The sequence below is a fragment of the Gelidibacter gilvus genome, from assembly GCF_004115975.1.
Classification (GTDB): domain Bacteria; phylum Bacteroidota; class Bacteroidia; order Flavobacteriales; family Flavobacteriaceae; genus Gelidibacter; species Gelidibacter gilvus.
The window spans coordinates 288358-403700 of the sequence record NZ_SDDZ01000001.1 but is presented as its reverse complement, the minus strand read 5'-3'; the positions used below and the strand labels follow the sequence as shown (position 1 = coordinate 403700).

Sequence of the window (115343 nt, the reverse complement as noted above, 5' to 3'; positions counted from 1 at the left end):
TTCTGAAAACACTTGATAATACCTTATCAAAATAAACATAGGGTTTATAAGCATAAATGGGCTTTGAAAGTATGTTCTGGGTTAATCTTGAGAATAAGGTTGAAAGTGTAAAGCAGTATTTCCTACTTATGACGTCAAATTCAAACCGCTTCAACTGCTCGTTAAGAAATGATTCAGGAAGGCCTCTTTCGTTCTTGGTGAGCGCATATCTTGGCTGTCTCCAGTCTCCCATTGACACTATGGGTTCTCTTAGTAGCAATATGCCATCTTTCCTCATCGTTCTGTGGATTTCTTTCAATACATGAGAAACATTTGGAATATGATGTAACACCCCAAAACATGTGACTAAATCAAAAAAACCATCTTCAAAAACTATATCACCGTTAATTTGTGGCTTGATGTAGGTAATGGTTTTATCTTTTATTTTTTGTCCTTTAAGTTTATCTGATGGTTCAAGAATATATAGATTTTCAATCTTATCTAAAATAGGTAAAAACTCATGCCCAGTGGCAGATCCTATACCTAAAACATTTTTATACGTTCGGTTTTTCTCCAAATATTGATACCCATGAACCCTATTAATATGCTCATAAAGATATATATCCTGATCTAAAAGGATCAATTCCCTTGAGTCAAGTTTAGAGTAACCTTCCTCTTCCTCCTTATACCATTGCGTTATTTGATCGCTATTGAAGTCGTCTCCATATAATTTTTGTCCGTTAAAATATTCTTCCATATTAACAATTTGACGTAAAACTATTACCTGTTGTTTATAACTCCACAAAAGTTAAACATAACTTTATCAGAAGACAAACTTAATGTTTTCAGTTCTTTATGAACTATCAGCGGGAAAATAATATCCATTTTTTCATAGCTGTCTTCTAGTGAGTAAACTTTAAAACCTATGTAATTCACTATTGAACACAGCCACAAATAGTTTTTAGCATTGGTGCCGTGCCTAATTTAGAAATTTGTATCCTCATTGTTTTACAGTTTCTCTAAGCATGGAAACGTCTATAAAATAACGAAAATTTTATCTCAGTAATTGTACTTTTTCTAATTGCAAGGTGAATTACATGTATTGATTGTGGTGACTGTGAGCTATTTTACCTTAGAAAGCGCATTAGCTAAACTGTCTTTCCAAAATGGAATTTTTAAAGCAAATTCATCAGTAATTTTAGAGGTATCCAACACACTGTATTTTGGTCTCTCAGCTAAAGTCGCATAATCTTTCGAAAGAATTGGGTTTAAGCTAAGGTCGTTGTTAGTTAGCTCAAAAATAGTTTTCGCGAAATCAAACCAACTGATCTGACCGTGATTGGAATAATGGTAAATACCATAATTATCTGTATCAAGTTGAATTATTTGTATCAACGCTTCGGCTAAATCTATTGCATATGTTGGGGAACCTATTTGATCATTGACAACGCTTAACTGAGTTTTTTCCGAACCCAATCTCAGCATTGTTTTCATGAAGTTATTTCCAAATTCAGAATACAACCAAGAGGTTCTTACAATAAAATAAGAGGGACAATTCTTTTTAACCTCAACTTCTCCATTTAGTTTGGTCAGTCCATAAACACCCAGAGGATTAACACGATCTGTTTCTTTGTAGGGGTTGGAACTCTTCCCATCAAAAACAAAATCGGTAGATATTTGAATTAACTTACTACCGTTCCGTTGACACGCATTGGCTATATTTCTTGCGCCAACTACGTTAACCTGAAGTGCCAATTCCTGATTTTCTTCAGCATGATCCACCGCTGTATATGCTGCACAATTAATACACCAATGGATATGATGTGCTTCAAAGAAGTCTAGAACATCCTTTTCATTTGTAATATCGAGTATGTCTTTGTCTACAAACAAAAAATGAAGTGATGGAAACTGATTGGCAATGCTTTGGATGCATTGTCCCAATTGACCGTTACCACCTGTGACAAGGACTGTTTTTTTCATTTGAAAAGAGTTTCAAACGTTGGAAGTTCTTTGTCTTTTTCTGAAATAATAAGTTCTGATTCTGAAAATCCCCAATCGATCTGGAGTGTTTGATCATTAAAAATGATTCCACTTTCAGATGCTTTGTTGTAGTAATTATCGCATTTATAAGAAAAAATAGTATGGTCTTCCAAAACTAAAAATCCATGTGCAAAACCTCGTGGAATATATAGTTGCTTGTTGTTTTGGGCACTCAAAACCATTGAGAAGTGCTGTCCAAAAGTTTTAGATTCCGGTCGAACATCTACAGCAACGTCCAAAACACTGCCGGTAATAACTCGAACCAATTTTGCCTGTCCAAAATCTCCGGTCTGAAAATGTAGCCCTCTTAACACCCCCTTTTGGGATAATGATTGGTTATCCTGAACAAAATCAATTGAGAGCCCTGTTAATTTTAAAAATTGCTTTTTATTGAAACTTTCAAAAAAAGTGCCGCGGTCATCTGCAAAAACTTTTGGCGTAATTAAATAACAATCTTTTAAGTTCGTCTCTTCTATTCCCAAAATAACTTATTTTAAATCTATCAAATTTTGTCCATAGCCACTTTTTAAAAGTGGTTCGGCCAACGCATGTAATTGTTTTTTATTGATGAACCCCATTTTGTAGGCTGCCTCTTCAATTGAGCCTATTTTAAGACCTTGACGTTCTTCAATTACTTGGACAAACTGTGCCGCCTGCATAAGCGATTTAAAGGTGCCTGTGTCTAGCCAAGCGGTTCCTCTATCCAAAATACTTACACTCAGTTTTCCTTGCTTTAAATACGCCTTATTGACGTCAGTAATTTCCAACTCACCTCTTTTACTAGGTTTAATGCTCTTAGCTATTTCAATAACTGAATTATCATAAAAGTAGATTCCAGGAACAGCATAATTGGATTTTGGGGTTATCGGTTTTTCTTCTATGGAAATAGCATGCCCATTCTCATCAAACTCAACCACCCCATAACGTTCAGGATCATTGACATGATAAGCATAAATAATACCTCCATCTGGGTTGCTGTTGGCTTGAAGTAGCTCAGACAATCCCGATCCGTAAAAGATATTATCACCCAAGATTAAGGCAACTTTATCTTTCCCAATAAATTCTTCCCCAATTAGGAAAGCTTGGGCCAAACCCTTAGGCTCTTCCTGTACTGCGTAATGGAATTCGCAGCCAAATTGAGTGCCATCACCCAACAGTAGTTTAAAAAGAGGTAAATCTTGCGGTGTCGAAATAATCAGAATTTCTCGAATACCTGAGGATATCAAGGTGGATATAGGATAATATATCATGGGTTTGTCATAGACGGGCATCAATTGCTTGCTTATGGCTAAGGTTAATGGATGCAATCGCGTTCCAGATCCTCCGGCTAAAATAATTCCTTTCATCTTAACTGTATTGCTTTTTATAATAGGATTGATACGCGCCAGTAGTCACGTTTTTGAGCCATGTAGCATTCTCTAAATACCAATCAATAGTTTTAGCAAGACCCTGTTCAAAGGTTAATGAAGGTTCCCAACCCAGTTCTTTTTTAAGTTTATTGGCATCAATGGCATACCTTAAATCATGTCCTGGCCTATCCTTGACATAGGTAATAAGTTTGTGGGAAGTTCCTTTGTCATTCTCCAATCTAAGATCCATCTTATCACACAAAAGGTTGATCAAATCAATGTTTTTCCATTCGTTAAATCCGCCAATATTATAAGTTTCATTAATTTTACCTTTATGAAAGATCAAATCTATCGCCTCTGCATGATCTTCCACATAAAGCCAATCTCTAGTATAATTGCCGTCGCCATAGACTGGCAGTGATTTTCCACTTAAAATATTATTGATAAATAAGGGAATTAGTTTTTCAGGAAATTGATAAGGCCCATAATTGTTTGAACAATTGGAAATGATATATGGCAATCCATAAGTTTCTCCGTAAGCCCTGACAAAATGATCTGAACTTGCTTTGGACGCCGAGTAAGGTGAATTAGGATCATAAGGCGTCTCTTCTGTAAAAAATCCTTCTTGACCTAAACTGCCGTAAACCTCATCGGTACTAATATGGTAAAAAAGCTTGCCATTAAAATCGTCTTTCCAGAGCATTTTAAAAGCATTCAGCAAATTCATCGTGCCTATAACATTTGTTTTTACAAATGCCAAAGGATCCTCAATAGATCGGTCTACATGAGACTCCGCCGCTAAATGTATGACCTTATCAAACTTATAGGTTTCAAAAATCTCGTTTATAAAATTTTGGTCAACGATATCACCTTTTATGAAAGTATAGTTTGGTAGATTCTCAACATCCTTTAAATTCTCTAAATTTCCAGCATAGGTAAGGTTATCGAGATTATACATTTGATGGTCAGGATATTTAGTTAGAAATAATCTAACAACATGAGATCCAATAAAACCGGCTCCTCCTGTTATTAAAATCGACGTTTTACCTTTCATAACCTCGAACATATTTAATGGTTCGTTTAATCATAAAAATAATGGTCAGCACTAAAAACCCAATTAGTGGAAAAAGGATAGTGTATCTATCCTTAAACTTGGAAGTTATATTACCTACCTCTTGAAAACTAGACACAACATCAAAAAAACTATCCTCTTCTACTTTCATTTCATCTAGTTTCGCTAATTTGTTTCTTAGAACAATTTCTCTTTCGAGCAACTCAAATTCTTTAGTTTTAGACTTACTTTCGGGTTCGAATGAAAGACCTTCTCCAAAGCTAATTTTAGTAGCGCCCTTTCGGGATTCTTCTCGAAGAACCGCAATGTAAACTTTGCTAAGGGAGTCAACTGAGGTAAGGGAAGCTAAAATGTTTGATTTCTGTATTGCAATTAAGGTATCCCTTCTTTGTTTCATACGCTCAGAATAGGTGTTCCTGAATGTTCTATTTAATCCCTCTTCTAGATTTTTAAATATATCTTTTTTTGTTGATTCTACGTTGATCTCGAAAATTACTGAAGAGTAAATATCTCTATTTCGGATAAATTCTTTATAGGTAATAGTTCTTGCGCTAGATGTATCAATAGATTCAAGAAAATTGCCATAGGCCTTCGCTTTGTCATTATCACTTTCTGGTCCAGGCTTCACCTCAAAAGATTTTAGTTCTAAGGCAGATTCTAGAGGAATTTTAAAAACATTTGATAACTCTTCATAACCCTGTGTTTTAATCAATGTATTAAAATAATTGACGTTATTTATCAATTGATATTTAGAATCAAAATAAGGTTTTACTAGCAGTTGTGAAGAATAGACAACAGGCTGACTTCTTTCAATAAAATAACCTAAAATAAAGGCCCCAATCAAGACTGCAAAAATGAGCTTAAAGTTGTCAATTATGACTTTGAGGATGAATATAATAACACTGAATATAGCAGTAAATATTGAACCTATAAACCGAAAAAACCGTTCAAAAAGCCTTCCAATCGCATTAAACAATTGACCCAAATCAACCTCATCACTTGGTGGTTGATTTTTACTTAAATCTTCATTCATAGCTTTTAATTAGTTGAATATTTGATGTAATATTTTTCTAGTTATTAAATAGGTTGGTTTTACACCTGTAGTTCCCAAGCCTCCTGAGGCTAGAGTGCTCCCAGTTTCTAACGGATTATCACTAGCATAATATGCATATCTCACCTTAACATTAGGGTTAATACTGCCCCTAACTTTTGAAGCTGCCTGTATGGCTTTTTGGTAATGAGCGCCTTCCATTTCCAAACCAATGACATTCCACGTGGAATTGAAAAAGAATTTTAAGATCTCTTTATTTTGAAGAGAGGTTCCTAAAACAGTAATCATAGTTCCTTCATAGACATCAATCCCATGTCCTTCAAGATCCGATTTGGAAAGCTGATTCTCCAATGGGTAATTATCGGCGGTGCCTTCAAAGATATGTGCAGACGGAATCATAATGTCTCCTTTGCCACCTTCTAGAATTCCGGCTTTGCCCATAATGGAGATGGAATCAATATTCAGATGGATTTGCTGATCCTTTAATTTAATTGGTTTTAGCAACTCATCAATGGTTTCATAAGCTTGTTCTCCAAAGGCGTAATCCATCACAAATAGGACTGGTTTTTCTGAATCCTCAAACAATTTCGAAGTTTCTAAATCTGTTTTTGTGAAATCTATTTTGGCCGTATCAAAAATTTGAACGTCAATATTGGTACCTGAAGTGTCTGGAATGTAGATCATCCCTTTTGATAAGGCTTCCTTGGTGACTTTATTTCGTAATTCTTGATTTTCCTTTTGGCTTAATGCTTCGTAGACTTCAAACATGCTCTTTTTTGTCGCCAAGGTCTTTAATGCTTGAGGTGCAAAAATGGAATTCATAACACTATGCATGTTTGCACTGATCACATGGATAGGACGATCAATCAATCCGTTTTTTATTAAGGCTTCCTTAATGGTGTCCGACCAAATTTCACCATGGATATGATGGCCCAGTCGTTCTCTTAACACTGGACTAAAGGTTACCGTTCTTCCTTTGTTATTGACCACTTCCTCTATGGCTAGTTTTCCTAACCAGTAAATTAAATGTAGAAAGCGTTCTGGTTGGTCTGGCAAGGCAAAAGAACTGTACATCTGGGTCAGTTCATCAAACGTCCTGCCTAAAATATTCGCGGTATGCGCGATAGCAATCTCTCTTTCTGGTTGCGTCAATTCTTGGTTGGAAAGTACTGCTTTTTCCAATTTTAGCCAATCTCTAGTAGTCGTTCCCTCCTCATCAATAAGCACACGCTTGCTGATTTTGTGAGACTCTACAAACATAAAGGTCAAGTGTGTTAAAATATCATAGATTTCTGAGCGACCTCGTGTGATTTCAATATTCATTTGCTCATTGTCTATACGGAAACAATTTCGTCTTCTTTTTGGAGGAATAATCGCTTTAAAATGTGAATTGCTATAGCCTTCATCGCTAGTTAGGTTGATAAAGGTGCATTCTTCAATCCCATATGGTAATCTATCCACAACATAAAGCAGACCTTCTAACTCTGCTTTTTCTTCTCCAATGGATCCATAGATCTCAGGTCTTAGGAGTAATAACGACTCCCGAAGGGTTTCACCAGAAATACCCATTGGCTTGTAAAATCCGCGATTAAACAAATGGCGCATGGTAATATACATTCTTTCAATGGCATTTGAACTTTCCTGGGCTCTCGTTCGGGCATGATGCTTTTTATTCATATTTAGTATTTATCTTGTAAAGATAGAATTATTTAGTTAAATTTTGTTTGGTAAGCGTGTCTGCTATATTTCGGTCATTGGAAAGTCTAGGAAGTTTATTTTGACCGCCAAGTTTTCCTATGGATTTCATATAATCTTGAAAACCATTCTTTTTGACCCTTGAAATTTTTAAAGGCTGCAACACCTTACCCTGAATCAAATCTAAATAGTAGCTGTTTTGCTTTTGAAGTGACATCTCAATCCTCTCTGCCAATTGCGATAAATTATCAGGCTCATTTTCAAATTCGATAAACCATTCATGGTACGGTAATCCGCTGGACGGATTGATTTGTGGTGCCACCGTAAATTCTGAAACCTGAACGTTGGATCCCTCAATTGCTTCATGGAGCGCTTGCTCTACTTCCTTACCAATCACGTGTTCGCCAAAAGCAGAAATAAAGTGCTTAATCCGACCTGAGACGATCACCCGATAGGGTTTTAGCGAGGTAAACTCAACCGTATCTCCAATATTATATGCCCATAGCCCTGCGGTTGATGAAATGATCATCACATAATTGGTTCTCAATTCCACATCGGAAATGGTCATCCTTTTTGGATGCTCATCAAAAAACTCATCTGCTTTGATAAACTCATAAAAAATTCCTGAATTTAATTGCAGCAGCATTCCTTTTTGATTTTGCTGATCTTGATACGCAAAAAACCCTTCACTAGCAGGATAGAGTTCTATACTATCCACTTTTCTTCCTATTAGGCTCTCAAATTTTGCGCGATAGGGTTCATAATTAACACCTCCAAAAATAAATAAGTTGAAATTTTTAAAAACTTCTCCAACTTTTTTACCTGTTTTTTCATGGATTCTTTCAAAATACATTTGTACCCAAGATGGAATTCCTGAAATTACAGTCATATTTTCTGGTAGGGTCTCAGCAACAATCGCTTCCACTTTCGTTTCCCAATCTTCAATACAATTGGTTTCCCATGAAGGCATTCTGTTTTTTTGAAGATATTTTGGAACGAAATGGGCAACGATCCCTGATAAACGCCCGAGTTGGATCCCGTTCTGTTCCTTTAAAATGGGGCTGCCTTGCAGAAAGATCATTTTTCCATTGACAAACTCTGAATTCCCGGTTTCTGCAATGTACATGAGAATGGCATTTCTGGCAGCTTCAACATGTGTTGGCATGCTTTCTTTGGTGAGCGGAATGTATTTTGAACCCGAAGTAGTTCCGGATGTTTTGGCGAAATACAGGGGCTTGCCTTTCCATAAAATATCTGGTTCTCCCGCAACCACGCGTTCCACATATGGCTTTAATTCTTCATAATCCCGAACGGGAACACGTGAAACAAAATCGGAATGCGATTTGATATTCCTGAAATCATGGTCCTTCCCAAATTGTGTGTTTTGGGCCTCTTCCATGAGGTGCTTGAATACAGCGTTTTGGGTTTCGATGGGGTTATTGGCCCATTTTAAAACCGACTTTCTAACGGAGCGCGCAAAGACTTTGGCAAGAGCCGATTTTATTGTAAACATTTATTTGAAATCTATAAAATTGGTTGGATTGATCGGATAGCCTTTACTCCATAATTCAAAGTGTAAATGCGGTCCTGTAGTGAATTCGCCTGTGTTTCCTGAAATGGCAATGACTTCTCCTGCTTTAACTATATCACCTTGTTCCTTGGTCAGCGACGCATTATGCTTATATACCGAAATAAGCTCATAACTGTGTTCTATTATGACCACGTAACCTGTTTCGGAGGTCCATTCTGCAAATATAACCGTCCCATCTGCTGTGGCCTTAACCGGCGTGTTTTTAGCAACAATAATATCGACGGCATAATGTTTTTCCTTTACATTATAACCTTCTGAAATAGTTCCATTTACCGGTGGAAACAAAACGAAGTTTGAAGCTGAGATGGCCGATTCAAAAAAGTTGTATTTATCTTCCTTATCCACTTTTTCCCGTAATACGGAATCCTGCTTGGTCGGTTTTATAGTTAATTGCCCGGCATCTTCATGGAAAGCGTTTAAAATAGAATCTTTGTTGAACTCAACAGTTTTAACATCGCCTGTAAGCACACGTTTAATGGAGGCAAAATATTTTTCATTGACATCTATCACCTGCTTCAAGGAATCCGTTTTAAAACTGAGCTGTGTGGCTTGCTTCTTTAATTTTGCCGAAGAATACCCAGGTATATATTCCCTCAATGGCGTAAACGCGATTAAAAAGATAGTTCCTGCAACCAGCAGTATACTGCTTAAAGATACAATAACAAACACATTCAAGCGTGTTAACTTAATGGCAAAGCGCTCTTCAAAGGTATCTTCATTAAGTATTACCAAACGGTACTTATGAAGTAGTTTTTTTGTGAATTTCTTCTCTTTTTTTCTAGTGGTCATGCTAAACAAAATTAAATAAAATTAAGCCAATCTATATTGTCTTTCATCTAAAGTTTGTTTTTAACGTTTAATTTGAAGTTTAATTATTAAATTTGCAGTTCAAATCAAATGTTATGATAGCATCAAGTATTTTTTTAGCGGTTGGACCATGGCAAATAGTAGTCGTAGTCGTGTTGGTATTATTGCTTTTTGGAGGCAAGAAAATTCCAGAACTCATGAGAGGATTAGGAAGTGGCATTAAAGAGTTTAAGGATGCCAGTAAAGAAGAAAGTGATGAAACAAACACATCCACTGATAAAAACAAATAATTATATCCTATAAAAACAAAAGAGCCAATTTAATCGTTGGCTCTTTTTTTGTTTTATGTGATTTGCTTTTTGTGATTATTTTATCCTAATGGATTTTATAATAGCTTCCAATTCAAAAATATTGTTCCTTTTTTCAACCGACGGTGAAAAAACGTAACCTTCAATGACAACAAATCTGCTGTTCGCTTTATCTTCAATGGCGTAGTTGATAAAAGGTCCCGACATAAAAGCGTTCTTAACATCCCAAATACCTCTAGTTTCAAATGTTGGCTTACCATCAACCGTAGTTTCATATAGATAAGGCGTATAAGCATCTTCGGTAATCATATAAGAACCCTCTACAGGACCAGGAATATGGACTTCACCAATGGAATCTCTCATTCTAATAATGTCGATGATGGTGCTATCTCCTTTTTTTATAGCGTTAAGAGGCACTTCATAAATCATGATGTCCATGGTGCCCGTAGGAATGTCTTTTCTGATCCAAAAGAAATCCTTTTCTTGTTTGGCGATTCTATAGGCCGTTTGAAAATTTAATTTAACGCCTAAAGATTCTTGTAGAGCACCGTCATCCATTAAAGAAATTCTAATACGACGTTGGTTTTCTTTTAATTCCTCTTTCTTGAAAGCTGCGATTATTTTATCGCCATTTATCTGCAACTGATCATTAATTTCCTTATCGGTCTTTCCAGAAACAACAGCAACGGTTTGAGGTCTTGCGTAGACATCATTTTTAATGACGACACCAGCTTCACCGCCTTTTTCTATTTTTAAAATAATTCTGTTTTTAGTGGCAAATCCCTCAAATACCATAGGTGGCATTTGGTTAAGTGAAAACACGGGTTCCTCTGGACTTAAAAGTGGTATAGAAGCTGCAACAACGTCTCTAATGGTTTCCCCTACACTATCATCCCATAGGAGATTATCAACGACGACCAAAAGGTTATTAATGTTTCCATTCGATCCAGGAATGATTCGTTGATCCTTACCTTTATTACAAGACGTAAACAAGATTAAAGAAAAGGCAATAGCGTAAATAGTTTTCATGTTGTGGTTTTTAAATTTATAACACTTAACGCGAAAGTTTAAGTGTTGTTCCTGCTTTTAAATTATTACCACTAATATCGTTCCAATCTTTGATATTTTGAATTGAAACTCCAGGAAACTTTTTGGAAATGCTCCATAACGAATCTCCAGACCTTACTTTATAAGTCTTAGAACTGTTTGAAGTACTATTTTGAACCGTCGGTTTTGTAGAAACATTGGCTACCGACTTTGATGCAGAAGTAGAAGGCTGCGTTCTATAAACTATAAGACGCTGTCCTATTTTAAGATCATTACTCCTCAGGCCGTTCCATTGTTTTAACTGCGACACCCTTACATTAAACTGTCGGGCAATCTTCCCCAAATTGTCTCCAGACACCACCCTATAGGTAGTTTTGGTTTCGGACTCAAACAATTGAGGCAATGGCTTTTCGCGTTTGTTCATTTCATTGGTCACAAACTCATAAATACTCGCTTCATTGGTCACAAACTTTCCAACGGCATGTCTTGGCAATCTGAGCGTGTAATTTTTTCCTTCAACATAAGGAATGATATCCAACTTATAAGATGGGTTTAAAAACTGAAGTTCTTCCATTGGCAGCTCCAGCAATTCTGATACCTGATCCAGACTGATCATCTGCTTGACGTGAATGGTATCCGTATCAATATATCTAAATTCTGGTCGGTGTTTTTTAAATCCATGTTCCTCAGCATATTCAAAAATATACATCGTTGCTAAAAAAGCTGGTAAATATCCCGCAGTTTCCTTTGGCAAATAAGGCCTGATATTCCAGTAATTCTCATAACCTCCTGAACGTCGGATGGCTTTACTGACATTACCAGGTCCACAATTATAAGAAGCCAAGGCCAAATCCCAGTCGCCAAAGATCTCGTAAAGTCTAGCAAGATATTTACTGGCCGCTTCTGTAGATTTAAGCGGATCACTCCGTTCATCCACATAACTGGTTACATTTAAATTATACTGCTTACCGGTAGCAAACATAAATTGCCATAAACCTGTAGCACCTACTCGAGACTTTGCTCTCGGCTTTAATGCCGATTCAACAATGGCCAAGTATTTTATTTCCAACGGAATATTATAATTGTCCAGTTCTCTTTCAAACATTGGGAAATAATAGTCGCTCAAAGACATCAAGCGCTCCAAAGAATTACGTCGGTGTTTTAAGTAAGATTTGATGACACTTTCTAAAGACTCATTGTATTCTATGTTAAAAGGTGTTTTAGAGCTTAGCTTATGAAGCCTTGCTTTTAAAGTGTCAGTAGGCAATTCAGGATAGTCAACAGCATCATACTTCAAATCTGTAACAGAGGCATAGATACTATCAAACAATTCGTTGCTGTACAATTCGTCGAGCCATTTTTGGTCGATTTCTGATGCTAATTGCAAATCCTCAATGGTTTTTGCAGATAAGGAATCGGCTACTATTGCCATTTCGATCGCATCCAAATTCTTCCCATCACTAATGGAATCAATTTGAACTGAAACAGTTTTGTCAGGTGCCGTGGGAGTGTTTGCTTTTTTAGTTTTAACTTGAGAGAAACTAAGACCACATACACACAAGGCACCAAAAGTCAGAGATACTAGTTTTTGGTTCATTAGTAAGGTGTTTTATATGTCAACGATGAGTTGATTAAATTCGTACAATAATATCTAAAATGATTATATAAAACAACAATTTAACACACATAAATGCATTTCACCGAATAAATCGCCCTTTTATCTATACTTTTGAGAGGGTAGTGACCTCCTAACAAGCTGTTTATTTCAAAATCGCAGCAATTCCCGGTAACGTTTTTCCTTCCAGACTCTCCAACATAGCGCCACCACCTGTACTCACATAACTCACTTTATCTTCAAAACCAAATTGTTTCACAGCGGCCACCGAGTCGCCACCACCTACCAGAGAAAAAGCGCCATTTTTGGTGGCTTCCGCAATTGACTTACCAAGCTCGATAGTGCCATTCGCAAAATTCTCCATTTCAAAAACACCTAAAGGACCGTTCCATAATATGGTTTTGCATTGAAGCACGACCTCATGAAAATTTCGAATAGTTTGTGGACCGGCATCCAAACCTTGCCATCCATCAGGAATTTCGCTAACCTTGACAATTTGGGTATTGGCGTCATTGCTAAAGGCATCAGCTGCGATGACATCAACCGGCAGATGGACTTTTACGTTTTTTTCCTTGGCTTTTTTGAGGATTTCCAAAGCCAATTCCATTTTATCATCTTCACAGATCGAATCGCCAATTTTTCCTCCTTGTGCTTTTACGAAAGTAAAAGTCATTCCGCCACCAATAATCAAGTGGTCAACCTTATCTAATATATTTTCTATAATGGTGATTTTAGAAGACACTTTAGCCCCGCCAAGAATTGCCAATACAGGTTTTTCACCATTCTCCATTACTTTCTTGATACTTTCCATTTCCTGCTCCAATAGATAACCGAAGTATTTTCTTTCTGGGAAAAAATCGGCAATTACAGCCGTTGAAGCATGTGCTCTATGCGCCGTTCCAAAAGCATCATTCACATAGACATCACCTAATTTTGATAATTTCTCGGCAAAATCTTTATCTCCAGCCTCTTCCTCATCATGAAATCTAAGATTCTCAAGAAGTAATATTTCACCCGGTTGTAAATTATCTGAAGCGGCTTGAGCTTCTCCACCAATACTATTTGAAACAAAAATGGTTTTTACCCCTATAATATCTTCCACCTTATTGTGAATATGTTTCAATGAAAATTCTCCTTGAACACCTTTTGGCCGTCCCAGATGCGACATCAAAATACAACTGCCACCATCTTCCAATATTTTTAATATGGTTGGTTTTGCTGCAACTATTCTGCTGTCATCAGTGACTACAAACTGATCATCCAAAGGCACATTAAAATCTACTCTGATAAGTGCTTTTTTATTTTTAAAATTGAAATCTTTCAAGGTTTTCATGGGCGTCTATTTATTTTAAAATGGAAACAAATGTAACCATTTCTGAAATGATTATAAATGCATTCTTTTGAGAATTCAATTTCAACAAATTTTTAATGAAAAAAAATACATAGTTTTGTGCCATGCAATTCAGTAGCGTTTTAGGACAGGAACATCTCAAAAACCATTTAACCCAGAGCGCGGACAATGGCCGTATCCCCCATGCCCAATTGTTTGTTGGTCCAGAAGGATCGGGAACTTTACCAATGGCCATTGCTTATGCACAATACATACTTTGTGGCAATAAGAATTCTGAAAATAAAGGTGGAAATGAGCATTGCAATTTGAAGTTCAAAAACTTTTCCCATCCCGATTTACATTTTGCTTTCCCGGTTGCTACTACCGATAAAATAAAAAGTCATCCCGTTTCCAATCATTTTATGGAAGAATGGCGACAACTACTTAAAGAACAACCTTATGGAAATCTTTTTGACTGGTACCGCATGTTGGGTATTGACAACAAACAAGGACAAATAGGTGTTGATGAAGCTTTAAACATTGTCAAGGCACTCTCGCTAAAATCCTATGAAGGTGGTTATAAAATCATGTTGATTTGGATGGCAGAAAAAATGAATACGTCTGCAGCCAATAAACTCTTAAAGCTTATCGAGGAACCGCCAGCTAAAACCGTCTTTATCCTTATTGCTGAAGATGAGGGACAGATCATCAATACGATAAGATCGAGATGTCAAGTACTCCATTTTCCACCATTGGCAGACGCTGTTATAACGGAAGCCCTCAAGGAAAACTACCAGCTAGACGAGGCGACGGCCACAAAAATTGCTCGGCAATCTAACGGAAATTACAATAAGGCTTGTGATTTAGTATATCACGATTCTGAAGATATACAATTTGAAGAATGGTTTGTGTTTTGGATCCGTAGTGCTTTTAAGGCGAAAGGCAATAAAAGCGCCATTCATGATCTGATAAGTTGGAGTGAACAAGTTGCCAAAACCGGTCGTGAGACACAAAAGCAGTTTTTGCAGTTTTGCATCGATTTTTTCAGGCAGGCACTTTTACTGAATTATAATGCCAATCAATTGGTATTTATAGAACCGAAAACCAAAAACTTTAAGCTTGAAAATTTCGCGCCTTTTGTACATGAAGGCAACATTATGGAAATCAGTCAAGAGCTTCAAGATGCCATTTACCATATTGAACGTAACGGAAATTCCAAAATCATCTTAACCGATCTCTCGATTAAATTGACCCGTTTACTACATAAAAAAGCCAGTTAAAAACTGGCTCTTATTGGATATCTATACTATTTTACAGGAATTAGTCCTTCTTTTTTTCAGCGTTAAGTGCTTCCAAAATGTCTTTGGTCAAATCCTGGCTATCTTTGCCATACATGACGCTACCAGCTTCATTGCTTCCTAATATAAAGGAATAGCCATTCTTTTGTCCGTAATCTTTTACAAAACTTCTGATGTCTTTAATAAGTGTATCTATTTGAGATTGGCTTTTCTTTTGGATTTGTTGTTCTTCCATTTGAAACTGCTGTTGAAAACGTTGGTACTGTTGTGCCAAAGCTTGGTATTGATCCTGAGAACTCTTTTGAACCATTTGTGGATCCTTTTCTTGCATTTGAGCAGCTAAAGTTTGAAAAGATTGACCGATACTATCAACTTTTCTATTGAAGGCATCAATTTCAACTTGAAATTTAGCTTCAATATCTTTTTTCTTCTGGTAATCATTAATCAATTTGCTATTATCAACAAATCCAATTTTTGTTTGCTCCTGACATGATGATAACACCACTAAAGTTAATAGAGCGATAAAACCTTTTTTCATTTTTGTGTTTTTAAAATTTTGTTGCAAATGTAATAAAGTCAATGTGAATTTTAATAAAATATATAGTATAGTTTATATTTATGAGAACGACATAATCTATTAGTTTTATCGATAAGAAATCGCCTTTTCAGGGTTGATTTAAGAAGCTTTTAAAGAAAAGCATAGGCAAACCCGCGAAGTAGCGAAAATCCTTTCTTAAAAAGGCTAAAATCACGGCTTCTGATGCTTTAAGACATAAATCAGTGAAGAATACTCCCCTGTGCGTCCTGCTCTCCAATTGGATCGGCATCCATTCCAAAATCCTTTAAAATAATTTATTTTACCAAACTTATATTTTTCAGAAAGTAAGCTCACATAAAACGCATCAAATTTCATTGGTAGCGTTTTCATCAATTCCAGTTGCACGCCATTTGCCAATCTCTTTATTGATTCCTGACTAAAATGCCAAAGATGTCTTGGCACATCATAAGCCGCCCAAAACTCTTTATACAATTGCGCATCATAACTTTTAAAATTAGGAACCGCAATAATCAAAACTCCATCCGGTTTTAATAATTTTTTGAATAAAGAAAAGTGGACTTCAAGGTCTGGTAAATGTTCCAGCACATGCCACAATGTAATGACGTCAAAACTTTGTGATTGAAGAGTGAAAAGTTGCTCACTATTCAAAATAGCATCGTTTGTTTTTTTATTGGCAAGTGTTCTGGCCTGCTCATTGGGTTCTATTCCTGTGATGGTCCAACCGGACTCAAAAGCGACTTGTAGAAAATCGCCAGTGCCACAGCCAACATCCAATAGTGATTTTGTATTATTTGAAATGGAATCTATAAGCTTCATCTTTCGCTTTAAAGCGATCCCTTTTACAAAGTGATAAACTTTTTCAAAGACATTCCGTTTACCATCAGTATGCGAAATATAATCGTCGCTCTTATAATAATCGGGTAATTTATCTGTAGAGGGCTGTGGAAATGTTTCGAGCATTTCTAAATCGACATTATATAATAACTCAAAACTCTCTTGGGAAACAGAGTGGTCTTTAACTTTGATATAGCTTTTTTGTTGCGACGGATTTGACACGCTCAATTGAATGTTTTAAATTGATTTTACGGGACCGAAATTAATCAATAGCTTGAATCTTTTCCTAGAATTGGTCAATACTTTTCCAACACAAAATCCTACCAAACACTTCTACCCTCTTTATCTCAAATAATAGAACGCAGATAACACTGATTAATTTCTTATTTTAACTGATAGGTTTGTCCTGCGAACATTCTTTCAACTAAAGATATCCAAAATCAATTTGTTTAATTTTGAGCCACTTTAAGGTGATTAAAGTCTATCCAAAACAAATAGTAGCAATAACAATTACCCATACGTTCCACGTGGAACATTTTGATTTTACAGAACCTTATCTACCCATATAAACCAATAGTACCGACACATCACTTGGAGTAACGCCACTGATTCTTGAAGCTTGTGAAATGGTTCGAGGACGGATTTTCTCCAATTTTTGTCTCGCTTCAGTGCTCATTGATTTCATTTGGGAATAGTCAAAACCATCAGGAATTTTCAAATCCTCCAACCGATTAAGTTTATCAGCATTGTTCTTTTCCTTGTCGATATATCCAGAATATTTGACCTGTATTTCAGCTTGCTCGATGGTTTCCTTATCCAAATCATGCTCTAGGATATAAGCGTCGACGGTTTCAATTTTCCGGATATCCTCCATAGAAATATTTGGACGTGCAAAAACCTTAAAGAGTTTTCCTGATTGATTGACCAAGGCGGAATCATTATCTCCTAAAATAGGATTGATATCCTTTGCCTCAACACTGGTCTGTTTAAAAAATTCAACAAAAGCATCAGACTTAGAATGCTTCTCCTCCATCCGTTTCAATCGTTTTTCACTCGCTAATCCAAGCTCATATCCTTTTGGCGTGAGTCTCAAATCGGCATTATCCTGTCTCAATAACGTTCTATATTCAGCACGAGAAGTGAACATTCTATAAGGTTCTTCGGTGCCTTTAGTAATCAAATCATCAATTAAAACCCCAATATAAGCCTCATTACGCTTTAGCGTAAACTCATCTCTTTCCTGAACTAAAAGGGCCGCATTAATTCCTGCCATCAACCCCTGTGAAGCAGCTTCTTCATAACCGGTCGTTCCATTAATCTGTCCCGCAAAAAATAAGCCTTTGATCAACTTAGTTTCTAAAGTGTGCTTCAATTGCGTCGGTGGAAAATAATCATACTCAATAGCATATCCGGGTCTGAAAAATTTCACCTTCTCAAAACCTACTACTGAACGCAAGGCCTTAAACTGAACATCTTCTGGAAGCGATGTAGAGAATCCATTTACGTACACCTCCACCGTGTTCCATCCTTCTGGTTCAACAAATATTTGATGGCGATCTTTCGTCGCAAACCGATTGATTTTATCTTCAATGGAAGGACAGTATCTCGGACCCGTACTTTTAATTCTACCATTAAACATTGGTGAGCGATCAAAACCTTCCCTAAGCAAATCATGTACCAACGGACTCGTAAAACTCATATGACAATCGCGTTGATGTGTCAAAGGTTTCGTAATGTCAGAATAAGAAAATTTTTCTGGCACTTCGTCACCGGGCTGCACCACCATTTGTGAATAGTCCAAAGATCTTCCGTCCACTCTCGGCGGAGTCCCAGTTTTCATTCTCCCGGATTCAAATCCCAATTCGACCAGCTGTTCTGTAATTCCAGTAGCTGCTCTTTCGCCTGCTCTGCCTCCTCCAAAACTCTTATCACCAATATGGATTAATCCATTTAAAAAAGTACCGTTGGTCAGCACCACAGTTTTGCCTCTAACTTCTAATCCTAAAGACGTTTTGACACCGACCACCTGATGATTATCTACAATAAGTGCTGATACCATATCTTGATAAAAGTCAAGATTTGGCGTCCGCTCCAACATCAATCGCCAATCCTCAGCAAAGCGCATTCGGTCAGATTGAACTCTAGGACTCCACATAGCAGGTCCTTTAGACTTGTTCAACATTTTAAATTGGATTGCGGATGTGTCGCTCACAATTCCGCTATAGCCACCTAAGGCATCAATCTCACGTAAAATCTGTCCTTTGGCAATTCCTCCCATAGCAGGATTACAAGACATTTGCGCTATATTCTGAAGATTCATCGTAATCAATAATACAGAACTTCCCATATTGGCAGCCGCCGCTGCAGCTTCACTACCAGCATGACCCCCGCCAACAACAATTACATCATATACTTTATCAAACATGGTTTGTTAATTTAAAATTCGATTGTTCCACGTGGAACATTATATTCTTTTGATACCAAGAACTAGAAAATAAAACAGAGTAATTCTGCTAACCAATTCTTACTCAAAAGAAAAGTTTGCAAATATACGCTGATTTCCCGATACTTAAGGTAATTTAGATATGTAGTAGTTTTCTTTCGAGCGCATTTCAGCTTCGTCACTCTCGCTTTTATCCTTGTAGCCGCAATAATGAAGAATCCCATGAATCATGACCCGGCATAATTCATTTTCAAAAGTAACGGCAAAATCCTTAGCGTTTTCCTTAACTCTTTCAACTGAAATATAAACATCGCCACCAATAAGTTTTCCAAGAGTGTAATCAAAACTTATAATATCGGTCAGGGTATCATGTTCCAGAAACTCTATATTGAGGTCCAAAAGATAGGCGTCGTCACAAAAAATATAATTGATTTCTCCTTCCTTAAATCCTTCATTAATGATGGTATCAGAAATCCATTGAGACAACTCGTCTTCATTAAGTAATTCAAAATCTGTTTCGTAATTAAAGCTGATCATTTTCCTTTTTAAAATAGTCCTGTACCTTTTGTTTGTAAATTTGTTGCAAAGGTAAAGCTTGTCGATTTAATATTTCAGTAGTATTAAAATATTCTTTCGCCGTTGGAATTTGATCATTGGCAGTGTTCTCAAATTGTTTTCTATTCGTATTGGACTCACGCCTATTTTCCTCCCCCTGTAGAAAAGTAGCATTGTCCAACTTCAAAAGTTGGTGTTGCAAATTCATCATGCGTTGTAAGGTTTGATTGGTAAAACCCTTATTTATCAAATCCGATTCAATGTTTTCCATTTGTTTTAAGAGCTGTTGCCCTTCACCTGACTTACCCAGTTCCTTTAGTTTGTCCTGTAAAGCTTGACGTAATTGTTGCTGTTGCTGATAAATGCGATACAACTCACCATTCATGATTTCAGAAGAACCTTCACCCTCGCCCTGCTGATTCCCCTCACCGCCTTCTTTACCATCCTTACCAGACTTATTATCTCCCTTTTCACCTTCTTTACCATCGCCATCTTCCTTACCTTCACCTTCCTTCTCCTTACCTGATGTACTTTTTTTAACTCCTTCTTCCATCTGCTTATTCAATTCTTCCTGACTCATAATAATATCAGGCAATTGCATACTACCAGAACCGCCACTTTGTCCCTGACCCTTTCCAGATCCTTCACCTTGTGCGGCATTCATATCAGCTTCCATATTATCCAAAACATCACTCAAGAAATTCGCCAAATCGTTGGTTGCCGTCATGGTGTATTGCTGGGTAGCGACGCCTTGGTACAACATGTTTTCAGAAAGTTGATCCATGGATTTATCAATATTGAAAAACACATCGGTTATCTTAGAATTCACATGTTCTGAAAGCTTAGGTTGACGCATGGATAAGGCAAATAAACTATCTTCAATGTGCTCAAAATGCTCGCGTAAACTACTTTGTTTTCGCAAAAAACTACCGTATTGATTATGGTTGATTTGTATGCTTTTAAATTGATCCATCAAATCTTCTTGTTCAAAGGAAAACAGCAAAAGATTCTTCAAAATCTGACGTAACATGGTCGCGTCTTCTTGCATCTGCTGTTGACCTCCAGACATCATGGATTGGCCCATTTCTGAACTCATTTGCTTCATTTTCTTTGCCGCATTCTTCTGCTTTTGTTGCGCATCCTTCTGCTTTTGATCTGCATTCTTTTGATCATTCTTTTCTTCTGCATCTTCTTTCTTTTGAAGATCATCGGAGGCATCTTGTTGATCCTTTTGAATTTCCTTTTCCGCTTCCTTATCCTGTGGCACGTCCAATGGCTTTTTCAAAGCCTGGTTCTCTTTTTGGAGTTCTTCCAATTCTTCTTGAAAATCCTTAAAGTCTTTATTTAACTCCTCTTGTTTTTCTTTGGTGTTCGAATCTTTATCTTCTTTCGATAATTGATCTTGTTTGTCTGCTAACTTGTCGAGTTCCCGTTGCAACTTTTCAGTCTTTTTGGCAACATAATAACGCTTGGTCAATTCCAATAATTGCTGTAAGCTCTTCTGCTTATTTTTATTTTGCTTTGCCAATTGGTCAAGTTTCTCGGTCAACTCTTCCTTTTGGATTTTATCCTGAAGCTGCTCAAGTTCCTTTAAAAGCTTTTCGTCTTTTTGAAGTTGTTCCTCATTGTCCCTTAACCGTTCTTTAAGATCTTCCTTAAAGGGATCATTTTCGGTATTTTCTTTTTGAAAATCCTCCAGATTGTCTTTAAGCCGCTTATTAAAATTTTGCATCATTTCCTCCTGCTGCTTCTGACGCTTGATGAAGTTTTCCAGTTTTTTCTTATCACTGAAATTAAGTTCCTCCTTTTCCTTTTGCGTTCGCGATAATTCTTCCAGCTGCTTTTCCTGAAGTTTCATTTTCTCAAAAGAATTATCCAGATTGTTGATGGTTTCACTTTGCTCTTTAAGTTGTTTCAGTTCTTCTTCATCCCGAGTAAGTTTTCTGTAGGTAAAAACTGCGCTTTTTACACTCTTATGATTATGAATGGCATCATTATCAAACACTTGAAAATACAATTCGTAGGTCACACCTTCTTTCAACTTCAGATTATTTGGAAATGCCGTCACAAATTCCTCGAAATTAGATTGGGCAATCACGATGGTCTCCATAAGCTTATCGTATTCATTATCAGTAGGATAATATACCAATTGCACCTTGCTCAATCCATAATCATCACTGGCCTGCCCGTAAAAATAGAGCGATTGATTATCAATGGTATCTCGTTCAACCTTGATACTGAGTTCAGGATAAGCGTCTTTAATGACTTGAATACTATAGGCTAAATTCTCGTAGTCCTTTAAAGAGGCGTTGCTTGTTGTGATATTATAATCTAATCTCGAATACAGTTTTTTGGAAATTTCAAAAGAAGTGTTAGATTTAGGCTCAAACTGAAGCGTATCATTGGCGTACATGACCACTTGATCAGTAGCACGGGTATTAATTTTCCAGGTCACGGTTGTCCCTTCCGGGATAGTAGTGTTGCCAGTGCTCTTTAAGACTTCATCCCTCCTGTTGATATAGGTCGGGTAATCCAAAAGCATTTCAAAATTAACCAACGTTGGTACGTTAACAACACTTAACTGATAGGCTTTGGACACTACTTTATTGGCAGAAAGTGTGAACGAAACTGGATTTTTCAATTGAGGAAAAACATATTCAAAAGACCCTGGGTCGGTTTGCCTTAAAAAATAAGTTTCACCAGCGTAGTGAATTTGGGCGTTCTCCGGAACGACATTCCCAGCGGTTTTTACCATCAATTTAAAATCTTTATTCTCTATGGCCTGAAGTTCGTCATTGACCACAAAAAACTGAAATGGCGCCGGCGGTTCATAAGCTATTTTATAATTAACCACGCGTTCATAGCTATCACTAAACCAGTTAAAATGCCCATTAATGAAGGTCACTAATAAAATCAAGATCGGAATGGCGGCGTACTTTAGGTACTTCACATTCTTCTTGAAATTCACCGCCATTTTAAAAGGCACAGGTTGAAGTTCAGCCGATTTTTGTTCAATACTCGCCATCAAGAGTTCAGACTGATCCGAGTTACTTTGAAGTTGAAGCACGTTCAGTAATTTATCACTGACCTCAGGAAAGTGTTTCCCAATGATCTTGGAGGCCTCTTCATAATCAATCCCCTTTTGAAGTTTGAACAATTTTGATAATGGCCAAAGAATAAACCGGACAAATAAACCCAATTCTACAATTACAAAAATCCAAAATAAGAAGGTCCTTGCCGTTGGACCCAACCATAATACATACTCAATAAACAGCGTGAATAATAAATACAACAAACCAATGGCAAAAAACAGGATGCCACCCTTTATCAAGTCGTTAGTATAATAGCGCTTGATAAATTGTTCTAGTTTGGTCTGTATGGTTTTAAAGTTGTTTGACACAGATTTGGTGATTTTTAAAAGATTTCATTTTTAGGAGAAATGATCTCAGCTATATAACCTACTAAACTACAATTTTATTTTAATCTGTAATTACCTAAATGTGATAAGCTTGTGTTAATTAGGGAGAAGCGCGTCATGGAAATGAAATTGAAGTTGAAATTGAAGTTGAAATGCTTGAAAAGTCAATTAAAAATCATTAACTAAATTACCTAAATGTGATACGCTTGTAATTAGGGAGAAGCGTGTCATGAAAATGAAATTGAAGTTGAAATTGAAGTTGAAATGCTAGAAAAGTCAATTAAAAATCATTAACTAAATTACCTAAATGTGATACGCTTCTAATTAGGGAGAAGCATGTCATGAAAATGAAATTGAAGTTGAATGCTTGAAAAGTGAATTTAAAATCACCCGTAACACTAAACTTTGAACCTCCAAACCTTGAACCTTGAACCTGAAAAATCTATCTTTGCAGTTCTAAATCATAGAAAAAATGACTGATCAAGTTCGTGTGCGTTTTGCACCAAGTCCAACCGGACCTTTACATATTGGTGGTGTCCGTACGGCACTTTTTAATTACTTATTTGCCAAAAAGCATAATGGGACCTTTATTCTAAGAATAGAAGATACCGACCAGAACCGTTATGTGGAAGGCGCTGAACAATATATTATTGACGCCTTAAATTGGTGCAATATTCCTTTTGATGAAGGTCCCAATCACAACGAAAAATTTGGTCCTTACCGACAAAGTGAACGCAAACATTTATATCGGGATTATGCTGAAAAGCTGATAGCATCTGGCAATGCCTATTATGCATTTGATACAGCCGAAAGTTTGGATCATCATAGAAAAGACCACGAAACCCAAGGAAAAACCTTTATTTACAATTGGCATAACAGAAAGTTATTGCTAAATTCATTGGCACTCTCAAAAGAAGAAACCCAAAAAAAGCTGGACAATGGCGAGGATTATGTCATCCGATTTAAATCGCCTAAGGATCAGACCCTCCAACTCACTGATATTGTAAGAGGTGACATTAGCATAGACACCAATATTTTGGATGATAAAGTATTGTTTAAAAGTGATGGCATGCCCACCTACCATTTGGCAAATATTGTTGACGATCATTTAATGGAGATTACACACGTCATCCGAGGTGAGGAATGGTTACCATCCTTGGCCTTGCATTACCAATTATATGAAGCTTTTGGATGGGAAAAACCACAATTCGCACATTTACCTTTGCTGCTTAAACCGACCGGAAAAGGGAAGTTGAGCAAACGTGACGGCGATAAATTGGGCTTTCCTGTATTTCCTTTGGAATGGAAAGATCCTCAAACTGGCGATATTTCTCGAGGTTATAAAGAAGACGGCTACTTTGCTGATGGCTTGATCAACTTTTTAGCATTTTTAGGATGGAATCCAGGAACTGAACAAGAACAATTTACTTTGGAAGAACTTGTTGATGCCTTTGAATTGGAGCGTGTTCACAAATCTGGTGCCCGATTTGATCCTGATAAAATCAAATGGTTCAATCATCAATATATGCAGTATCAAAATGATGATGAATTGGCTGAAATCTTTAAGGAGAGCCAGCCACAACTAAAAGATATTGACGTCAATTATGTTGCAATGGTTGTTGGATTGATTAAGGAACGAGCAACCTTTATTTCTGATTTTTGGGACTTATCCTCATATTTCTTTGAAGCGCCTAAAACCTACGATGAGAAAGCCTTTGCTAAAATTATGACTAATGATGCTCGGGAATTAATGAGTGAATTGGAACAAATAATTACCCACACTTCAGATTTTACGGTTGAAAATATCCAAACGGATGTCAAAGCTTGGATTGCTAAAAAAGGTGTCGGTTTTGGTAAAGTCATGCAACCCCTGCGTTTGGCATTGGTTGGCGCCATGCAAGGTCCAGATGTATTTGAAATCATGTTTATGATTGGTAAGGCTGAAACAGTGCAACGTATTGATTATTTGGTACAAGCCTTATAAATCTAGATGGATTTCTATTAACAAAAAAGAGAAGATTCTGAGTAAATATAATTTAAATTAGTACTTTACATTATCTAACCATCTAAAAATCGTATTATGCTTGCTATTCCTTTTATTATCATTGGTTTAATCATATTCTTTTCCTCATTTTTTACAGTGAAGCAACAGTCTGCGGCAATTGTGGAGCGCTTTGGAAAATTTCATAGTATTCGCCATTCTGGTCTTCAGATGAAAATTCCGATTGTTGACCGTATTGCAGGAAGAATGAGCCTCAAGATCCAACAGTTAGATGTTATTGTAGAAACAAAAACCTTGGATGACGTTTTTGTGCGTTTAAAGATCTCGGTTCAGTTTATGGTTATTTCCAAAAAAGTTTATGATGCTTTTTATAAATTGGATTATGCGCATGATCAGATTACCAGTTATGTCTTTGATGTGGTTCGTGCCGAAGTTCCTAAAATGAAATTGGATGACGTCTTCGTAAAAAAAGATGATATCGCCATTGCCGTAAAAACGGAATTGAACGATGCCATGTCAGATTATGGCTATGATATTATTAAAACACTGGTGACGGACATTGATCCAGATGCGCAAGTAAAGGCCGCAATGAATAGAATTAACGCCTCAGAGCGCGAAAAAATAGCTGCACAGTTTGAAGGTGATGCCGCCCGTATTTTAATTGTAGAACGCGCTAAAGCGGAAGCCGAAAGTAAACGTTTACAAGGTCAGGGTATTGCAGACCAACGTCGTGAAATTGCACGTGGCTTGGAAGAATCAGTTGATGTATTAAACCGTGTTGGAATCAACTCACAGGAAGCTTCTGCGCTGATTGTAGTGACGCAACATTATGATACACTTCAATCTATTGGTGAGCATGTCAACAGCAACTTGATATTATTACCAAACTCACCTCAAGCAGGAAGTGATATGCTGAACAATATGGTGGCTAGTTTTACAGCAAGTAACCAGATTGGTGAGGCGATGAAAGAAGCTAAGTTGAAGAAGAAAAACGAAGATAAGAAGTCGTAAAGTTTTTAAAAACTATCTAAAAATTAAAAAAGAGGCTGAATCATAAGATATGAATCAGCCTCTTTTATTTACTTAGTGCTCTTCTTATACTTCTTAACCATGGCCTTTAAGCTGCTCAAATATTTCTCAAGTGCTTCATTGTCAACCTTAGCCTCAGGGTCATTTTCATCAGGAAGGGTCAATGGCCGTTCGTCCAAATATTTCTCAAGTTCTGGATAGTTCTCCTCAATATCCCGTGTGACCTGCATAATCTCTGACAATATACTTTGTGATAATTTCATGTTTTAGTGTTTTTTGTGAATCTTAGAAAGTTAGCCAATTTAACAAAAAGAACAAAATGTTTAGTTCTATATTAAGAATCTTCTGAGTTTTTGAACGGATGGCGTTCCTCCCATCGCTGTTCAGGATCCATCAACTTAAAAATAGGTTTAAACAAACCATTTAAAAATAGATTAGTGTGTTTAAAATACATGGACATCGCTTTTGGCTGTGCACCCACTGAAGATTTAATTTCCATAGCAGTTCTGGCGTATACGATGGTTTTGAAACCATGGTTAATTCCAAACGCCATCATTTCATAGAGCATATTCAAATACAGCTGATGGTCATATTGGTTTGCTTCTTCATATCCCAAAAAGTAAGTTTCCAAAGTCTCATTATTTAGAATCAAAGTGTAAAACCCAATGAGTTCATCATCCAAGTAATACCCAAATATTCTAAATTTTTCCTTTAACTGAAGTTTATAGGTATAAAAGTGATGTTCTGGCAACACAAAGGTATTAAAGGAGGCATTATTTGACACATTTTTGTATAATCTATGTAAGTGTTCAGAAGTATTAAAAATGGCTTCCTCATTCAATTCTCTTGATGTAATATTGCCAAGTTTCTTTTTAGCACGTTTATACCGTGTTTTATATTTCTTATTGAGATCCTTAAAATAATCGTCCATGTTGTGCCAATGTGGTCGAATGTCTAATATCATATTAGGTTGCACATCAATGGGATATAGTCCGTATTTATCCAACAATTTAGAAGACTTATGGATGCTGTCGTCCTGGAAATAATCCTTAAAAAGAATCGCTCTTATCGATTTATGATTTTCCTTACTGATATGATTTTTGAGATCGTCAATCGCTTCTAATAAAGTTTTCAGAAATAGGTCTTGCGAGATAAGATTAGGATTAAAATACAATCCATGCTGTCCCGTATGCGTCAAATTACCGACCACCAGAATATTTCCCTTTAAAATGCGTGTGAGTCCGTCTTTCAAAATAGACCTTAATTTTGAAGACGATGCCTTCCTAAACATATCCTTGGCATATAATTTTACTCGTTGAACAATGGCAATTCCAACTAAAATATCGTCGTTAAAAACGCCTATATAATGCAGATAAATAGTTTCTGGTGCAGCGTCTTCGAGCGCTTTTAAATACGTGGTATGAAGAAACAGGTCATGTGTAACCAAGCCATTCCATTCAGGAGGAATTTGAGCAATGGAACCGTAGCGTTTAAAGTATATCACAGTAAAAAAAAAGAAAACCGAACCTTGAAATTCAGTCTTTGTAAATGTAAGTGGTTTATTTTATTCTCTGAAGTTTGATGTCATGTATCTCCAATAACCGAATAAAATAAAAATGAAGTTCTTGTATCATAACAACCTTCATGCTCTGGGGAAAAAGTCAAAAAAAACATGTCATAAGAGCACATTTAATAGCTCTTGCAGTAAGGTCGATTAAAAGTGAATGAAAATTGATCAGAAATAAATTGCCGTGCATGCCGATTGAAATCGGTTGCACGGCAGATTATAAAAAGAGATTAGTATTTAGAAAAAACCTAGATGCATTTTGTGACGCCAACAAGAGTTTCATTCTTATCTTCTAATCCAGCAGTAATAAAGGCATCAATATCTTCATTTTTTTCCAATCCCAGCTCTAATAATACACCAAGCGTGATCATTGTGGCAATACGGGTACCCACTTTTTTGGCTGCTGTATTAAACCATGGCTGTAACTCTTCATAACTGACATTTTTAGCCAATTCTTGAATTTCTGCCTTGGTAGCCAATTGTTTTTCTTCAGGAAGATTGGTGTATTTTTTACCCAATTGCTGAATGATATCTATAGCTTTACGTTGTGGTTGGTGGTTTTTTGGTTTTGCCTGAGCTTCGGTTTTCTTTGCTTCAGCTCCAACATTTCGTGATTCTTTAGCCCATGAATCTCGTAAACCTACTGTTTTATTGAATACCAATTTTTCAGCAGTGGTGTCTTTATCGACACTGAAATAGCCTAAACGCTGAAACTGGAATCTTTCATTAACCTCAGCATCTTTTAAACTTGGCTCTACATAAGCGGTTATTAATTTTAAGGAATTTGGATTTAAAAACTCCATAAAATCCTTTTCTGGATGTGTATCAGGAGATTCATGCATGAACAAGCGGTCGTATTCCCTAACTTCAGCTTTTACAGCGTGTTTTATAGAGACCCAATGAATCGTACTTTTCACTTTTATAGAAGGATCTTCAGAATAGGTACCATGGATTTCCAGGATATTTCCAGCGTCATCTTTAACAACATTTTCGGCTTTTACGATATAAGCATTCTTTAAACGCACTTCCTGATCTAAGGTCAATCTAAAAAACTTACTACCTGCCTGTTCTTTAAAATCATCCCTTTCAATGTACAATTCTCTTGAAAAAGGTACTTTTCTGAATCCAGCACTGTCATCTTCCTGATTGTTTTCTGCTTCCAGCCACTCCTCTTTTCCTTCTGGGTAATTGGTAATCACCAATTTTACAGGATCTAAAACTGCCATCACACGTGGTGCTGTTTTGTTCAAATCCTCACGGATGCAAAATTCCAAAAGCGCAACATCAATGATGTTGTCACGCCTAGCTACACCCACGGTTTCAATAAACTTTTTAATGGCATTTGGCGTGTATCCGCGACGGCGCAATCCGGAAATGGTCGGCATCCGCGGATCATCCCATCCAGAAACAATTTGCTCTTCCACCAATCTGAGCAGCTTGCGTTTGCTCATAATGGTATAACTAAGGTTTAAACGGGCAAATTCGCGTTGTTTTGGACGTATTCTGTCATCCTCGACTACTTGGTCAAGGAACCAATCGTAAAGCTCTCTGTGCGGCTTAAATTCGAGAGAACATAAACTGTGCGAAATACTTTCTATATAATCACTCTCGCCATGGGTCCAATCGTACATTGGGTAAATGCACCAGTCGTTACCCGTTCGGTGATGCTGTCTCTTCAAAATACGGTACATTAACGGATCACGCATCAACATATTGGTATGCCCCATGTCAATTTTAGCACGCAATACGTGGGAGCCTTCCTCAAATTCCCCATTTTTCATCCGTTCAAAAAGATCGAGATTTTCTTCTATACTCCTATTTCTATAAGGTCCATCCACACCGGGTTGGGTTGGAGTGCCTTTTTGTTCCGCCATGGCTTCAGAAGATTGTGAGTCAACGTAAGCCTTCCCTTCTTTAATCAGTTGTACGGCCCAGTCATATAGCTGCTGAAAATAATCTGAAGAATATACTTCGTTTTCCCATGTATAGCCTAACCACGCCACATCTTCCTTAATAGCATCCACATATTCCTGTTCTTCTTTGATAGGATTGGTATCATCAAAACGCAAATTGACGGGCGCGTTATATTTTTCACCTAAACCAAAGCTGATGCCTATGGCTTTGGTATGTCCAATATGTAAGTATCCATTGGGCTCTGGCGGAAACCTAAAACGCAGGTCGTCTCTAGACATCCCTTTGGCTAAATCTTCTTCTATGATATGCTCAATAAAGTTGAGCGGTTTTGTTTCTTCTGACATACGACTATTCATTATTTCTTATTATTTATTTAAATAAAATATCCAATAAGAATTCCTGTGCAAAATTAAGGATTTTTTTAGTTCTAGAAATGCCTTATTTTTGCGGCTATAAAAGGAATTATGGGTACTATAAAAGTTGAAAATATCCGCGTGTTCGCGCATCACGGCTGTTTGAAAGAAGAAACGACAATTGGTAGCGATTATCGTGTAGATTTAAAGGTCAAAGCAGATTTAAAACCTTCTGCAACTTCAGATAAATTAAGCGATACTGTAGATTACGTATTGCTTAACAGGATTATAAAGGAAGAAATGAACATACCTTCATATTTGTTAGAAACTGTGGCCCAACGCATCTTAAATCGTATTTTTAACGAAGATCAATTGGTGAGAAAAGCGACGGTTTATGTGAGTAAATTAAATCCGCCAATTGGAGGCGATGTGGAAAAAGTGACCATAAAATTAACATCGCACCGAAATAAATAAAACTAAATAGCTTACCAAGTTTATTTTTTTTACCTTTGCACTTCCAAAAACTGGCATCATGGCCGAGTGGCTAGGCAGAGGTCTGCAAAACCTTCTACAGCGGTTCGAATCCGCTTGATGCCTCAAGAAACCTTCAACTGACGTTGAGGGTTTTTTTATTCCTAAATTTTTAGGATGGAACACTGATGACGCAGATTGAGCAGATGGCCACTGATAAATGTTCAAAATCAATGATTATCATAAGAAATCCGCGTCACCCGCCTGTACGGACGGGCAGGTCTGTGTTCTAATGATGGAATGTTGAGGACGCAGATTGAGCAGATGGCCACTATTAAATGTTCAAAATCAATGATTATCATAAGAAATCCGCGTCACCCGCCTGTACGGACGGGCAGGTCTGTGTTCTAATGATGGAACGCTGAGGACGCAGATTGAGCAGATGGCCACTGATAAATGTTCAAAATCAATGATTAACATAAGAAATCCAAGTCATCTGTTAAGATTATGGAACGCTGAGGACGCAGATTGAGCAGATGGCCAATGATTTAGATTAAAAAAACCTCTCAGGTTTTGAATATCTGAGAGGTTTAAGTTCTGTCAAACGAACTTTTCAGCTTTTTAAAAAAAGCTTTAAAATCAGTGACTATCATAAGAAATCCGCGTCATCTGTGTTCTAATGATGGAACGCTGAGAACGCAGATTGAGCAGATGGCCACTGATAAATGTTCAAAATCAATGATTATCATTAGAAATCCGAGTCACCCGCCTGTACGGACGGGCAGGTCTGTGTTCTAATGATGGAACGCTGAGCACGCAGATTGAGCAGATGGCCACTGATTTAGACTAAAAAACCTCTCAGGTTTTGAATATCCGAGAGGTTTAAGTTCTGTCAAACGAACTTTTCAGATTTTTAAAAAACGCTTAAAAATCAGTGACTATCATAAGAAATCCGCGTCACCCGCCTGTACGGACGGGCAGGTCTGTGTTCTAATGATGGAATGCTGAGGACGCAGATTGAGCAGATGGCCACTGATAAATGTTCAAAATAAATGATTGTCATAAGAAATCCGAGCCACCCGCCTGTACGGACGGGCAGGTCTGTGTTCTATAAATCAAAAACTGATCTAGTTATTCTCAAAAGGATTGATCTGCTCCAATCGGTCTTTGAGCAATTCCTTTTCTTTAGGGAAGAACGCCTGCGACAACAATAACACTCCAAAAGCTAAAATCACCAGGGCAACGATTTTTTTAGTTTTAAAAATACGACGTGGGGTCAATTTATTCTTAAGTTTTTTGGCGATAAGAATTTTAAAAAGATCGACAACAAAATAAGTAATGAGAATTGTTGAAAGAAATACAATCACTCCCCCTTTGGAATTCGTAAATGAATTGGCAATGATAATAAACCCCAACCAGCCTACCAATACGCCGATATTGATGAAATTCAATAAAAAGCCTTTTAAAAATAACTTTCCGTAATTCTTTTGGATCTCTACCCTATGGTATTCCCTGACGATTGATCGAAATGATTTTGAAGTTTTGGTGAACGTAATTATCCCGTAAACCACTAAAATCACCCCACCAAATACGAGAAAATTGGGGTCATCCTTAATTTTATCGAGTAACTTATTGGTACTTAGAAAAGCAACAGCAATAAATAAAATATCCGCCAACATGACGCCCAAATCAAAAATAAGGGCACTTTTAAAACCTTTGGTAGCGCTGGTTTCCAAAAGCACGAAAAACACAGGGCCAATCGTAAATGCCAATATGATACCAAAAGGAATAGCTGATAAAATCTCGTCAAACATAGAACTCTTGTTTCAACAAAGCTACATAATTTTTTATCCTTTTAAGGCTTTGAAATCTCCAAAACCGCAACCGTAGCTAGGGATAGATTTATATATGCTCACTGTTTAATGAGCTTTAGTGGCGTTCTAATCCATACGTTTAATACGTCCACCAAACATTTTATTTTCGTTTACTGTTTCTGGATTGCCATAAATATAAACATCACCTCCTGCCCTAATTTTTATATCTGCCAATCGGGACGCATTGATATGTGCTTCACCTGCAGCTCTTATTGCTACATAAGTAGTTTCAGACTCTAAAGATTTCCCTTGAAAAATCCCGCCAGTATTAATGGAAATATCCTGCCTTTCAACTTTACCTGAGACTTCAATATCACCGCCTGTAACTGCTTTTACTTGAACATCTGTGACTTCTAATTGTAGTTTTATCACCCCGCCTTCTTGAGCTCTTAATTCTATTTTGTCTTGTTGAAATATATCATCTGAAGAGACATAAGCGCCTTCATTCACATCAATAATATCTATTTTTTTATAGTATAATCGCACCGTAGTCTTATTGCCCACAAAGCTTTCTCCAAGACGCATCTTAATTTTTAAGGTGCCATTTTTATTGACCAATTCAACATCACTTTTATTATCTCCAGAAATGATCGCCCTGTTTTCATCAGATTTAACCAATTCTACATTGATCATATCATAAACTTTAATTTCACCAAAATCACCTAAATTTTTCTCAAGGTCTTGTTGTGAAATAGCATTCACACTTAAAAAAAGTGACACTATTGATAGTAATATCTTCATTTTTTTTATTTTAGAGTTTCATTTAAATTGTATCAAATCGGCATCTGAATAAGAAATTGTCTATTCAATCGCGACAAGCTTCGACGGTATTAAACCCCAATGGTGGGAATAAAACATAAAGTTTAGGCCACTGATACTGCAGTTCCGGTTACTGAAACTGTGACATAATTGCTCGTGGTCAATTCGATGTCAACTTTGATTCCTACAATGGCATTGGCATTTAATTTTTTTGCGTTGTCCTGTAATTGTTGGAAGGCCTGTTCTTTGACCATGCTCATACTTTCCGCAATGGCCTGATAGTATTTTTCCATATTAAAGGTCATTTTCATTTTTTGGACATTCACTGAAATTCCAGAAACAATGCCTTTATATTCCAATATTTTAAACCCTTCTATGGAGTTGGTGGTGGTGAGGATCATAATTATAAATTTAGAGTATCAGTAGAACTTACTGTTGAATTGTTACAATTGAATAATTTGAGGTTTTCCTATCAATGTAAAATCGAGATGTTTTTTAACTAAATCAGTGCTTTTAACCCTGACGACTACTTCTTCACCAAGTTGATAACTAATCCCCGTTTTTCTTCCGATCAATGCATATTCTGTTTCATCAAATTCGTAATGATCATCATTCATATCCCTTACAGAAACCATGCCTTCACATTTATTGGAAATGATTTCTACATAAATTCCCCAATCGGTTACTCCAGAAATAACACCCACAAATTCTTCGTTTTTATGGTTCTCCATAAACTTGATCTGCATATATTTTATAGAATCACGTTCGGCTTTTGTGGACAGGTTTTCCATATTACTGGAATGGTTACATTTTTCCTCATAGATAGCTTCATTGGCCGATTTTGCACCATCAAGATAATGCTGCAACAAACGGTGCACCATCACATCAGGATAACGACGAATAGGCGATGTAAAATGTGTATAATAATCAAAGGCCAAACCATAATGCCCGATGTTGTGCGTCGTATATTCGGCTTTACTCATCGTTCTGATGGTCAAAGTATCCACTAAATTTTGTTCTTTTTTGCCTTGAACATCACGTAATAATCCGTTTAAGGAAGAGGCAATGCTATTGCGATCCTTAAAATTCAGTTTGTATCCAAATTTAGAAACGACGCCTTGAAGTGTCGCTAATTTTGTGGCATCTGGTTCATCATGGACACGGTAGACAAACGTCTTTTTTGGAGATTGCTTCCCGATAAATTCGGCGACCTTCTTATTGGCCAGCAACATGAATTCTTCAATCAGTTTGTTGGCATCTTGACTGGTCTTAAAAAACACACCTATCGGATTGGCCTCTTCATCCAAATCAAACTTCACCTCTACCTTATCAAATGAAATCGCACCTTCTTTCATACGTTTACCACGCATGATCTTTGCCATTTCATCCATTTTTAAAACAGCGTAACCGACGTTTTTATCGGCATGGTATTCTGAAGCATCTATGGCAATGTCTTGAGGGATTAGCGTATTTATTTCTGAGATACTCGTCCTCGCTGGAATTGTAGCGTTATTCTCAATAATAACTTGTGCTTCTTCATAAGAAAAACGCGCATCACTGTAAGTGACTGTTCTTCCAAACCATTGTTCTTTAATTTCTGCCTCATCATTCATCTTAAACACTGCAGAAAAGGTATATTTCTCTTCATTCGGTCTTAAGGAACAGGCATTATTGGAAAGAACTTCAGGAAGCATTGGTACTACTCTATCCACTAAATACACCGAAGTGGCGCGTTCGTAAGCTTCATCATCCAAGATAGTGCCTTCTTGCACATAGTGGGACACATCAGCAATATGGATTCCTATTTCATACAATCCGTTATCCAATACTTCAAAAGATAAGGCATCGTCGAAATCTTTGGCATCTTTAGGATCTATCGTAAACGTTAGCGCTTTTCGCATATCGCGACGCTTGGCTATTTCTTCGGGACTGATTGATGTATCCAAGGAATTGGCATAGTCTTCAACGTCTTGAGGAAATTCAGAAGGTAAACCGTATTCCGCTAGAATGGCGTGGATTTCAGTATTGTGTTCTCCAGGTTTCCCCAACACTTTTAATACGGCTCCTTTAGGTGAATCTTCGCCTTTTTCCCAACTTTCTAGGGAGACCAGAACCACATCCCCATCTTCAGCCTTATTGATTTTATTGATCGGAACAAAAATATCGGTGTACATTTTGGTGCTATTGACCACTACAAAAGCATAATTATCGTGAATTTGTATCACACCCACATATTCACTTTTGGCACGTTTGATAATATTTGTGATTTCACCTTCAAACTTACCTTGCTTACGGCGTTTATAGACGTAGAATTCTACCTCATCGCCATTTAAGGCTTTATTGATATTATTTGAAGCGATATAGACATCTTCGTCAAAATCTGGACTAATAACATATCCTGACCCTCTAGCGGCCATATCCAAAATTCCTGTATGATATTCTGCAGTAACGACGGCCTTGAATTTGCCCCGTTCTGTTTCTTCAATTTCCTTTTTAGCTAGGAGTTCTTGAAGTTTTTTTATAATTTGATTTCTACTGGAAGCATCATCCACCTCAAGTTTAGCAGCAATTTGTTTGTAATTGAAGGATTGATTTCTATCTTTTTTTAAAATACTTAGAATTGTATTTGTTAGGTTAGAGATCTTATTTGATGATCCCTTTCTTCTTTTTTTTGTCATTTATTTTATAATGTAATCTTATTGAATTTCTAAAGTTAGCGAAATTCAGTTATTTCAAACTTAATTAAAGGAGAAGATTGGTAATTAAGTTTTACAAAACTACGTTTTTAATGTGAAACCATTATAAAATTATGGTTAAGTTAACGTAAAAAGGCTCACAAATTAACGTGAGCCTTTGTAAATCATATACTTTTAATAAGTTACTCCACCATAAATTTCTTGGTAACCTTGCCTTGATTAGTCTCTATTTCTGCAAAATAAAGCCCTTTTGAATAGTTGGAAACACTGATTTGAGTTTCCTTTTCCTCTGAAATCAATTGACCTAAGTTATTATAAATGGTCGCTTTCTTAAGTTCTGAAGTTCCATTCAAATCTATTTTTAAAAAGGATGAGGTTGGGTTGGGGTATAACCGGACTGTTGCAATGGCAAAATCTAAGAGGCTTAAAGCAGACCAATCGAAATCCTGCCAGACAGCTGCGGCTTGGTAAGCGGCTTCAGTTCCTGCAGGGACGGTTAAGGGGATGTTTTCTATAGTTATCCCTTCAAACACATTAGCGTTTATAGCTAATGGTATATTCCAATTTACTGTGACACTGGACAGCGCAGTACTACGGGCAAAAACAAAAGTACCCATAATGGCAACAGATCCTGGAATATTAATGTTTGTTAAACTACTGCAATCACTAAAAGCACCAAGTCCAATAGTTCTAAGATCATCTGGTAGAATTATACTTGTTAAACTATTACAATCTTTAAAAGCTTGATCGTAAATAAATTTAAGACTATTTGGAAGAGGTACGCTTATGAGACTACTACAACCATCAAAAGCACGCGGTCCAATACTAGTAATACCATTAGGAAGAGATACGTTCGTGAGACTAGTACAATAACTAAAAGATCCTTCACTAATAATCGTAATTCTTTCAGGAATGGCAATACTCGTTAATCTACTACAACGAGAAAAAGCAGACGCTCCCATACTAGTAAGATTATCTGGTAAAGTTACATTTGTTAGACCAGTACACCCGTAAAAAGCATTTCGTCCAATACTTCTAAGACCATCTGGTAGAATTATACTTGTTAAACTACTGCAACCGGAAAAAGCTTGTTCTCCAATAATGATTATACCAATTGGTAAAGAGATACTTGGTAAACTGCTACAACCGCGAAAAGTTCCATTTGGAATTCTGGTAATACCATTTGGGAGAGATACACTTGTGAGATTACTACAACCATGAAAAACGCTATCTCCAAAATCCGTAAGACCCTCCGGTAGAATTATACTTGATAAACTACTACAATTCCAAAAAGCAGATTGTCCAATACTGGTAACTCCATCGGGTATATCAATACTCGTTAAGTTTTCACATTCGGAAAATGCAGATGATCCAATGCTCTTAACTCCATTTGGTATATTAACGGTCAATAAACTACTACACTCACTAAAAGTTTGATTTTCTATACTGATAATGTCAACTGGTAGAACAACGTTTGTTAAAGATCTACAACGGTAAAAAGCTGAATTACCTATACTTTTAACACTATTTGGAATATTAATACTCTTCAGCGTAAAACAACCATAAAAAGCTGAATTACCAATACTTTCAACACTATCTGGAATATTAATACTCTCCAGCATACCACACCCCTGAAAAGCTGAATTACCAATACTTGTAACTCCATTTGGTATATCAATGCTTAATAAACGTCGACAACCACTAAAAGTTTCGTTTCCTATACTAATAATGTTATCGGATAGACTTGCACTTTCCAAATTCCAACAACCTTCAAAAGCCTTATTCCCAATACTTGTAACACTATTTGGTATATTAATACTCTCTAGAACCCTACAACTTTCAAAAGCTCGATTTCCGATACTAGAAACAGTATTTGGTATGCTAACACTAGTTAAACCAAGACTCCAAAAAAATCCAGAATCTTGAATACTCGTTATTATGTAGGTTAAACCATTATCCACTACGGTTTCAGGTATAGAGAGATCCCCTGTCGGTCCAGCAGTCTCATATTTTTTTACAGAAACATAGCCATTTGTGACATCGGTTACGGTGTATTCTAACACCCCATCATTAAAAGTCTGGGACTGGCTTATCGTCATCCCAAATAAGCACAAAAAAAGAAGTAGTTGGTTTTTCATAATATATATATATATAGTTAATAATGAGTAAGTTAACTAATTAATTTCATTATAAAAAATACTCTTATAATATGACTATTTACTCATAACTTATTAATATTTAGTGTTTTACATATTTTAAATGATAAATACCGTATAATCTAAAAATAATTCAATATTTCTACTAGTTTTGGGATAGAATTGAGAATAGTTGATTTGAAAAATTCTATAGGAGAATCATTAAAACAATCTAAAATTAAATCAAAAAAAAGCCCACAAATTAATGCGAGCCATTATTAATCATTAGGGTTTTAATAATTTAATCCACCAAAAATCTCTTGGTGACCTTGCCTTGAGTCGTCTCTATTTCTGCGAAATAAAGCCCTTTTGAATAGTTGGAAACACTGATTTGAGTTTCCTTTTCCTCTGAAATCAATTGACCTAAGTTATTATAAATGGTCGCTTTCTTAAGTTCTGAAGTTCCATTCAAATCTATTTTTAAAAAGGATGAGGTTGGGTTTGGGTATAACCGGATGGTCTCCATAACAAAGTCCGTAATACCCAACACAAAGGATCCAAAATCCTTCCAAACAGCTGCAGCTTGGTAAGCAGCTAAGCTTCCTGATGGTATGGTTAATGGAATGTTTTCTATGGCTACATTTTGAAACACATTAGCATTTATTGCTATTGGGTTTGACCAATGGGTAATCACACTCGTTAGACTAGTATTATTTTCAAAAGCTCTTTCTCCTATACTAGTCACACTAGCTGGGATAGATACACTTGTTAAGCTAGTACACTTCATAAAAGCACCGAAGCCGATACTAGAAACTCCCTCCGGAATAATAACATTGGTTAAGCCACTCGACTCCCAAAAAGTATATTCTTCAATACTCGCAATTCCATTTGGTATGGTAAAATTCGTTAGACCCGTTAGCATAGAAAAAGCATATTCTTCGATACTGGTAACACTATCTGGAATAGTGATACTCGTCATACTTGTACAACTTTGAAAAGCAGCTCTTCCAATTCTAATAAGACTCTCTGGCAGTATTACCTCTGTTAGACTTGTACATCTGAGAAAAACACTTTGTCCAATTTCTGCGAGACTCTCAGGCAACGATACATTTGTTAGAGCTATACAATCAGCAAAAGTACCATGTTCTAGACGGGTAACGCCATTTGGAATAAAAACACTCTCCAAACTAGTACAACCACGAAAAGACCCAACTCCAATATTGGTAAGTCTATCTGGCAATGATACACCTGTTAAATTAACACATACTTCAAAAGCTCGTTCTTCTATGCTTGTGATTGTATAAGTTGTACCATTATTATTTACAGTTCCAGGAATTGTGAGATTACCTGTTGGACACGTATCATCATATTTTTTTACGGAAACATATGAATTTGGAATATCTGTTACAGTATATTCTAAAACTCCATCATTAAAATATTTTAAATATGATCCAAAATTTTGCCAAACAGATGCAGCTTGGTAGGCAGTCTCTGAATCTGATGGTATAGTTAATGGAATATTTTCAATAACTACATCTTCAAATACATTAGCATTTATCGATAATGGAGTGTCCCAATGTACTGTGACGCTGGATAGAGCACTACACTTTTCAAAAGCAGAATCTCCGAGGTTGGTAACGCCTTTTCCTATATCAACGCTTTTCAATTCAAAACAATTAGAAAAAGATTCAACCCCAATGGTTATAACATTATTTGGTATTACAATATTATTCAGATTGCTACAATTTCTAAAAGCGCCAATTCCGATACTTGTAACAGTGCTTGGTATAATAATATTAGTTAAACTACTGCAATTATTAAAAGCTTGATCTCCAATATTAGTAATGCCCTCTGGTATCCCAATACCCACAAGACTGGTACAATTATTAAAAGTACCCACTCCAATTATGGTAACGTCATTTGGTATTCCAAATCTTATGAGGCTAGAACAATTTTCAAATGCATAATTTCCTATACTGGTAACGAGATTTGAAATCCTGAAACTAGCTAAACTGGTACAATTCCGAAAAGCAGAATGTCCGATATGGAAAAGACCAGAATTCATACTAACCTCCGTTATATCACTGCAACCACTAAACGCATTATCTTCAATACTTTTGACAGCATAGGTTATACCATTAAAATCCACAGTTACGGGAATCCAGAGTCTACCTGTAGGACAAGTAGTACCTATTTTATTTACAGAAACATATCTGTTCGTAGCATCGGTTACGGTGTACTGTAACATCTCATAGTTAAAGATCTGTGCTTGGCTCAATGCAATACCAAATAAGCACAAAAAAAGAAGTAATGGCTTTCTCATAATTAAAGATCTATTTAGTTAATAACGAGTAAGTTATGTAATTATATTGATTATAAAAAATACTTGCATAATGCACCTTTATACCTATAAGTCATTGTTTATCTGTATTTTATACTATTTTATTAGATAATTACGCTAAAAGGATAGAATTATATAAACTTGTTACTAATTCTTGAGACAAAAATGAGAATAACGGTTTCTCATAATTTTAGATAAGTTCAACTAAATCATCCAAATTTGAATCTAAAAAACAGTTATCCACATTTATATATATTATAATAAGCTTTTATTTAAATTTAAAAAAAATAATGGTGCTTATGATGGTGTGTTAATAGCCGTGATAACTTTATCAGTTTTCGTTTTGAATAGTCACTTATCACAGTTATTGAAGATGATGTTAACAGACTATATTTATCAAACTGATTGATTCTTAATGCTATCTTGGTAGTTGTTAACAACTGTTGATAACCATAATTCACAGCAGTTTGCTCATAACATTTTGTCATTTTCATGTTCATAGAGTATCATTTGGATGATGATAACCTATCCAAACAAAATGGCTAACTTTTTTGGTCATCTCATTTAAGATTTGGCTGAGAAAAAAAATTGGATTTTTAAAATTAATCTATTAAATCTTAGCCACAAGTTATGAACAAGTAATGAGCAACTAGCGATGTTCGATTGTTATTAGTTTGGTCACATCAAACTAGAGATTGCCAATAATTTTGATTATGGTTCATTTTAGAGGCCTTTTAGTTTGTAGTTATTTGTAAAGTTCGGCTTCTGGTTTTTAAAACTATAATAAAGGGATATTTGATTATTAAAAAGTTATCATGGAAGAATATCAAAACCTGTTGGTAACATCTATATTCAGTGCAAATTTTAGAACCGTCCAACTATATTATTTTGTAACTTTAGCCTCTTAAAAATAGATATAAAAACAATAGATTATGACGATTTCAATTGGTAATGATCACGCAGGAACTGAGTACAAACAAGCTGTTATAAAGCACCTGGAAAAGAAAGGGTATACTGTCAATAATTACGGTACCAACAGTAATGATAGTGTTGACTATCCAGATTTTGTACATCCTGTAGCCAAGGATGTGGAAGATAAAGCGGTAGATTACGGAATTATCATCTGCGGAAGCGGTAATGGTGCCAATATGACGGCAAATAAGCATCAAGGTGTGCGATCTGCGCTATGTTGGACTAAGGAGATTGTTGCGTTGGCCAGACAACATAACAATGCTAATATTTTGAGTATTCCATCACGATTTACAGCCTTACCACAAGTTATTGAAATGGTAGATACCTTTTTGGATACTGCTTTTGAAGGTGGGCGACACGAAAACCGAATCAAAAAGATTCCCGTGCAACAGTAATCATGGTGCTCCTACTTCTCAACGCCTAATATGAAGGATACAATATAGGATGCTTACTTTTTTTTGAGTGATAGTCCAATGACCTTATAAGATAGCTCATGCTAAATATTATAACCAAAACTTTTAAAGAGCTTTCCATTGATGAACTTTACGCCATTTTGCAATTGCGAAGTGAGGTTTTTGTGGTGGAACAAGACTGCGTCTATCAAGATATCGACTTTAAGGACCAGAATGCCTTACATGTTATGGGCTTTAAAAATGATCAATTAGTGGCCTATACACGTCTTTTCAAACCCAACGATTATTTTGAGTACGCAAGTATAGGAAGAGTTCTGGTTAAAGCGGGAGAACGGCATTTAAATTACGGTTATGATATTATGAAAGCTTCTATACGGGTCATTGAAGAGACCTATAGCGAAACTAAAATCAAAATCTCTGCACAGACCTATTTGAAACGTTTCTATAATAATTTAGGATTTGTAGAAGTTGGCGAGGAATATTTAGAAGATGGGATTCCTCATATTGAAATGCTCAAAACTTAATTGATTTCGTTCACGTAAGTCACTAAGATTTCTACACGTCGGTCATATTTTGCTTCGCCTCCAAGTGGAAATTTACGGCGCATTCCCACAAATTTCATACGCCTGGGATCCACGCCTTTTTTAGACAAATAAGTATAAATATATTGAGCTCTCGCCAAGGATAAATTTCGTTTTTTGGTTTTTCTGTCAATAGCATCCCTGCTGTTTTGAGTGCAGCATACGTGGCCTTGGATGGTAAAATAGATGTCTTCCCGTTGGAGAAGGACTTTTGAAATTTCTTCCAAGGTGTTTTTAGATTCAGGAAGTAAATAGCTGTAACCCGTTTTAAACAGAATATTATCCAACAGAATATAATCGCCAATCTTTATATCGCCTGCTAAAGTTTCACTGGCGGTTTTTGTTTCGGTGACAACTTCTGGCCGTGGAGGAAAATATGGGGTCACAATAATTTCCACTTTTCGGTTTAAACCTCTTATTTTACTGACGTCCTCTTCTTTGATGAGTTTTAGTAAAATTTTACCTTTTCCATCTACATTGGTGATAATAGATTCATCAAACTCATTATTTGAAAAGATGGTTTTAATGCTGTTGGCTCTATTTTGCGAAAGAACCAGGTTATATTCGGCACTGCCCCGATCGTCTGTAAAGCCATAGATGGAAATTTTCTCGATGTCTAAAGATTCAATATCTGATAGAAAAAGTAAAAGTCTGTTGTGTTCGGTATCAGATACATCGTAAGCATCAGTTTTAAAAAACACCTCGTGCTTCAATTCTTCTTGTGCCCAGATCATTTGGGAGAAAAGAAAACCTAAGAAGAAAATTTTTTTCATAATTTATTCTCTTGAAAGAATAAATATAGCTAATTTTTCAAGAATCGCATTTTCTTATCGATGTATGGAATTTATTGAAGATAACCTAGATAAGTTGATGGGTTTTTAAGGATTTCCGTGCTTTTTTTGATTTCTGTATTATGGGCAATATAATAGGTGTACATCCCTTCTCTATAAAAGTAGCGCTTTACAATCTCCTCCGCCAATAAACCCATAAGTTGTGTTTTATTGGCATCAATAGCTTCTGTTTTATACGTATTGAGCGCTTTTAATAAGGTGTTGTATTGTGTATCAATCACGCTGTTTAATGCTTCTTCCTTGGCTACTAAAAGCGCATCGTCAAATGCTTTTTCGGTTTTGGTTTCAAAAGTGAAATTATTGGATTTTAGGAAAGTTTTAAAGGCATTGAAATCGGCATCCGTCAATTCAAAAGTTTTTAAATCGGTCACTTGATGGGAATAGTAATACTCCGTAGCAAAGTCGAAAATGAGATTTTCGTTGACAATAGCACTTGTTATAGGGCTTAATTTAGTGATACCAAGCTCCACATCCGGCTGGATCCCGCCACCATCATAGACTGTTCGTCCACGTTTGGTCTTGAACGCGGTATAATTTTCTGTTTGTACACGTGTGGCCTTGCCCAATTCATCTCTATTCCAATAATCCAAAGCCTGGATACAACGTCCTGAAGGCGTGTAATAACGTGAGATTGTAATTTTTAATTGCGTTCCATAAACCAATGGCTTAGGACGTTGTACCAAACCTTTTCCAAAACTTCTTGCACCTACAACCACTGCTCTATCCAAATCCTGTAAGGCGCCGGCAACAATTTCACTTGCTGACGCACTTCTGCCATCAATGAGTACCACTACTGGAATTTCTGTGTCTATCGGTTCCTTTTGGGTATAATAGGTTTTATTGTATTTATCAACCTTTGATTTTGTGGTCACCACCAATTGATTTTGAGGTACAAAAATGTTGGTCACATTTACAGCTTCGTTCAACAAACCTCCCAAATTTCCCCGAAGATCTAAAACAATCTGTTTTGCGCCTTGGGATTTTAAATCTCGAATGGCTTTAATGGTTTCTGACGATGCTTTTTCATTGAATTTACGCAATACCACATAACCTGTTTTATCATCAATCATAGAATAATGCGGAACGGCATGAATTTCTACGGCTTCACGTTTAATGGTTGCCGTTTCCGTTTTTCCTTGACGGATATAAGTCACATCTACTGTTGTTCCGGCGGTGCCTTGCAATAAATTACCGGCATCATCACTAAAATCTGCAACCACAGTATTATCTACCTTGATAATCTCGTCGCCTGCCTTTAATCCTGCTTTATCTGCCGGAAAACCTTTATAAGGCTCTATGATGACCAGTTTGTCCTTTAAAGTCAATACACTGGCTCCAATGCCTGTATAATCGCCTGTATTGTTAATTCTGGATGCTTCTACATCCTGTTCGTTATAAAAATTGGTATAAGGATCCAAATCCTGAAGCATACTTTTGATGGCTGTATCCATCAAATCTGCGGGATTTGTTTCGTCAACATAATTCATATTGACTTCTTTAAAAAGCGTCGTAAAAATTTCTATTTGTTTGGCAATTTCAAAGAAATCATTTTTAAATGCGGATCCGGTGATAAATAAAACACCTATAAAAATAGGGATGACTATCTTTTTGGTCAATAACTTTTTCATAATCTTAGTCTCTAAAATTTAGGGTTTAGGGAGGGATTGTTGTTTTAAAAATGCGTCCATCAGCGTATTCATTTTTTTTGTAACAGTTTCAAAATCGGTTTTGGTCTTACCAATGTACAAAATCATAAACGCATATTGATCAGGAATGTTGTTAAAATAATTCGATTTATTAAGTCGATAAGCCTCTCGCATCAAGCGTTTTATTCTGTTTCGATCCACCGCTTTTTTGAAATTCCGTTTGCTGACGGAAACACCTGCCTTTATTTTTACAGGCGCGTCAAAGTTGGTCTTTAAATAGACCAATCGTAAAGGATAAGCAACGACAGACTTGCCTTCAGAAAATAGCTTTTCAATTAGCTTCTCACCTTTAAGTTTTTCTATTTTTTTATACGACTGATCCATAGGGCGTCAAAGGTAAGGCTTTGTGGAATAAAAAAACCGCCTGTTGGAAGCGGTTTTTTTATAAAGTAAATCCCTTATTTAATTAATTTTTAGGACATTGTTTTCTCTGTTGACATCAGCCATATAACCTCTCGGATCAATGGTGATGGACGTTATATCACTTTTTGCTTTTTCAACCTCAAAAGTATAGTTTGAGTGTGCCCAAGCCCAATTTGGTAAAACTGTTGTTGTAGTGGGTGTTGGTTTAGCGCCTCTGGTCATCCGCAATGGGATATGGTAGGCTGACTTTGAACCATCGGCATAGGTTATTTCAAGATCTAAAGGCATTGGCATCAAACCAATACGCTCTAAGGTAACGGTTGTTTTATTACCCTTGGAATCTGCATTCTTAACCGCATAATCAATGGTGTTTGTGGTTTGGGTCCAATCGGTTAAATACCAATCCAATTCCATCCCTGAGACTTTTTCGGCAATTCTTATGAAATCCATAGGTTTTGGATGTTTGAAGCCCCATTCTTTATAATACTGCTTAAGGGTTTTATCTAAATTTTTTTCGCCCATGATATATCCCAGTTGTGCTAAAAACAGCGCTCCTTTGCTGTAGGAATTAATAGAAAACGCACGATTGTAGGCATAACGATCGGAGTGGGTGCTTTGTGGTTGATCTCTATCGGAATTGGCCAATGAAATATAAGAACGGTACGATCCAGTAAACGGATTATCGCTATTGGTACCAGTTATGGCATCCAAAGCTCGGTCTTGAATATAGGTGGTAAACCCTTCATCCATCCATGAATGTTTATTCTCATTGCTCGCCAATACAAATTGGAACCAGCTATGTGCCAATTCATGGGCCGTCACACCAATCAAACCACTGATGGTACCTTCGCCTACAATGAGTGTACACATACCGTATTCCATTCCACCATCACCGCCTTGTATCACGGAATATTGATCGTAAGGATAATCACCAACGTTGGTGCTGAAATACTGCATCAATTGCTCTGTAACAGGTTGTAATATTTTCCAATTTTCCAGATTAGCGGCTGGCATTGTTTTTTTATACAAGAAATGCAAAAGTGGTCCATTTTCAACCTGAAGTGTGTCATGGATATACTCCGGATCTGCCGCCCAGGTAAAATCGTGAACGTTTGGTGCTTTAAAATGCCAGGTCAAGGTTTTTCCTTTTGGTTGTTTTACGGTTGCAGTTTCATAACCATGGCCAATTTCATTCGGATTTTGAAGATAGCCCGTTCCACCAATGGTATAATTTTTATCGATGGTGATTTTGACATCAAAGTCTCCCCATACCCCATAAAATTCTCTTGCGATATACGGATCGGCATGCCAACCTTCATCATCATATTCGGCCAGTTTAGGATACCATTGCGACATGGACAATGCCACGCCTTCTTTGTTGTTTCTTCCAGAACGGCGGATTTGAATCGGTACCTGTGCATCAAAAACCATATCAAAAGTAATTTTTTCTCCCGGTTGGATTGGTTTGTCCAAAGTAACGATCAAAATGGTGCCCTGTGTTTCATGACTGACTTTCTTGCCGTCTTGAGTCAATGAATTCACCTTGATATATCCTATTTCATCGGGACTTAATTTACTGATTCTACTTTCATAAATTGGATCTGCCTTGGTCCCGAGATTATTAACCATTCGCCCATCAGGGTCCGGAATACTTTGTAATCTGGCATCCATTTCACTATCCGGTTGAAAGGCATTTGGATATAAATGATAAAACACCCGGTTTAAAACATCAGGTGAATTATTGGTATAGATCAATTTTTGAGTACCAGTGTATTTGTAGGTTTTGACATCCATATCAATAGCCATGGTATAGTCCACATGTTGTTGCCAATAATGTGGCCTGGAAGATGGTGGCGTCTCGTTTTGGGAATGCCCTTTAGTAAGCGGCATTAACAAAAGAAAACTAAGACATAATGCAATTTTGATTTTCATTTTAAATACGATTTAATTAGAGGTTTTTTGCTGTTTGTTCCGCTAATATCATAGCGTTATAGGCATTGGCAATTTTTCCTGATTTTGAAAGGTCTTTGAACGGTCGTACATCAGATGTTTTACCACCAACAATAACTTTGGTTGTGAGTGCCAATCCAGAATCCATGATGATTTTCTTAACCTGTGGCGCCGTCAGTTTTGGATAATATGAACGTATCAATGCTGCAATACCGGCCACTGCGGGAGAGGCCATAGAGGTTCCACCAATGGATTTATAAGTGTTTTCAGGATACGTTGAATAAATATCTCCTCCTGGAGCAAAAATGTCCACGTTAATTTTTCCATAATTTGAAAAGCTTGAAATCATACTAGACCCATATTTTGAATCTAATGATCCCACACTGATGAAATTATCTGAAATTTCAGGACCCGTACCAATGGCGTCATTAGGATAGACATCTTTGGTATCAAGGTCTGCACCTTCATTTCCGGCGGCATTAACGATTAAAACATCTTTAGAGGCTGCATAAACAATAGCATCTCTAACCCAGTCACTGTGTGGAGAATAGTATTTTCCAAAACTTGTGTTGATTATTTGTGCACCGTTATCCGCTGCATATCTAATGGCCAAGGCGATATCCTTATCATATTCATCGCCATTTGGAACTGCTCTAACGCTCATGATTTTTACATTGTTTGCAACACCATTTGCGCCTTTCCCATTATTTCTTACGGCTGCAATAATTCCTGCAACGTGTGTGCCGTGGCTTTCAGATGGTTTTTTAGGTTTTACGTTGTTGTTGCCATAGTATTTCTCTACCATATCATCAGGATTATCACCTGTTTTACGACCTCTGAAATCGACGTTGAGGTTATAGTTCAAACGGTCTGTAATATCTTCTAAACCTTCACTGATATCCTTTTTAGCTGCTTTAAGACTCTCAAAGTCCATAGTGTACACGTATTTTGCAATAGCGATGTATTGTTGTAACGTTTGATTGTTGGTACTGATGGCATCTACATCTTCTCTTGTGTAATTTTTCTTTTTGGTTTCCTTTTCCAAAGCATCATCAGCATTGGTGATTTGTTGCAAAAACTGCTCATAATTAGTTTTGATGCCCGCATATTTGTCGTATTCTACTTGACGTTCTGCTTTTGCTTCTGCATATCGTGGATGTGATGTATCGCCACTGGCTAATAGTCGCACAAATTCCAATTGTTCGTTATAGCCATCACCTAAAAAATTCCATCCATGGACGTCATCAACATATCCGTTGTTGTCATCATCTATCCCATTACCCGGAATTTCTTTTTTATTGGTCCAGATTACACCTTGTAGATCCTCATGATCGATATCAATTCCTGAGTCAATAACGGCAACAATAACGATACTTCCTTTTTTGTTTTTGATAATTTCGTCGTAAGCTCTGTCGACGCTCATCCCGGGAATGGTATCCTTTTTCAGATCCAAATGACCCCAATGTTGCATTTCAGCTTCAGTCAATTCAGAAGTTTTTAAGGGCAGCGTGTCAATATTTTCCAACGGTGTTGAAATGACGCTAGATGCTGAACCACAATTAAAGAGGATACTTGCTGTAAAAGCAGCAATAGCAAAGGATTTAAATAATTTCATGTGATCTAAATATTAATTTGTAAAAATGTCTTTTGTAGTAAAGGTTTGATCTAAACGAACGCCTTTGTCCGTATGTTTTACGGTGATGATTTGATTATGGGCATCATGTTCTAAAAACAGATAATAATTATTGTCTGCCGCGGTATTTAGGAAGATTTCCTTTTCATCTAAGGTCAATAGCGGTCTGGTATCGTATCCCATGACAAAGGGCAAAGGTAAGTGGCCAACGGTTGGCAACAAATCGGCCATAAAAGCGATGGTTTTATCTTTATAGGTGATGAGCGGGATCATTTGTTTATCTGTGTGTCCATCAGCAAAAAAGATATCAAAGCCCAATTCTGAATTTTTTAGCAGTCTATTTTCAGGAAGCGATGTAAACTTAAGTTGTCCACTTTCTTCCATCGGAACGATATTTTCTTTTAAAAAGGATGCTTTTTCGCGATTGTTGGGTTGGGTTGCCCATTTCCAATGCTCGGAATTGCTCCAGTAATGTGCATTTTTAAAAGCAGGTTCGTATCCGGTTTTATCCTTGTTCCATTGGACGCTACCACCACAATGATCAAAATGTAGATGGGTCATGAACACATCTGTGATGTCATCGCGATGAAATCCATGCTGTTTTAAAGAATTGTCAATGGAGTCATTTCCCCATAAAAAGTAGTAGCCAAAGAATTTATCACTTTGCTTGTTTCCCATTCCGGTGTCAATCAGGATGAGTCGGTTGCCCTCTTCAATCAATAAACAACGTGCCGCAATATCAATCATATTATTGGCATCGGGGGTGTTGGTACGTTGCCAAAGCGATTTAGGCACAACACCAAACATAGCACCGCCATCGAGTTTGAAATTACCAGATTCAATAGGATATAGTTGCATAGTTGTTTCTTTAGGCGATTGTTAAAGCTGCAAATTACTAAAACACTTAAAATTTGCCCGTTTTCAGCAATGATATTGGCTGTTTTTTAACATATTGAAGCGAACTTACGACTCATAAAATTTGAAAGCACTGAAAATTATTCTAATTTTATAAAAAAGATTTATGAAAAGAATTGTTCCAGCATCTTTAAAGCTAAGCAAAATCAAACTTTTGAGGTTTGGACGGGATTTCAAACCCGATCAGGAGGTCATTTTAAGAGACTATCTGGCGATTGAACGGACCCGACTGGCCAATGAGCGCACCTTATTGTCTTATATTAGATCGTCGCTATATTTGATGCTGGGCGGGATTGCTTTTTTTCAGTTAAAAAGCTTTCCGGATTTTAAATACTTGGCCATATTGTCTTTAATTTTTAGTGCCATCTTTTTTATTATCGGAATCTATCGCTTTACAGTACTCAAAAAAAGTCTAAAAACATTATACTACAATTCTGAAACTCAAAATAAGGCTCAGAAATAAGCGGTGTTTTAAAAACCTTTCTTTCCTCATCTTTTAAACCTCTAATTTCATATTTTATGATATTTTTTGGGGTTCTTGAGTCAAAAAAAATAACTTTACCATATTAACAAAGGTAAAATAGTATATGGTTGAATTATCAGGAATTGTCATATTAGGGATCTTGGCGCAATGGGTAGCTTGGAAATTGAAGATTCCGGCCATTCTTCCCTTAATTTTAATTGGTCTTTTAGTAGGACCATTTGCGGCAGAGTATCTTTCAAGTGACGGAACAAAATGGATCCAACCTATTTATAATGGTGAAAAGGGACTTTTTCCTGGAGAAAGTCTATTTTATTTTGTGTCCCTCGCTATAAGTATTATTCTTTTTGAAGGCGGATTGACTTTACGCGTTAAAGAAATAAAGAATATTGGTCCGGTCATTACAAAATTGATCACTATAGGTTCCACTGTCACTTTTTTTGGTGGTGCGGTTGCAGCCCATTATATATTTTATCTCAGCTGGGAAATGTCTTTTCTGTTTTCGGCTCTGATTGTCGTGACAGGTCCAACGGTCATCACTCCTATTTTACGACATATACCCTTAAAACAAGATGTTTCAGCCGTTTTGAGATGGGAAGGCATACTTATAGATCCCATAGGCGCATTAGTGGCGGTATTGGTGTTTGAATTTATCAGTTTGGACGTGGGCGGTGCTTTTACAAAAACAGCGTTTATTGAATTTGGAAAAATTGTATTATTCGGAAGTACTTTCGGATTTGCCTTTGCACACGGCCTCAATTTTGTCATGAACAAGCGTTTAATTCCACATTATTTACTCAATGTTTTTGCCCTGGCCAGTGTGTTGGGCGTATTTGTATTGGCTGATGTTTTTGCACATGAATCGGGTTTATTGGCCGTTGTGGTTATGGGCATGGTTTTGGGCAACTCCAATTCGCCTTATTTAAAAGAATTATTGTATTTCAAGGAATCCTTGAGCATTTTATTGGTTTCCATTTTATTTATCTTACTCGCAGCCAATATCAATATGGAAGACCTGAGACTTGTGCTTAATTGGAATATGGTGGCGCTTTTTGCCATTGTGGTGTTTATATTAAGACCGATTGGCGTTTTTTGGAGTACCTATAATTCCTCGCTCAAATTCAATGAAAAGGTGTTTATAAGTTGGGTAGGTCCACGAGGTATTGTTGCGGCAGGTATTGCTTCTTTATTTGGGTTGAAGTTGGCAAAGAATGGCGTTCAAGATGCTGAATTTATTACGCCTTTAGTCTTTATGATTGTGCTGGGAACCGTTATTCTAAACGCTACAACCGCACGTTACATTGCCAAATTACTGGGTGTATTTCTTAAAAAGGCGAATGGTATTTTGATTGTAGGCGCGTCTAAATCCTCCCGACTCATTGGTAACTATTTACAGAAAAATGGACGACGCGTGGTGCTGCTTGATAATAATCAAATCAATATCTCAAAAGCAAAGGAACTGGGCTTGGAAGGCATAGTTTCTAACGTTTACGAAGCTTCTTTGGAGGATAATATTGAGTTGAATGATATCGGTTATATTATTGCTCTAACCGGAAATTCTGATATTAATCAGTTTGCCATCAATAGGTTTGGTAAAGAATTTGGTCAAAATGGGGTCTTTAGATTGATTACTTCGGATGAGTTAAGTGATCCTAATTACGTGCCTAAGGAACATATTTTTATGCAAACCGATGATTTTATTTCCTTGACTGAAACGACAAGAAAACACCCTGCCATTCATGAAATAGATATTCAAGATAAAGAGCATCTAGAGAGTTTGATAGAATTGAGTGGAAAGGACGATGATATTATTCCGATGTTTTTGAAGGATGAATCGGATGTCCTGCACATTATTTCAGACGTTAATAGAAAGGATGAAAAATTCACCGAGGGATGGAAATTGGTTTATTTAGGAAAACCCTATGATGTTGAGAAAATTCAGAAAGAAAAGACCTCAACTAAAGAAAATGAAAAAGCCCCAAACGAAAAAAGTTGAGGCTTATCTTAATTACTGATCTTTAGGGTTTAGATGACCGTTCCATGCGGAATTGTAGCGCCTTTCTTGATGACAATAATGCCTTCTTTGATTACGTAAGTATCGGTTTCTGCATCTTTTGAATTCTCGTCCACATTGATTCTTACATCATTTCCGATGCAACAATTTTTATCGATAATGGCATTCTTTATAAAGCAACGCTTTCCAATACCCATCGGGATTGTTGTTTGGGACGTGACTTCCGCGAGGGTTTGATAAATATCACTACCCATCATATACGTGTTGACAATAGTAGAATCATGACCAATTCTTGCACGGATTCCAATCACGGAATGCTCTATTTTTGCGGCGTTAATGATGCAACCCTCTGCGATAACTGCCCTATTAAGAGTCGTTCCGCTTATTTTTGTGGTTGGCAGCATTCGCGCTCTGGTATAGATTCGCTTTTTATTATTGAACAAATCAAAGGCAGGAATATCATCGGTGAGCCCCAAATTGGCTTCAAAAAATGAATCTACATTTCCAATATCGGTCCAATAGCCCTCAAAAGGATAACTTAAGGTCCTATGCTTGTTAATGGACTGCGGAATGATTTCTTTTCCAAAATCATTGGTGTCCGGATTTTCCATAAGATCAATAAGCAGTTGACGATTAAAGATATAAATTCCCATGGATGCCAAATGATTCCGCCCTTGTGCTTTCATTTCGTCACTAACTTCAGAAGTCCAGTCAGGCAGCAAACTGGCTTCTGGTTTTTCAATAAAGGAGGTAATGAAACTGTTTTCATCAGTTTTTAAAATACCAAAAGAAGTGGCTTCTCTTTCTACTACCGGCAAGGTTGCAATGGTTATTTCGGCGTTGCTGGCTACGTGCGCATCCAACATCTTATTAAAATCCATTTGATATAATTGATCGCCAGATAAAATCAGGGCGTATTCAAATTCGTGATTTAAAAAGTGGTGCATATTCTGGCGTACGGCATCGGCTGTACCCTGAAACCAATTGCTACTGGTCATCGTTTGTTCGGCAGCCAAAACATCTACAAACGCCTGACTAAAGAAACTGAAGTGATAGGTGTTTTTAATGTGTTTGTTCAAGGACGCCGAATTGAATTGCGTCAATACGAACATGCGTTTAATTTCTGAATTGATACAATTGGATATGGGAATATCTACCAATCTATATTTTCCTGCAATGGGAACGGCTGGTTTTGATCGTGTTGCGGTTAATGGATAAAGTCGAGAGCCTTGTCCACCACCTAAAATGATAGAAATTACTGAGTCGTGGTACATAGTTATAGAATTAGTGATTTATAGAGATTAATATAAGCTTGGGCCGAAGAATCCCAAGAATGGTCGATTTTCATGATTAAGTTACGATTTTTTTTGAATCTATCGGTATCATGGTAAAAATCAATAGCCCGATGGATCGCAAAACTACCTTCGTGCACAGTGGCACCATCGTGTAAAATACCAAAACCGTTATCGTCAAAATCCTGAACAGTATCTTTCAAACCTCCAACTTTGTTGACAATAGGTACAGTGCCATAGCGCAGGGCATACATTTGGTTAAGCCCACAAGGCTCTACACGAGATGGCATTACTAAAAAATCTGCAGCGGCGTAAACAATATGTGCCAAACGTTCGTTATACCCAATATAGTTGTTGTAATAGCCTGGATGGCGATATTTTAGTTGGTCTAACTGATGTTCTACAGAAGAATCACCAGATCCCAACATGATCACGGCCATGTTTTTATGAACTAGCGAATTATGAAAAATTTCAGGTAATAAATCGGCTCCTTTTTCACCTACCAAACGCCCAATAAATGCAAATAACGGAAGTGTGGGATTGAGATTGAATTCTTTGCAAAGCCATTCTTTATTAGCCTTTTTACCTGAAGCCGCAGTTTTTACGGAATAATTTTGAATCAAATTATCGTCGGTAGCTGGATCCCAAACCTTATCGTCAATACCATTTAAGATCCCAACGCATTTCCCAGTTTCATAGCGTAGCAAATCTTCCAGGCCATTGGCTGCATATTTGAGTTCTTCCATATAATTTGGAGATACTGTAGTCACTTTCCATGCACATTTTATGGCTGAAGCCAACGGATTTATAAGATGCTTCCAATCTAATAACCCAGCTTTTGAAAAATCAAAAGGAGGGATCAGGTGAATTTTATTATGACTGAACCAACCTTGGTATTGTCCGTTGTGTATGGTAACCACAGTTGGCGTAGTTTTTAATTTATGATAGGCGTAAGATTGCGACATCATAAATGGAATCAACCCTGTGTGATGGTCATGGCAATGTACAATATCAGGTTTTTTCTCTAATTGCACCAACCAATCTAAGGTAGCAATCTGAAATCCTAAAAAGCGATTCGTATCGTTAGAAGAATACACATACTCTGTATATAATAATTCTGGAATATGAACGAGGTAGAGGTCATAACCTAAGGTGTTGTCTTCAAGCGTGAGGATGTCAAAACCAAAGGGTCTTCCCAAATTGAAGCGGCCACTAAAAACTTTTTTGAACGAATGGGATTGGGTAAACTTATTATTATAAAAGGGCATGATGACACTACTGGTCTGACCCAATTCATTCTGATATTTTGGAAGTGCGCCAACCACATCTCCCAAGCCTCCAACCTTGGCAATAGGATAGCATTCCGCGCTGATATGATATATGTTCATTGGTTAGTTTTATTAGTTCTTTAAAACTACAAAATATTTGAGCATAATACATAATTATAAAAAAAATTAATTTTTAAGACATTTAAAGAAGATTGTTATTCCATTTTTAATATTTGCGAACCAATACAACAATGTTGAGCTTGTTGATTACATATTTAAGAATGCTGATCTGATTCCTGCGGTCGCAGGAATCTTTCGGTTCAACGGAGTTGATCTTATACTTTTTAGCTCAAAAACGAACTAGGTAAAAGCGTTAAAAAACTAGAATGGTCTATTTATCATGAGGTTCCTGCCTTCGCAGGAACTAATCTAATCGTTTCGCTTTAAAACCGCCATAAACGCCTGTTCTGCAATTTTAACGTTCTCAACTAAACTCATGAATTCCTGCGAAAGCGGGAAAGCTTTAGGTTCAACGAAGTTAATCTTAGTTTTTTAATTAAAAAGAGAAGTTAGCTGAGACAATAAAAATAAATTGTTCCTTTTTAAGATGAGATTCCTGCCTGCGCAGGAATTGGGTTAATCGTTTAGCTTCAAAACCGCCATAAACGCCTGTTGTGGAATTTCAACGTTCCCAACTAAACTCATGTATTCCTGCGAAAGCAGGAAAACTTTAGGTTCAACGAAGTTGATCTTGAGCTTTAATTAAAACATGAAGTTAGCTGAAACAATAAAAGTCAATTGTTCTTTCTTAAGATGAGATTCCTGCTTGCGCAGGAATTGGGTTAATCGTTTAGCTTTAAAACCGCCATAAACGCTTGTTGTGGAATTTCAACGTTCCCAACTAAACTCATGTATTCCTGCGAAAGCAAAAAAGCTTTAGGTTCAGCGAAGTTAATCTTGAGCTTTAATTAAAACATGAAGTTAGCTGAAACAATAAAAGTCAATTGTTCTTTCTTAAGATGAGATTCCTGCCTGCGCAGGAATTGGGTTAATCGTTTAGCTTTAAAACCGCCATAAACGCCTGTTGTGGAATTTCAACGTTCCCAACTAAACGCATACGTTTCTTTCCTTTTTTCTGCTTTTCAAGAAGTTTACGTTTACGTGAAATATCACCACCATAACATTTTGCGGTAACATCTTTACGAAGTGCCTTAATAGTTTCTCTAGAAATAATTTTAGCACCAACGGCAGCTTGAATAGGAATATCAAATTGTTGACGTGGAATCAATTCTCTCAACTTTTCACACATTTTCTTACCAATATCCTGAGCGTTATCAGCGTGGATCAAGGCAGAAAGTGCATCCACAGGTTGAGAGTTCAGTAAAATATCCAAACGTACCAATTTGGAAGTTTTCATTCCCATTGGATGGTAATCAAAAGAAGCATAACCTTTTGAGACTGTTTTTAATCGGTCGTAGAAATCAAAGACAATTTCAGCCAATGGCATTTCAAAAGTGAGTTCTACCCGCTCTGGGGTCAAATAGGTTTGGTTGATTATATTCCCTCTTTTTTCAATACAAAGAGACATCACGTTACCTACAAAATCAGATTTTGTAATAATGGTAGCTTTAATATATGGCTCTTCTACTCTGTTGATGGTTGATGGATCTGGTAAGTCTGATGGGTTGTTCACGATAAATGGAACATCCGGATTTTTATTGGTGTAGGCGTTGTAAGATACGTTAGGCACGGTGGTAATCACAGTCATGTCAAATTCGCGTTCCAAACGCTCTTGGATAATTTCCATGTGGAGCATTCCCAAGAAACCACAACGGAATCCAAAACCTAAAGCAGCTGAACTTTCTGGAATAAATACCAAGGAAGCATCGTTAAGCTGTAGCTTTTCCATGGAGTTACGTAGCTCTTCAAAATCATCGTTATCCACTGGATAAATCCCAGCAAATACCATGGGTTTTACGTCTTCAAATCCTTCCACAATATTAGTAGTTGGTCGTGCAAAATCAGTAATGGTATCGCCTACTTTTACTTCTTTAGCGGTTTTGATTCCTGTAATCAAATAGCCAACATCACCAGCTTTAACGCTTTGTTTGGGAACTTGAGTGAGTTTTAAAGTACCCACTTCATCCGCATAATATTCTTTATCTGTAGCAACAAATTTAATTTTTTGTCCTTTTTTGATTTCGCCGTTAAATACTCTAAAGTAGGTTTCGATCCCTCTAAACGTATTGTAAACCGAATCAAAAATCAAAGCTTGCAATGGCGCATCCACATCACCTTTCGGCGCAGGAATACGTTCAATTACTGCGGCTAGAATCTTATCCACTCCAAAACCTGTTTTTCCACTGGCATGAATGATGTCTTCTGGTTTGCAACCTAATAACTCAACAATATCGTCAGTAACTTCTTCCGGATTGGCACTTGGTAAATCGACTTTATTCAATATTGGAATAATTTCCAAATCGTTTTCTAAGGCTAAATATAAATTTGAAATCGTTTGTGCTTGAATACTTTGCGCCGCATCAACAATCAATAAAGCGCCTTCACATGCCGCAATGGAGCGCGAAACTTCATAAGAGAAATCAACGTGTCCGGGGGTGTCTATCAGATTGAGAACATATTTTTCACCTTTGTAGGTATAGTCCATTTGTATAGCGTGAGATTTTATGGTAATACCACGCTCACGCTCCAAGTCCATGCTATCAAGAAGCTGATTTTGTTTTTCACGTTCGGTTACAGAACCCGTAAAATCCAATAATCGATCTGCAAGCGTACTTTTACCATGATCAATATGTGCTATAATACAGAAATTTCTAATGTTCTTCATAAAATAAGGGCTAACTAAGTTGCAAATATAACTGAATTATTACGCTTTTGGATGATTTTTATTTATCTAAAAACATTCAGAACTACGGGAATACCGTAATCTTAAGTCTAAAACAATTTATATATTGCACGTTTAAACCAAATTTAATTTGAAACGCCCTTTCAAGACCTTCTTATTTTTGACCATTATTCTTGTAACCTCCATGAGTTTTGCTCAAAACTATGCTATTTCTGGATTTGCAGATGACATAGATGGACACCCTATTGCATTTGCCAATGTCATTTTAATGAAAGCGGCAGACTCTTCTGTTGTTAAAGGAGTTTCAACCAATGATAAAGGTTTTTTTCTTCTCGAGAAATTAGCTCCAGACGATTACTTACTGAAGTTAAGTTATTTAGGTTTTACGGATGTTTACAAATCTGTTTTAGTTGATGGAGTGATAGACATCGGGATTATTGTTTTATATGAATCTTCAGAAGAATTGGATGAAGTAAGTATTATCGTTAAAACACCTACGCTCAGAAAAGAAGCCGATCGTTTGGTTTTTAATGTTGAAAATACCGCATTAATTGAGGGCAATATATTTGATCTACTGAAGAGCACCCCTGGAGTTTTAGTGATGGACAATAACATTCAAGTAAAAAATTCTACCCCCACGGTTTATATAAACGATAAAAAGGTGCATTTGAGTAGTGAAGAGTTGGTTCAATTACTGGAGAGTTCCTCCGCAAATTCTATAAAATCAGTTGAAGTCATCACCAATCCATCCGCAAAATATGATGCTGAAAGTGGCGCTGTGATCAATATTGTGATGAGTAAAAATTTGGTTACAGGATATCGAGGTAATGTTTTTGGCAATTTCACCCAAGGCGTTTTTCCTCGTTATGATGCAGGGATGAGTCACTTTTTTAAGAATGATAAGATTGACTTTTTTGCCAACTATACTTATTCGCACGATAAAATCAATAGAGGTCAAGAGGATGTGATCAATTACTTGGATGGCTCCAATAATATCGACCAAACATTTAAGTCCGAAACCAACCGAAATACCTGGTCAAGAACGCATAATTTCAACTTCAATTTCGATTACAACATCAACGAAAAAAATACGTTGAGCTTATCCTCAAACGTCTTGGTCTTGCCTTATTTTGAATATAAAATCAATAACAACACGAATGTTTTTGATGCGAACCAGAATTTGGACTATTATTTTGACGCTAATAATCTTTCAAATGATGATAAGTACAATTTAGGTTTTGATCTCGATTATGTACATAAATTTGAAAAAGCAGGGGAGAAGCTCTCGGCAAACGCACATTTCACGACCTATAATTACAATCGAAATCAAAATGTAAAGAGCAATTATTTTGATAGTGATGATAGCTTTTTAGCCACAACTGCTTTTAGAACCGATAACCTTCAGGATACGGAAATCTACACCGCAAAAGTGGATTACAACTTACCCATAGATGATGCATCAAATTTAGAGATAGGTGTTAAAGGTTCCAATATCCAGAGTGCAAGTAATATTACGCAGTTTGATATTGTAAATGGCACGGAAACCATTGATCCTAATAATACAAACGCCTTCGATTATGATGAAACTATTTATGCGGGTTATGTGAATTTTTCAAAAGATTGGGAAAAACTAAGTCTGCAAACGGGATTGCGTGCTGAAAAAACACTTGTTGAAGGTCTTTCTGTTTTTGATAATGTCACCAACACACAAGATTATTTGGAATGGTTTCCTACGGCAAGTTTAAATTATACGTTTTCAGATAATTTTTCGCTTTATACTAATTATAAAAGAAGTATTGGAAGACCTGATTATCAAAGTTTGAATCCTTTTCAATTTTATTTAAATGATGTGACCATAGTTGCTGGAAACCCAAATCTGAAGCCCGTTATCGTAGATAATGTGGTATTGGGAACGTCTCTAGGTCAAGGAGTTTATACCGTTGAGGCGTATTATAAAGCCTATAGCAATAATATTTTCGAGTTGCCGCTTCAGGATAATGTCAACAATATTTTAACCTACACACCTTTAAACTTAGATAAAACAGTCGAGTATGGTATAGATTTCATTACCTATTTCAATGTTATTGATACCTGGTCGGTTTATTTTGCGACCTCGTTCTTTAACGCGGAAGATCAAGGTCAAATTGATGGTTCTGAATTTAAAAAAGATCTATGGTCAAATTACACTGTCCTGAGCAACGATATGACGTTTCTAAAAGACCGCAGTTTAACTGCTAATTTTACTTTGGTTTATCTGAGCAAGAGCATCAGTGGTTTTAGAGAGGTTAATGAGATATTGATGTCTAATTTATCAATATCTAAAAAGATTTTAAAGAACAAAGGCACCATTTCATTAGTGGTCTCAGATCTTTTCAACACTCAGAATTTTAATGTCAGTTCGCGTTACCTGAACCAAAACAACTCGACGTATTTTGATCAGGATACACGGACCATTAAATTAGGCTTTCGGTACAAATTTGGAAACACCAATTTAGAAACCAACCAACGTCAGGTAACCGAAGAGGAAACGGAGCGGTTGGAGAAAAAGCAGAATTAATCCTTTCATTCTTGCCATTCTGCAACAAACAAATTGATGTCTCGCATTACGCTGTTTCAGAATGGCGATCCTTTCAGTCTTGCCATTCTGCAACAAACAAATTGATGTCTCGCTTTATGCTGTTTCAGAATGTCAATCCTTTCAGTCTTGCCATTCTGCAACAAACAAATTGATGTCTCGCATTACGCTGTTTCAGAATGTCAATCCTTTCAGTCTTGCCATTCTGCAACAAACAAATTGGTATCATGCCCACCGCCGTTGTTTCTATTGGAAGAGAATATAAGTTTTTTACCATCATTGGAAAACACTGGGAAGGCATCAAATGTATCACTGTGGGTCACACGCTCCAGCCCTTTTCCATCAATTCCGATGATATAGAGATTAAATGGAAATCCACGTTCTGCTTCAAAATTGGAAGAGAAGATGATACGTTTGCCGTCAGGTAGAAAAAACGGACTCCAGTTCGCATTTCCAAGGTTGGTCAATTGTCTCAAATCACTGCCATCCGCATTACAAATATACAGTTCCATCTCGGTGGGTTGTACCAAGCCTTCTTTTAGCAGGCTTTTATATTCTGCAATTTCTTCATCAGTTTTTGGACGTGAAGAACGAAAAATAAGTTTTGTGCCATCAGGAGAGAAGAAGGCGCCGCCATCATATCCTAATTCGAAAGTAATTTGCTTGACATCGGAACCATCAATATTCATGGTATATAAATCGATATCGCCGTTTCTGGTAGAGGTAAATACAATTTTATCACCTTTTGGTGAAACTGTGGCTTCGGCATCATAACCGCGCTCATCGGTCAATTGTGCCGTAATGTTACCTTCTAAATCGGCTACAAAAATGTCATAAGAATCATAGATTGGCCAAATGTATTTCCCGTCTTTTTTCAATGGGGTTTCAGGGCAATTGTCATCGCCTAAATGAGTAGAGGCGTAAACAATATGTTGGTTGTCAGGTAAGAAATAAGCACACGTGGTTCTGCCTTTTCCTGTACTGAGCATAGCAGGCGTTTTATCCTTAAAAGTATCGTCGGCATTCATTAAAAACATCTGGTCGCAATTGACGTTCCAATTGGTATTATTGGATTGGAACACCAATTGCTTATCGTCAAAACTCCAATAGGCTTCAGCGTTATCTCCACCAAAAGTGATTTGTTTTAAGGATTTGAAATGCTTTTCATCAGGAAAAATCAGCGAGTCCGTAACTGATATTTCGATGTTTTCAACAACTTCAGAATTGGATGTCTTGTCGTCTTTACAAGATGTTATAACGATTGAAAGTAATAGGATAAAAAAAATACGTTTCATAAGATAGTTTATATAATTCACAGATTTCTCTTTCCGATATATTAAGAAATCCGATGGATGGCTAATAAAATCATGAATTTCCTCCGAAAAAGCATCGCAGGGTTTTAGATTATTTTTGGTCAAATATCAGGTCAGTTCTACATTTAAAACCGCATGTTTTTCAATTTTACACTTTAGGTTTTACCATTAAAACGGGAAATAATGTCTAATTTTATATAAAATTAACACATATAATCATGAAATACATAATAGCACTTGTTTTTTTTGCTTTTATCACATCTTGTAAAAAAGAAACAGTCAAAGAAATAAGCATCAAGGATGATATTGCCATTTTAGCCTCAGATGGTTATGAAGGAAGAGAAACAGGTACAAAAGGGGAGCAGGAAGCAGCTAAGTACATCTCAGAGCGTTTTAAAGCATTGGGGCTGCAACCAAAAGGAACGGAAGGGTATTTCCAGACGTTTAGCTTTAAACCTAAATCTGATCCGCACGGCGCTGTAACTTTTGAAAGCAAAACCACCGACAGCATGATTACGGGTACCAATGTCTTGGGATATATTGATAATAATGCAAAAAACACCGTTATCATTGGTGCACATTATGACCATTTGGGATATGGTGGTGAAGGGTCTTTATATCGTGAAAAAGACCAAGCCATCCACAATGGCGCTGACGATAATGCCAGTGGGGTTGCCGTTCTTCTGAATCTAGTTGCAAAATTGAAAAAAGCGAATAGCAATAACAATTACTTATTTATGGCTTTCTCTGGAGAAGAAATGGGCTTATTGGGAAGCAATTATTTTGTAAAACACCCAACGTTTGATATCAATACGGCTAATTATATGATCAATATGGATATGGTCGGCCGGTTGAAGCCCGATAGCACTTTAGCTGTTTATGGGACAGGAACTTCACCGCGTTTTAAACAGGTTCTGCACGCAGCCAATAAAGGCTTCAAATTGGTGGAAGATGAATCTGGGGTTGGACCATCTGATCATACTTCGTTTTATTTAAATGATATTCCTGTACTTCACTTTTTTACGGGGCAACATGAAGATTATCACAAACCTAGTGACGATGCTGATAAATTGAATTATGAAGGCATGGAACTCATTTCAGATTATATTTTTGATGTGATCACGGAGCTTGACAACAGCGGAAAATTAGCCTTTAGAAAAACCAAGGACGACAGTGGCGAAATGGCACGCTTTAAAGTGGGTTTAGGCGTAGTGCCAGATTATTTATTTGATGGAAAAGGCATGCGGATTGATGGGCTCAGGGAAGACACACCTGCCTCAAGAGCGGGATTGCTCAAAGGCGACATAGTTGTTAAATTGGGCGACAGTACCATTACAGATATTTATGGGTATATGCGAGCGCTTTCGGTTTTTGAAGATGGTGATCAGACAAAAGTGATTGTGGATAGAAAAGGCGAGAAAATTGAAGCAGATTTGAAGTTTTAGCCGTAAACTTTTCCAAATGAATGGCTTAAATCTTTAATATCCCAAAAGTATGAGAGTAGAACCCGATAGGTCCACATAACTTCAGTTCCATAAAAAATAGCTAATTTTGCACTAAAATTTCTACAGTGATAAAAATAGGCGATATACAACTTCCAAATTTTCCATTGCTTTTAGCCCCTATGGAAGACGTCAGTGATCCACCATTCAGAGCCTTGTGCAAAGAGAACGGTGCCGATGTGGTGTACACAGAATTTATTTCCAGTGAGGGATTGATCCGTGACGCAGCAAAAAGCATCATGAAATTGGATATCTATGAAAAAGAACGCCCGGTTGGCATTCAGATTTTTGGCGCCAACCTGGAAAGCATGTTGCAGACCATTGATATTGTCCAAAGATCCAATCCAGATATTATTGATATTAATTTTGGATGTCCAGTTAAAAAAGTAGTCAGCAAAGGGGCAGGGGCAGGCATTTTAAAAGATGTGTGCTTGATGGAGAAATTAACGGAAGAAATGGTCAAACGCACCAATTTGCCTATTACCGTAAAAACTCGTTTGGGTTGGGATCATGACTCCATAAGAATTGTTGAGGTTGCAGAACGCTTACAGGATGTGGGCTGTAAAGCAATTTCCATCCACGGACGCACACGCGCTCAAATGTATAAAGGCAACGCCGATTGGGGACCAATTGCTGAGGTTAAGAACAATCCGCGAATGCATATTCCGGTATTTGGAAATGGGGATGTCAATACCCCAGAGAAAGCTATGGAAATGCGTGATGTATATGGATTGGATGGCTGTATGATTGGTCGCGCCAGCATTGGGAATCCTTGGTTTTTTAAACAAGTCAAACATTTTTTCAATACAGGTGAACATTTGGATCCTGTTTCGTTGGAAGAACGTGTGGATGCTGCGAGAAGACATCTTCAGATGGCCATCGATTGGAAAGGTGAAAAATTGGGAGTTTTTGAAACCCGACGCCATTACACCAATTACTTTAAGGGCATAACAAATTTTAAGGAGTATCGCACAAAAATGGTGACGAGTGATGATGCGTCAGATGTATTTGCAGCTTTTGATGAGGTTCTTGGAGCTTATGCGGGCTATGAGTTTGTTTGAAAGAGCTAGAAGCGCAAAGCACGGAGCACGGAGTATGAAGTTGGAAGAGGGTAGTGGGTAGAGAAAATAAGCTTGCCATGTTCCGATAAGATATCGGGATCACAAATGATATTTTTGAAGATTTCATCGTAAAATATATATTTCTAAAGAATTCTACATTCCATAAAGTTGGAAATTAAGTGGTAAGTTTTTCAGGATCATGGCATTGTCAAACCGATAAAATATATCTTGAACACTGAACACTGAACACTGAACACTGAACACTGAACACTGAACACTAATTCTGCATCAACTTTTCATTGATTCGTGCAGAGGCAATTTTAGAAGCAATCAGTCCCAGAACAGCAATGGTTACCAAAACCACCAGAACATTCACCACTTGAATTTTAACGGGGTAAGGAAGCGAAGGCGTAATCATTACCAATGCGAATTGCTGTTGTAGCACCACAACGATAAAACCTATCAAAACGCCGGCAAGTCCGCCTAAAATCGTCATCAAGCTTCCCTGAAGGAAAAACACCCGACGGATATCTTTCGTTGTGGCACCAATATTATAAAGGGTATTCAAAGAGCCTTTTTTGTCTAGAACCATCATGATCAAAGCACCAATCACATTAAATAATGCGATGATGATCACCAAAGTAAAAATGAGATAAACCACCATATTTTCAGTATTCAACATCTTATAGAGGGAATCATTTAACTGTGCTCTGTTTTTAACGATGACGTCTGTATCAAAACTCTCCAAAATAGCTTTTCTGACGGTTTTTTCATCAGCATTTGGTTGGAGCTTAATTTCAATGCTGGTGACTTGATTTTTAGCGTAATCCATCAAGTAGCGTGCGTTTACAATATCCGTATAAACATAGGTGCCGTTGAGATCTTCATTCACATAAAACACACCAATATTGACCATGTTCAAGGAATTGAACGCACCTTTTATAGAAGTGATTTGCCCTACGCCCGGTTTTGGAACGTAGATGTTCAGGGCTTTTCCGTAATCCAAAACCCCAAAAGATAATTTGTGTGCAATGCCCCAGCCGGAAACGAGTTGACCACTTCCTTTTTCAAACCATTGGCCTTGGATGATCATGGAATCAATGCTGGTGACCTTCAAATAATGTTCATCCACACCTTTTAAGGATGCCAGTAAATTCTTATTATCGAATTCCATAATGATGCGTTCCTCAATGATTTTGGAGTAGTACGCAATCCCGTCCATCTTGGCCAATGCTGTGGAGTCTTTATCAGAAAGCAAAAAGGATTTTCCTTGAGCAGGAAGAATTTTAAGATCAGGATCTACAAAAGAAGAAAATTCAAGGCTAAAATCCTTTAACCCTGCAAATCCTGAAAGAACAATAAACAACGCTGCAGCGGCAACGACCACGCCTGAAGCGGCAATAATGGTCATGATATTGATGGCATTATTGCTGCTTTTGGTAAAGAGGTATCGCTTAGCGATGTAAAGCGAAAAATTCAATTACTTTTTTTTACGTTTATCCAGTAAATCAGCGTCCCTGATTGGGTTTTCTTCGCCTCGTAGAGATTTGTCAATACGCTCAATATACTCGAGGGAATCATCAATATAAAACTCCAAATTGGGCATTCTACGCAGTTGATGTCTGGTCCGCTGTGCCAATTCATGACGAATTAACGCGGTGTTGGAACGGATCCCAACCAACAATTCAGCCGCTTCCTTATTAGGGAATATGCTTAAATATACTTTGGCTAATGACAAATCGGCCGTTACACTCACTTTACTCACCGAGATAATAATACCGCGCATGCCACCTTTAGTTGCTGCACCTTGAAGCACGTCAACCAAGTCTACCTGCAAAATGCCTCCTATTTTTTTCTGTCTATGACTTTCTTCCATGTTTCGTTTTTATAAATAAAGAGGATCATCTCTTGATTTAAATTATTAAATTGAAGCCAATTAAGGCTTATGAACTGCAAAAATAGAGCATATTTAAGGAATATTGTATTTTTGAAAGCACAAAGTTGGATTAGGGAACTGTTGTAGCACTCTATTCTTGCTTTTGATTATTTAGAATAGACTTCTACACTGTTTACCAAAAATAGTACGTAGGAGATTGATATGATACCTGCCTTAGTGGGCATTACTGAGATTCCCGCCTTCGCGGGAATGACAAATGGAATATTTATGAAAAAAATAGAACATATAGGCATAGCCGTAAAAGACTTAAATGCTTCAAACGACTTATTCGCGGCGCTTTTTGGAAAACCACACTATAAAATTGAAGCGGTGGAAAGTGAAGGTGTCCGCACCTCTTTTTTTGAAGCCGGTCCAAATAAGATTGAGTTGCTGGAAGCGACTTCAGCGGACAGCCCAATTGCTAAATTCATTGAAAGGAAAGGCGAGGGCATCCATCATATAGCCTTTGCTGTAGATGATATTGAAGCGGAAATCGAGCGGCTTTCAAAAGAAGGATTTATTGTATTAAATAAAACGCCCAAGAAAGGCGCCGACAACAAGTTGGTGGCTTTCTTGCACCCAAAAAGCACCAATGGCGTTTTGATTGAGTTATGCCAAGAGATAAAGTCTTAAAATTGTTGTAAGATTTTAAAATTAGTAGTAATATTGCATCCTCTTAACCGGTCCTATAGCTCAGCTGGTTAGAGCACTTGACTCATAATCAAGTGGTCCCTGGTTCGAGCCCAGGTGGGACCACCAGTCTTAATAAGCCTTTACAGAAATGTAGAGGCTTTTTTGTTTATAGGGATTAAAAACTTTGAGTAAAATACAAATATATTTAGGTCAGAATTAATCAAAGCCGCTAGATAAATATATGGTGCACATGATAATGTGCAAAAAACATATTAAATCGCACATCTAAATGTGCAGTATAGAGCAGTCAACATTATTGAGGTGAAAATCAAAAAACATTATTTATTCCATGCGATTAAGTGAATTAACAGATTGGTAGGTATCAAAGGTGAGAGGCAAAGACAAAACCAACAAACAAATGATGTTAAAAATGGCTTTGTGGTTGCTGATGATTTAGAGTGTCCGATAACTAAATTGCTAGTTTGCTAGTTTGGTTGTTTGAATTTTTGTATTAAAGGATAAAAATGTGAGTGTTGTATTCAACTCATAAGCGCAACAAATTTTTGTTGACCTGATCATTTAATTTAATTACAAATAATGTAATTATATTACCATATATGTAATTTTTGACTTATCTTTGTGCAATAGAATTATCTGTTTTTCATATGCACATCATCTCATTCAAAAAATTAAGAGATTACTTTTCGAAAGAAACTAATGCTGCAACAGCATTGCGAGATTGGTATAAAATATCCAAGAAAGCAGAATGGGATAATTTTGCGGATTTAAAAAATACATTTAACTCCGCTGATGCTGTCGGAAATGACAGATATGTTTTTAATGTCAAAGGGAACCACTATAGAATTGTCGCGGTGGTTATATTTAAAATTAAAAGAGTCTATATACGCTGGGTAGGGAGTCATAAAGAATACGACAAAATAAAGAATATCGATAAATTGTAAAAAGCATGAAACTAGTTACACATCAAGAATACGTTAACGCAATTATCCGCTTGGATCTACTTCTTAAAGAGATTGATAATAAGACATCTGAAGATCATCCTCAAATGTTAGAACTTGTAGAGGTCAGCGATATTATAGAGAACTATGAAGAAGCCCATTTCCCTATAGGTCTGCCAACCTTGCAAGAAATGATTGAGTTGCGCATGTTTGAAATGGGTTTAAAAAGAAAAGATTTAGCTACACTTTTGAACACGAGTGCATCTAGAATTAGCGAATACTTGAATGGTAAAAGGGAAATTACCTTAACAATTGCCAAGGCTTTACATCAAAAGTTGAATATCGATAGTGATATTATTTTACAATGATTATTAAGTCATTAGTGAGACGAATATATCATAATAAATGACATCACGATTTACATAAAATTAGTACTTTTGTACTAACAGTACACACCACGCTACCCATTTGCACAGCGTCCCAGGGTGTGTCTTTTGCTTTTATACATTTCCTTATTTATTTGAACAGATATCATTTTAAATGAGCTTTAGATATTTACATACGGTATAATTCAATTTTGAAATCCAGTTGATGATTTCTAATATAATTTTGAAGAAAGTAAAAATTTTGTTTTGTAATGAAACAAATCACAAGAGAATTTAGTTGTAAAGAGTTACTTTGGTAAAAACACCCTTTATTGATTCTATTTTGATGCCCAAATTCAATATAATAATTCTATTGCATTGTATTTTAGCGGTCTAAATGGAGTTGTTTCATACCAGGTGGACCACAAAAAAAACTTCACATTGAAGGGTTTTTTTATTATGAATCACTCCAACCAACCAGCAATTCCCGATCTAATTTTATACGTTTCTTTTCGCTTCTTTCGCCTTTAATATTGTAGATGTCAAGCAATGAATCTCCAACAGCATCTTTTATTTTTCTATTAATTCTTGATAATATCGTGTTGATATCATTATCTAAAGGATTCACAAGAAGTTCTATGGCATTTTCAAGTGATTTCGAAAGAAATTAAAAAACCTGTTTGAGATGTTGATTAATAATTGTCAGTTTTAAAATCAATTGGAATTCAATTGGCTTTTAATGACATAATAATTCTACCACAAACTAAATAGTTTAAGTTTGTATTAAAAGATTCAAATTGATCAAAAATATCATCCTTCTTGTAGCTATAGCGTTTTTCATCTCATGCGCTAAAGATGATTCGCCAATTCAAAAAAATGGAAAAAGAGTTGAAATATCCTCTTTTTTGATTGAAGAAAACACTGAAAATGGCGTAATAATAAAAACTGAGCTTGAAATTGTAGGATATAATAACTATAAGTTTCAAAGTCATGGTGTGCTAGTCTATCACAATGGTTTGCTAGTAAAAAAAATCGAACAGGGCGAATTGTCTAAAAATAATTTTGAAACTATAATAAGATCAGGAGTTATTAAAGGCAAAGCTTATACTGTTGCTCCCTATGTTGAAGTAGAAAATAAATCTATTTCTGGTGATACTTTAGATTTTACTAGTAATGTTGATATCAAAATCAGTGTTAAAGAAATTAAACCTTTAAGAGGATTTGTTTATGATACCATTCATATAATTGGAGAAAATTTCTGTAAAACCCTTGACGATACACCTACACGGTTTTTATTAAACAATAGCTTTCAGAATATAATATATGAATCCGATAGTTTAATAAAAGCTATAATTATACCTAATATAAACTCATCAAAATTAACCCCTACCGTAAGAAATTGTGGGATAGATACTATCATTCAAAAAACCTTTAATATAAATCCACCAGTACTGGATTCTATTTCATCCAAAGAAACTTATGTGGGTGAGAATTCATTTATTTATGGTGAAAACTTCCATTCCCATATAAGCAATGTTTGGATAGATGACGTTGAAGTAAAGCTTAATAAACAACGTTTAGATATTAATAACCTCGAGATGACAATACCTGAAGGACTACCAGCAGGTTTACTCAATTTAAAAATAAAGGTATTGGATACCATTATTGAAAGACAAGATTTCTATAAAAGCACCTCTCCAATCATAACTTCATTAGACAAAAGAGATACTGGTTTCTTGGACACACTTGTCATTAAGGGAAATTATCTGAAGCAAAAGGATCTTCCAACTAAGGTATATGTAGGCGGTAAAGAACAGAAAATAATTAGACTATCAAAAGATGAAGTCCAAATTGTAATTAGTGAATATTTTAGAGATAATTCGTCTAAGCTTGTATTAAAAACAGGAAGTTTTGAATTAGAAGAAAATATAAATATGCTGCCTCCAGAAATAATTTCTGTTGATAAAGACAAATACCACCTAGATGATGATTTTGTAACACTAAAAACAAAATACTTTATTGCTGGAGCAAGCCATAATATTACTATCGGAGGGGTTACGTTACGAGGCGTCCATAATAACTTTGAAGATGTCAACGCCAATGGAATAATAACTTTGCCCATGTCTGATTGGCTAGAAGCAAAAAGTCAATATCCTAAATATGTTTTTTCTGATATTGGCAAATTAAACATAGAAATAAAAACCCAGTTTGGAACCAGCAAAGAAAACATTAATATTTTTCCACCTAAAATTGAATCCATTGCTAAGAGCTCATTATTTGTTAATACCCATACTGATTTTTTAGAATTGAGTGGATCAGACTTTGGTTATAAATATGTAAGTAAAGTCTATATTGATGATGCATTGGTTCAAGACCCTGGAACAACTAATTATTCCATTAATAATAAGGAAATTAGATTAATTGTTCCCAAAAATATCGCACCAGGAGAGCATAAATTAAAAGTCCAAACCGGTGGCCAATTCTCAAACGAAATCACCTTTAATGTAAAGAAAATCACCTCGTCGGGGCTTATAAACAATTCAGGAGTTAGAGAGCTGGATATTTTTACAATTGAAGGCAATAATCTTGAAAACAAATACAGTTATGTTGTAAGAGTAAATGGTGTTCATTGTGATATTGTTAACACCTCAAATACAAACGTGCAATTTACTATTCCTTATCACACGGCCTTAGAAACCGCAATGCCAGTTACAATAGAATATGGGCCGGAGATCATTAATGTTGGCTATATCAATGGTATTGAACCCTATAGCAAACTCGAAAATTATCAGATTCCTAGTGATTATTATAACAATAGTTCTTATTTTGAATATAAAGGAGAATTATATTTTTTAAATCTAAAAGGGATATACCGTTTTGATGAGACCTCTCAAAATTGGGTGAGTGTTGAAACGAAAATGCCGTTTACAAGTTATTCTGATTCTGGTGGAAAAATTTATATTTCTGAGGTAGGAGATAAAATATATGTTCCATGGGGAAATAGTTTTCACATCTATGATATGGCATTAAAAAAATGGGAAGATAAAACATTGGATATCTCATTGGGTGATGGCCATGGGATGATATATGGTATTATAGATAATAATTATGCTTATATTATGGAGAGCGTAGATGTTAATAAACTAGCTTTTATAAAGTATAATTTAAGTAACCATACCAAAGAAACTGTTAGCCAACCTCCATTTATGCGAGGGCATAGCGATATAATATACTTTCACGATGGTAAAATCTACTTAGATGTTAGAGACCACAATATTACTGTTTACGACATAAAAAATAATTCATGGGAAGATATTGGTTTCCCAAAAGGAGACTATAAATATTTCTACCATAACAATTTATATGTTCATAACAATGTGCTTTACTTTAGCGGTGGTCAAGGTAATATGGGACTTGAATTTAACTTATATGCTTATGATTTAAGCACTAAAGTATGGACACTAAAAACGCCGACATTATTAAAATTGGGTAGGCATGCTGTTTGGGGCAGTGGCGAGTTTTTATATTTTGGGTTGGGCAATCACACTTATCTTTCTTACGAAAACAATCAAATGATAAAATATGATATAAAGAACGACCCACGTTAGTTTAGAACTGGAATCTTTTATCAATCATTGGCATCTCAGCCTGTACAAAGTCAAAAATAATTCGACTTATATTCCATTATATAATTCAGATTTATTCAGAATGTGTTAGTCTATATAATCTTGTCCTGACATATAGTTAGAGGTTTAATTTGAGGTTATCTTCACTATTTAAAACTCCATTAGAAATTTTTGCTTCTTGGGATAATGAACTAACTGTATTCAATAATATTATAGCGAAGTATCTCCTATATTAAACTATTACATGCACCAAAGCGTCTCTACCATTCCACAAAAGAAATCCCCAACCCAACCGTTGTTTGATAGTGGTTGTAGTCGATGAGATTCTCGCCATAGCCACTGAAGAGTTGCAAATGACCTCTTAGGTTATTTTTAATAGGATACATATAATTGAACTGCACACTGCCATGATTGTCGTTAAATTTCAACGAATTTCGGACAACAAGATCAAGACTGTGACCATTTTTTCTATAAATAACATTGGCTTCAGCGCGTCCTAAATAGTCTTCAATTTCTGGATTGTCATCATCTGCTGTGCCCCCATCAAGCCGTATCCATGGCTTAAGATATAGTTGAAAGTCGTTACGTTCAATAGCGAAGTGTGCCATCAGCCGATTCCAGCTTCTTGAAATTGGATCTGGTCTACCATTGGACTGATGGTTAAATCCTAAACCTATCATTTTAGCTTTAACTCCAAAAAAGCTAAAGTTCAATGGGTAAACTGCAATAAGTTCTGGTTCATAATTGAGTTCGCGAAAAGGACGTGAAAGTTTTTGATTATATACTTGCCAATGGGCTACCTGGGTATAACCTACCCAAATATCACCTTTGCCAAACAAAAATGATTGTAACACTTTGGTTTTGAAACTAATCTGAAATTTAACTTCTGTAGAATGTAATTCAAGAGGTTCATCAAAAACGGGTTCTCCACCCACACTTTGAGGCTGTTTGTTGATACGGTTGCTCCAATGCACCGGCATAACATAAAACGGTTTGTAAGAATTTAGTTTAAAGGTTCCATTCTTGTCCTTTTTCTCCAATTCCCAAGATTGAGATAGAGTTTTAGTAACAATGGAATCTTTTTTCTTGAATAAGCCTTGGGCGTTTGAACTGAAAGAAAGAGTAACTAAAAATATGACGTAAAAAAGTCGTGAAAATTGCATGAATTTAATGTTTCAGTTTAAAATTAATAATGTTTTATGATGCAAACTCCGCCAAATACTTATCTCTAATTATTTGTCCAACAGGTTTGTTTTCAATCTTGCTTTCCAACCAGGAAATGATGTCTAAGTATAAAAATGCGCGACGCTCATAAGGATGATCTTCATAAGTTTTTAAAGTTTTGTGAAGTTCAATAAACGCGTTTTTCAGATCATGCGGATAAATATTCTGCAACCCTTTGATAAACTTGATCATTTCCTTTTGAACCTCGTACAGATCGTTAATTTTTATTAGGAACTTATAGGTGCTCTTAAGCAAGCTTTCCATATGATAATCTACTCCCGCTTCATAATGTGCAACCAGATTCAAGACACGTGCAAAAGTCTGTAAATCTTCGCGCATGGATAATGATTTATTGGAAATAATCTTATCCAAATAGAAAATACACGCTTTATTATTACCTGCCCCAAATTGTAAGCTTGCAAATTTATAGTAAAAAATCATTTTATGGTGCTCGTCAAGACGATTGTTGTATTTTTTTAGTTTGTTTTCAATTCTTGGGATGAGGTTCAAACCTTCATCAAAGCTTCCGTCAATAAAATGTTGATTGATCCTGTGAAAATTTAGGTACAAAAAAATTAGTGCTTCTACATTTTCATCCTTCGGGAAATCAGGTTGCTCCAATCGTTCTTCCAGAATGCGTAGCTTTTTTAAAAACTTCGGTTTCCTTCCGATAAAAAACAGGGCTTCCAGCAGATAATTATTTCCTTTTAAAAAGAATACAGGATTCAAACTGATCATGTGCGGGTTGTCATAAAACAAATTCACCCATTTTGATGCATATTTATAGCAATTCAAGAAATCCTGAAGTAAAAAACTATACCATAAATAGGAATTATAGAGCCATAATTTCTCTCTAAAACCAATTTTAGAGAACTCAAACTTAGGGAGTCTATCGTGGAAATATTCTGTTACTTTTTGACCTTCTTCAGCATTTTTGACGTAGCCTGTTTTTAAGATAATACTATACAGTTGCAGTGATAAATTTGAAAGTTTACTTGTAATGACATTCAATTCGCTCAATTCTTTGGCCTGTACGGTCAACTCATCGGCGCGCGTGCTGATGCTTCGTGTAATATACTGTGATTCAATTATTTTTTCGAGTTCGACAATCTCATAGGCCAAATTCTTTTCTTCATTTTGAATGGCAAGTTCTTTGGCTCTGTCCAGAATTCTTAAACTCTGTTTATAAAGTCCTTTATGGTATAAGATAGATGCGAAATCAAGTTGTTCGCGTATTTGCGAACGGATATTCTGATGCGAAGGATTGAGTTTTAAGCTGATTAAGATTTGCTTATACAAATGTGCCTTGACGTTGGCCAACTGTTGTTTTTTGACAATTCCAGTCTTGATGATCGCAGGTTCATCATAACTTTTGGCCTTGTCCATATAATTAAAAAGATTCAAGAATTTGGAGTCGGCATTAACATCAAGTCGCCCAACATACAGCTTAAACTGTCGTTTTTCGGACTTGGTCAATGATTTTACCAACTGAAATAAATTATCTTTTTGCTCCTTAGTCATCACGTTAAAATGTCACTTAAATCATTAATAATCAATTATTTAAAATATTTAAAAACGACTGAACATCGTAAAAGTCGGATCCTTGACCAACCAAATTTAAATACAAAGTATAAATTAGCTTGTCAATACAAAAATAATATGCAACAAATGTCTGATAATAATGTTCAAATTTTCGACACCACACTAAGAGATGGCGAGCAAGTTCCTGGCTGTAAGCTAAATACTAATCAAAAACTCATTATTGCGGAGCAGCTCGAAAACTTAGGTGTTGACATTATTGAAGCTGGTTTTCCAGTGTCAAGCCCTGGGGATTTCAAATCTGTTGAAGAAATTTCGAAATTGATAAAAAACACTGTTGTTTGCGGATTGACACGTGCGGTTGAAAACGATATTAAAGTGGCCGCAAACGCACTAAGATATGCAAAGTATCCACGAATCCACACAGGAATTGGTACTTCTGCTTCACATATTAAATATAAATTCAATTCTAATCAAGATGCCATATTGGAACGCGCTTTTGAAGCCGTCCGATTTGCAAAGAGCTTTGTTGAAGATGTTGAGTTTTATGCAGAAGATGCTGGTCGGACCGATAATGAATTTTTAGCTCGGGTTTGCGAAATGGCCATTAAGGGAGGCGCTACGGTGTTAAATATCCCAGACACAACTGGGTATTGTCTGCCAAGTGAATATGGAGCAAAAATTAAATATCTAAAAGAGAATGTCAAAGGTATTGAAAAAGCCATTTTATCCTGTCACTGCCATAACGATTTAGGATTGGCAACTGCCAATTCCATCGAAGGAGTCATCAACGGTGCAAGACAAATTGAATGTACCATCAACGGCATAGGGGAGCGCGCTGGAAACACAGCTCTTGAAGAAGTCGTGATGGTTTTAAAACAGCATCCGTATCTTAATTTGGATACCAATATAAAAACCCAACATTTATACGCTATAAGTCAGTTGGTTTCAGAAAGTATGGGCATTTATACCCAGCCGAATAAAGCCATTGTTGGCGCAAATGCTTTTGCACACAGTTCTGGAATCCATCAGGATGGCGTGATCAAACATAGAGAAACCTATGAAATCATCAATCCAAGAGATGTTGGTGTTACAGAATCTGCTATTGTATTGACTGCCCGAAGTGGCCGTGCAGCATTGGCATATCGCGCTAAAAATGTGGGCTACGAATTGACAAAATTACAATTGGATGAGGTCTATATTAATTTCTTGAATTTTGCAGATCAGAAAAAGGAAGTCAATGATAAAGATATCCATCAAATCATTGAAACCAGTAAAGTGTATCAACAAATAATTTCAGCTTAAAATGGGAAAAACCTTATTTGATAAAGTTTGGGATGCGCATGTTGTAGACACGATTGAAAACGGTCCGCAAATTCTGTATATCGATAAACATCTGATTCACGAAGTAACGAGTCCGCAAGCATTTAATGAGCTTGAAGAGCGCAATATTCCAGTCTTTAGACCAGATCAAATTGTTGCTACAGCCGATCATAACACACCTACAATCAATCAGCATTTACCAATTAAGGATGAGCTTTCCAGGAAACAGCTGGAGCAACTCTCTGAAAATTGCCATAATAATAACATTACACTCTATGAATTAGGGCATAAATACAACGGTATTGTGCACGTCATGGCACCAGAATTGGGCATCACCCAACCCGGAATGACCATTGTTTGTGGCGACAGTCATACATCAACGCATGGCGCATTTGGAACCATCGCCTTTGGGATTGGGACTAGCCAAGTCGCGCAGGTTTTTGCAAGTCAGTGTTTACTGCTTACAAAACCAAAGAGTTTAAGAGTAACGGTCAACGGAAAGTTAAGAAACGGCGTCCTATCAAAAGACGTCATTTTATATATTATTTCAAAAATTGGTACCAACGCGGGTACAGGTTATTTTTGTGAATATGCTGGTGATGTTTTTGAAAACATGTCTATGGAAGGCCGAATGACCGTTTGTAATATGAGTATTGAAATGGGGGCTCGCGGAGGTATGATTGCACCGGATGAAACGACGTTTGAATATGTAAAAGGTCGAAAATTTGCTCAAAAAGGTGAAGCATTCGATAAAAAAGTAGCCTATTGGAAAACACTGCCAACCGACGACGATGCGGTTTTTGATAAAGAATATCATTTTGATGCCGAAGATATTGAGCCGATGTTGACCTATGGCACCAATCCTGGAATGGGAATTAAAATTTCCGAATTCATTCCTGAAACCAGTGATGCGTCCTTTGAAAAAGCATTGGATTATATGAATTTTAAGAAAGGTGAAACCTTAATTGGTAAACCTATCAATTTTGTTTTTATTGGCAGTTGTACCAATTCAAGAATTGAAGATTTTAGGATTGCGGCAGATTATATCAAGGGCAAACGAAAAGCAGATAATGTTACGGCATGGCTAGTTCCAGGAAGCAAGCAAGTGGAGGCTCAAATTATAGAAGAAGGTTTAAAAATCATTTTTGATGATGCCGGATTTGAATTGCGCCAACCTGGATGTTCAGCATGTTTGGCAATGAACGACGATAAAATTCTGCAAGGCGAATATTGCGTTTCCACCTCCAATAGAAATTTTGAAGGGAGACAAGGTCAAGGCGCGCGAACCATTTTAGCAAGTCCATTGATGGCTGCTGCAACCGCTGTTGAAGGTAAGATCATTGATATTACAAAACAGTTGAATTAAGAACACGCATCGACCAACCTGTAAGGTTTTTAAAACCTGACAGGTTTGAAAAGGACAGAAACTTATAAAAAAGCTACAGAAAAACATTCGTGTAATCGTGGCTAAAAATAAATAAAAATAATAAAAAGTCCCCTTTGGGGATTTAGGGGAATGGAAAAATTTATAACCTTAAAAGCAACAGCAATTCCATTAGACATCGAAAACGTCGATACGGATCAGATTATCCCTGCGCGTTTTTTGAAAGTTACCAACAGAGATGGCTTTGGAAAAAACTTGTTTAGAGATTGGCGATTTCAAAATGATGGTGGCATCAACACCGATTTTATATTGAACCAATCCCAGTTTGCAGGTCCTATTTTGGTGGCTGGAGATAATTTTGGATGTGGCAGCAGTAGAGAGCATGCGGCATGGGCATTAACCGATTATGGATTTAAAGTAATCGTATCAAGTTTCTTTGCAGATATCTTTAAAGGGAACGCGCTTAATAATGGATTGCTTCCAGTGCAAGTCTCTCCCCAGTTTTTGAAGGAATTGATGACGACCATTACAGCGGATCCGAAGACAAAAATCAACGTAGATTTAGAAGCGCAAACCATTGGTATTGATGGTTCAAATCATTCAGAAGCTTTTCATATTGATGCCTACAAAAAAACATGTATGATCAACGGTTATGATGATATTGACTATTTGTTGAGTAAAAGAGAAACGATTAAAGCATTTGAGAAGACATTGCAAGCGTAATAACTACCTGCAAGGTTTCTAAAACTAACCTGCAAGGTTTCAAAAACCTTGTAGGTTTGAAAAGGCGAAACTATTGATGTGACGTCAAAAAATTGATAGATTCCCTCCCGATAGTTATCGGGATCGCGGGAACAAGAAAAGAAAAAAAAACACTAAAATAATTGAAGGTAGGGGATTCCTGCCTTCGCAAGAATTTATGAAATTAAAAATAGCTGTATTGCCAGGAGATGGCATAGGACCAGAAGTAACCGCACAAGCTGTCAAAGTTTTGAAGGCGATTGCACAAGAATTTGATCATTCGTTTCAATTCAAATATGCGCCAGTAGGTGCTATTGCAATTGATGAAACTGGCGATCCGTTGCCAAAGGAAACCCTTGATTTATGTAAAGCCACCGATGCCATTTTATTTGGTGCCATTGGCGATCCAAAATATGACAATGACCCATCGGCTAAAGTGCGCCCTGAACAAGGCTTATTGAAACTGCGCAAGGAATTGGGTTTATATGCCAATATAAGACCAGTTAAAGCTTACGATACCCTTTTGGACAAATCGCCATTAAAAAAGCAATTCATAAAGGGTACTGATATTTGTATCTATAGAGAATTGACTGGAGGCATTTATTTCGGTGAAAAAACATTAAGCGAAGACGGAAATACGGCCTCTGATTTATGTGTGTATACCCGTTCTGAAATCGAACGCATCACCCACTTGGCATTCAAATCGGCGCAATCCAGAAAGCGCAAAGTGACTTTGGTAGATAAAGCCAATGTTTTGGAATCGTCGCGTTTATGGCGAAAAGTGGTGACTGAAGTATCACAGGAATACAAAGATGTCAAACTTGACTACTTATTTGTAGATAATGCTGCCATGCAGATCATATTGAATCCGAAACAATTTGACGTTATCTTGACTGAAAATATGTTTGGCGATATTATCAGCGACGAGGCAAGTGTCATAGGTGGTTCTATTGGCTTATTGGCATCTGCATCGGTTGGAGATTACTTCGCCATGTTTGAACCTATTCATGGGTCTTATCCGCAGGCAAAAGATTTGGGCATTGCCAATCCGATTGCGTCCATTTTATCTGCCGCCATGTTGTTGGATCATTTCGAATTATATGAAGAAGCCGAATTAATTAGAGAAGGGGTGGAGCGTTCGTTAAAATTAAATATTACAACACCAGATTTAAACACTAAATTCAATCATATTTCAACCACCAAAGTGGGCGATTTCATTGAAGATTTTATAAATAATCCGAAGGATACTAATATGAATTTTACAAACATTCATTTAGGACAATCTACTATTATTTAAATTTAATTTAGTTAGTCAGAATTATTAGATAGTAGCTCTTCAGAAAAGCATCCTTCACGGATGCTTTTCACGTTTTGGAAACTTCGCTTTGATCTCCTTCAAACACAAATTCCCCATGCTTCCCACATGTGTGTGCTCTTTAGAAGTATCTGGTTTATAAGTCCCTTCTTGTACTTGTTTCCCAATAATTTGATAAGCCTCGCGGAAACTCATCCCATCCTCAACCAAGGTGTTCATATTATCGACCGTAAATAAATACTGGTATTTGGCATCGTTTAAATCGATGTCTTTGACTTCTATTTGCTGAATGGCATAGTTGAAAATATCCAGGATATCCTTAACGTCATTGATAGCAAGAATCATGTTTTCTTTCAGCAATTGGTAATCGCGATGGTAACCGCTAGGAAGGTTATTGGTGATCAATATCATCTCCGTTTGTAGCGCCTGAATTTTATTGCACTTACCACGAATCAGCTCAAAGACGTCAGGATTCTTTTTATGCGGCATGATACTGCTTCCTGTAGTCAATTCGTCCGGAAAGGTGATAAAGCTAAAGTTCTGACTCATATATAAGCAGATATCCATCGCAAAGCGCGCCATGGTATTGCACAAACTCCCTAAAGTTAATGATATGGTGCGTTCACTTTTGCCACGAGCCATTTGTGCTGCAACGACATTGTATTTTAGGGTCGAAAACTGCAGTTCTTTAGTAGTAAATTCCCGATCAATTCCGAAAGAACTCCCGTAACCAGCTGCTGAACCTAACGGATTCTGATCGACGGTTTTTAAAGCTGCATTAAGTAAATACACATCGTCAATTAGCAGTTCGGCATACGCAGAAAACCATAAGCCAAAAGATGATGGCATGGCTACTTGTAAATGTGTGTATCCTGGAAGTAAGGCATTTTTATGGGTTTCAGCCAAGTCTAACAAGGTGTTGAAAAACACTTCAGTTTTATCGTAGATAATGCCGATATTTTCTTTGTAGTAAAGTTGTAGCGCCACCAAAACCTGATCATTTCTGGAACGTGCCGTATGGATTTTTTTACCCACCTCACCCAACGTTTTGGTCAGTTCAAATTCGATTTTAGAATGCACGTCTTCAAATTGCGCGTCGATGGTGAAGGTGCCCTCTTCAATTTGTTGTGCTAAGATTTCTAAGCCACCTTCTAATTGCACTAATTCGTCCTTCGATAAAATACCGATGGATTGAAGCATTTTGGCATGAGCCAAAGACGCCTGAACATCATATTTGGCAATATGTAGATCGATTTCCCGGTCGTTTCCAACGGTGAATTGTTCTATCTTTTTATCAATACTAATACCTTTATCCCAGAGTTTCATACTAAATTCCTGCGAAGGCAGGAATCTAAAACCTGCTCTCCTTTTTTAATTATTCTTATCTTATCAATTCAAAATCAAGTCTTAATTCCCTGCCTGCCGGCAGGTTGGCTCTAAAATCTTAATTCTTTTTCTACAATATCTTCTGCAACAACTTCACATACAATTCAATTCCTTCTTCAATCTCACTAATATAAATAAATTCATCTGCCGAATGTGATCTTGTACTGTCCCCAGGTCCTAATTTTAACGACGGACAAGTTAAAACGGCTTGGTCTGAAAGTGTAGGTGACCCATAAGTGCCACGACCTAAAGCGATACCTGCCTGTACCAAAGCGTGCTCTTTTGGAATAGACGACGAGTTCAAGCGTAAACTTCGTGGGATAATACTATCACACGGCGCTTCTTTTTGGAGGATGTCCACAATTTCAGCGTTGGTATAACGGTCATTCACACGGACGTCCACCACCAAATCTACTTCGGCAGGAACCGCATTATGTTGTTTGCCTGCTTTTATTTGAGATACCGTCAATTTAACTTCTCCTAAAGCATCCGAAATTTTTTCAAATTTATAATCCTTGAACCATTGCAATACGTTGATACAGTTATAAATAGCGTTGTCATCGTTTGGGTGTGCCGAATGACTTGGCGTTCCTTTTACCTTGGCATCAAAAACCACGAGGCCTTTTTCGGCAATGGCGAGTTGCATCAAAGTGGGTTCGCCCACAATGGCAACATCAATTTTCGGGATAATCTTCAACATACTGTTCAGTCCATTCGGTCCACTACTTTCTTCTTCTGCGGAAGCGACAATGACCAAGTTGTATTTAAGTTCTGGTTGCTCATAAAAGTAAGTAAACGTGGCGATCAATGAGACCAAACAACCTCCGGCATCATTGCTGCCCAATCCATATAATTTGCTGTCTTCCACAATAGCCTTAAAAGGATCTTTGGTGTAAGCGGAATTGGGTTTTACGGTATCGTGATGCGAATTGAGCAACAACGTAGGTTTTGATTCGTCAAAATGTTTATTTAACGCCCAAACATTGTTGATCGTTCTTTTATAATCGATATTAAATTTTTTAAACCACTGCTCTATCAACTCGGCAGTTTTGTCTTCTTCTGAGGAAAAAGAGGGGATTTCAATCAAATTTTTTAACAATGCAATCGCATCTGTCGTCAGTTTTTGTATCATTTGGTAATGGTTGTAAAATTAGCCTGATCGTCATAGAGCATTTCTGGTTTTCCGATGCAGACTTTATGAACATTTTTTTCAATGGCATAAACGCAATTGTTCAGTTTTGGGAGCATGCCGTCCACGATGACTTTATCATCAATTAAACTTTGATAGGATTGGGTAGTGATTTCTTTGATTACCGAATTTTCATCCGTCACATCCCTTAAAACGCCGTTTTTCTCAAAGCAATAATATAATTCTGTTTGATAGTGCTCGGCAAATCCGATGGCCAGTTCAGAAGCGATGGTGTCGGCATTGGTGTTTAAAAGCTGTCCTTTTTTATCGTGGGTCAAAGCACAAAATACCGGAGTCACCTTGTGTTCCAACAAGACTTGAAGCGTTTTGATATTCACTTTTTTGACATCGCCTACAAATCCGAAATCGATGGGATTTATGTGACGCTTTTTAGAAACAATGGTGTTCCCATCGGCACCAGAAAACCCAATGGCATTACAGTTTTTTGATTGTAATTGTGCCACGATGTTTTTGTTGATCTTCCCGGCATAAACCATAGTGATGAGGTCTAAGGTTGCCTTGTCAGTAATACGTCTGCCATCAATCATTTTTACTTCAAGACCCAACTGATTGGCCAATTGTGTGGCTAATTTACCACCACCGTGAATCAGGATTTTAGGCGATTCGATAGCTGCAAATACATCCAAAAAAGAAGACAATGCCACTTCATTATCGATGATATTACCGCCTATTTTAATGATTTTTAATGTGTCCATAACATGCCCGCGAAGGCGGGTATCTCTTAATTTTTCATCTTATATCTAAGACCTGTCAGGTTTTTAAAACCTGTCAGGACTCTACAAATTTTCTAAAATATGCTTTAATACCACTTGCGCCGCAAAGGTTCTATTGTTGGCTTGTTTAATCACTATGGCGTTTTTGCCATCTAAAACCGCATCTTCCACCACCACATTTCTTCTTACCGGCAAACAGTGCATAAATTTTGCATTGCCCAGTTTTTCTTGGGTCATCATCCAAATCGGATCTTGATTTAAGACTTTTCCGTAGTCTTTATAATTGCTCCAATTTTTCACGTACACAAAATCGGCGTTTTTTAAAGCGTCTTCCTGGTTGTAATTGATGGGGGTATTTTTGGTGATCTTTTCATCAAGTTCATAACCTTCTGGATGCGTAATGGTTAAATCGACGTCCATCTTTTGCATCATTTCAACAAACGAATTGGCAACCGCTTGTGGTAATGCCTTTGGATGTGGCGCCCATGACAAAACGACTTTTGGTTTGTGTGTCTCAGAAAGTTCGGTTATGGTAATCGCGTCTGCCAAAGCTTGTAAGGGATGCGCCGTAGCACTTTCCATATTCACAATTGGCACCGTGGCGTATTTTATAAAACTATTTAAAATATATTCTGAAGCGTCTTTAGCTTTATCTGTAAGCGTTGGAAACGCACGAACAGCAATAACATCCGCATATTGAGAGATCACCTGGGCGGCTTCCTTGATGTGTTCAGAGCTGCCGGCATTCATGATGCTGCCGTCTTCAAATTCGATATTCCAAGCATCGTTGATATTGAGAATACTCACGTGCATGCCTAAATTACGAGCTGCTTTCTCTGTACTCAAGCGCGTTCTCAAACTCGAATTGAAAAACAACATGACTAAGGTTTTATGTTTCCCTAATTCCGAAAATTCAAAAGGCTGCATTTTGAGTAAAATAGCTTCCTTTATCATTTCAGAGAGATTGGCAATGTCTTTTATTTCGGTGTATTTTTTCATCAAATAATACATTTTTCATTCCCGCGAAGGCGGGAATCTCTTTAAGTTAATCTTCTATTTAAACCTGTGAGGTTTGATTTGTTCATCACTCTAAATCCCATTCATCATCACCAACTCCTGTTTTAAGGCTCCAAAGAACAAATCGATATGTTCTTTTTGAATGGTTAATGGTGGCAGAATCCGAATTAAATTTGGGTTTTTGGCACTTCCAGTGAATATCTTGTGGGTGTGGATCAGTTTTTTTCGTAGTTCTGCTACTGAAAAGTCGAATTCCAATCCCAACATCAATCCGCGTCCCTTAATGCTTTTTAAATGGGGTAGATGCTGTGCTTTCTTAATAAAATACGCCGACATCTCATCTGCATTTGCCATCAACTTTTCTGATTCCAAAACTTTTAAGACCGCTAAAGATGCTGCACAGGCTAAATGATTTCCTCCAAATGTAGTTCCTAACAAGCCAAACGACGCTTTAATATTTGGGTGGATCAAGATGCCTCCAATTGGAAATCCGTTGCCCATACCTTTTGCCATGGAAATAATATCTGGGGTCCAACCGTATTTTTGAAATGCGAAGAAATCGCCAGTTCTTCCAAAACCAGATTGGACTTCATCGGCAATCAACATGGCGTTGTAGGTCTTGCATAGTTTTGCCAGGCCTTGATAAAACTCAGTGGTACCTTCGTCCAATCCACCCACACCTTGGATGCATTCAACGATAACGGCACAGGTTTCCTCTTTTTTCAGAATGTTTTCTACGGCTTTTAAATCGCCTAAAGCCACAAAATCTACATGTTGTTGCGCGTTTAACGGGGCGACAATTTTTGGATCGTCAGTGGCGGCAACCGCTGCTGAGGTACGTCCATGAAACGAGTTCTTAAACGCTAGAATGTTCTTTTTTCCTGTGTGAAAGGACGCTAATTTGAGCGCGTTTTCGTTGGCTTCAGCTCCTGAATTACACAAAAATAATTGGTAGTTCTTGCATCCTGAAATACGTCCAAGTTCTTTAGCTAAGGATTCTTGTAGCGGATTTTGAATCGCGTTACTATAGAATCCCAAATTTTTTACTTGATTGGAAATCGCCGCTACATATTCTGGATGCGAATGGCCTATGGAAATCACGGCATGACCACCGTATAAATCTAAATATTCGACGCCTTTGTCATCAAAAACGGCAAGGTCTTTGGCACGTACCGGCGTGATGTTAAAAAGTGGATAGACATTAAATAAACTCATATTTGTTCTTTTTTAATGTTACTGATTTTATTGTAAGAGGCAATCATTCCTTGAATCAATGACGAACTTAAGCCCTTGTGCTCCATTTCATTTAAGCCTTCAATTGTACAGCCTTTTGGCGTGGTCACACGGTCAATTTCCTCTTCAGGATGGTGACCATTTGCAATTAATAAACTTGCAGCGCCTTCACTGGTGTACATGGCCAATTCTTGGGCCTCTTTAGCATCAAAACCTAATTGAATTGCGGCTTGGGTTGTGGCGCGGATCAAGCGCATCCAAAAAGCAACGCCGCTGGCGCACACAACTGTTGCGGCTTGCATTTGTGATTCTGGAATGACCAATGAATGTCCCAAACGGTTAAAAATGGCCTCAGCAACCTTAATGCGTTTAGTGCCTTTAACATTACTACAGATACAGGTCATTGATTTTCCTACGGCAATGGCGGTATTTGGCATGGCTCTCATGATAAACTGATCTACACCAACAATAGTCTCAATTTTCTCAATACTAAACCCGGTGACTGTTGAAATCAACACGTGATTTTCGGTAATTAAGGAAGTAAATTCCTTTAACACGTTTTCTAAATGAGAAGGTTGAACGGCTAAAATGATAATATCAGAGTTTTTAATTGCCAAAACATTGTCCGTAGTGAGGAACACATTTTTGTAACCGTCAAACTCCGTAATGCTGTCCGTATTTCTTTTGGTGAGATAAAGCGTCGTAATCGCATTGGTGGTGATCAAACCTTTTGCGATTGATTTCCCTAAATTTCCGGTACCTATTATAGCTATTTTCATATGTATGTTTGTATTTCGGCTTGTTTCACAATGTACTTTCAATGAAAAAACATTTTCATTTCAGTAATGCTCAATATAAACTTTGGCGGATATCTCTTTAATTAAACTTTAGTATCCATAACGCTTTCAGGTTTTCAAACCCTGAAAGCGATTATTAAAAATAATTTGCTTTAAGCAATAGTCCTTCTGTTTCTTCAAATCCAAGCATCAAATTCATGTTTTGAATGGCTTGTCCAGAAGCACCTTTCAACAGGTTATCCACAACACTCGTGATTAACAATTTGGTGTTGTGTTTATACAAATGAAGAAGGCATTTATTGGTGTTGACCACTTGTTTTAAATGGATTTCTTCATCAGAAACTATCGTAAACGGAGCATCTTTATAATAGGTTTTATACAAATCTTTGGCCTCTTCCAAACTTCCATCAAAATCAGTGTAGGCCGTTGTGAAAATTCCTCTTGAGAAATTCCCTCTATTTGGTACTAAAATAACTTCAGAACTGGCATCTTTTTGCAGTGCAAAGAGGCTTTCATTGATTTCTCCCAAATGTTGATGTGAAAAGGCCTTATAATGTGAAAAATTATTGTCTCGCCATGAAAAATGGGTCGTATCCGATAAGGAGGTTCCTGCACCCGTTGCACCTGTAACGGCGTTGACATGAACATCGCTTTTTAAAAGTTGATGTGCTGCCAACGGCAGAAGTGCCAATTGAATTCCAGTAGCAAAACAGCCAGGATTAGCATTATAGTTGGTTTTTTGAATGGCGTCCTTTTGAAGTTCAGGCAATCCGTAAACAAAATGCATCCCTTGAAAATCACGATCTTTTTCCAATCTGAAATCATTGCTTAAATCGATGATCTTAGTTTGAGACGAGAATTTATGACTTTCCAAAAATGCTTTTGAATTGCCATGGCCCAAGCACAAAAACAGAACATCCACCTCTGGATTGATCGTACTGGAAAACTCCAAATCGGTGCTGCCCACCAAATCTTGATGTACTTTATGCACTTTATTTCCAGCGTTGGACGTGCTATAAATAAAATTAAGATTTGTTTTTGGATGGTTCAAGAGCAACCGGATCAATTCGCCTGCCGTATATCCTGCACCTCCAATAATCCCAACGTCAATCATGATTCTGAATTTACTTGGTGATAGATTTTATTTTGATTGCCAATGATTTTTATAAAGCCTTTGGCTTCATCTGCGGTCCAACCTTTGTTCATTTCGCCATAACTACCAAACTTCGCATTCATCAAATCATGTGCAGAGCTGATGCCATCTAAGCTGAAATGGTATGGTTTTAAGGTCACGACAACATCTCCCGATACGTTTTGTTGGCTACTTTCTAAAAAGGCCTCAATGTTTCTCATTACAGGATCCAAATATTGGCCTTCATGCAAATGCATCCCGTAAAAACTGGAGAGGTATTCCTTATGCTGTAATTGCCATTTCGTAAGGGTGTGTTTTTCCAATAAATGATGTGCCTTTACCGTGATGAGTGCCGCGGCGGCTTCAAAACCAACACGACCTTTAATACCGACAATAGTATCGCCAACATGAATATCACGCCCGATAGCATAAGCAGAAGCAAGCGTATTTAAAAGTTCAATATTTTTCTCGGGAGTATTCGACTTCCCATGGAGTGCTACAAATTGTCCTTGCTTGAACGTCAAGGTCACTTTTTCTACACCTTCTCTTCCCAATTGTGATGGATACGCGTGGTCTGGCAATGGTTTTTCAGAAGTTAAGGTTTCTTCGCCACCAACACTCGTGCCCCAAAGGCCTTTATTGACGGAGTATTTTGCTTTATCCCAAGACATGTCCACACCATTACTTTTAAGATAATCAATTTCTTCTTGTCTAGATAATTTCAAATCCCTGATAGGTGTGATGATTTCGATATGAGGTGCCAAGGTTTGAAAAATCATATCAAAACGTACTTGATCGTTCCCAGCCCCTGTACTGCCATGGGCAATATATTGGGCATTGATACTTTTGGCGTATTCAACAATTTCTATGGCCTGAATGATCCGTTCTGCACTTACCGATAATGGATATGTGTTGTTTTTTAAAACGTTTCCGTAAATCAGATACTTGATCACTTTCTCATAATAAGAAGCTACTGCATCAATATTTTTATAGGTAGAAACGCCCATTTTATAGGCATTGGCTTCTATGTTCTTAATTTCTTCAGAAGAAAACCCGCCAGTATTCACACTTACCGCGTGTACTTCATAGCCCAAATCCTTACTGAGATGGACGGCACAGTATGACGTATCCAATCCGCCGCTATAGGCTAAAACTAATTTTTTGCTCATGATTTATCTTTTTTTAAAAACAAGTTCTGTTTGATTTGTTTTAATCTTTGGAACACCTTTGTTTTCACTTCTTTTGGTTCGTCGCTATCTTTAGATTTTGGGTCATATAACATGCCAGTACATAAGCACATTCTCTGCTCCATACGCTGAAGGATATCGTAGTTTTTACAAGTTTGACATCCGTTCCAGAAACTTTGATCATCCGTCAGTTCTGAAAACGTCACGGGTTTGTAGCCCAATTCGCTGTTCATTTTCATAACGGCTAATCCGGTTGTGATACTGAATATTTTAGAATCTGGGAATTTCTCTCTGGAATGCTGAAAAACACGCGCTTTTATTTTTTTGGCTAAGCCTTGCTCTCTATAGTCAGGATGTACAATCAACCCGGAATTGGCAACAAATTTGCCATGTCCCCAAGCTTCAATATAACAAAACCCCGCAAAGATGTCGCCATCTAGAGCGATAACTGCATTTCCGTTTTCCAATTTGGTCATGATATATTCAGGTGTACGTCTTGCAATACCTGTACCTCTTACTTTTGCTGATTCCGCAATGGTGTCGCAAATGATCTGAGCGTAAATAGCATGAGATTTATTAGCAATAACAATGTCCATTGTATTGATGTTTAGATTTAAAAAAAATTAAGATTATGTTGTCGAGAAAAAGAACCGGACTCACCTAAGTTCCAAATATAGAGCGCACCCTTAAGGGAGACGGAACACTACAGGACATAGCCTAATACGGTTGCTATTTAAAACAACTGAATTTGAAAAGTAAATTATATGTGGTGATGTGATCAAGGTAAAAAAAATAAATATACGTTAGCGACTTCTTTTTAGGTTAGAATGCACAGCGTCTGCGCAATACCATTGCGGGACTTGATGGACGTATTTTATTTTTCATTAGAATCATAGATCAAAAGTAACATTTAATTTAGTATTTCAAATAATTTTTAACTTTTTTTAAAGAATATAGTCTGTGCTCATGAAATTTGAGGCTTTGCTGTCTAATAAATTCTTTAAAATAGCATTGTTGTATGCATTGTCTTTTGAAGCCACAAAAGTTCTTATCGAAAAGGAACGCAAGGCATCATGGACACTCAACGTGGCTACAGCAGAATCTTTTCTACCTGTAAATGGATACATATCCGGTCCGCGTTGACAAGAACTGTTCAAATTGACACGACAGACCAAGTTCACCAAAGTATCAATCAAAGGCGCCAAGGTTTTGACGTCGCTACCAAATAAACTGACTTGCTGTCCGTAATTGGAGGCGGCCATATCATTTAAAGGCTCATCAATATCTTTGAAGGAAAGTACTGGAATTACAGGACCAAACTGCTCTTCTTGAAACACCCGCATTGTTTTGTTTACAGGATATAGCACCGCTGGAAAAATGTAATTTTCAGAAGTTTCACCGCCTTTCTTATTCAGGATTTTTGCACCTTTTTCAAGAGCATCATCAATTAGTTCTTGAATGTATTGTGGTTTATCCGATTCAGGTAATGGCGTTAATTTAGCACCAGCTTCCCAAGGATTACCAAATTTTAAAGCATCAACTCGTGCTGAGAAACGTGTATTGAAGTCGTTAACAATGTCTTCATGTACATAGACTATTTTTAGTGCTGTACAGCGTTGACCGTTAAAAGATGTGGTACCTGCGATGCATTCGTCAATTGCCAAATCCAAATCGGCGTCCGCAAGAACAATAGCTGGATTTTTTGCTTCCAATCCTAAAACCAATCGTAATCTATTACTTTTTGGATGTTCGTTTTGTAAAGCATTCGCCGATTTACTATTCCCTATAAGGGCTAGAACATCAACTTTTCCAGACTGCATAATTGGTGTGGCCACCGTTCTTCCACGACCATAAAGAATGTTAACAACTCCTTTTGGAAAACTGCTTTGGAAAGCTTCCAATAATGGTGAGATCAACAAAACTCCATATTTTGCGGGCTTGAAGATTACCGTGTTTCCCATGATCAATGCAGGAATCAACAGCGCAAAAGTTTCATTCAAAGGATAATTGTAAGGTCCTAAACATAAGACGACGCCAAGCGGCCCTCTTCGGATATGTGCATAAACGCCATCATTTTTTTCAAATTTGGAGTTATCTCGATCCAGTTGTTTGTACTCTTCAATGGTATCGTAGATATAATCGACCGTTCTATCAAATTCTTTTTCTGAATCGGGGAGGGTTTTGCCAATTTCCCACATCAGTAATTTCACTATTTCCTCTCGCTTCGTTTTCATTTGGGTGACAAACTTTTCCATGCATCCAATCCGGTCTTTGACTTTCATGGTGGGCCATAAACCTTGACCTTTGTCATAAGCATTTACCGCAGCATCCAAAGCTTCTAAAGCTTCTTTTTCGCTTAAGGTAGGGATGGTGCCCAACAATGTAGGTTTATAGGTTTCAGTTGAAGAAATTGTAGAATAGACTTCTGTGCTTTCTCCAGACCAGGGTTTTAATTCGCCATCTACTAAATAGCTGTTTTGGTGGATGAGTGATTTAATTTGAAACTGTTCTGGAATGTTATTCATAAGATTGTTTTATACTAAAAATTGAAATAAATCTGGTTTGTCGTTGAGGTAATCGCCGTAAAAATTATGGAGTTTCATTTTTGTGATTAGTGGTTGTAAATCATCTGCAGATTTCAATTCTAATCCCACCACAGCAGAACCATTATCACGATTGGTTTTTTTGGTGTATTCAAAGTGTGTGATATCATCTGTTGGACCTAAAATATCGACCACAAACTCACGCAAGGCACCCGCACGCTGAGGAAACTTGATAATGAAATAATGTTTTAGATTGGCGTATAATAGGGCACGTTCTTTGATTTCGGCAGTTCTGGTGATGTCATTATTACTTCCGCTGACGATGCAGATGACATTTTTACCTTTGATTTCATCGGCATATTGGTCTAAAGCTGCAATACTTAAAGCACCTGCAGGCTCTACAATAATGGCGTCCTTATTATACAGGTCGAGCATGGTTTCACATACTTTACCTTCATCAACCGTAATCATGGCATCCAAATTCTGAAAGCAAATATCAAAATTCAAATCGCCAACGCGTTTTACCGAAGCACCATCTACAAAATTCTCGATTTTCTTTAACTTGGTATTCTGTTTATTTTGGATTGAAGTGGACATAGATGGTGCTCCCTTAGGTTCCACACCTATAATTTTTGTGTTTGGGGATAATTCCTTAAACACTGTAGATAATCCAGCCGACAATCCGCCGCCGCCAACAGGAACAAATACATAATGGATAGGGTGCTGGGCCTGATCAATAATTTCGAGAGCCATGGTGGCTTGTCCTTCAATTACTTTTTCATCATTAAACGGATGGATAAAGGTTTTGTTTAAGCGTTCGCATTCTTCCATTGCAGCCGCGTTGGCATCATCAAAAGTGTCGCCAACTAAAACTACTTCGGTATATTCTTCTCCAAACATATTGACTTGCTCAATCTTTTGTTTTGGCGTGGGTGCAGGCATGAAAATGGTGCCTTTTATTTTCAATAATTTACAAGACAAAGCAACGCCTTGAGCATGGTTTCCGGCACTGGCGCACACAATTCCATTTTCAATTTGCGTTGGGCTCAACGATGCCATTTTATTGTAAGCACCTCTAATTTTGTAAGAGCGTACCTGCTGTAAATCCTCACGTTTAAATAGGATATTCGATTCAAATTCCTTTGAATAGCGCTCGCTAACGGTCAGTGGTGTTACCTCAGCAACATCTTGTAGTTTTCTGGCAGCTTCTTCAACAGCTGCCATACTTGGGTAATATATTTTGGTTTCAATCTTCATCACGATTCTTTAGAGGCAGGAGGAATACTCCTGCCTTTTAAATTAAACACATCAATATGATGCTAAGATTTCTTTTTATACTAAAACTGAATCTTCAACTTCAGCATCTGTTTTTATAACTTTCATGGCAGTCATGGCAGCTCTTAAACGCTTCCCAACTGTTTCAATAGGATGATTTCTAATAGCTTCGTTAACAGTAATCAATTCTTGATTGTCAACTGCATTTGATGTTGAAAAAGACGTTCCGATAGTTTTTGGATCGACTTTCTTCATGAAATCTACCAATAAAGGTTTGGCGGCATGGTCAAATAAATAACAACCATATTCTGCCGTATCAGAAATAACACGGTTCATTTCGAACAATTTTTTTCTTGCGATGGTATTGGCAATCAACGGCAATTCGTGCAAGGATTCGTAATAGGCTGAATCTTCAATAATACCGGCACTTACCATCGTATCAAAGGCTAATTCTACTCCTGCTTTAACGAAAGCTATCATCAGCACGCCATGATCAAAATAGGTTTGTTCTGAAATATGATCTGCGGTCAGTTCTGTTTTTTCAAAAGCAGTTTCTCCAGTTGCAGCACGCCATTTTAAAAGATTGACATCATCATTGGCCCAATCTTCCATCATCGTTTTTGAGAAATGTCCAGAAATGATATCGTCCATGTGTTTTTCAAACAATGGCTTTAGAATGGTCTTTAATTCTTCTGCCATTTCAAAGGCTTTAATTTTTGCCGGATTTGATAAGCGATCCATCATATTGGTAATCCCGCCATGTTTCAAAGCTTCAGTGATGGTCTCCCAACCTAACTGAATCAATTTTGCAGCATAGTTGGCATTGACACCTTCCTCAACCATTTTGTCGAACGCAAGGATAGAACCGGTTTGAAGAACCCCACAAAGAATGGTCTGTTCGCCCATTAAATCACTTTTTACTTCAGCAATAAATGAAGATTCCAAAACGCCTGCTCTATCGCCTCCAGTTGCAACGGCATAAGCTTTTGCCTGTTCCAAACCTTTTTGTTCTGGATCATTTTCTGGATGCACCGCAATTAGTGTTGGCACACCAAAACCACGCTTATACTCTTCACGGACCTCGGTCCCAGGACATTTTGGAGCCACCATAATAACGGTAAGATCTTTACGGATTTTTGTGCCTTCTTCTACAATATTGAATCCGTGGGAATAGCTTAATGTTGCGCCTTTTTTCATTAATGGCATCACGGTTTTAACAACATCGGTATGTTGCTTGTCCGGCGTTAAATTCAAGACTAAATCCGCCGTTGGGATCAACTCCTCATAAGTACCTGCGGTAAATCCGTTGGAGGTTGCATTTTTATAAGACGCACGTTTCTCTTTAATAGCGGCGTCACGTAAAGCATAGGTAATGTTCAGACCTGAATCGCGCATGTTCAAACCTTGGTTTAAACCTTGGGCGCCACAGCCTACAATAACTATTTTCTTTCCTTTTAGCGCATTGATGCCGTCTTCAAATTCTGAAGCCTCCATAAATCGGCATTTTCCTAATTGCTCCAATTGTAGTCTTAACGGTAATGTGTTGAAATAATTTGACATTTTATTTTGATTTTTAATGTTGAAATGCTTCGAGCATTTTTGATATTTTCATTTCGTCCTTGGTCACCGCAATTCGTCCTGAACGGGTAAACTGCATGATTCCAAAAACACTTAATTCACGGTGTAATAATTCTAATTCCTCTTTACGCCCAGACTTTTCAATGACGAAAAAATCTCTGTTAACGGTCACAATACGGGCGTTACTTTCTTTGATGATATTTTGAATTTGTGGTTCGTCAAAAAGTAAATGCGATTTGATTTTAAACAGGCAAGACTCTTGATAGATGGTCTCCTCCTCTGTATGGTAATACGCTTTGATCACCTCCACTTGTTTTTCTATCTGACCGATGACTTTTTTCATGCGCTCTTCCGAGAGCTTCACAACGATGGTCCACTTGGATACATTTTCAATCTCAGAAACTGAGGAGTTGATGCTCTCAATATTGATGTGGCGACGTTGAAAAATTGCCGAGATCCGATTTAATAATCCGATGTTATTTTCCGTGTAAATGGAAACGGTATATAAATTAGTTTCATTCATTTTTTTAAGATGTTTTTTTTTGAGATTATAGATATTAGAATATAGATACTAGACTTCTCCCTCTATTGGATATAATCCTCTATTTGTTTATTCGATACTCTATTTTCTATGCTCTTTTTATCTATTAGATGTCTTAATCCTCCAGTTTTGATGCTTCCAGCGTTTTCTTTATTCCAAACGGATATCTGAAACGCTTGCACCTGTTGGAATCATAGGGAAAACATTGCCTTCTTTTTCTACGCGTACTTCTAAAAAGTACGGTCCTTCACAAGCCATCATCTCAGCAACGGCCTTTTTTAGATCTTCTCTTTTGGTTACTTTTTGCGCATCGATATAATATCCTTTTGCAATAGCTACAAAATCTGGATTGGTCATTTCGGTGGAAGCGTATCGTTTTTCGAAAAACAGTTGTTGCCATTGGCGTACCATTCCTAAGAACTCATTGTTTAACACTACAATTTTCACGGGCACTTTTTGTTGAAAAATGGTGCCCAATTCCTGAATGGTCATTTGGTAACCACCATCGCCAATAATTGCTACCACATCACGCTCTGGTGCCGACATTTTCGCCCCTATGGCTGCAGGAAGTGCAAATCCCATTGTTCCCAATCCGCCAGAGGTGATATTACTTCTGGTAGTTGTGAATTCAGCATATCGGCAGGCGATCATTTGGTGTTGACCAACGTCAGAAACAATAGCGGCATTTCCTTTGGTTTGAATATTGATTTCCTTGAGAACTTCACCCATGGTCAAGCCTTCTTTTGTAGGATAGAGGTCATCCTTGATGACTTTTTCGTATTCTATAGCATACAAATCTTTAAATTTTTGATGCCATTCTGTATGTGAATTTGGTTTTAATAATGGTAACAATTGTGATAAACTTTCTTTGGCATCACCTAAAACCGACACATCTGTTTTTACGTTTTTATCAATCTCAGAAGGATCAATTTCAAAGTGAATTATTTTAGCCTGTGTTGCATAAGATTCCAGTTTTCCCGTAACGCGATCGTCAAAACGCATGCCTATGGCAATTAAAACATCACAATCATTGGTCAACACATTGGGTGCATAATTTCCATGCATGCCTACCATCCCAACATTTAAAGGATGCGCTGTTGGAACTGCTGAAGCACCAAGAATGGTCCATGCCGATGGAATGCCTGCTTTTTCAATAACGGCGATCAATTCTTTTTCGGCTTCACTTAAAATAACGCCTTGTCCCCAAACGATAAACGGTTTCTTAGCTGAGTTTATCAAAAGCGCAGCAGCTTTCACATCGTCAATATCAGTTTTTGGAACAGGATTGTAACTTCTGACGCCTTTGCATTTTTCATAGGAAAAATCGAACTCTTCAAACTGAGCATCCTTGGTAATATCGATCAATACCGGTCCTGGACGCCCACTTCTGGCGAGATAAAATGCTTTGGCAATCACTTCCGGAATTTGTGAAGCTTTGCTGATTTGGTGGTTCCATTTCGTTACCGGGGTAGAAATACCAATAATATCCGTTTCCTGAAAGGCATCGCTTCCCAATAAATGTGAAGCCACCTGACCTGTAATGCACACCATAGGTGTAGAATCTATTTGTGCATCTGCAATGCCTGTAATGAGATTTGTAGCCCCAGGTCCAGAAGTAGCTATCGCCACCCCAACTTTTCCTGAAATACGTGCATAACCTTGGGCCGCATGAGTAGCGCCTTGTTCGTGACGTGTAAGTACATGGTGTATTTGATCTCTAAATTTATAAAGTTCATCATATACAGGCATGATTGCACCACCTGGATATCCGTAAAGAATGTCCACACCTTCAGCAATCAGACATCTGATGATCGCTTCGCTACCTGAGATTCGCATTGTGGTAGTAGTGGTTTTTTCTTCTTTATTTAATGTTTCTGTGTCTTTCATAATCTTACTTCAATTAATAAGATTCCTGCCTGCGCAGGAATTTGTTTAGAACTCATCCGTTACACATCCTTTAGATGCCGATGAAACTGTTCTGGCATATTTATATAGAACGCCTCGCTCAAATTTTAAAGCAGGGGCTTGCCATTTTGAACGTCTGTTTTGAAGTTCTTCTTCTGATACTTCTAAAGTAATGGTATTGGTTTCGGCATCAATGGTTATCAAATCGCCATCTTTTACCAAAGCAATTGCACCGCCTTCTTGCGCTTCTGGAGTGATATGTCCTACCACAAAACCATGGGTACCTCCTGAAAAACGACCGTCTGTAATCAATGCCACATCTTGACCTAATCCTGCACCAATAATGGCTGCGGTTGGTTTTAGCATTTCCGGCATTCCAGGGCCACCTTTTGGTCCTTCATAGCGAATAACGACAACATCGCCTTTTTCTACCTTTCCATCTCTAATACCATCATTAGAGGCATATTCTCCTTCAAAAACTTTTGCTTTTCCAACAAAACGTAAGCCTTCCTTTCCTGTTATTTTAGCCACACTTCCCTCTGTAGCTAAATTGCCATAGAGCATGCGTAAATGGCCAGAAATTTTAATCGGATTTTCTATAGGCATGATCACGTCTTGACCTTCTTTTAAATCGGCTACATCCAAAAGGTTTTCTGCCATTGTTTTTCCAGTAACCGTCATACAGTCGCCATGAAGCATCCCTTTTTTAAGGAGATATTTTAAAACCGCGGGGATGCCACCAACAGCGTGTACATCTTCCATAAGATATTTTCCGCTTGGTTTTAAATCGGCTAAAAATGGCGTGTTGTCACTTATGTTTTGAAAATCCTTAAGCGTAAAATCTATTTGGGCGGCTCTTGCAATCGCTAAAAAATGGAGTACTGCATTGGTAGAACCTCCAAGAATAGTCACCAACCTCACCGCATTCTCCAGGGATTTTCTGGTAATGATGTCTGATGGCTTGATGTCTTTTTCCAATAAGAGTCGCATGGCTTCACCCGCCTTAACGGATTCTTGTTGTTTGTCTTTGCTGAGTGCAGGGTTTGAAGAGTTATAAGGTAACGTCATCCCCAATGCTTCAATAGCCGAAGCCATCGTATTTGCAGTGTACATTCCTCCACAAGCACCAGCTCCTGGACATGCTTTTTCAACAATAGTTTGGTATTCGGTTTCTGACATGGTGCCTGCAACTTTACTGCCCCAAGCTTCAAATGCGGAAACGATATCTAATTTTTTTCCATTATGACAACCTGAATCGATGGTACCACCATACACTAAAATACTTGGACGGTTCAAGCGAATCATCGCCATTAACGCACCCGGCATATTTTTATCGCAACCCACTACAGTTACCAACCCATCATAACTCATGGCTTGAACAACAGTTTCCATGGAATCTGCAATGATATCACGAGAAGGAAGCGAGTAGCGCATGCCTGGCGTTCCCATTGAAATGCCATCGCTCACACCAATCGTATTGAATATCAAACCGATGATATCTTCATTTTTTGTGCCTTCTTTTACCAATTTAGCCAAATCGTTAAGGTGCATATTACACGGATTCCCTTCATAACCAGTGCTGGCAATGCCAATCATGGGTTTGAAAAAGTCCTCGGTAGTCAAACCAATGGCGTGCAACATGGCTTGTGCTGCGGGTTGTGTTGGATCTTGGGTGACTGTTTTACTGTATTTATTTAGATTACTCATAGTGCTTTTGAAAATTTATTTTTTCGTTGTCCTAAAACTTCTTGTTGGTACAACTGCATTAATTTAAATCCTAATGAATCTGTCCATCGTAATGGAAACTCATACTCATCTAAAGATTTGAGTCCAACAACTTCTGCTGCCGTTCCCGTAAAAAATGAACTGTCTGCTTGTTTCAACTCGTCCAATTTGAAATGCTTTTCTTCAACTGGAATACCTTCTTCTTGGCAAATTTCTAAGATGGTAGAACGTGTAATTCCTGCCATGATACTCCCTTTTTTAGGTGTATATAACTTTCCGTTTTTTTCCATAAAGATGTTTGCTCCTGAACATTCTGCGACATTGCCATGCATATCCAATAACAAGGCTTCATCAAAACCTGCGTCTTTAGCTTCGTTGGTGGATAAAATGGAGTTAATATAATGCCCGGTTACTTTTGCTTCAACAAAACAGGATTTTGGATTTGGACGTTCAAAAGAGGACGTCATCACACGCAATAATTTGTCGCCCATTAATTTCCCCCATTCCCAACACTGCATGGTCAAGATAGATTCCTTTGAAGTATATAAGCCCATATTAGCGCCGGTAGTAATTAAAGGGCGGATATAGGCATCTTCGAGATTGTTTCTTTTTAAAAGATCGTAGGTGATTGCTGTAAGCTCTTCAACAGTATAGTTGAAAGGAATCCCCATGACTTCAGCGCCGTATTTTAATCGTTTGTAGTGTTCTTTAGCTTTGAAAATTTTGGCGCCTTTAGGAGTTTCGTAAGATCTAATCCCTTCAAAAACGCCATTGCCATAATGCAAAGTTTGGCTGTATAAACTACCTGTGGCGGCTTCAGGTTTTAAAAATTCACCGTTGTGGTAAATAATAGTTTGGTTGTTGGAATACGCGTTCATAATCATTTAAAGTTTTAAAATTACAATATTAAGATTGTTTCAAGGTTTTGAATTTACGATTTAAGACTAAACTCAGCGTTTATCTTTGACACCAAAAATATTGATAATCAATTTTTTAGGTTGGTTTATTTATGACGTTCAATATGCTAAACTTTTCAATTAAAAAAGCCTGTATCTCAATTGATACAGGCTTTTATGGAAATAGCATACTGTATCAACTAACTCGAGCTAATAATAATCACGCTAATAATGACAATAATCTGATTCATAGGTACAAAAAAAGCCTTCCAATTATGAGGAAGGCTTTACGTTTTATATTTAAACTTTAGATACCATTCCTCATCGTTGTGAAATAATCACAACGCGAATAATAGAAATAATATTTAAGTTTTGTTTGTTCATTTATTCGTCAAAAGTCAAAATTTATTATTTCAAAACCTAATATTTTCGCGAAGAATGTTTAAATATGTTTTTTATATTCATTGTTTTCTTATAAAGTATCAAGACCGCTGCGCTTGTAGAATCAAGAACAAAGACTTGATTGTAAATAATTTACAAACCTTTGCTGTTAAAATTGCCTGATTACCTCTCTTTAGAAATAATTTCGAAGTATGAACTCAAATCTTTAGGCCGAATTCCTGCTCGCATTAATATTTCCAAACAAAGAACGCATCACGATTTTTTCGTAAACTTTGATTTGCGCTTCATCCCGTGGCGATTCCTTCTCCAATTCCTGAATTTTCTTTAAGGCGAATTGCTGAATGGTTAAAAGCGGTAACACAATAGATTCCCTTATGCTAATGGATGCTTTACCGGAAGGCTCTTCCTGCATCAATTCAGTAAAGCCTGTCAGTTTAAGGATCAAACGTTTTGTGATGACGTACTCATCATGAATGATGTTCCAAAATGGACCATATTCAGGATCGTCAGACATGTATTTGGTCAGATCAAAGAAGGATTTTGACAAGGACATCATGCTGTTTTCAATCAATGTTTTGAAGAAACTTGATGTTTTAAACAGATGCTGTACTTTTTCAAATTCATTGGCGTCTTCATAATATTTTAAAGCTGTTCCTACCCCAAAGAATCCTGGGACGTTTTGTTTAAGTTGGCTCCAAGATCCAACAAACGGAATGGCCCTTAAATCTTCAAAAACAAGTCCTTCAGATTTGCCACGTTTTGTTGGCCTACTTCCAATATTGGTTTTGGAATAGTATTTTAAGGTACTCATATTCTCTAAATAAGAAATGAATTTTGGATGTGCCTTAAAATCGGCGTAAGCTTTATAACTCAAAGTGGCCAGATTGCCCATGACTTCCCTGTTTTCTGGTAACATACGTAAATCGCTATCAATCAAGCTATTATAAATACCAGAACTGATCAACTGCTCCAAATTATACTGTGACGAATCTAAAGTGCCAAAATTAGAACTAATGGTCTGCCCTTGAATGGTCAATTGTACTTCTTTGTCTTCAATAGTTGGTCCTAATGACGCATAGAAATTATGTGTTTTTCCACCACCACGTGCGGGAGGACCACCACGGCCATCAAAGAAAATAACGGTCACTTCATACTTACGTGAAATTTCGGTGAGGCGCTCTTTCGCTTTATAAATGGCCCAATTGGCCATCAAATAGCCACCATCTTTGGTACCATCACTAAACCCAAGCATGATGGTCTGTTTGTTGTTTCTTGATTTTAGATGTGCACTGTATGCAGGATTTGTATACAGCTCCTCCATGACCAAATGAGCGTTTTCCAAATCGGTGATGGTTTCAAAAAGAGGACCAATATCAACGGTCATTTGATCTTGAAACGCTACGAGTTTTAACATCGCAAACAAATGCATGACATGCAGCGTGCTTTGGTTGTTACTGATGATATATCTGTTGCAAGCCTGTTCGCCATTTTTTTCCTGAATGGTTTTAATAGCTTCAATGATTTGCAAGGTTTTTAGCGTTTCGTCATCTTTTATCAAGGAGAAATCAATTTTGCCCTCAACTTTTGAGAGTACTTGCACTTGTTCTGATGGTGAAAGTTCAAAATAATTTTTCGGAAAAATGGTACTGCCACTTTTTAATAAGGTTTTCACTAAATCGATAAACACTTTTTCGTGCGCACGGCTGTCCTGTCGGATATCCAACGTTGAAAAATGAAATCCGAAAAGATGGATTTTATTGAGTAAACTGTTGATTTCAGAAACATACAGCGATTGGTGTTTTTGGATGATTATGTCTTTTATCGAATTTAATTCCGTTTTTAAATCGTCTAAGGTCAATTCAGAAGGATTGCCAATCATCAATTCATACAGTTCATTTTCTAGGAGCGACATACGCTCTTCAGTACCTCTAAAAGTGAGTTTTCTTTTCAGTCTTCTAACGTCGCGATAATAGTTTTTAATTATGGTTTCTTTTAAACGCTCTGCCACTTTGAGAGTGATTTCAGGCGTCACAAAGGGATTTCCATCGCGATCTCCGCCTGGCCAGAAACCAATATTGATGATGTTATTGTCAATTTTATTTCCATCAAATATATTCTGTTGGATATAGTCGAAAATGTCCCCAAAGGATTTATAAAAAACATTTTCCAAATACCAGATTAAGCTGACGGCTTCATCATAAGGAGTTGGTTTTTCATGTTTAAAAAATGGTGTTTTCCCTAATTGTGCAAGCAAATCGTTGATGCGAAGCAAATCGTTTTCCTTAATGGCTTCGGTCAGATCCGTAATAATACCTAAAACGGAGCCTGGGTAGAATTGCGTAGGGTGAGCGGTCAATACAATACGGACCTTAAATTCCTTCAGATATTTTCGGAGCAATTCCATTTTGTTTTCTGCAGAGACGCTTTCTTTCAAACTTCTTAAAGTACCAATCCCATCCATATTATTGACTATCGGGAATGCCGCATCTTCTATGGCGTCAAACAATACGACTTGACGTTCAATATATTGGATAAAACGAAACAGTAAGTTGATTTGGCTTTCTGGACTGCGTCGGGCTTGGTATTTTTCAAAAAATGAATTGACTATAGAGGTAGGATCCATACCATCACTAAAGCCTTTACGGCAGGTCTCATGAAACAATGGCAATAAAACACCGGTTTTTGTGACGGCATCAAATGGCAAGGTCATGAAAATACCATTATAGATTTGATATTTTGATAAGACGCTTTGATTAAAACGCGTTAATTTTGGTTGCTTTGACATGTATTTAAATTTGTTTGAACATCTAAAATTACTAAAGCTAGCTCTAATACGATTATGAAATTGAAATTTTTACTGAATAAGGATATTAAAGCGGGGTAGTTTTAATAAATCGCAAAATAAAGACACTAAAAAGTTGAAATTAGTGGCCGTTAAGCATTGTGGATAACAGAAGCGTGCCCACAACCAACAAGATAATGGACAATAATCCTCCAATGATCAAGAAATGCCTGAACTTATAAGCGCCAGTTCCGTAAATTAATGTGTTAGTTTGGTACCCCATAGGTGTGAAGAAACTAAAATTGGCGGCAAACATGACCGCAAGAATAAACGGTTTGGCAGGTAAATCTAACCCAGCAGCCAGAGTTATGGCTATAGGTGTGATGATGACCGCAGTGGCGTTGTTGGATATAAAACCGCTCATGATCATGGTAATTCCAAACAGGACACCTAAAATAATAATGTTGTTCTGACCCGTAAGCAAATTCAGTAAAACCTCTGAGATCCACATATCTGTCTTGGAGTTGTGCATGGCAATCCCTAATGGAATCATGCCTGCCAATAAAAAAATGATTTGCCAGTTTACCTTTTTATAAATCTTTGATAAGTTGATGCAGTTTGTTATGAGAAGCAACGCAACGCCAGACAATGCACTTGATAAGATGGTTAACACACCACTTGCCGCCAAACCTACAACCATTACCAGGGCTAAGAGACTTATCGTTCTTTTGTAAGGATTAATCTTGTAATCTTCTTCATGATGTCTTAGCACTATGGTATTGTCTATGGAATACAGATGTTTGATTTCATCTTCTTTTGCCTTCAAAAGTAGTTTGTCTCCAGCTTGTAAGTTGTTGTTTTTTATGATTTTAGGAAGGTTGAGACGCATTCCTTTTTCAAATTGTCTTCTGTTTTGAATTCCCAAAGGCCTCGCCACATTAAAAAGTAAGTTTTTAATTTCGGAGAACGATTTGTCAATAAATTCAGATCCTGGAAGAATCAATAATTCCACAAAGCTGTATCTGATTTTTTTACTTTCGTTTTCAAGACCTGCATCCATATCCTCCGGAAAATACAATTCACTTTCAGCGGTAAGCCTGAAATCATCTTTTGAGATGGAAGCATACGCTTTGACATCACTTAAAACGACCAACTTATCATCAACGCGTAGTGTTGTATTAGGTCCAGGGGCATTGTTGACAATATCATTACGGATAAGTCTTAATACACGGATATCTGGGTTTTTATAAAATTTAGCATCTGATAAAGCAGTGCCAATAAGTTTTGATTCTGGTTTTACGGTCAACGTGAACATAAACGTGTTGTCAACGAAAGTATCGGTGAGTTCATTGTTATTGGTTTTTGGTAACCATCGGCTTGCAATGGTCATGAACACAATGCCAACAGCTAATAAAATAACACCGTATACCGTAAATTCAAAAAACGAAAACTGTTCTGCTCCTAACTTTTGGGCCACAGAATTTACCAACAGGTTTGTGGAAGTTCCCATTAACGTACAGCTTCCACCTAAAATACCAGCAAAAGAAATGGGCATTAATAATTTTGGAGCAGAGAAATTATACTTCTCAGAAAGTTGCGCAATAATCTTAATAAAAATGACGACAACTGCCGTGGTACTAATGAATGCTGAAATGGATGCCGAGATAAGCATGAACGCCGGAACCATCAATACCATTGGTAGAATTTTTAATTTCTTGATGGACTGCGTCAAAAGATCAATAACACCATTGTCTTCGAGACCTATTGCCAAAATCATGAGCATCAAGATGGTGATGGTGGCGGAGCTGGAAAAACCACTGATTGCCTCTTCAGGAGAGGTTAGACCAGTTAAAACAAGTGCTACGATAATAAGGAATGCAATCTTATCTATAGGCAATGCTTCTGTTGCAAAGAGCAGAATGGTTACTCCAAGAATGATAAATACAAGGATGATCTCAAAACTCATGGCAACCGATATTTTTACTGATTAATTAAAATCCAAAACCGAGGCCTATTTGGATGATGGCATCTTCATCAGATACGAAATACCCTGCGTTTACAGATAGTGCATTTAAACTACCTAACCAAAATCCGCCACCATAAGAGTTATGCCACGTATTTGACATGTCGTCGGACACCCAAACACGGCCATAATCAAAACCACCAAAAATCCCCAAGGTGATTGGAGTTAAAGCCGTGACGAATTCTTTTAAACGCCATTTAAGATCGGTGCTCTGATAAAATGACGATTTTCCAGCAAAACGATCATTTCTGTAGCCTCGTAATCCGGTGTCGCCACCTATAGACTGAGCATGATAAAATAAATAGTCGTCTCCAAAATTGGTTCTTATCTCTGCTTTTGAGCCCAATACTAAGTCCCCCGAGGGAATCAATTTACGGTCAAAACCGAGTTTAAAAACGGCGTAACCAAATTGATTATTATCTAATTTCAAATTTTTCTTATAGCCTAATACCGCTTTAAAATAAAGTCCACGGGTTGGAAAGTCCAAAGCATCGGCATTTTCATAGAGTAAATCAGCTTCGGCACCTATGTAATTTTGAGTTTCAAAGACGTCCTCGCCAAAATTACTGGTATTAAAGAATCGATTTGGATCTTCCTCAACACTATAGTTTTCAAAAAGTGCATGTAAATGGATGCTTCGATAAGCAATCCCGCTTCTTAATTTAATTTGTTTTATGCGCGCTCTATTAAAATCCTTGCCTACCACATCTTCATCATAGGTGGTGTCATTACCATAACCAAAAAAGTTGTTAGCAAATTGGGCACTGGCATAATACCCAACCATTTCAAAATTCCAGTTAGGAATGATGTTGGCATAGACGCCATAATAGTTGGCTTCTACAGCACCGAAATTGAAAAAATAATTGGCTGATAGTGTATGCTTATATCTAAAATCCTCACCGTTAAAACCGTGGTTGGTGTAGGTGTCTTTCAATCCGAAGAACGCACCTTCATCTGTTTTAAAGCCTAAATTTGGAAAGAATACGTTACTATTCTCCTTAAATTCGCGGTAAATATAAGTGTTGGTTTCATAAAGTTGGGTGAATTGTTTTGAAGGAGTTTTATCTGTAAACTTAGCTTCTTCATGTTTCCAATCATAAACTTTCAGGTTTTTACGATTGCTGATCTCAAATACATCGTCTCCATGACCACCAACCAAGCGCACCATAATTTCACGATCACCTTCTCCGGAAACTTCAAATTTATCGTCATCATTTAACCCATAAATCCAGAGTTCTTTTGTGTCTTTTCTATCAAACGTACGTTCAAAGAAAATTGGATTTGGAGCATCAGTTTTTAAGCGTTTGAGCACCACTTTGGTTTTGCCCTGTGGAAGACGCGTCACTTCTATTTTATCATCTTTATGGGTGCCATGGATGACCACAATTTGCTGCATCCGGTCACCATATCGTTTGGCAATACCATCAAGGTTTTTCAATCGGCCTTTGAGTTTGCGTTTGATGTCATCAGAAGCTTCATCCTGAACTTCAGTTGGCAATCGTGTAAAAGCTTGGTCAATAATCTCATCGGTAACATTTGATTGGATTATTTTGGCTTCTTCCACCCAAACCGATGCATCGTGTTTATTCAAAAATGCGATGTCCAGATTATTGCCTTCGGCGTTAAACCATTTCACATTCTTTATATCCGTGTCGTAAGATTGCCAAAACCTCACGTCGGGCATGAGCATTTTGATAATGGGAATGGCAACGCCATCAAATTTGGAAAAGGCGGCATCTCTGTCTCGAGGGATAGGAATAAATCGTATGTCATCTTCACTGACTTCATATTGTATCCAGCGCCATTGGTCTTGATGACGGTCCCAATCGCCAATAAGCATATCAAATAATCGGGCGCGGATGTAGGCGCGTTGATCAATGCTATATTTCTCGCTTCTATTCAGTTTTTCAAGAACATCAGTGGTGCTTTCAAATTTGACAGCTTCTCCTTTTTCTTCAGGATTTGCCCGATTGTAGCCCTCATAATCTTTTTGTTCCATCATTGGGCGTTCTTCAATAAAATAGAGCTGGTCGCCATAATCAGGTCCTAAGAATTTAAAACCTGGTTGTTTTGGTAAATAGTATAATTGCGTATTGGCGTGATTGACACCTGCCGATTTTGCTATCGGATCAATGACCAATTGCATATAGGGATGGGTGGTGCTGAAAAAGTCATAAACAACGGTTTCAGCAAAGGTGCCTTTAAAATCTTCTTCTACATAGGCAATTCCCGGAACTTTAAACCTAAGGAACTTTAAAGCATCCTTTTCAAGTCCTCTCATGGCATATTCCTTACCTTCTGCATCTTCAAGACGTGCAGAAAAAGACTGGTGCCCACCGCCTTGTTTGGTTATTTTTAAACCTGAATTTAAAGTGTCCAAGATGGCAATATTTGCCGTGACAGGTGTTCCAAAATAAGAACGGTATCGATCACCCCAAATAAATTTATAAAATCCTGATTTATCAAGTTTATCTTTATCGTTAGTAATGGCCAATGTTTTTGTGTGTTCTGAAAATGTCGGAATTGGATATTCTTCTTTTGTTTCTGGAAACTTGGTATTAAGGTCAAAAGCGTAGGTGTCTTTTTCTGTGAGAAAATTCACATCCGAAGTGCCATCTTCATAATAGTTGATAATTGCAAAGCCGTTTTCACCATAAGTAAACTGCCCTTCAAAATTTAAAGAACCGCCAATATTGACAATCTTTCCCTTAGAAAGTTTAGTTCCAGTACGAGAACCTAATGATCCACTAATAATTTGACGAATGTTATTACTGGCTAAGTATTGCAAACTTTCTTCGTGCCCGGACACAATGGTCACCCTGTCATTATCCTGAACTAAGGAACTGATCACGGTACGTAAATAATTATAACGATGAGATTTGAGTCGTTGCTTTGAAAAACCTCCTAAATCAATAACTTCATTAACGATATTTCCAACTATTGGCAGTGGTGTAATGCTTTCTAAAAAAGTTCTGTTCCCTGCATATTTACCATTGCTAAAAATAGGATGATGCATCACTATCAATAAGTTCTTTCCTCTAGAGTCTTTAATATAGCTCTCAAATTCTTCGTTGAATCTACGTTTGGTATTAATGTCAGGACACTTTTTATTCATGCCTTCAACATGGTCCCAATTCGTCTCAAACCAATTGGAATCGACATAAAGAATATCTAGGGTTTCATTGACTTCAACATATTCTAAAGGACAGACATTTGTAGGCTGCACTTCAAAATTTTTGATATTATTATCTTTTAAATAATCTTCGACCCATTCAATTTCTTTGGTGTTGTTGCTGCTCCATTCATGATGTCCAGGAATGAAAACAGTATTGCCCTTAAAACCCTTGGCGAGATCAATTTGTGCTTTTATAAAAGATTCCTTTTCGTTTTTGTCTGCTTTTTTCGGAATATAATCACCCGTATAAAGCAAGGTGCTTTTCTTGTTGGCTTTATCCAAATATGACTTTAGAAGATCTTGAATCTCAGGATTGGAGTCCGCTTCTGCAGTTCCTAAGCCGCCAACAACAAAAAATGTGTGTACGGGTTCTTTTGAGGTTGAGGCTTCTTTTTCGGGAATTATAGACTGTGGCTTATAAGTGGCACAAGCCGAAAGGGTAAGAATCAAAAGGGCTATAATAATATTTTTTCTCATCGAAATTGTATTGTTCTTAATTAGAGGGACTTACCAAAAGTGTTGACAATTCAGTATTGTGTGCATATTATCAAATGTTTCAAACATGGGCGTACCCATTCGAAAATATCTTTAACTGCATTGTTTGTAAATGAACTCTTATTTATTAATGAAAGCAATGCTTTTTTGGATAACAGTTTTCAAAGGTTTTGGAAGATCGCCTTTCAACCAAGGATGTGATGCGCCAAAGACATGATCACTATTTTCTATTGGAAATAGGATGCTTTTAGGATTCCAGGAATGTAACTCTTCAGCTTCAGTGTAGTGTACGGAAGGATCATCTTTTGAATGGATAATGAGATGCGGAATGTTCAGCTTTTTAACGGCTTGTTCAATGTTTAAGCGTGTTTCATTCGCTTTGAAATCTTCATAAAACTGATAATTGTGTGGTAATTGTTGTTTGGTCCTTCCGTTCAGCACGTATTTCACGCCATCTTTTTTCCATTGTTCAAGTTCGCTTGAAGTGGCGGTTCTCCTTCCGAAATCGCTGACACTTGCCCAAGTAATCAACTTCGTAATCCTTTGGTCTTCTGATGCTTTTATGGTCGCAATACCGCCACCTCGTGAATGTCCGATAACAATGAGCTTGTTGGGATTGATTTCAGCTTGATAAGGGTTGGATGTGGAATGCAAAAATTTGATGAGCGCATCCAAATCTTCCAGTTCCTTTGAATAGTTGTTTTCTGCAAAAGCTTCTAAATCTGGAAAATCAATGGGTTGATCCATCGTACCGCCATTATTCGAAAAATTGAATTTTACGAAAAATAAATCCGCTTCCGAAAACGCTTCTGCCACTAAATCCCAAGCGCCCCAATCTTTAAAACCTTTATAACCATGACAAAATATGACCAAAGGTTTTTGGGTATCCGTTGCCTTGAAAAAAGCATCCCAGAGGATTGGCTTTTTGTGAGGTCTTTTTAGAATGCTGTTTTTTTCTGTCATGGTCAGGTTAAAAATAGGCCATTATTTTCGTTTATCAATAACGAGAATGGGTTTTCGACTTAATTTAGGAAAACGTAAGGCATCGATCACTTCTTTATCAGACCATTCGATCTTGGGAGTAACCCGTAGTTTGGCTCGAAAATGATCTTTTATTTGGTTCAATAATTCATCAGAAGGCGAGTTTGATGCAATTCTGATCAAGATTTCATCAGTTCCAATGGTATTATGGCTGATTTCAATAACAAAACACTCCAAGGCGTTGAAATTATTGAGAATATTTTGCATCGCTGGCGGATATAAGGTGGTGCCTTTATATTTAATCATCTGCTTTTTTCTCCCGGCAATTGGTCCCAAACGCAGCGTCGTTCTTCCGCAGGAACAGGGTTGGTTATGTGCTTTCATCATATCACCTGTTTTAAAACGTAAGAGTGGCATGGCTTCAATGCCTAAAGTGGTGATGGTGAGTTCACCAATTTCCCCATCTTTTACGGGTTGATCATGATCATCTAAAAGTTCTGCAATGATAAGCTCAGGATGGAGATGCCCACCTTGTTGTGCTTTGCATTCGGTAAAGGCCGTGCTCATTTCAGTGGAGGCGTAAGTCGAAAACAAATCAATTTGCCAATGCTCTGTAATTTTTTCGCCTAAGGTATTTAGGGTGAAATCGTCGTTCCTGAAACTTTCTCCAATGCAAATGGCGCCTTTTATACCGGACGTATTTAAATCGATATCATGTTGTTCGGCGTATTTAATCAGTTTCAACAAAAACGAAGGCACAACGATGAGGTAGGTGGGTTTGAATTTTATAATGGAATCCCATTGCAATTCAGGAATTCCCGCACCAACTCTTATAATGCCTGCGCCTAGCTTTCTGACGCCTAAAAAATAAGCCAAACCTGCCATAAAACGACGGTCAATGGTGGTCATTAATTGTAATACATCACTTGATGTGACACCCGCGCAGGCGAAAGAAATGGCTTCGTTGTAAGCCAAACGCTCCAAATCGGCATCGGTTAGCGCGAAAGTTACAGGATCTCCCAAAGTTCCGGAAGTTGTTACATAATCAATGATCTTAGATTTTGAAACGCAGATGAAATCGTCATTAAATTGTTGGATATCATCTTTGGTGGTCACGGGAATTTCTGTCAGATCCTCAAGGGTTTGTATCTTTGAAACTGAGATCTGATGTTTTTCAAAATGACGCTTGTAAAATGGAGAATTCTCGGAAAGATACTTCAGGGCAATTTTGAGTTTTGCTTCCTGAAAAGTTTTAATTTCTACTGCAGATTTGGTTTCTATTTCAGGAATCATCGTGATTTTCTTTTGGATTTTTTAAGATATTTGGCCACTTTATCTGCTTCCAACCGGGTTGCTATTTCTTTGTTGGAAGCTACTTCAAAACTTTTGAACGCTTTCTGATACTCTTTATGATTGTAAAAATAAAGTCCTGCAAGATAATAGGCTTTCCAATACTTCGGATTTAATTGTGATAATTTCTGAAGCGTGCTGTCGTCAAGCTTTTCTTTATGATTCAGGGCATGTTCCACTTTGGCTTCCAAAATCCGATACATTTCATAATTTTTATAGGTTTCCGTATTCAGAAACGGATCTTTTGGAATGTTCAGGTTTGGATTGGATAATGTCACTGCCGAAGGATTTCCTTGTCGGTCGCTAAACACTGTATTCAAATCATAAGCTACAAATTCGCCCAATTGATAAGGATTAGCGGAAACCCATACTTTTAATTCTTCAGGTTTAAAAACAATGCCATGATGTGCCAAAAGTTGATTCAAGGCTTTTTCATTGCCATAGCCAATAGCTTCATCGTCTAAACCATCTGTGTTTCTTAATATTGAGACCGCTTTCTCAGGATTGATTTTTTCCTTTTCTGAAAGTAATTGTGCCATCCGATCATATCGGTATTGCGAATGGCTATTTTGAATGGTTTTTTTATTGCGACGATCCTTTTTATAAGTATCACTTTGAAAATGGTTGGAACAAATTAATTCATCTGAATTATCTACATCATAAACTCCAAAATCCTTGGGCGAAACTTCTATCAAAACCGCTTTACGGTCTTTGGCGCTGCTCACCATAATGGCTTCTGAAACAAAAACCTCACGTTTTTTGGCTATTGCAATAGCTTCCTCAATAGTGGAGGCATATTGCAAAATTTCTCTTGTCAAGATGGAAATTGGTGTTTTTGCAATCCAAGGAATTTTAGATTTTCCTGCGTTGATGGTTACGGTCAAACCTTTTTCATTCATGCCCGAAACGACGCCTATAAATCCGCTCCAGGAGATAGACATGAATTTGTATCCCTCATCCGGATTGATGAACGAGACCACTTTGTTTTCTGCAAAATCATCGCCAGCATAAAAGTCGAAGTTTCTACCGATTAAAAGTCCGCCGTCCTCCGTTTTTTCATCCCAAGCCGCAAAAGACGTACATCCTACTAATGCAAGATCTTTTAGGGCATGGGCAATATCATGCGCGCCATGGAGATATAAAGCTCTCAGATAAGGCGTAGCAATGGCATCATAATCATCTGACATATAACGTGAAATCCCATACAACTCCGATTGAAATTCCTCTGGCACATGTTTGTACATTTTACGGTTGTACCAGGACAAAAACTTTCTGAGGAATTTTTGTTGGCCTTCTGAAGGCACCAAACTTTCTATTTTATTCAAAAACACAGCCTCTTGTTTATAGATCAACTCTTCAGATAAACGTCCAGAAATGAGACCACGTTCTAACGGATCGCCTTCCACATAAAGTTCCCAAAGGCCTTGTTTGTTTTTGGTCAGAAAATTATTTCCAACAAAAAAAGTGGAGTCATTGATTTTTGTGCGCTCAGGAATATTAGCATTATAGCCACTAACGTCTGGGAGGGTATTAAGCGATTTTTTAACACCACACGAACTGAGTACCAAAAAAAGTAAGCTACTAATAAAGAAATGTATTATGTGATGCTTGTTATGCATCTGGATACTTTTTTTTGTAATTGTTGTTCATGCGTTTCACCATCTGGTTTTCTTTGTAATCTACCCATCCTTGACCCATGGTACGGCGCATGACATTTTCAAAAGTCCGCATAAAAACAATATTTGAAAATAGCTTTGCCAAACGGCCTATTTTTCTTGGAAACGCACGTAAGGTGATGGAAAATCCACCATCTAGATAAGTGATATAATGCCAATAGCCACTTGGCATGTACAAAGCGTCGCCATGTTTCATTTGTACAGAAATCCCTTCTGCCAATTGTAAAGCAGGATATTTTTCAAAATCAGGATGGTCCATATCAATCGTTTCCAGATTATGAACGGTAAATGGAACTTTATAAAGATGTTTCGCTTGATCTGGAGCAAAAAGAGTGACCTGTTTGTGGCCGTGAAAATGAAAATGTACCAAATCCGCCAAATCCATATCATAATGTGCCAAAACCTTAGAGCCTTTACCTCCAAAGAACATCACGGGTAATTTTTTAAAAAATTGTAGCCCGATATCAGGATAGCTGAAATCGTTCAGTAATTGTGGCATTTTTTGTAACACATTATAAAAGAACATCCGCAAATCTGTAGGTTGTGATTTGAGGATTTCGATATAATCGTAAAGTTTCATTTTTTCAGCCGGAACAACTGAGTTCTGACGGCCTTTGGTCGGCTCATTATTATACAAAGGAACAATTTGATCTCCAGCTAAACTTTGGATATAATCCAAGTTCCATTTCTCATAAGCGGGCCAATCTTTAGCGAGGTTTTCAATTAGAACAGGCTTTTGTGGCTTGAAATAGTGTTCAATAAAGTCTTCCTTACTTATGGATTTTACTCTGGTAATTGGTGATGTTTTAATGGTTCCCATAATGAAGGCTTTTGGTTGACAAATTACTTAAAGTTTTTCGGATTATTTCCCGCTGATGTTTTTCTATAAATTCCTATCTGACCGACCGTCAGGCGGGTCTGCGAAATCTGCGGGAGATTTTTCCACGTGAGATTCTTTCGAGATTAAAAACTGATACAATATCGGCTGCAATACAAACGAAATAAACATGGCTGCAAGAATTCCAATGATAGAAATGGTTGCTAAAGAATGTAATGCTGGATGCTTTGCAAAAATCAATACACCAACGCCCAAGATCGTGGTTAAAACGGACAGAATGATGGAGGTTTTATGAGTGGTCATGGATGATTTTCCTGACCTCATCCCATTGGTCATAAAAATACTGTAATCCACTCCCAATCCGAAAATAAAGCTGGAAATGATGATGTTGAAAATATTGAATTCTAAATGAAAAAGTCCCATAATACCGATAGTTACAAACCATGTGATGATAATTGGAATGACCGTAACCAAGGTTAATCTGATGTTTTGATAAAAAATGAGCAGCAATAGAACAACTACAATGACGCAATACACCAACAGCTTATTAAAATCGTTTTTAAGATGACCCAACATCGTTTCGTTGATGGCTTGTCGGTCAATAACTAAAGTGTTATCATAATTCTTGAAGGTGTTTTTAATCTCTTCAATATGATCGTTTTCCACATTAACTACCGAGGTTATGGTCATGAAATCTTCATCCTTAGCAATAAAATCAGAGATCGGGATCACATTAATTTTTCTATAATCATCAATTGATAAAGGTTGAAAGTGGTGATCTAGAAGTGCGTAAAATTCCTCAAATGTGGTTGGTTTAAACCCGAATTTATTTCCGTTTTCAATTAATTCAGATTGGATTTGCGTTTTTAGTTCTGCAGTCCAAAACTGATTCCAAAACTGGATGGATTCTTGTTGTTTTTTGTCTGAACCAACCAAAGCGCCAACAGAATTATAACTTAAGATTTGGTCTTCTATCTCTAGATTTTGAAGTTGATTGAAAATTTCATCGTTGGTTTCCAAAACCTTTTGCTCGTTGGTTCCAAAAGCGATCAAGTACAATGATTTCGATGAAATGTTGATCAAGGTGTCCAACTTCGCTTCCGCAGATTTAATGGTTTCCGGTTGAAAATTCAGATTGGAAATATCTTGGTTAAAAGTCACGCGTTGATAGCTAAAGGCACTTATTATGAGAAGGACGGCAATGCTTCCAATGAGGATTTTATTTTTGTGAAAGTCGTACGAAGCTATTTTATCAACGATAGAACGTTTCGCATTCGGGGCAGATTTTCCTTTATAAACTTGAGGAATAAACACCAAAGCAAAAACAGATGCCCCCATAACACTGATGGCTGCAAAAACGCCTAAATCTTGAAGCGCTGGGGAATTGACAAACAGCAAACATAGAAATGCCAATGCTGTTGTTAAACTGCTCATTAAAATCGGTTTTGAAACACTGTCAAAAAGCTCTTTTACCGTTTCGTTATTTCTGATGTGGGTCAGGATGTGCAACGAGTAATCCAATGTAACGCCTAAAAGTACGGCACCAATTCCCAACGAAATTGCAGAGATTTCAGATCGGATCACTGATAAAACGGTGATGGCTAAAAGTCCGCCAAAAAGGGTCGGCACAAATAGAATAATTGGGATGGTCAATTTTTTATAGAACACAATAAAAAGCGTCATTAGTAAAACCATGGCAATGGTTACGGTAATCTGAATGTCGCTTTTAATCTGTTGGGCGTTGGCGACCGCAATCAGCGTTCCTCCAAAATAGGAACTTTGTGCTTTGTGTTTAAAAACGGTATTCAAATCGTCTTGGAACCTATAGAGATGTTCGGAAAACTTCGCATTATCCGTGGTGTTATTACTGGGATATGCAGGCGTTATAAATAGGAGCAAATGACGTTCATCTTTGCTGACCAAAAAACCATCTTTTAGGGTGAAATCATCTGAAATTCCCAATTGCTGTAAATGTTTTAAAGCCATCAATGAGATGCCCAGCGGATCTTTTATAATGGTTTGTTTCGAAACAATTCCAGAAGGTGAAATCAAGGTTTTGTAATTGTTCTCTGTGATTTTTGCAATGGAATCGGGTTCTAATTTATTTGAAATGTTGCTATAATCCTTAGTATTTAAAAATAACGGGACATTGTTATAAACGAAATCCATGGTTTTAAAAATGGTTTCGTCTTCAATTTTTCCTTGAATGTCTTTTATAAACTCGCTGGAGTGGGTAGAAAGAGAATCTAAAAGCTGGGAGGCATAGTCCGTTAAATCATCTGTAGTAACGCTGTTCCCTTTTTCAATATGTACGATAATTTTATCGGCAAATTGAGCGGTTTTTAAGACTTTTTGTAATTGTTCGTTTTCTGAATTGCTCGGAATTAATTTGGAGATGTCTTCATCAAATTTAATGGTGGAAGCAGTCCAAATCAAAAGTCCGAAAATTATAATCAACGTCACTCCAAAAACCGTTTTGTGCCTTTGGATCTTGTTATATAAAGTGTAGAAAAAGTTAGCCATGTGTCAACACTTTTTTACTGTCAATTATTAAAAAAAACACATAGCCTAAAAGGCCAAAAACCAAGGCAGAGGATGTGGAAAGCACCAAACTGCCAACAAGATAGGCTTCCAAATGGAGCATCAAGTCAAAATTTTCTCGAATGCCTTCCAACGTGTAATGGGATTCGATGCCCAATACCCAATTTCCGGTTTGCAAGCTCAATAAAAGTACAAAAGGAATAAATGGAGGAAAACTGATATTAGAAAAAGCGAATGCAATAAGCTTGTTGAGCTTGAGTAAAATAGCCAAGAAAATGACGATAACGGTATGAAATCCCCAAAGTGGGGACAAGCCGAGAAAAACACCCAAAGCTATAGATAGTGCTTTCTTTTTGGGAGAATCCTGATTTCTTAGAAAGTCTTCAAAAAAAAATCGTTTTAGACCTTTTTTTTTTAGTTTTCTAAAAAAATTACGAGGCGTAATATAAAACAATCTAACAAGTAGAAACCAAATATAAAGGACGACCATGCGTGCAATATCCATAAAAGGTCGGAAGTGTGAGACCCGCTCCTCTAAGTCATAAAGTATTTTGATGGGTACGTGTATAACATCAATACCTGCCCAATAGGATTTGACGATGACTTCAATTTCAAATTCAAATTTTTTGGTGGCATTCATGAATTTGATGGAGGTCATTTCCTTGATAGGATACAGACGAAAACCGGATTGTGAATCCTGAAGTTTAAGTCCTGTCGCGGCTTTCATCCAATAGGTGGACACCCGATTGCCTTTGGCACTTCTTGCCAAGACATCGGCAGTGTTCATGTTGCGATCCCCAATAATCAGAATGTTTTTGTTTTCGGATGCCTCAAGTGCTTCAATAAAATTAGGAATATCTGATGGAAAATGCTGACCGTCAGTGTCTAAGGTTATGGCGTAAAAAAAACCTAAATTAACGGCATGTTTAAAACCAGTTTTCAGGGCATTTCCTTTTCCAACGTTTTGAGGCTGATGGAGTTGGATTATTTGTGGGTAATTTAATAAAATTTC

General features: G+C 37.2%; 85 protein-coding genes and 2 tRNA genes (2 of these 87 only partly in view). 22 read left to right on the top strand and 65 right to left on the bottom strand.

Features of this window, described 5'->3' with window-relative positions:
• The 9 genes from ESZ48_RS01725 to ESZ48_RS01685 all read right to left on the bottom strand — a co-directional run.
• Positions 1 to 736: the 5' portion of a class I SAM-dependent methyltransferase gene (locus ESZ48_RS01725; protein ID WP_129015578.1), read on the bottom strand. 77 nt of this gene lie to the left of the window's left edge; the window shows 736 of its 813 coding nt (coding positions 1-736); it begins with the start codon at positions 734 to 736; its stop codon lies beyond the left edge, outside the window.
• Positions 737 to 1101: 365 nt separating this feature from the next.
• Positions 1102 to 1959, bottom strand: a complete 858-nt coding sequence (gene rfbD / locus ESZ48_RS01720) for a dTDP-4-dehydrorhamnose reductase (protein ID WP_129015577.1) — start codon at positions 1957 to 1959, stop codon at positions 1102 to 1104.
• On the bottom strand, positions 1956 to 2501 hold the full coding sequence (rfbC, locus tag ESZ48_RS01715) for a dTDP-4-dehydrorhamnose 3,5-epimerase (RefSeq protein ID WP_129015576.1): 546 nt from the start codon (positions 2499 to 2501) through the stop codon (positions 1956 to 1958). The genes rfbD and rfbC overlap by 4 nt, the downstream gene beginning before the upstream one ends.
• Positions 2502 to 2507: 6 nt before the next feature.
• Positions 2508 to 3365, bottom strand: a complete 858-nt coding sequence (gene rfbA / locus ESZ48_RS01710) for a glucose-1-phosphate thymidylyltransferase RfbA (protein ID WP_129015575.1) — start codon at positions 3363 to 3365, stop codon at positions 2508 to 2510.
• Between the two features lies 1 nt (position 3366).
• The gene (gene rfbB / locus ESZ48_RS01705; RefSeq protein WP_129015574.1) at positions 3367 to 4422 is read right to left on the bottom strand and encodes a dTDP-glucose 4,6-dehydratase; all 1056 of its coding nucleotides are present in this window, start codon (positions 4420 to 4422) and stop codon (positions 3367 to 3369) included.
• Positions 4412 to 5473, bottom strand: a complete 1062-nt coding sequence (locus ESZ48_RS01700) for a hypothetical protein (RefSeq protein ID WP_129015573.1) — start codon at positions 5471 to 5473, stop codon at positions 4412 to 4414. Before ESZ48_RS01700 ends, rfbB begins: the two co-directional genes overlap by 11 nt.
• 9 nt (positions 5474 to 5482) lie before the next feature.
• Positions 5483 to 7168, bottom strand: a complete 1686-nt coding sequence (locus ESZ48_RS01695) for a DUF6909 family protein (protein ID WP_129015572.1) — start codon at positions 7166 to 7168, stop codon at positions 5483 to 5485.
• 28 nt (positions 7169 to 7196) lie between these two features.
• Positions 7197 to 8699, bottom strand: coding sequence for a GH3 auxin-responsive promoter family protein (locus tag ESZ48_RS01690; RefSeq protein ID WP_129015571.1), 1503 nt, complete (start codon positions 8697 to 8699; stop codon positions 7197 to 7199).
• Positions 8700 to 9566, bottom strand: a complete 867-nt coding sequence (locus ESZ48_RS01685; RefSeq protein ID WP_129015570.1) for a M23 family metallopeptidase — start codon at positions 9564 to 9566, stop codon at positions 8700 to 8702.
• A gap of 113 nt (positions 9567 to 9679) precedes the next feature.
• On the opposite strand from ESZ48_RS01685, the gene ESZ48_RS01680 reads away from it, so the two are divergent.
• The gene (locus ESZ48_RS01680) at positions 9680 to 9874 is read left to right on the top strand and encodes a twin-arginine translocase TatA/TatE family subunit (protein ID WP_129015569.1); all 195 of its coding nucleotides are present in this window, start codon (positions 9680 to 9682) and stop codon (positions 9872 to 9874) included.
• A 75-nt stretch (positions 9875 to 9949) separates the two neighbouring features.
• Here the strand turns inward: ESZ48_RS01680 and ESZ48_RS01675 are convergent, their stop codons facing one another.
• The 3 genes from ESZ48_RS01675 to ESZ48_RS01665 all read right to left on the bottom strand — a co-directional run bounded on the left by ESZ48_RS01675 (position 9950) and on the right by ESZ48_RS01665 (position 13887).
• A complete protein-coding gene (locus tag ESZ48_RS01675) occupies positions 9950 to 10921 on the bottom strand; it encodes a DUF4837 family protein (RefSeq protein ID WP_129015568.1) in 972 nt (323 codons plus the stop codon).
• A gap of 25 nt (positions 10922 to 10946) precedes the next feature.
• Positions 10947 to 12536 (bottom strand): lytic transglycosylase domain-containing protein, encoded by a 1590-nt coding sequence (locus ESZ48_RS01670; protein WP_129015567.1) that lies wholly within the window; start codon positions 12534 to 12536, stop codon positions 10947 to 10949.
• 163 nt (positions 12537 to 12699) lie between these two features.
• The gene (locus ESZ48_RS01665) at positions 12700 to 13887 is read right to left on the bottom strand and encodes a phosphoglycerate kinase (protein ID WP_129015566.1); all 1188 of its coding nucleotides are present in this window, start codon (positions 13885 to 13887) and stop codon (positions 12700 to 12702) included.
• A gap of 122 nt (positions 13888 to 14009) precedes the next feature.
• Here ESZ48_RS01665 and ESZ48_RS01660 point away from each other — a divergent pair, with 122 nt between their 5' ends.
• Complete coding sequence (locus tag ESZ48_RS01660; RefSeq protein WP_129015565.1) at positions 14010 to 15164, top strand: DNA polymerase III subunit; 1155 nt, start codon at positions 14010 to 14012, stop codon at positions 15162 to 15164.
• A 40-nt stretch (positions 15165 to 15204) separates the two neighbouring features.
• On the opposite strand, the gene ESZ48_RS01655 is transcribed toward ESZ48_RS01660, so the two are convergent.
• The 5 genes from ESZ48_RS01655 to ESZ48_RS01635 form a co-directional block, all read right to left on the bottom strand.
• Positions 15205 to 15720: an OmpH family outer membrane protein gene (locus ESZ48_RS01655; protein ID WP_129015564.1), complete on the bottom strand. Its 516-nt coding sequence runs from the start codon at positions 15718 to 15720 to the stop codon at positions 15205 to 15207.
• A 210-nt stretch (positions 15721 to 15930) separates the two neighbouring features.
• Complete coding sequence (locus ESZ48_RS01650; RefSeq protein ID WP_223266326.1) at positions 15931 to 16803, bottom strand: class I SAM-dependent methyltransferase; 873 nt, start codon at positions 16801 to 16803, stop codon at positions 15931 to 15933.
• Between the two features lie 325 nt (positions 16804 to 17128).
• Positions 17129 to 19000 (bottom strand): tRNA uridine-5-carboxymethylaminomethyl(34) synthesis enzyme MnmG, encoded by a 1872-nt coding sequence (mnmG, locus tag ESZ48_RS01645; protein ID WP_129015563.1) that lies wholly within the window; start codon positions 18998 to 19000, stop codon positions 17129 to 17131.
• A gap of 144 nt (positions 19001 to 19144) precedes the next feature.
• Positions 19145 to 19555 (bottom strand): rRNA maturation RNase YbeY, encoded by a 411-nt coding sequence (gene ybeY / locus ESZ48_RS01640; RefSeq protein WP_129015562.1) that lies wholly within the window; start codon positions 19553 to 19555, stop codon positions 19145 to 19147.
• Entirely contained in the window at positions 19542 to 22973 is a 3432-nt protein-coding gene (locus ESZ48_RS01635; RefSeq protein WP_129015561.1) for a DUF4175 family protein, read from the bottom strand. The genes ybeY and ESZ48_RS01635 overlap by 14 nt, the downstream gene beginning before the upstream one ends.
• Positions 22974 to 23463: 490 nt before the next feature.
• Here ESZ48_RS01635 and gltX point away from each other — a divergent pair, with 490 nt between their 5' ends.
• Together gltX and ESZ48_RS01625 are read left to right on the top strand one after the other, a co-directional pair.
• Positions 23464 to 24975 (top strand): glutamate--tRNA ligase, encoded by a 1512-nt coding sequence (gene gltX, locus ESZ48_RS01630; protein ID WP_129015560.1) that lies wholly within the window; start codon positions 23464 to 23466, stop codon positions 24973 to 24975.
• Positions 24976 to 25071: 96 nt separating this feature from the next.
• Positions 25072 to 26004 carry an SPFH domain-containing protein gene (locus ESZ48_RS01625; protein WP_129015559.1) on the top strand — a complete coding sequence of 311 codons (933 nt, stop codon included), beginning with the start codon at positions 25072 to 25074 and terminating at the stop codon, positions 26002 to 26004.
• Positions 26005 to 26072: 68 nt separating this feature from the next.
• On the opposite strand, the gene ESZ48_RS01620 is transcribed toward ESZ48_RS01625, so the two are convergent.
• The 3 genes from ESZ48_RS01620 to ESZ48_RS01610 all read right to left on the bottom strand — a co-directional run bounded on the left by ESZ48_RS01620 (position 26073) and on the right by ESZ48_RS01610 (position 29847).
• Entirely contained in the window at positions 26073 to 26285 is a 213-nt protein-coding gene (locus tag ESZ48_RS01620) for a hypothetical protein (protein WP_129015558.1), read from the bottom strand.
• Between the two features lie 71 nt (positions 26286 to 26356).
• Positions 26357 to 27526 carry a GNAT family N-acetyltransferase gene (locus ESZ48_RS01615; RefSeq protein ID WP_129015557.1) on the bottom strand — a complete coding sequence of 390 codons (1170 nt, stop codon included), beginning with the start codon at positions 27524 to 27526 and terminating at the stop codon, positions 26357 to 26359.
• Positions 27527 to 27837: 311 nt separating this feature from the next.
• Positions 27838 to 29847 carry a glutamine--tRNA ligase/YqeY domain fusion protein gene (locus ESZ48_RS01610; protein WP_129016040.1) on the bottom strand — a complete coding sequence of 670 codons (2010 nt, stop codon included), beginning with the start codon at positions 29845 to 29847 and terminating at the stop codon, positions 27838 to 27840.
• 120 nt (positions 29848 to 29967) lie between these two features.
• Between ESZ48_RS01610 and folB the strand changes: the two genes are divergently transcribed.
• Both folB and ESZ48_RS01600 read left to right on the top strand, forming a co-directional pair.
• Positions 29968 to 30330, top strand: a complete 363-nt coding sequence (gene folB / locus ESZ48_RS01605; RefSeq protein ID WP_129015556.1) for a dihydroneopterin aldolase — start codon at positions 29968 to 29970, stop codon at positions 30328 to 30330.
• Positions 30331 to 30382: 52 nt separating this feature from the next.
• A tRNA-Cys gene (locus tag ESZ48_RS01600) sits at positions 30383 to 30453 on the top strand.
• 1001 nt (positions 30454 to 31454) lie between these two features.
• Here ESZ48_RS01600 and ESZ48_RS01595 read toward each other — a convergent pair.
• The 6 genes from ESZ48_RS01595 to ESZ48_RS01570 all read right to left on the bottom strand — a co-directional run bounded on the left by ESZ48_RS01595 (position 31455) and on the right by ESZ48_RS01570 (position 40114).
• Entirely contained in the window at positions 31455 to 32141 is a 687-nt protein-coding gene (locus ESZ48_RS01595) for a LysE family translocator (protein ID WP_129015555.1), read from the bottom strand.
• Between the two features lie 126 nt (positions 32142 to 32267).
• Positions 32268 to 32942 (bottom strand): head GIN domain-containing protein, encoded by a 675-nt coding sequence (locus tag ESZ48_RS01590; RefSeq protein WP_129015554.1) that lies wholly within the window; start codon positions 32940 to 32942, stop codon positions 32268 to 32270.
• Between the two features lie 122 nt (positions 32943 to 33064).
• Positions 33065 to 33361 carry a YbjQ family protein gene (locus ESZ48_RS01585; protein WP_129015553.1) on the bottom strand — a complete coding sequence of 99 codons (297 nt, stop codon included), beginning with the start codon at positions 33359 to 33361 and terminating at the stop codon, positions 33065 to 33067.
• A 42-nt stretch (positions 33362 to 33403) separates the two neighbouring features.
• Complete coding sequence (rnr, locus tag ESZ48_RS01580) at positions 33404 to 35638, bottom strand: ribonuclease R (protein WP_129015552.1); 2235 nt, start codon at positions 35636 to 35638, stop codon at positions 33404 to 33406.
• A gap of 200 nt (positions 35639 to 35838) precedes the next feature.
• Complete coding sequence (locus ESZ48_RS01575) at positions 35839 to 37794, bottom strand: leucine-rich repeat domain-containing protein (RefSeq protein WP_129015551.1); 1956 nt, start codon at positions 37792 to 37794, stop codon at positions 35839 to 35841.
• A gap of 298 nt (positions 37795 to 38092) precedes the next feature.
• A complete protein-coding gene (locus ESZ48_RS01570) occupies positions 38093 to 40114 on the bottom strand; it encodes a leucine-rich repeat domain-containing protein (protein ID WP_129015550.1) in 2022 nt (673 codons plus the stop codon).
• 950 nt (positions 40115 to 41064) lie between these two features.
• On the opposite strand from ESZ48_RS01570, the gene rpiB reads away from it, so the two are divergent.
• Positions 41065 to 41499: a ribose 5-phosphate isomerase B gene (gene rpiB, locus ESZ48_RS01565; RefSeq protein ID WP_129015549.1), complete on the top strand. Its 435-nt coding sequence runs from the start codon at positions 41065 to 41067 to the stop codon at positions 41497 to 41499.
• 98 nt (positions 41500 to 41597) lie between these two features.
• Positions 41598 to 42041: a GNAT family N-acetyltransferase gene (locus ESZ48_RS01560; protein WP_129015548.1), complete on the top strand. Its 444-nt coding sequence runs from the start codon at positions 41598 to 41600 to the stop codon at positions 42039 to 42041.
• Here the strand turns inward: ESZ48_RS01560 and ESZ48_RS01555 are convergent.
• The 6 genes from ESZ48_RS01555 to ESZ48_RS01530 all read right to left on the bottom strand — a co-directional run bounded on the left by ESZ48_RS01555 (position 42038) and on the right by ESZ48_RS01530 (position 49459).
• Positions 42038 to 42871: an OmpA family protein gene (locus tag ESZ48_RS01555; protein WP_129015547.1), complete on the bottom strand. Its 834-nt coding sequence runs from the start codon at positions 42869 to 42871 to the stop codon at positions 42038 to 42040. The two genes, ESZ48_RS01560 and ESZ48_RS01555, sit on opposite strands and share 4 nt — an antisense overlap.
• Positions 42872 to 42942: 71 nt before the next feature.
• Positions 42943 to 44577 (bottom strand): S41 family peptidase, encoded by a 1635-nt coding sequence (locus ESZ48_RS01550; RefSeq protein WP_129015546.1) that lies wholly within the window; start codon positions 44575 to 44577, stop codon positions 42943 to 42945.
• Between the two features lie 18 nt (positions 44578 to 44595).
• Positions 44596 to 44979, bottom strand: coding sequence for a ribonuclease P protein component (gene rnpA, locus ESZ48_RS01545; protein ID WP_129015545.1), 384 nt, complete (start codon positions 44977 to 44979; stop codon positions 44596 to 44598).
• Positions 44980 to 45057: 78 nt separating this feature from the next.
• A complete protein-coding gene (locus tag ESZ48_RS01540) occupies positions 45058 to 46950 on the bottom strand; it encodes a M1 family metallopeptidase (protein WP_129015544.1) in 1893 nt (630 codons plus the stop codon).
• 16 nt (positions 46951 to 46966) lie between these two features.
• Positions 46967 to 48583, bottom strand: coding sequence for a S8 family peptidase (locus tag ESZ48_RS01535; protein WP_129015543.1), 1617 nt, complete (start codon positions 48581 to 48583; stop codon positions 46967 to 46969).
• 12 nt (positions 48584 to 48595) lie between these two features.
• Entirely contained in the window at positions 48596 to 49459 is an 864-nt protein-coding gene (locus ESZ48_RS01530) for an MBL fold metallo-hydrolase (protein ID WP_129015542.1), read from the bottom strand.
• A 163-nt stretch (positions 49460 to 49622) separates the two neighbouring features.
• Here ESZ48_RS01530 and ESZ48_RS01525 point away from each other — a divergent pair, with 163 nt between their 5' ends.
• Positions 49623 to 49979: a DUF202 domain-containing protein gene (locus ESZ48_RS01525; protein ID WP_223266325.1), complete on the top strand. Its 357-nt coding sequence runs from the start codon at positions 49623 to 49625 to the stop codon at positions 49977 to 49979.
• Between the two features lie 124 nt (positions 49980 to 50103).
• Complete coding sequence (locus ESZ48_RS01520; protein WP_129015541.1) at positions 50104 to 51993, top strand: cation:proton antiporter; 1890 nt, start codon at positions 50104 to 50106, stop codon at positions 51991 to 51993.
• A 29-nt stretch (positions 51994 to 52022) separates the two neighbouring features.
• On the opposite strand, the gene ESZ48_RS01515 is transcribed toward ESZ48_RS01520, so the two are convergent.
• From ESZ48_RS01515 to lepA, 3 genes are all read right to left on the bottom strand, one after another.
• Positions 52023 to 53285 (bottom strand): glucose-1-phosphate adenylyltransferase, encoded by a 1263-nt coding sequence (locus ESZ48_RS01515; RefSeq protein WP_129015540.1) that lies wholly within the window; start codon positions 53283 to 53285, stop codon positions 52023 to 52025.
• A gap of 2 nt (positions 53286 to 53287) precedes the next feature.
• On the bottom strand, positions 53288 to 54691 hold the full coding sequence (locus ESZ48_RS01510) for a glycogen synthase (RefSeq protein ID WP_129015539.1): 1404 nt from the start codon (positions 54689 to 54691) through the stop codon (positions 53288 to 53290).
• 928 nt (positions 54692 to 55619) lie between these two features.
• A complete protein-coding gene (gene lepA, locus ESZ48_RS01505) occupies positions 55620 to 57416 on the bottom strand; it encodes a translation elongation factor 4 (protein ID WP_129015538.1) in 1797 nt (598 codons plus the stop codon).
• Positions 57417 to 57564: 148 nt separating this feature from the next.
• Between lepA and ESZ48_RS01500 the strand changes: the two genes are divergently transcribed.
• Positions 57565 to 59991, top strand: coding sequence for an outer membrane beta-barrel family protein (locus ESZ48_RS01500; protein ID WP_223266324.1), 2427 nt, complete (start codon positions 57565 to 57567; stop codon positions 59989 to 59991).
• 209 nt (positions 59992 to 60200) lie between these two features.
• Here ESZ48_RS01500 and ESZ48_RS01495 read toward each other — a convergent pair whose 3' ends face one another.
• Positions 60201 to 61304 carry a TolB family protein gene (locus tag ESZ48_RS01495; RefSeq protein ID WP_129015537.1) on the bottom strand — a complete coding sequence of 368 codons (1104 nt, stop codon included), beginning with the start codon at positions 61302 to 61304 and terminating at the stop codon, positions 60201 to 60203.
• A 236-nt stretch (positions 61305 to 61540) separates the two neighbouring features.
• Here ESZ48_RS01495 and ESZ48_RS01490 point away from each other — a divergent pair, with 236 nt between their 5' ends.
• Together ESZ48_RS01490 and dusB are read left to right on the top strand one after the other, a co-directional pair.
• Positions 61541 to 62767, top strand: coding sequence for a M20/M25/M40 family metallo-hydrolase (locus tag ESZ48_RS01490; RefSeq protein ID WP_129015536.1), 1227 nt, complete (start codon positions 61541 to 61543; stop codon positions 62765 to 62767).
• Positions 62768 to 62892: 125 nt separating this feature from the next.
• Positions 62893 to 63885: a tRNA dihydrouridine synthase DusB gene (gene dusB, locus ESZ48_RS01485; RefSeq protein WP_129015535.1), complete on the top strand. Its 993-nt coding sequence runs from the start codon at positions 62893 to 62895 to the stop codon at positions 63883 to 63885.
• 277 nt (positions 63886 to 64162) lie between these two features.
• Here dusB and ESZ48_RS01480 read toward each other — a convergent pair whose 3' ends face one another.
• Both ESZ48_RS01480 and rbfA read right to left on the bottom strand, forming a co-directional pair.
• Complete coding sequence (locus tag ESZ48_RS01480) at positions 64163 to 65365, bottom strand: ABC transporter permease (protein WP_129015534.1); 1203 nt, start codon at positions 65363 to 65365, stop codon at positions 64163 to 64165.
• Positions 65366 to 65761 (bottom strand): 30S ribosome-binding factor RbfA, encoded by a 396-nt coding sequence (rbfA, locus tag ESZ48_RS01475; protein ID WP_129015533.1) that lies wholly within the window; start codon positions 65759 to 65761, stop codon positions 65366 to 65368.
• A 288-nt stretch (positions 65762 to 66049) separates the two neighbouring features.
• Here rbfA and mce point away from each other — a divergent pair, with 288 nt between their 5' ends.
• The 5 genes from mce (at position 66050) to ESZ48_RS01450 (ending at position 71386) form a co-directional block, all read left to right on the top strand.
• Positions 66050 to 66454, top strand: coding sequence for a methylmalonyl-CoA epimerase (gene mce, locus ESZ48_RS01470; protein WP_129015532.1), 405 nt, complete (start codon positions 66050 to 66052; stop codon positions 66452 to 66454).
• A gap of 49 nt (positions 66455 to 66503) precedes the next feature.
• Positions 66504 to 66580, top strand: a tRNA-Ile gene (locus ESZ48_RS01465).
• Between the two features lie 539 nt (positions 66581 to 67119).
• Entirely contained in the window at positions 67120 to 67416 is a 297-nt protein-coding gene (locus ESZ48_RS01460; RefSeq protein ID WP_129015531.1) for a type II toxin-antitoxin system HigB family toxin, read from the top strand.
• A gap of 5 nt (positions 67417 to 67421) precedes the next feature.
• Complete coding sequence (locus tag ESZ48_RS01455) at positions 67422 to 67781, top strand: helix-turn-helix domain-containing protein (protein WP_129015530.1); 360 nt, start codon at positions 67422 to 67424, stop codon at positions 67779 to 67781.
• A gap of 794 nt (positions 67782 to 68575) precedes the next feature.
• Positions 68576 to 71386, top strand: a complete 2811-nt coding sequence (locus ESZ48_RS01450; RefSeq protein WP_129015529.1) for an IPT/TIG domain-containing protein — start codon at positions 68576 to 68578, stop codon at positions 71384 to 71386.
• A 278-nt stretch (positions 71387 to 71664) separates the two neighbouring features.
• Here the strand turns inward: ESZ48_RS01450 and ESZ48_RS01445 are convergent, their stop codons facing one another.
• Together ESZ48_RS01445 and ESZ48_RS01440 are read right to left on the bottom strand one after the other, a co-directional pair.
• Positions 71665 to 72567, bottom strand: coding sequence for a phospholipase A (locus tag ESZ48_RS01445; protein ID WP_129015528.1), 903 nt, complete (start codon positions 72565 to 72567; stop codon positions 71665 to 71667).
• Between the two features lie 34 nt (positions 72568 to 72601).
• Positions 72602 to 74149 (bottom strand): hypothetical protein, encoded by a 1548-nt coding sequence (locus tag ESZ48_RS01440; protein WP_129015527.1) that lies wholly within the window; start codon positions 74147 to 74149, stop codon positions 72602 to 72604.
• A gap of 147 nt (positions 74150 to 74296) precedes the next feature.
• Between ESZ48_RS01440 and ESZ48_RS01435 the strand changes: the two genes are divergently transcribed.
• From ESZ48_RS01435 to leuB, 4 genes are all read left to right on the top strand, one after another.
• Complete coding sequence (locus ESZ48_RS01435) at positions 74297 to 75472, top strand: 2-isopropylmalate synthase (RefSeq protein WP_129015526.1); 1176 nt, start codon at positions 74297 to 74299, stop codon at positions 75470 to 75472.
• Position 75473: 1 nt separating this feature from the next.
• The gene (leuC, locus tag ESZ48_RS01430; RefSeq protein ID WP_129015525.1) at positions 75474 to 76856 is read left to right on the top strand and encodes a 3-isopropylmalate dehydratase large subunit; all 1383 of its coding nucleotides are present in this window, start codon (positions 75474 to 75476) and stop codon (positions 76854 to 76856) included.
• Positions 76857 to 77006: 150 nt separating this feature from the next.
• Complete coding sequence (gene leuD / locus ESZ48_RS01425) at positions 77007 to 77597, top strand: 3-isopropylmalate dehydratase small subunit (RefSeq protein WP_129015524.1); 591 nt, start codon at positions 77007 to 77009, stop codon at positions 77595 to 77597.
• Positions 77598 to 77793: 196 nt separating this feature from the next.
• Positions 77794 to 78912, top strand: a complete 1119-nt coding sequence (leuB, locus tag ESZ48_RS01420) for a 3-isopropylmalate dehydrogenase (protein WP_129015523.1) — start codon at positions 77794 to 77796, stop codon at positions 78910 to 78912.
• Between the two features lie 54 nt (positions 78913 to 78966).
• Here the strand turns inward: leuB and argH are convergent, their stop codons facing one another.
• From argH to ESZ48_RS01295, 25 genes are all read right to left on the bottom strand, one after another.
• Positions 78967 to 80256: an argininosuccinate lyase gene (gene argH / locus ESZ48_RS01415; RefSeq protein WP_129015522.1), complete on the bottom strand. Its 1290-nt coding sequence runs from the start codon at positions 80254 to 80256 to the stop codon at positions 78967 to 78969.
• A 130-nt stretch (positions 80257 to 80386) separates the two neighbouring features.
• The gene (locus ESZ48_RS01410; RefSeq protein WP_129015521.1) at positions 80387 to 81448 is read right to left on the bottom strand and encodes a M20 family metallo-hydrolase; all 1062 of its coding nucleotides are present in this window, start codon (positions 81446 to 81448) and stop codon (positions 80387 to 80389) included.
• Positions 81445 to 82221 carry an acetylglutamate kinase gene (gene argB, locus ESZ48_RS01405; RefSeq protein WP_129015520.1) on the bottom strand — a complete coding sequence of 259 codons (777 nt, stop codon included), beginning with the start codon at positions 82219 to 82221 and terminating at the stop codon, positions 81445 to 81447. The genes ESZ48_RS01410 and argB overlap by 4 nt, the downstream gene beginning before the upstream one ends.
• An 81-nt stretch (positions 82222 to 82302) precedes the next feature.
• The gene (locus ESZ48_RS01400; protein ID WP_129015519.1) at positions 82303 to 83238 is read right to left on the bottom strand and encodes a Rossmann-fold NAD(P)-binding domain-containing protein; all 936 of its coding nucleotides are present in this window, start codon (positions 83236 to 83238) and stop codon (positions 82303 to 82305) included.
• A gap of 90 nt (positions 83239 to 83328) precedes the next feature.
• Positions 83329 to 84471: an aspartate aminotransferase family protein gene (locus tag ESZ48_RS01395; protein ID WP_129015518.1), complete on the bottom strand. Its 1143-nt coding sequence runs from the start codon at positions 84469 to 84471 to the stop codon at positions 83329 to 83331.
• Positions 84468 to 85268 (bottom strand): pyrroline-5-carboxylate reductase, encoded by an 801-nt coding sequence (gene proC / locus ESZ48_RS01390; protein ID WP_129015517.1) that lies wholly within the window; start codon positions 85266 to 85268, stop codon positions 84468 to 84470. The genes ESZ48_RS01395 and proC overlap by 4 nt, the downstream gene beginning before the upstream one ends.
• 154 nt (positions 85269 to 85422) lie before the next feature.
• The gene (gene argC, locus ESZ48_RS01385) at positions 85423 to 86400 is read right to left on the bottom strand and encodes an N-acetyl-gamma-glutamyl-phosphate reductase (protein WP_129015516.1); all 978 of its coding nucleotides are present in this window, start codon (positions 86398 to 86400) and stop codon (positions 85423 to 85425) included.
• Positions 86397 to 87587 (bottom strand): argininosuccinate synthase, encoded by a 1191-nt coding sequence (locus ESZ48_RS01380; protein WP_129015515.1) that lies wholly within the window; start codon positions 87585 to 87587, stop codon positions 86397 to 86399. The genes argC and ESZ48_RS01380 overlap by 4 nt, the downstream gene beginning before the upstream one ends.
• Positions 87584 to 88201 carry a GNAT family N-acetyltransferase gene (locus ESZ48_RS01375; RefSeq protein ID WP_129015514.1) on the bottom strand — a complete coding sequence of 206 codons (618 nt, stop codon included), beginning with the start codon at positions 88199 to 88201 and terminating at the stop codon, positions 87584 to 87586. Before ESZ48_RS01375 ends, ESZ48_RS01380 begins: the two co-directional genes overlap by 4 nt.
• A gap of 348 nt (positions 88202 to 88549) precedes the next feature.
• Positions 88550 to 90130, bottom strand: coding sequence for an NADP-dependent glyceraldehyde-3-phosphate dehydrogenase (locus ESZ48_RS01370; protein ID WP_129015513.1), 1581 nt, complete (start codon positions 90128 to 90130; stop codon positions 88550 to 88552).
• Between the two features lie 9 nt (positions 90131 to 90139).
• Positions 90140 to 91405, bottom strand: coding sequence for a threonine ammonia-lyase IlvA (gene ilvA, locus ESZ48_RS01365; RefSeq protein ID WP_129015512.1), 1266 nt, complete (start codon positions 91403 to 91405; stop codon positions 90140 to 90142).
• A gap of 75 nt (positions 91406 to 91480) precedes the next feature.
• Positions 91481 to 92983 carry a ketol-acid reductoisomerase gene (ilvC, locus tag ESZ48_RS01360; protein WP_129015511.1) on the bottom strand — a complete coding sequence of 501 codons (1503 nt, stop codon included), beginning with the start codon at positions 92981 to 92983 and terminating at the stop codon, positions 91481 to 91483.
• Between the two features lie 13 nt (positions 92984 to 92996).
• The gene (gene ilvN / locus ESZ48_RS01355; RefSeq protein ID WP_129015510.1) at positions 92997 to 93524 is read right to left on the bottom strand and encodes an acetolactate synthase small subunit; all 528 of its coding nucleotides are present in this window, start codon (positions 93522 to 93524) and stop codon (positions 92997 to 92999) included.
• A 168-nt stretch (positions 93525 to 93692) separates the two neighbouring features.
• Complete coding sequence (ilvB, locus tag ESZ48_RS01350) at positions 93693 to 95429, bottom strand: biosynthetic-type acetolactate synthase large subunit (protein WP_129015509.1); 1737 nt, start codon at positions 95427 to 95429, stop codon at positions 93693 to 93695.
• Between the two features lie 45 nt (positions 95430 to 95474).
• Positions 95475 to 97154 carry a dihydroxy-acid dehydratase gene (gene ilvD / locus ESZ48_RS01345; RefSeq protein ID WP_129015508.1) on the bottom strand — a complete coding sequence of 560 codons (1680 nt, stop codon included), beginning with the start codon at positions 97152 to 97154 and terminating at the stop codon, positions 95475 to 95477.
• The gene (locus ESZ48_RS01340; RefSeq protein WP_129015507.1) at positions 97151 to 98050 is read right to left on the bottom strand and encodes a branched-chain amino acid transaminase; all 900 of its coding nucleotides are present in this window, start codon (positions 98048 to 98050) and stop codon (positions 97151 to 97153) included. The genes ilvD and ESZ48_RS01340 overlap by 4 nt, the downstream gene beginning before the upstream one ends.
• Before the next feature lie 625 nt (positions 98051 to 98675).
• Positions 98676 to 101255 carry a phosphoenolpyruvate carboxylase gene (locus tag ESZ48_RS01335; RefSeq protein ID WP_129015506.1) on the bottom strand — a complete coding sequence of 860 codons (2580 nt, stop codon included), beginning with the start codon at positions 101253 to 101255 and terminating at the stop codon, positions 98676 to 98678.
• A 139-nt stretch (positions 101256 to 101394) separates the two neighbouring features.
• The gene (locus tag ESZ48_RS01330) at positions 101395 to 103218 is read right to left on the bottom strand and encodes an SLC13 family permease (RefSeq protein WP_129015505.1); all 1824 of its coding nucleotides are present in this window, start codon (positions 103216 to 103218) and stop codon (positions 101395 to 101397) included.
• A 25-nt stretch (positions 103219 to 103243) separates the two neighbouring features.
• Entirely contained in the window at positions 103244 to 106927 is a 3684-nt protein-coding gene (locus ESZ48_RS01325) for a ShlB/FhaC/HecB family hemolysin secretion/activation protein (RefSeq protein ID WP_129015504.1), read from the bottom strand.
• Positions 106928 to 107065: 138 nt separating this feature from the next.
• A complete protein-coding gene (locus ESZ48_RS01320) occupies positions 107066 to 107908 on the bottom strand; it encodes an alpha/beta hydrolase family protein (protein WP_129015503.1) in 843 nt (280 codons plus the stop codon).
• A gap of 21 nt (positions 107909 to 107929) precedes the next feature.
• Entirely contained in the window at positions 107930 to 109219 is a 1290-nt protein-coding gene (locus ESZ48_RS01315) for a phenylacetate--CoA ligase family protein (protein ID WP_129015502.1), read from the bottom strand.
• Positions 109216 to 110895: a C45 family autoproteolytic acyltransferase/hydolase gene (locus ESZ48_RS01310; protein ID WP_129015501.1), complete on the bottom strand. Its 1680-nt coding sequence runs from the start codon at positions 110893 to 110895 to the stop codon at positions 109216 to 109218. The genes ESZ48_RS01315 and ESZ48_RS01310 overlap by 4 nt, the downstream gene beginning before the upstream one ends.
• Positions 110888 to 111772: a cupin-like domain-containing protein gene (locus tag ESZ48_RS01305; protein ID WP_129015500.1), complete on the bottom strand. Its 885-nt coding sequence runs from the start codon at positions 111770 to 111772 to the stop codon at positions 110888 to 110890. The genes ESZ48_RS01310 and ESZ48_RS01305 overlap by 8 nt, the downstream gene beginning before the upstream one ends.
• A 63-nt stretch (positions 111773 to 111835) precedes the next feature.
• Positions 111836 to 114313: an MMPL family transporter gene (locus ESZ48_RS01300; RefSeq protein WP_129015499.1), complete on the bottom strand. Its 2478-nt coding sequence runs from the start codon at positions 114311 to 114313 to the stop codon at positions 111836 to 111838.
• On the bottom strand, positions 114306 to 115343 hold the 3' portion of the coding sequence (locus ESZ48_RS01295) for a DUF2062 domain-containing protein (protein ID WP_129015498.1). 162 nt of this gene lie beyond the right edge of the window; only the last 1038 of its 1200 coding nucleotides appear in the window; the start codon falls outside the window, past its right edge; it ends in the stop codon at positions 114306 to 114308. Before ESZ48_RS01295 ends, ESZ48_RS01300 begins: the two co-directional genes overlap by 8 nt.

Excerpts from the sequence above, each read along its gene's own strand:
- ESZ48_RS01525 (WP_223266325.1), top strand. The coding sequence starts at position 49,623 with ATGAAAAGAATTGTTCCAGCATCTTTAAAGCTAAGCAAAATCAAACTT.
- ESZ48_RS01700 (WP_129015573.1), bottom strand. The coding sequence starts at position 5,473 with ATGAATGAAGATTTAAGTAAAAATCAACCACCAAGTGATGAGGTTGAT.
- ESZ48_RS01570 (WP_129015550.1), bottom strand. The coding sequence starts at position 40,114 with ATGAGAAAGCCATTACTTCTTTTTTTGTGCTTATTTGGTATTGCATTG.
- mnmG (WP_129015563.1), bottom strand. The coding sequence starts at position 19,000 with ATGTTTGATAAAGTATATGATGTAATTGTTGTTGGCGGGGGTCATGCT.
- ESZ48_RS01325 (WP_129015504.1), bottom strand. The coding sequence starts at position 106,927 with ATGAGAAAAAATATTATTATAGCCCTTTTGATTCTTACCCTTTCGGCT.
- ESZ48_RS01540 (WP_129015544.1), bottom strand. The coding sequence starts at position 46,950 with ATGAAAATCAAAATTGCATTATGTCTTAGTTTTCTTTTGTTAATGCCG.
- ESZ48_RS01300 (WP_129015499.1), bottom strand. The coding sequence starts at position 114,313 with ATGGCTAACTTTTTCTACACTTTATATAACAAGATCCAAAGGCACAAA.
- ESZ48_RS01520 (WP_129015541.1), top strand. The coding sequence starts at position 50,104 with ATGGTTGAATTATCAGGAATTGTCATATTAGGGATCTTGGCGCAATGG.
- ilvD (WP_129015508.1), bottom strand. The coding sequence starts at position 97,154 with ATGAGTAATCTAAATAAATACAGTAAAACAGTCACCCAAGATCCAACA.
- ESZ48_RS01370 (WP_129015513.1), bottom strand. The coding sequence starts at position 90,130 with ATGAATAACATTCCAGAACAGTTTCAAATTAAATCACTCATCCACCAA.
- ESZ48_RS01455 (WP_129015530.1), top strand. The coding sequence starts at position 67,422 with ATGAAACTAGTTACACATCAAGAATACGTTAACGCAATTATCCGCTTG.
- ESZ48_RS01510 (WP_129015539.1), bottom strand. The coding sequence starts at position 54,691 with ATGAACATATATCATATCAGCGCGGAATGCTATCCTATTGCCAAGGTT.
- rnr (WP_129015552.1), bottom strand. The coding sequence starts at position 35,638 with ATGACAAAAAAAAGAAGAAAGGGATCATCAAATAAGATCTCTAACCTA.
- lepA (WP_129015538.1), bottom strand. The coding sequence starts at position 57,416 with ATGAAGAACATTAGAAATTTCTGTATTATAGCACATATTGATCATGGT.
- ilvB (WP_129015509.1), bottom strand. The coding sequence starts at position 95,429 with ATGAAAGACACAGAAACATTAAATAAAGAAGAAAAAACCACTACTACC.
- ESZ48_RS01625 (WP_129015559.1), top strand. The coding sequence starts at position 25,072 with ATGCTTGCTATTCCTTTTATTATCATTGGTTTAATCATATTCTTTTCC.
- ESZ48_RS01330 (WP_129015505.1), bottom strand. The coding sequence starts at position 103,218 with ATGAGTTTTGAGATCATCCTTGTATTTATCATTCTTGGAGTAACCATT.
- ESZ48_RS01620 (WP_129015558.1), bottom strand. The coding sequence starts at position 26,285 with ATGAAATTATCACAAAGTATATTGTCAGAGATTATGCAGGTCACACGG.
- ESZ48_RS01335 (WP_129015506.1), bottom strand. The coding sequence starts at position 101,255 with ATGTCAAAGCAACCAAAATTAACGCGTTTTAATCAAAGCGTCTTATCA.
- ESZ48_RS01550 (WP_129015546.1), bottom strand. The coding sequence starts at position 44,577 with ATGAAAAAGTTATTGACCAAAAAGATAGTCATCCCTATTTTTATAGGT.
- ESZ48_RS01665 (WP_129015566.1), bottom strand. The coding sequence starts at position 13,887 with ATGAAAACCTTGAAAGATTTCAATTTTAAAAATAAAAAAGCACTTATC.
- ESZ48_RS01310 (WP_129015501.1), bottom strand. The coding sequence starts at position 110,895 with ATGCATAACAAGCATCACATAATACATTTCTTTATTAGTAGCTTACTT.
- ESZ48_RS01590 (WP_129015554.1), bottom strand. The coding sequence starts at position 32,942 with ATGAAGATATTACTATCAATAGTGTCACTTTTTTTAAGTGTGAATGCT.
- ESZ48_RS01675 (WP_129015568.1), bottom strand. The coding sequence starts at position 10,921 with ATGAAAACTATTTACGCTATTGCCTTTTCTTTAATCTTGTTTACGTCT.
- ESZ48_RS01305 (WP_129015500.1), bottom strand. The coding sequence starts at position 111,772 with ATGGGAACCATTAAAACATCACCAATTACCAGAGTAAAATCCATAAGT.
- ESZ48_RS01690 (WP_129015571.1), bottom strand. The coding sequence starts at position 8,699 with ATGTTTACAATAAAATCGGCTCTTGCCAAAGTCTTTGCGCGCTCCGTT.
- ESZ48_RS01440 (WP_129015527.1), bottom strand. The coding sequence starts at position 74,149 with ATGACTAAGGAGCAAAAAGATAATTTATTTCAGTTGGTAAAATCATTG.
- argC (WP_129015516.1), bottom strand. The coding sequence starts at position 86,400 with ATGATTGACGTTGGGATTATTGGAGGTGCAGGATATACGGCAGGCGAA.
- ESZ48_RS01660 (WP_129015565.1), top strand. The coding sequence starts at position 14,010 with ATGCAATTCAGTAGCGTTTTAGGACAGGAACATCTCAAAAACCATTTA.
- rfbA (WP_129015575.1), bottom strand. The coding sequence starts at position 3,365 with ATGAAAGGAATTATTTTAGCCGGAGGATCTGGAACGCGATTGCATCCA.
- ESZ48_RS01695 (WP_129015572.1), bottom strand. The coding sequence starts at position 7,168 with ATGAATAAAAAGCATCATGCCCGAACGAGAGCCCAGGAAAGTTCAAAT.
- ESZ48_RS01495 (WP_129015537.1), bottom strand. The coding sequence starts at position 61,304 with ATGAAACGTATTTTTTTTATCCTATTACTTTCAATCGTTATAACATCT.
- ESZ48_RS01535 (WP_129015543.1), bottom strand. The coding sequence starts at position 48,583 with ATGAAATTATTTAAATCCTTTGCTATTGCTGCTTTTACAGCAAGTATC.
- ESZ48_RS01670 (WP_129015567.1), bottom strand. The coding sequence starts at position 12,536 with ATGAACCAAAAACTAGTATCTCTGACTTTTGGTGCCTTGTGTGTATGT.
- argH (WP_129015522.1), bottom strand. The coding sequence starts at position 80,256 with ATGAAACTCTGGGATAAAGGTATTAGTATTGATAAAAAGATAGAACAA.
- leuD (WP_129015524.1), top strand. The coding sequence starts at position 77,007 with ATGGAAAAATTTATAACCTTAAAAGCAACAGCAATTCCATTAGACATC.
- rfbB (WP_129015574.1), bottom strand. The coding sequence starts at position 4,422 with ATGAAAGGTAAAACGTCGATTTTAATAACAGGAGGAGCCGGTTTTATT.
- ybeY (WP_129015562.1), bottom strand. The coding sequence starts at position 19,555 with ATGATCAGCTTTAATTACGAAACAGATTTTGAATTACTTAATGAAGAC.
- ilvN (WP_129015510.1), bottom strand. The coding sequence starts at position 93,524 with ATGAATGAAACTAATTTATATACCGTTTCCATTTACACGGAAAATAAC.
- ESZ48_RS01610 (WP_129016040.1), bottom strand. The coding sequence starts at position 29,847 with ATGTCAGAAGAAACAAAACCGCTCAACTTTATTGAGCATATCATAGAA.
- ESZ48_RS01490 (WP_129015536.1), top strand. The coding sequence starts at position 61,541 with ATGAAATACATAATAGCACTTGTTTTTTTTGCTTTTATCACATCTTGT.
- ilvA (WP_129015512.1), bottom strand. The coding sequence starts at position 91,405 with ATGAAGATTGAAACCAAAATATATTACCCAAGTATGGCAGCTGTTGAA.
- gltX (WP_129015560.1), top strand. The coding sequence starts at position 23,464 with ATGACTGATCAAGTTCGTGTGCGTTTTGCACCAAGTCCAACCGGACCT.
- ESZ48_RS01315 (WP_129015502.1), bottom strand. The coding sequence starts at position 109,219 with ATGATTCCTGAAATAGAAACCAAATCTGCAGTAGAAATTAAAACTTTT.
- ESZ48_RS01555 (WP_129015547.1), bottom strand. The coding sequence starts at position 42,871 with ATGAAAAAAATTTTCTTCTTAGGTTTTCTTTTCTCCCAAATGATCTGG.
- ESZ48_RS01320 (WP_129015503.1), bottom strand. The coding sequence starts at position 107,908 with ATGACAGAAAAAAACAGCATTCTAAAAAGACCTCACAAAAAGCCAATC.
- folB (WP_129015556.1), top strand. The coding sequence starts at position 29,968 with ATGGGTACTATAAAAGTTGAAAATATCCGCGTGTTCGCGCATCACGGC.
- ESZ48_RS01410 (WP_129015521.1), bottom strand. The coding sequence starts at position 81,448 with ATGATACAAAAACTGACGACAGATGCGATTGCATTGTTAAAAAATTTG.
- ESZ48_RS01445 (WP_129015528.1), bottom strand. The coding sequence starts at position 72,567 with ATGCAATTTTCACGACTTTTTTACGTCATATTTTTAGTTACTCTTTCT.
- ESZ48_RS01685 (WP_129015570.1), bottom strand. The coding sequence starts at position 9,566 with ATGACCACTAGAAAAAAAGAGAAGAAATTCACAAAAAAACTACTTCAT.
- ESZ48_RS01375 (WP_129015514.1), bottom strand. The coding sequence starts at position 88,201 with ATGGACATTGTTATTGCTAATAAATCTCATGCTATTTACGCTCAGATC.
- ESZ48_RS01585 (WP_129015553.1), bottom strand. The coding sequence starts at position 33,361 with ATGATCCTCACCACCACCAACTCCATAGAAGGGTTTAAAATATTGGAA.
- ESZ48_RS01595 (WP_129015555.1), bottom strand. The coding sequence starts at position 32,141 with ATGTTTGACGAGATTTTATCAGCTATTCCTTTTGGTATCATATTGGCA.
- ESZ48_RS01380 (WP_129015515.1), bottom strand. The coding sequence starts at position 87,587 with ATGAGCAAAAAATTAGTTTTAGCCTATAGCGGCGGATTGGATACGTCA.
- ESZ48_RS01655 (WP_129015564.1), bottom strand. The coding sequence starts at position 15,720 with ATGAAAAAAGGTTTTATCGCTCTATTAACTTTAGTGGTGTTATCATCA.
- ESZ48_RS01435 (WP_129015526.1), top strand. The coding sequence starts at position 74,297 with ATGTCTGATAATAATGTTCAAATTTTCGACACCACACTAAGAGATGGC.
- ESZ48_RS01530 (WP_129015542.1), bottom strand. The coding sequence starts at position 49,459 with ATGCAACTATATCCTATTGAATCTGGTAATTTCAAACTCGATGGCGGT.
- rpiB (WP_129015549.1), top strand. The coding sequence starts at position 41,065 with ATGACGATTTCAATTGGTAATGATCACGCAGGAACTGAGTACAAACAA.
- leuB (WP_129015523.1), top strand. The coding sequence starts at position 77,794 with ATGAAATTAAAAATAGCTGTATTGCCAGGAGATGGCATAGGACCAGAA.
- ESZ48_RS01515 (WP_129015540.1), bottom strand. The coding sequence starts at position 53,285 with ATGTACCACGACTCAGTAATTTCTATCATTTTAGGTGGTGGACAAGGC.
- ilvC (WP_129015511.1), bottom strand. The coding sequence starts at position 92,983 with ATGTCAAATTATTTCAACACATTACCGTTAAGACTACAATTGGAGCAA.
- mce (WP_129015532.1), top strand. The coding sequence starts at position 66,050 with ATGAAAAAAATAGAACATATAGGCATAGCCGTAAAAGACTTAAATGCT.
- rfbD (WP_129015577.1), bottom strand. The coding sequence starts at position 1,959 with ATGAAAAAAACAGTCCTTGTCACAGGTGGTAACGGTCAATTGGGACAA.
- argB (WP_129015520.1), bottom strand. The coding sequence starts at position 82,221 with ATGGACACATTAAAAATCATTAAAATAGGCGGTAATATCATCGATAAT.
- leuC (WP_129015525.1), top strand. The coding sequence starts at position 75,474 with ATGGGAAAAACCTTATTTGATAAAGTTTGGGATGCGCATGTTGTAGAC.
- ESZ48_RS01560 (WP_129015548.1), top strand. The coding sequence starts at position 41,598 with ATGCTAAATATTATAACCAAAACTTTTAAAGAGCTTTCCATTGATGAA.
- ESZ48_RS01460 (WP_129015531.1), top strand. The coding sequence starts at position 67,120 with ATGCACATCATCTCATTCAAAAAATTAAGAGATTACTTTTCGAAAGAA.
- ESZ48_RS01340 (WP_129015507.1), bottom strand. The coding sequence starts at position 98,050 with ATGAACGCGTATTCCAACAACCAAACTATTATTTACCACAACGGTGAA.
- proC (WP_129015517.1), bottom strand. The coding sequence starts at position 85,268 with ATGAAAATAGCTATAATAGGTACCGGAAATTTAGGGAAATCAATCGCA.
- ESZ48_RS01680 (WP_129015569.1), top strand. The coding sequence starts at position 9,680 with ATGATAGCATCAAGTATTTTTTTAGCGGTTGGACCATGGCAAATAGTA.
- ESZ48_RS01400 (WP_129015519.1), bottom strand. The coding sequence starts at position 83,238 with ATGAAAAAATACACCGAAATAAAAGACATTGCCAATCTCTCTGAAATG.
- rbfA (WP_129015533.1), bottom strand. The coding sequence starts at position 65,761 with ATGGAAGAAAGTCATAGACAGAAAAAAATAGGAGGCATTTTGCAGGTA.
- ESZ48_RS01575 (WP_129015551.1), bottom strand. The coding sequence starts at position 37,794 with ATGAAAAACCAACTACTTCTTTTTTTGTGCTTATTTGGGATGACGATA.
- ESZ48_RS01395 (WP_129015518.1), bottom strand. The coding sequence starts at position 84,471 with ATGAGTTTATTTAATGTCTATCCACTTTTTAACATCACGCCGGTACGT.
- rnpA (WP_129015545.1), bottom strand. The coding sequence starts at position 44,979 with ATGGATCAGTCGTATAAAAAAATAGAAAAACTTAAAGGTGAGAAGCTA.